Below are 112,013 nucleotides of genomic sequence, written 5' to 3' on the forward strand. Positions count from 1 at the left end.
CCGACCAGCTGGTCATGCCCCGGGATCGAGGCCACCGGCACGGACGTGGTCCTGCCCGCGCTCGGTGAGTCCGTCACCGAGGGCACCGTCACCCGCTGGCTGAAGTCGGTCGGTGACTCCGTCGAGGCCGACGAGCCGCTGCTCGAGGTCTCCACGGACAAGGTCGACACCGAGATTCCGGCGCCCGCCTCCGGCGTGCTGCTGGAGATCGTGGTGAACGAGGACGAGAGCGCCGAGGTCGGCGCCAAGCTCGCCGTCATCGGCGCCCCGGGTGCCGCCCCGGCCGCCGCTCCGGCTCCGGCCGCCCCGGCCCCGGCCCCCGCTGCCCCGGCCCCCGCCGCCGCTGCTCCGGCTCCGGCCGCCCCCGCGGCACCGGCTGCCCCGGCCCCCGCCGCTCCGGCCGCGCCCGCTCCGGCCGCGCCCGCCGCTGCCCCGGCTCCGGCCGCTCCGGCCACCGCGCCGACCTCGCCGACCGCCACCCAGGCGACCGACGAGGGCGCGTACGTCACCCCGCTGGTGCGCAAGCTCGCCGCCGAGAACGGCGTCGACCTGGCCACCGTCAAGGGCACCGGCGTCGGCGGCCGTATCCGCAAGCAGGACGTCATCGCCGCCGCCGAGGCCGCGAAGGCCGCCGCTGCTCCGGCGCCCGCCGCCGCTGCCGCCCCGGCCGCCGCGAAGAAGGCCCCGGCGCTGGAGGTCTCCCCGCTGCGCGGCCAGACCGTCAAGATGCCGCGCATCCGCAAGGTCATCGGCGACAACATGGTCAAGGCGCTGCACGAGCAGGCCCAGCTGTCGTCGGTCGTCGAGGTCGACGTCACCCGTCTGATGAAGCTGCGCGCCCAGTCGAAGGACTCCTTCGCGGCCCGTGAGGGCGTCAAGCTCTCCCCGATGCCGTTCTTCGTCAAGGCCGCCGCGCAGGCGCTGAAGGCCCACCCGGTCATCAACGCCAGGATCAACGAGGCCGAGGGCACGATCACCTACTTCGACTCCGAGAACATCGGTATCGCGGTGGACTCCGAGAAGGGCCTGATGACCCCGGTCATCAAGCGCGCCGGCGACCTCAACATCGCGGGCATCGCCAAGGCCACGGCGGAGCTGGCCGGCAAGGTCCGCGCCAACAAGATCACCCCGGACGAGCTGTCCGGCGCGACCTTCACCATCTCCAACACCGGTTCGCGCGGCGCCCTCTTCGACACGATCATCGTGCCGCCGGGCCAGGTCGCGATCCTCGGTATCGGTGCCACGGTCAAGCGTCCGGCCGTCATCGAGACCGAGGAGGGCACGGTCATCGGCGTCCGCGACATGACCTACCTGACCCTCTCCTACGACCACCGCCTGGTCGACGGCGCCGACGCGGCCCGTTACCTGACGGCGGTCAAGGCGATCCTGGAGGCCGGCGAGTTCGAGGTCGAGCTCGGCCTGTAAGGCACCCGGCCGTCACGGCCGCAGGGCACCCCGTCCGGAGCTTTCCGGGCGGGGTGTTCGTGTTTGTCGGGATGCTCAGCGTGTAAGGCTCGTCTCACCTGCGCAAAAGCACCCCTACGCGCCCTACCCCCGGAGCGAACCCGCCGTATTGTCTAAACGTCAGCCCTCCCTAAGGAGCCCCCATGACCGCGCCCGTCGTCCACTCGCTGCGCGAACAGATCCGCGAGCACATCGTGGAGGGGATCGTCAGCGGGCGCTGGCAACCGGGTGAGCGGATCGTGGAGCGCCGGATCGCCACCGAGCTGGAGGTCAGCCAGACCCCGGTGCGCGAGGCCCTGCGCGAGCTGGAGTCCCTGCGGCTGATCGAGTCGGCCCCCAACAAGGGCGTGCGCGTCCGCAACCTCACGGCGGCCGACCTGGAGGAGAGCTACCCGGTCCGGGCCGGTCTGGAGGCCATCGCCGCGGAACTGGCCGCGGACCGCCTGGCGGAGGACTGCTCGGCCCTGGAGCCGCACGTACTGGCCCTGTACGACGCCGACCGCGACGCCGACGGCACCGCCCAGGTGCGCCACACGGTGGGCTTCCACCGCGAACTCGTGCGCGCCGCGCGGAACTCGGTGCTGCTGCACACGTGGGAGGGCCTCGGCATCGAGGTCTTCACGGCGCTGTCGATCCGCTGGCTGGGTACGGTCCAGCAGTCGTACGCGGAGGAGCACGAGGAGCTGGTGGCGGCCTTCAAGAGGCGTGATGCGCGCATCGCGGAGATCGTCAAAGCCCATGTCCTGGGGTGCGCCCCGCGCGCCTGACGCAGTCGAGCATTTCCCCGCTCACCTGCGAAAACAAGGCGATTTCGCGTCACCCGGTGCCATCACCGAAGGCACCGGGTGCCTACTTTCTCGGTTTCAAGACTTTTTGGCCCTCCACCCTTTGATCGATCATCGATCAGGGAGTTACAGTCGCCGACGGACACGCGACGGAGTCGCAACTCGACGCCGCCACCGCAGTCCAGCCCTGTCCTGCCAAAGACCTAGGGCACCCCTGAACCCTTACCGATGAGGGAACCCCCTTCGACTGAGGAAGGCGGCGACATGACCGACCCCCACGCCATCCAGCCGAGCGCGCTCGACCAGCTCCCCGACCGCGACCCGGAGGAGACCGCCGAATGGCAGGCCTCCCTCGACGCCGTCGCCCGGGAGGCCGGGCCGCACCGCGCCGCGTACCTGATGCGGCGCACGCTGGAGCGCGCCGAGGCGGGCGGCATCGCGCTGCCGAAGCTCCTCGAGACGGACTACGTCAACACCATCCCCACCTCCGCCGAGCCGGCCCTGCCCGGTGACCCGGAGATGGAAGCGCGGATCACCGCGTGGAACCGCTGGAACGCGGCGGCGATGGTGACCCGCGGCAGCAAGTACGGCGTCGGCGGCCACATCGCCACCTTCGCCTCCGCCGCCTGGCTGTACGAGACCGGCTTCAACCACTTCTTCAAGGGCAAGGAGGGCGACGGCTCCGGCGACCAGCTGTACATCCAGGGCCACGCCTCCCCCGGCATCTACGCCCGCGCCTTCCTCGACGGCCGGCTGAACGAGCACCACCTGGACAACTTCCGCCAGGAGGCCGGCGGCAACGGCCTGCCGTCGTACCCGCACCCGCGCCGCCTGCCCTGGCTGTGGGAGTTCCCGACGGTGTCGATGGGTCTCGGCCCGCTCTCCGCCATCTACCAGGCGCGCTTCAACCGCTACCTCACCAACCGCGGCATCAAGGACGTCTCCGCCTCGCACGTGTGGGCGTTCCTCGGCGACGGCGAGATGGACGAGCCGGAGTCGACGGCGGCCCTCGCGCTCGCCGCCCGTGAGGAGCTGGACAACCTCACCTTCGTCATCAACTGCAACCTGCAGCGCCTGGACGGCCCGGTCCGCGCCAACTTCAAGATCGTGCAGGAGCTGGAGGCCCAGTTCCGCGGCGCCGGCTGGAACGTCGTCAAGACGCTGTGGGGCTCCGCGTGGGACGAGCTGTTCGCGCTCGACACCACCGGCGCGCTCGTACGCCGCCTGCGCCAGGTACCGGACGCGCAGGTCCAGACGTACCAGACCCGTGACGCCGCCTACATCCGCCAGGACTTCTTCGGTGCCGACCCGGCGCTGGTGGAGATGGCGAAGCTGCTGAGCGACGACAAGATCCTCGAGGTCTTCCACCTCTCCCGCGGCGGTCACGAGGCCCGCAAGGTCTACGCCGCGTACAAGGCCGCCGTCGAGCACAAGGGCGCGCCGACCGTGATCCTGGCCCAGACGGTCAAGGGCCACACCCTGGGCGAGGGCTTCGCGTCGAAGAACGCCAACCACCAGATGAAGAAGCTGACGGTGGACGAGTTCAAGACGATGCGCGACCTGCTCGGCCTGCCGATCAAGGACAGCGACTTCACCGACGGCGTGGTCCCCTACGGCCACCCGGGCGCCGACTCCCCCGAGGTCCGCTACCTCCAGGAGCGCCGCGCGGCCCTCGGCGGCCCCGCCCCGGCCCGCCGCACACACGCGCTGGCTCCGCTGCCGGCCCCCGCGGAGAAGGCGTTCGCCTCCTTCGACAAGGGCTCCGGCGCGCAGAACGTGGCGACCACGATGGCCTTCGTCCGCCTGGTCAAGGACCTGGTCCGCGACAAGGAGACGGGCAAGCGATGGGTGCCGATCGTCCCGGACGAGGCGCGCACCTTCGGCATGGAGAGCCTGTTCCCGTCCCTCGGGATCTACTCGCCCAAGGGCCAGACGTACGAGCCGGTCGACCGCGACCAGCTGATGTACTACAAGGAGGCCAAGAACGGCCAGATCCTCAACGAGGGGATCACCGAGGCCGGTTCGATGGCCGACTTCATCGCCGCGTCCACCGCGTACGCGACGCACGGCGAGGCGATGATCCCGTTCTACATCTTCTACTCGATGTTCGGCTGGCAGCGCACCGCCGACCAGATGTGGCAGCTCGGCGACCAGCTCGGCCGCGGCTTCCTCGTCGGCGCCACGGCGGGCCGCACGACCCTGACGGGTGAGGGCCTGCAGCACGCCGACGGCCACTCCCCGGTCATCGCCGCGACCAACCCGGCCGCGCTGACGTACGACCCCGCGTTCGCGTACGAGATCGCGGTGATCGTCCGTGAGGGTCTGCGCCGGATGTACGGCGAGGCCAAGCCGGGCGAGGACCAGAACGTCTTCTACTACCTGACGGTCTACAACGAGCCGCTGCCGCAGCCCGCGAAGCCGCAGGGCCTCGGCATCGACGAGGGCATCGTCAAGGGCCTGTACCGCTTCAACACGGCGGAGTCCGCGGGCGTGACCGCCCCGGCGAACGCCCCGCGCATCCAGCTGCTGGGCTCCGGTACGGCCATCCACTGGGCCCTCGAAGCCCAGAAGCTGCTCGCCGAGGAGTGGGGCGTGGCCGCCGACGTGTGGTCCGCGACCTCCTGGTCGGAGCTGCGCCGGGACGCGATGGAGTCCGACGCGGCCCTGCTGCGCGGCGAGGAGCGCGTGCCGTTCGTCCGCCAGGCGCTGCAGGGCGCCGAGGGCCCGGTCCTGGCCGTCTCCGACTACATGCGCCAGGTCCCGGACCAGATCGCGCAGTGGGTCGAGCAGGACTGGTCCTCGCTGGGCGCCGACGGCTTCGGCCTGTCGGACACCCGTGAGGCCGCCCGCCGCCACTTCGGCGTCGACGCCCAGTCGATCGTCGTCGCGGCCCTGGCCCAGCTCGCCAAGCGCGGCGAGGTGAAGGCCACGGCGGTCAAGGAGGCCCGGGAGAAGTACGGGCTGTAATCGGCCCAGGGTCCGATGAAGGGGTACGGCGACCGCCGTACCCCTTCTCCTTTTGCCGGATCCGGCCGATGTCAGTGGCCCCGGGCATCATGAAGGGCATGCGTGCCGCCCGGCTCATCCACATGGTGCTCCTCCTCCAGTCCCGGCAGAGCATGACCGCCGCCGAACTCGCGCGGGAGCTGGAGGTGTCGGAGCGGACGGTCACGCGGGACGCGCAGGCGCTGTCGGAGGCGGGGGTGCCGGTGTACGCGGACCGGGGGCGGGCCGGGGGGTACCGGCTGGTCGGGGGGTACCGGACGCGGCTGACGGGGCTGGCCAGGAGCGAGGCGGAGGCCCTGTTCCTGAGCGGGGTGCCGGGGGCACTGCGGGAGATGGGCCTGCAGGACGCCGCGTCCGCCGCCCGGCTGAAGGTGTCCGCGGCGCTGCTGCCGTCCCTGCGGGACGCCCCGGACAGCGCCGCGCAGCGGTTCCACCTGGACGCGCCGGCCTGGTTCCGGGAGCCGGAGACGCCGGCGCTGCTGCCGGTGGTCGCGGAGGCGGTGTGGGACGACCACCGCGTCACCGCCCGGTACCGGCGGGGCGAGGAGGAGGTGGAGCGGCTGCTGGAGCCGTACGGGCTGGTCCTGAAGGCGGGTGTCTGGTACCTGTGCGCGCGGGTGGCCGGTGGCTCCTTCCGGACGTACCGGATCGACCGGTTCAGCGCGGTGGAGCCGCTGGAGGAACGCTTCGCCCGTGATCCGGACTTCGACCTGCCCGGCCACTGGGCCGAGCAGGCCGAGCGGTTCGCACGCTCGCTGCTGCGCGCCGAGGTGGTCGTACGGCTGTCCCCGGAGGGCGTGCGCGGGCTGCGGCACGCCGTCGACCCGATGTCGGCGCGGGAGGCGCTGCGCGAGGTGGGCGAGCCGGACGGGGCCGGCTGGGTGACGGTGACGCTCGCGGTGGAGTCCGAGGAGGTCGCCCACGCGCAGCTGACGGCGCTCGGCGCGGACGTCGAGGTCCTGGCCCCCGGGAGCCTGCGGGAGCGGTTCGCGGCGAACGCGGCCCGGCTGGCCGCGCTGTACGACGGTCCTCGCGGGGCGCCGGGCGCAGGTGCGGGCGCCGGGTAACGATCCGCCGTACTCCGGCGCACTCCGCGTGCGTCCCTCCGGTGGAGGCCCGATGCTGGTGGCGTGATGGACGAGACGGAGTTCTGGGAGCTGATCGACGCCGCCCGCGAGAGTGCCGAGGGCGATCCCGAGGAACAGGCCGACGTGCTCGTGGACCGGCTGCTCCAGCTGGACCCCGACCTGGTCCTGGACTTCGCCCGTCACTTCGAGGCCCGGTACAACCGCGCCTACCGCTGGGACCTGTGGGGCGCCGCCTGGGTACTGCTGGACGGGGCCAGCGACGACGCGTTCGACTTCTTCCGGTGCTGGCTGATCGGCCAGGGCCGCGAGGTCTACGAGGGCGCCCTGCACGATCCGGACTCGCTGGCGGAGCTGCTGGCCGACTTCGACGAGGAGATCGACGGCGACGGCGAGGAGCTGGGCTACGCGGCGGACGAGGCGTACGAGCAGCTCACCGGCACCGTGGCGCCCGATCTGGGGATCGCCCCGGCGCCCGCCGAGCCGGAGGGGACACCGGTGGACTTCGAGAACGAGCGGGCGCTCGCCGAACGGTTTCCCCAGCTGTGGGAACGCTTCCGGGGGTGACCGCCCCCGCTCAGCCGGCCGTGCGCCCGCGGGCGGGGCCGGCCGGCAGGCGGGCCTGGGTCCCGTCGGCCCTCACCGGGTGGTGCAGCGGGGCGGCGTTGGCCTGCTCCAGGGCGGACGCGGTGAGCGCGGCCGGGCCGAGGACGACCGTCGCGACCGCGCAGACCACCGCCCAGGGACGCCACGCGGTCCGCGGCCTGCTCGTCTGCTCGGCGGCTCCGGTACGGGTAGGTACGACCGCTGTTCATGCTCCCCACCTCCGGTCGGCTGGTGACGCGCACGACCGTAGGGCGCGGGGCTCTCAGGAGGCTGCGAGGCGGCTGGGCCCTGTCGTCACACTCCCGTCGTCGCCCGGAGGGCGGCCCTGCGGCGTCAGGTGCGTGCTCTCGCCGTGCCGGGCGCTGACCCTCGTACTGGATGTCCTTGGGTCCGCGCCCGGTGCGGCGAGTGGGGGCACCTCCCACGCCCTTGAGGCAGTGAGGGAGCGTGCATGGCGTCGCGGGGCAGACGGGAGTGTGACGACAGGGCTTAGGGCGTTCCTGTGGACGGCGGCGCCGACGGGGGCCGGTGCCGGAGGGCGGCGGCCCGGCCCTGGAGCCGGGCGGCCTTCTCCCTGATCTCGGGGAGGCGGGCGGCGAGGGCGGCGCCGGGGCAGTTGGTCATGAACCCGGCGTTGTGGCCGGAGAGGGCGGGCAGGGTGGCGGCGGTGCCGGCGTGGTAGCGGCTGTGGCTGCTGCTGGAGACCAGGCGGACGGTCGCGCGCGGGTCGACGTCGGCGAGGCCGAGTTTCCACGCGGTCAGCGCGGCGATCGCGTCGGTCATGGCCCGGGGCACGGGGACGCCGGCGGTGAAGGTGCCGAGGGCGGCGATGCCGGCGGTGCGGTGGTTGAAGCCCAGGGTGTGGGCGCCGGTGACGGGCCGGTCGACGCCTCCGGCGCGGCCTTCGTAGATGGTGCCGCAGCGGTCGACGAGGAAGTTGTAGCCGATGTCGTCCCAGCGGCGGTCGCCGGTCTGCCCGGCGTACAGGTGCTGGATGATGCGCGGCGCGTCGGCGCAGTCGTACGCGGTCGGCGAGTCGGTGTGGTGGACGAAGACGGCGACCACCTTGTCGTCGTAGCGCGGGGGCGGCTGGGTGCGCCGGGCGGTGCCCAGCCAGACCGAGCGGGGCACGATGTGCGGCCGGGCGGCGCGGTGGGCCGGGGCGCGGGCCGGACCGGGCCGGTCGAGACGGACCGCCTCGGGGCGGTCGGCGTCACGGGCACACAGCACGAGCGCGAGCACGGCCACCACCGCGGGCAGACAGCCGAGCAGCACCAGCAGGACCCCGGGCACCCGGCGACGGACCCGGCGCCACCTTCGCGACCTCTCCGGCGGCTCCGGCGGTCCCGGCACGGCCGCTGCTCCGGCGAGCCCGGACCCCTGCGGCGTCCCGAGCGTTGCGGCGTCCGCCGACGGCCTCGGTGTCCCCGGTGTCCCGGAGTCCGAGGCCCCGGACGTCCGCGGGGCCCCAGGCGCCTCGGCGGTTGAAGACGGCCCGGGCATCCCGGCGGCCCCGGAGGCTCCCGACGACCCCGGCATCCCAGACGTCCCGACGATCTCGGACGGCCCCGACATCCCGGAGGCCCCGGAGATCTCCGACGGCCCCGGCATCCCGGAGGCCCCGAGGACCTCCGACGGCCCCGGCATCCCAGAGGTCCCGACGATCTCCGAAGGCCCCGACATCCCGGAGGCCCCGAAGATCTCCGAAGGCCCCAGCATCCCGGAGGCCCCGAGGACCTCCGACGGCCCCGGCATCCCGGAAGTCCCGAGGACCTCCGACGGCCCCGGCATCCCGGAGGCCCCGAGGACCTCCAACGCCCCCGACATCCCGGAGGCCCCGAGGACCTCCGACGACCCCGACGTCCCCGAACCCCATGTCGCCGGGATCTCCTCCGCCTCCCGTCTCCCGTCGGCCCTCGCGTCCTCCTGGGCCTGCCGACTCCCGTCGGCCCCGGCGCTCCCCTGAGCCTCCCGACTCCCGTCGGCCCCCACGCTCCGCTGGACCTCCCGACTCCCGTCGGCCCCCGCGGTCTCCTCCGCCTCCCGGCTCTCCGCGCTCTCCGGCGTCCCGGGCGTTCCGGGTGTCCTGGAGGGGTGCCGGGTCGCGGGCCTGTGCAGTGTTCTTCGGGCGGCGTGCATGATCCCACTCTCGGGGGGCGGGGGCGTGTCCGCGATGTGCGCTGTGCCACCCGGCGGAACCATCGTCCCGGTCCGGGACGTTTCTGGGGGTACACACATACGTGGCCGGTGCGCCGCCCGGTGGTCGTGCCCGAGTGCGGGCGACTGATCACCGGGCCCGTCCCGTCCGTACTGAGGGGTCCGAGAGAAAGGCGGCTCCGTGGACCTGCTCGACCTGGTGCTTGTGCTGGTCATCCTCGTCTACGCGGCGTCCGGTTACCGGCGCGGGCTGGTGGCCGGCTGTGTCTCGCTGGCCGGCTTCGTGGGCGGTGCCGTCGTCGGCGTGTGGGTGCTGCCCTGGGTGACCGGCCTGGTGGAGCGGGGTACGGCGCAGGCGACGGTGCTCGCGGTGGTGACGGTCCTGGTGCCGGCGGTGCTGGGGCACGAGCTGGCGGGCCGGCTCGCGCTGCGGCTGCGCGGGGAGCTGGACCGGGGTCCGCTGCGGGTGGCGGACGGCATAGGGGGCGCGGCGGCGAACTCGGTCGCGGTGCTGATCGTGGCCTGGGTGGCGGCGAGCGTCCTGGCCGCGGCCCCCTCACAGACCCTGACCACGGCGATACGGAACTCGACGCTGCTGGGCGCGGTGCAGCAGGCGATGCCGGACACCACACCCGCGTGGTTCTCGCGGGCCACGTCGGCGCTGACGGAGGCGGGTTTCCCTCAGGTCTTCAACCCGTTCGAGAACGAGTCGACAGCCCAGGTGGCCCGGCCCACGGGGGACAGCGTCACCCCGGCCGCGACGCGCGCCGCGAAACTGAGCACGGTGAAGATCGAGGGGGTCTCGGGCAGCGAGGGCCGCGAGGGCAGCGGGTTCGTCTACTCCGCGCGGCACGTGATGACCAACGCCCACGTGGTGGCCGGCATCGACCACCCGAGCGTGCGGGTGGGCGGTGTCGGGCGGTCGTACGAGGCCCGGGTGGTCCTCTTCGACCCTGACCGGGACGTGGCGGTGCTGTATGTGCCGGATCTGCGGGCCCCGGTGCTGCGCTTCGACCCGAGCGCGGTGCGCGGCCAGCCGGCGGTGGTGGCGGGCTATCCGCAGGACGGCAGCCTGAACCTGCAGGCGGCGACGGTGGCCAGCCGGGTGCGGGCCACCGGGCAGAACATCTACAGCGACGGCGCGGTCACCCGGGACATCTACTCGATCCGGTCCACGGTCCGGCCGGGCAACTCCGGCGGCCCGCTGCTGACCACGGACGGCAGGGTGTTCGGCGTGGTCTTCGCCCGCTCCACCTCCGACGCCGAGACGGGGTACGCGCTGACGGCGGACGAGGTGGCGCGCGACGCCCGGCGCGCCGCCAGGGCGACGGTGCCGGTGGACACGGGGCAGCTGGTCAGCTCCTAGGCCCTGTCGTGCGGAGCATCCCGGCGTCGCGGGGCACGGCGGTCACAGGCGCCGGCCCATGAGCACGTCGTCGACATAGGCGCCGTCGAGGAGGAACTCCCCCGGCTGCACTCCCTCGACGGCGAACCCCTCGGACTCGTACAGCGCGCGGGCCGGGGCGTTGTGCCCGAGCACCCGCAGGCTCAGCCGCCGTGCCCCGCGCCTGCGCGCCTCCTCGACGGCGGCCCGGATCAGCGCGCGCCCGACGCCCTGCCCGCGGGCCTCGTCGGCCACGGCGAGGCCCTGGATCTGCAGGACGTGCGCGTTGGTGGCGAGCGGGGTCGGGCGGGCGATGCGGACATAGCCGACGAGCCGCCCCTCGGCTTCGGCGACCAGGTAGTCCCCCGGGACGTGGCGCTCGTCGAAGAACGGGCTGTACGGCGGCTGAGGCTGCGGCGACACGGCGTGCAGGGTGGACCAGGTGGCCCGGTCGAGGACGGCCAGTTCCTCTGCGTCGTCGGCCACGGCGGTGCGTATGTACGGCTCCGGCATGACGATCACCCTACGGCGGGCGGCCGGGTCGCCTCACGGGGTTTTCGCGCGGGCGCGCCGGGACCGTGGGCATGCTGGGGCCATGGAGCGTATGCGAATCGCCGTGGCCGGCGCGTCCGGGCTCATCGGCAGCGCCCTGGTGCGGTCCCTGACCGCGGACGGGCACGAGGTGGTGCGACTGGTGCGCCGGGCGGCGGCGGGCCCGCGGGAGGTCTGCTGGGACCCCGAGGGGCGGTACGTCGACGCGGCCGGGCTGGCCGGCTGTGCCGCGGTGGTCAATCTGGCCGGGGCCGGGATCGGCGACCGCCGCTGGACGCCGTCGTACAAGCGGCTGCTGCGGGACAGCCGGGTGCTGGGTACGGCCGCGCTGGCGGAGGCGGTGGCCGCGCTGCCCGAGCCGCCGCGGGTGTTCGTCAGCGGCAGCGCGATCGGGATCTACGGCGACACCGGCGACCGGGTGGTGGACGAGGACGCGCCGCCGGGCGACGGATTTCTGCCGTCGCTGTGCGTGGAGTGGGAGGAGGCGGCGGCCCCCGCGCGGGAGGCGGGCGTACGGACGGTGTTCGCGCGTACGGGCCTGGTGGTGGCGCGGGGCGGTGGTGCGTGGGGACGGCTGTTCCCGCTGTTCCGGGCGGGGCTCGGGGGGCGGCTGGGTGACGGGCGGCAGTACTGGTCGTACATCGCGCTGCACGACGAGGTCGCCGCGCTGCGGTATCTCATCGATCACGGCACGCTGTCCGGACCGTTCAACCTGACGGCGCCGCAGCCGCTGACGAACCGTGAGATCACGGCGGCGATGGCGCGGGTGCTGCGCCGCCCGGCGCCGTTCGCGGTGCCCGCGCCGGTGCTGCGGGTGGCACTGGGCGAGCTGGCCGGTGATGTGCTGGGCAGCCAACGGGTGGTCCCCCGGCGGCTGTTGGCGTCGGGGTTCCGGTTCGCGTTCCCGGGGATCGATGACGCCATCCGGGCGGCGTGACGCACACAGGAGACCTTCTGAGATCCCATGTGACCGCATGCGACCTCCATGCGACCGTGCCCTGTTGATGCGCGACTGTTCGTGACCGATCGCAGCCCTAACCTCGACCCGAACTCGGGTATCCCCGGAGCCAGTTGGGGGCATGACGTCTCCACCGGCCGCGCAACCACAGGAGGGGCCTCGTGCTTGAGCCCGCGTACCAGGTGGACGTCGTCATCGTGGGAGCCGGAATCGCCGGCCTCTCGGCGGCTCACCGGCTGACCAGCGCAGGAATCTCAACCGCAGTCCTTGAGGCCGCCCCTTGCTTGGGCGGCCGCATGTCGACGGAGAAGGTCGACGGCTTCCGGCTCGACCGCATCGGACACCTGATGTCCACGTCCTACCCCGAACTCCGTACGTCCCCGGGCCTGGACTCCCTGGTCCTGCGCACCTTCGCGCCCGGCGTCCTGCTGCACCGCGACGGACGGGCGCACCGCGTCGGCGCACCGGCGGCCGGAGGGAGCGCAAGGGGCGCACTCCATGTGGTGCGCGCCCTCGCAAGCGCCCCCAGGGGGCCGGCGGCCACCCCCGGCCGGGTCGGCGCGCCGGTGGGCGGCGCGGTCGACCAGGCCCGCCTCGGCACCGCCCTGGGCCGGATCGCCACCACCCCCGTCGAACGCATCCTGGCCCGCCCCGAGATGCCCGCCGGACAGGCCCTCGCCCAGCGCGGGATGCCGGGGCGCACGGTCGACGGCTTCCTGCGCCCGCTGCTCGCCACGCTGCTGTGCGACCCCGGTCTGAGTACCTCCAGCCGGTGCGCCGACCTCGCGCTGCGCGCCTTCGCCGGCGGCCGGCTGTGCGTGCCGGAGGGCGGCGCGGAGATGCTGCCGGAGGTGCTGGCGCGGGCCCTGCCGCCCGGCACCGTGCACACCGGGGTGCGGGTCACCTCCGTCTCCACGACCGCGGTGACGACCGCCGAGCACGGCGAGATCCGCTGCCGGGCGGTGCTGCTGGCGACGGACGCGCGGGCCGCGGCGGAACTGCTGCCGGGCCTGCGGGTGCCGGAGTTCCACCCGGTGACCGTGGTCCACCACACCACCGACGATCCGGCGCCGGCGTTCTCGGCGGGTACCTCGCTGCTGCTGGACGCCGACCGCGGCGGGCCGGTGGCGCACACGGCGGTGCTCAGCAACGTGGACCCGGGCCGGGCGCCGGTCGGCCGGGTGCTGATCTCCTCGACGGTGCTGGGCACCCCTCCCGAGGGAATCGACACCGCGGTCCGCATCCACCTCGCCCGGCTCTACGGCACCTCGACGCGCCGCTGGGAGACACTCGCGGTCCATCACACCCGGGAGGCCGTCCCGGCCATGCGCCCCCCACACGACCTGCGCCGTCCCGTACGCCTCCTGGCCGGCCTGTACGTCTGCGGCGACCACCGCGACACCAGCACGGTCCAGGGCGCCCTGCACTCGTCGCACAGGGCCGCGGCTGCGATTCTGGCCGACCTGGGCACGGCGGGGTCGATGCACAGGGCGGACCCGGCGCCGACGCTGCCGCGCGCGGCGTAGACCGGCGGCGGAACGCGGGCGAGGGTGCGGTGGGTTCGGCACCGCCGGTCACCGCCCTCGCGGTCGCCCGGCATCGCGGCGGGGATTCCCACCGGCGGCTCCGAAGGACCGCCGTCACGATCCGCCGCAACGGTGCTCGGCCACGACGACCCGGCCGGCGGTGCCGAACCCTGCTCGGCCCGCCCTCAGCCCAGAGCAGCGACCTTCTCCCGGTACCCCCGCACCGGTGCCGCGTCCCGGTACGGCTCCAGTCGGCGTTCGAAGTCCCGCACGTACTCCACCGCGCGGGCGCTCCGCATCTCCGCGGCCTGGCCGGCGGCCTCCGCGGCCAGCACGCACGCCTGGTCGAGTTCGCCGAGGCCGAGCCGGGCCGTGGCGAGGACGACCCGGCAGAAGAGCCGACTGCGGGCGTAGGAGGGCGCACGGAGCTGCAGCGAGCGTTCGGCGTGCTGGGCGGCCGCCCGGAACTGCTGCAGATCCCGGTGGCAGTGCCCGAACTCGTCGGCGAGCTGTGCCTCGTCGAAGAACCTGGCCCAGTACGGCACCTCGTCCCCGGGCCGGGCCGCCTCCAGGGCGCGCTCGGCCCGCACGAGCGCCGCCGTGCACGCCCGCACCTCGCCGAGCACGCCGTGCGCCCTCGCTTCGGAGGCGTGCAGCAGCGCCTGCACCACCGGCGGGCCGCCGGTGCCCGCACCCTGCTGGGCGACCCGGGCCAGCTGCACGGCCTCCCTGCCGTGGCCGAGATAGACGGCCTGGCGGCTCATGGTCACCAGGACGTACGAGCCGTACGCGCGGTCGCCGGCCGCCTGGGCGAGCCGTAGGGCCTGCACGAAGTAGCGCTGGGCGAGCCCGTGCGCGGCGATGTCGTACGAGGTCCAGCCGGCGAGCCGGGTCAGGTCGGCGGCCGCGGCGAACAGGCGGCGGCCGGTCTGCTCGTCGTAGGCGCCGCGGAGCATCGGCTCGCACTCGTGCTCCAGGTAGCGGACCAGGGCCTGGCGGGCATGGCCGCCGCCGAACCGGTCGTCGAGGGTGCGGAACAGCTCGCCGACCGAGCGCAGCGCGTTGATGTCGCCGCCCGTGACCTTGTGGCCGGGGGCGCGCTCGGCCTGCCCGCGTGACCGGGGCGGCACCGCGAGCACCGGCCGGGCCTGGAGTCTGGCCGGGGCCGGGCGGCCCTGCGGGGGCACCCGGGGTGTCTGCTCGCGGGCCACCTTGTCGTCCGGCTTGCCGATCAGCCAGTCCCGGCTGGGCACCACGAGCCCCGCCGGGGTGAAGGCGATCTTGCGCAGCTCGGCGTGACTGCCGGAGTCCTTGCGCCACAGCCCGCTGACGATGTCGACGGCCTCCTCCGGGGTGGCCGCGAACTCCAGCCCGGCGTACACCGGCGCACACGCGTCCAGACCCAGATCCTGTGCGGTGAGCCGGCGCCCGAGCCGGCGCGTGAACACCTCCGCGATGAGGGCGGGGGTCGTACCGCGCGGCTGCTGTCCGCGCAGCCAGCGGGTGACCGAGGTCTTGTCGTATCTGAGGTCCAGGCCGTGCTCCAGCCCGAGCTGGTCGACGCGACGAGCCAGACCCGCGTTGGAGAACCCCGCCTCTGCGATGAGCGCGGCGAGCTGGCGGTTGGGGGTGCGCTGCGCGGGTCGGTCCGTCATCTGCGGTGCGGTCTCCTGCCTTCCGTGCCTCTGAAGTGCCGGATTGCCTTTGAGCAGCCCTTATGGCCGCACGAACGGCGTGAATGTAGCGGAGAGTGAACAGGCGATCACACCCTTCCCGCCGCATTCATCCGATCGTGTGAGGAACGCCCGCAGGGCTGACGTACGCCGGTCGGTCGTACAGTGGCGTGGGCGCGTTATGTGCCTGACACACCGGTCGCTGAGGGAGGCGCTTGCCGTGAGTGAGTTGCGGTTCGTCCGCATGGGGTTCGGTGCGGATGCCGTCGATTACCAGGAGGCGTGGGACGAGCAGCGCCGGGTGCACGCGGCCCGGTTCGCCGACGAGGTCCCGGACACCGTGATCTTCCTGGAGCACCTCCCGGTCTACACCGCCGGCCGGCGCACCGCCGACAGTGAGCGTCCGCTCGACGGCACCCCCGTCATCGACGTGGACCGCGGCGGCAAGATCACCTGGCACGGCCCGGGCCAGCTGGTGGGCTACCCGATCCAGAAGCTCCCCCGTCCGGTGGACGTGGTCGCGCACCTGCGCCGCCTCGAGGAGGCGATGATCCGGGTGTGCGCCGAGTTCGGCATCGAGGCCTCCCGGGTCGAGGGCCGCGCCGGCGTCTGGGTCCTCGGCGACCCGATCGAGCAGCGCCCCGCGCTCGGAGGGCTCACGCTCGACTTCGACCCGCGCGGCGACGACGAGGAGTTCGACCACCGCCTCGTCGGCCCCGAGTACGCGCCCTCGCGCGCGGGCCGCCGGCACGAGGACCGCAAGATCTGCTCCATGGGCATCCGCGTCGCCAAGGGCGTCACGATGCACGGCTTCGCGCTGAACGTGAACCCGGACACGGCGAGCTTCGACAAGATCATCCCGTGCGGCATCCGCGACGCGGGTGTCACCTCCCTCTCGCACGAACTCGGCCGCGAGGTCACCATCGACGAGGTACTGCCGATCGCCGAGAAGCACCTCCAGGACGTCCTCGGGAACGCGGACCTGAAGCCTCGGGCGATCGAGAAGGCGTCCGCCTGAGCCAGCCCAGGCCAGAACCAACTCCGGGCCACCAAATCCACGGGCGTACCCTTGGGAGCGCCGAAGAATCAATCGCTAGGGAGCCGGTCGTGTCCGCAGTCGCACCCGACGGACGCAAGATGCTGCGCCTGGAGGTCCGCAACAGCCAGACCCCCATCGAGCGCAAGCCCGAGTGGATCAAGACCCGGGCGAAAATGGGTCCCGAGTACACGAAGATGCAGAACCTCGTGAAGAGCGAGGGCCTGCACACGGTCTGCCAGGAAGCCGGCTGCCCGAACATCTACGAGTGCTGGGAGGACCGCGAGGCGACCTTCCTCATCGGCGGCGACCAGTGCACCCGGCGCTGCGACTTCTGCCAGATCGACACCGGCAAGCCCGAGGCCCTGGACCGCGACGAGCCGCGCCGCGTCGGTGAGTCCGTGGTCACGATGGACCTGAACTACGCCACCATCACCGGCGTCGCCCGCGACGACCTGGAGGACGGCGGCGCCTGGCTGTACGCCGAGACCGTGCGCCAGATCCACGCGCAGACGGCGGACCGCGAGGCCGGCCGCACGAAGGTCGAGCTGCTGGCCCCCGACTTCAACGCGGTCCCCGAGCAGCTCGCCGAGGTCTTCTCCGCCCGCCCCGAGGTCTTCGCGCACAACGTCGAGACGGTCCCGCGGATCTTCAAGCGGATCCGCCCCGGCTTCCGCTACGAGCGCTCCCTGAAGGTCATCACCGAGGCCCGCGACTACGGGCTGGTGACCAAGTCGAACCTGATCCTCGGCATGGGCGAGACCCGCGAGGAGGTCAGCGAGGCACTCAGGCAGCTGCACGAGGCGGGCTGCGAACTGGTCACCATCACCCAGTACCTGCGCCCCTCCGTCCGGCACCACCCGGTCGAGCGCTGGGTCAAGCCCGAGGAGTTCGTCGAGCTGAAGGAGGAGGCCGAGCAGATCGGCTTCTCCGGCGTGATGTCCGGTCCCCTGGTGCGGTCGTCGTACCGCGCCGGGCGCCTGTACCAGATGGCCGTCGAGAAGCGTGGCACCTACATCGCCACGCAGGCTGTGTGAATTCGCGCACAAGCACTTACTGGCCAGTAATGGCCGAGTCGACGCGGTCCTGACCGTCCTCGCTGATGAGGGCGGCATCAGGGCCGCGTCAGTGTTTCAGTGCTCTGTATCAAGGCTTCATTGGCGTTTGACCGGTCGGACACGCCCTGGTAACACCAATGAGTGACTCTGGTATCACGCCCCGTACACCACCCGCTCCGAGGGGGGACCTCGATCATGCAGGCCGCGCCCGTACGCGCCACCGCCATCCCGTCCTTCACCGATGCCCTCCGCGCCGTCGAGTCCCTGCTCATGAGCGGCGGTCAGCGCACCGCCCGCCGCAACGCGTGGACCTCCGTGCTGGAGGACCGCCGGCGCGCCAAGGACCGGGTCGAGGCGCAGCGTGTCCTGGATCAGGCCGCCGACCGCTCCTGACCCGTCGCCCCGGGCACTGCCGTCGTCCGCACTCCCGAGGACACGTAGACTTCGTGGCATGGCGAGGAAGGAACCCGCGGCGGACGCCGCGAACGCAGGGCGACTGAAGCAGATCGCTCTCACGTACAAGATGACCCGCAAGGCCGACACGAAGATCGGTCTTGTACTCGCGGCCGTCGGCATCGGCACCCTCGGTGTCTTCCTCGCGATCGGCTTCTTGCTCGGCCACCCGATCTACCTGGGCATCTTCGGCCTGCTGATCGCCCTGCTGGCCACGGCCATCGTGTTCGGCCGCCGGGCCGAGCGGGCCGCCTTCGGCCAGATGGAGGGTCAGCCGGGCGCCGCCGCCGCCGTGCTCGACAACATCGGCCGCGGCTGGACGACGACTCCGGCGGTGGCGATGAACCGCAGCCAGGACGTGGTGCACCGGGCGGTCGGGAAGGCCGGCATCGTGCTGGTCGCCGAGGGCAACCCGAACCGGGTGAAGAGCCTGCTGGCCGCCGAGAAGAAGAAGATGAACCGCATCGTCGCGGACGTACCAGTGCACGACGTGATTGTCGGCACCGGCGAGGGCCAGGTCGAGCTGAAGAAGCTGCGCACGACGCTGCTGAAGTTCCCGCGCGTGCTCGCCGGTCCCCAGGTGACGGCCACCAATGACCGGCTGCGGGCCATGGGGGACCTGATGAGCAACATGCCGGTGCCGAAGGGGCCCATGCCCAAGGGCATGCGCATGCCCAAGGGGCGCTGACGGCGGCGGGGCCGCACCGCGATGCGGCCCCGCCGATCAGCTGAGCCGGAACTGGGGGCCGTAGGTGCCCGGGGCGTCCGGGACGGGTGTCTCCATCAGTTCCACCGCCGGGTCCTCCATCGCGTGCATGGCGCGGACCGCCGCGCCCAGACTGCGCCCGCCACCGCCGCCCCACGCCTCGTCGAGGCCGTCCAGGACCGCCGCGTAGGTGCTGTCGAACTGGTCCAGCAGTCGCTGGACCTGGGACGGGGGGCGGTGCCAGCCGTCGGGTGGGACCGGGGCCATCGGGCGGGCGGCCGGGAAGGGCACGGGTGCGCCGGTGAACTCCCAGCCGCCGGCGGTCCTGCGCAGCCGTCGGCCGTGGTAGATCTCCGCGAAGGCGTAGTAGTGCGCCGGGTGGTCGTTCTGGAAGGCGTCGGACGGGGAGCTCGCGGTGCCCTCTCCCTGCTCCCTGACGATCTCCAGGGACCGCTCGACGTCGTCGAGGCCGGTGACCGGCTCCAGCACGTCCGAGCCGATGCGGTCGGACAGCTGCCCCTCGGCCGACAGGTACGGCGCGATGCTCCGGAACGCCGCCTGCAGGTCGCCGTAGAAGCCACCGATGGTGGGCGGCTGCACCGCCGTACGGGCGAGCGGGGCCTCGGGTGCTTCGATCGCCATCATCACGTCGTGCACGAAGGCCCTGGTGAGGCCCGAGAGGTACACGTTCAGCCCGGCGCGCACACCGCCGGGCAGCGGACCGGGATAGCGGGGCGCCGCGTCCTTGAGCCTGGGGCGTCCGCCCACGGCCACGAGCAGGTTGCAGACGACGCCCAGGTGGTACATCTCGTCGTCGATGATGCGCCGGATCAGCTGCGCCGCCTCGCCGCGGCGGTCCCTGACCGACCACCAGCCGCACAGATACGGCGGGATGGTGGCGAGTTCGAGCCGCACGGCGAGCTGCAGGGCCGAGCGGAGCCACTCGATCCCGCGGTCGCCCCCGGGCACCGCGAGCAGGCGGGCCACGGAGTCGCGGCCGGACGCCGAGCCGGGCGTGGAGCCGAGTGGGGAGCCGGGTGGGGTGGCCGAACCGCCGCCCGGGCCCGGCGCGGCCAGTGCGGGAGCGGCGCCCGGGAGCGGTGCGGTGGCGGCCAGGGCGGCCGATGCCAGGAAGCCCCTGCGCCCGACCGGGGCGACCGCCGGCCCGTCCGGATGTTCGCTCGTGCCCGTCACGTTGCCTCCGCTCCGCCATGCCCCCGGTGCCGCAGACGGCGGCCGGGACCTTTCGACAGCTGGCGAAGCTAGCAAGCCGGGGCGGCCGTTCCCGGGACGTCCGGGCGCCGGTGTGGCGCGGACCGGCCCCTGACACGCCGCCGAACGGAGCATCCTGCCGGTAATCGGCTCATGCGCTCCTAGCCTTCCGAATGTGACAAAACGCCATATCCCGCACATTGCCTGCAGCACCGCAGTCCTCGGCGCGCTCCTCGGCGCCGCCCCGGCGTCGGCCACCCCTCAGGTGCACGTCGTGCATCCGGGTGAGTCGATCCAGAAGGCGGTGGACGCCGCGCGGTCCGGCGACACGGTGCTCGTGCAGGCCGGCACGTACCACGAGAGCATCGAGGTGACCACGTCCGGGATCACGCTGCGCGGCGTGGGCCCGGACACCGTACTCGAACCGCCCGCCACCGACGCCAAGACCAAGAGCGGCGCGACGGACAAGAAGAGCTGCGCGGGGCAGGGCAACGGCATCTGTGTGGTCGGAGCCAAGAACCAGCCCGTCCGGAACGTCACCGTCGCCGACCTGACCGTGACCGGATTCGCCAAGATCGGTGTCATCGCCGTGGGCGCGGACGGCCTGACCGTACGCGCGGTGACGGCCGACAAGAACGGCCAGTGGGGCATCGCGGAGGAGCGCTCCACCCGCAGCGTCTACCGGCAGGACATCGCCCGCTCCAACGGTGACGCGGGCCTGTTCCTCGCCAACACCATCACGGCGGAGCAGGGCGCCGCCGACACCCAGGGCACCGTCCTCGACCAGAACCAGCTGGAGGGCAACCGGATCGGCATCACCGTCCGCCGGCTGCGCAACCTCACCGTCAAGCACAACTACCTCACCGGCAACTGCGCGGGTGTCTTCGTCGTCGGCGACGAGAACAAGCCGAAGGCGGGCGCGCTGACGGTCAGCCACAACCTCGTCGAGCAGAACAACAAGTACTGCGCGGCGACCGCGCGGCTGCCCTTCCTGCAGGGCTCCGGCATCATCCTGACCGGCACCGAGGACACCGTGGTGACGCACAACCTGGTCAGCGACAACTCCGGTGCGTCCCCGCTGTCGGGCGGGATCGTCCTGTTCAAGAGCTTCGTGGGCGCCACGAGCGAGCGGAACCGGATCTCGGGCAACTGGCTGGGCGGCAACGGCCCGGCGGACCTCGTCAACCAGGAAGCCACCAAGAGCAGCAACGTCTTCCAGCGCAACCTCTGCCGGGCCTCGAAGCCCGCGGGACTGTGCTGACCGGACGGCCGTACCCCACCCAGGCGCCGTATCCCACCCAGGCAAGGAAGGAAGGCGGCACATGACCGCACCATCCCCCGAGCTCTCGGCTCCCCCCGCGCAGGGGGCACCCCCGTCCCCGCCGCCGTCGATGCGGCTGAGAGAGCTCGTGTTCGGGGCGGCGTGTGCCGCCGCCGTCCGCGCGGCGGCCCGGCTCGGGGTCGCCGACGCGCTCGGGGACGCTCCGATGGCCGTGGAGGACCTCGCGGCCGCGGTGAAGTCCGAGCCGAAGCCGCTGCGCCGGCTGTTGCGCGCCCTGTCCTGCTACGGCGTCTTCGCCGAGCACCCGGACGGGACGTTCGGCCACACCGAGATGTCCCGGCTGCTGCGCGAGGACGACCCGCACAGCCTGCGTGACATCTCCCTGTGGTGCACCGAGCCCTGGACGTGGGACGCCTGGCCGAAGCTGGACGAGGCGGTGCGCACCGGGAAGAACGTCGTCGAGGGCCTGTACGGCAAGGAGTTCTTCGTCTACCTGAACGAGGACGCCCCGGAGTCGGCCGATGTCTTCAACCGTGCGATGACCACGTCCAGCGAGCAGTCGGCGCGTGATGTCGCCGCGCTGCTGGACCTGTCCGCCAGCAGGTCGGTGGCGGACCTCGGCGGCGGGCAGGGGCATGTGGTGGCCAGCCTGCTGGACAAGTACCCGGCGATGCGGGGCTGGCTGCTGGACCTGCCGCGGGTGGTGGACAACGCCCTGCCGCGGCTGCGCCCGGGCGGGGACCTCGCGGAGCGGGCGCGGATCGTGCCGGGTGACATCCGCGAGTCGGTCCCGGTCGAGGCCGACGTCTACATCATCAAGAACATCCTGGAGTGGGACGACGAGTCCACGGCCAGGCTGCTGGGCAACGTCGTCGAGGCGGGCGGCCCCGGTGCGCGGGTCGTGGTCATCGAGAACCTCGTCGACGACACCCCGTCGATGCGCTTCAGCACCGCGATGGACCTGCTGCTGCTCCTGAACGTCGGCGGGGCCAAGCACACCACCCAGAGCATGGTCGGACGGCTCGAGGCGGCGGGTCTGACCGTCGGCGACATCCGGCCGGTCAACCCCTATCTGCACGCGTTCGACTGCACGGTCCCCGTGTGAGCCGCGCCTTCCCGCACGACACCGGTGCCGGGGCCCCGCGGGGCGCCGGCGCCGGCACCCGGTGCCGGGTGGGGGGTGAAGCGCGCTCCGGCGCCGGCCGGGGCCGCGTGGGGCGCCGGGCCTCCCCCCCCCCCCGGGGGGGGGGCCCGGGGGGGCGGGGGGCCCGGGCACCGGTGTCCGGGAGGGGGGATCAGGCGCCGGCGTCGCGCTCCCAGAGGTAGAAGCGCTGTGCCATCGCGTCCTTCGGGGACCGCCAGGTCTGCGGGTCGTACGCGCTGACGTACGCCGAGAGCCGCTCGCTGACCCCCTTGAACTCGGGGTGCGAGGTGACCTTGGCGATGGCCGGTCCCGGCTCGCGCTCGGACTCGATGAGGTGCAGGTACACATCACCGAACTGGAAGAGGCTGCGCCGGACGACCCCGACGAGGTGCGGCAGCTCTCCGCGGTCGGACTCCGCGAACACCTTGGCGATGTCGGGGGCGGAGCCCGGGGCCATGCGGGCGACGATCAGGGCCTGGTGCACGGTCGTGTCCTCCGTCCGGCTAGTCGGCCAGGGCCGGGGCGGGCCGGTGACCGGCGGCCGCCTTCTCGATCTTGTCGCGGATCAGGGCCAGCTGGACCTTGGAGTTCTTGTTGATGTTGTCGGTCATCCAGGCGTCGTCGACGGGGGCGTCCGGCTTCATCGCGAAGTCCTGGGTCCACACCATCCGGGTGCCGGCCGGTACCTCCTCGTACCGCCAGTGGATGTTCATGTGGGCGAAGGGGCCGGTCTCGACGCGGCGGGCCGTGACGGTGAGGCTGTCGCGGTCCGGTTCGCGCTCGGAGACCCAGCTCCAGACGGTGCCGTTGTCGTCCGGGTGCATGGTCAGCCGGAACGTGGTCTTCGCGCCCTCTCTCTTGAGGACCTCCACCGACGCGTACTCGCTGAACAGCTGGGGCCAGCGCTCCAGGTCGTTGGTCATGTCCCAGACCAGGTCCAGCGGGGCGGCGATGGTGATCTCGTTCTGGGTGTGTCCTGCCATCTCAGGCTCCTGCCATCAGGGTGCTGTTGACGAGGTTGAGGAACTGCTGGGGCGTCTTGCAGCGCTCCGCGTCGACCGGCATGGGGGTGCCGTGTGCGTTCTCCAGCTCGCCGACGATGCCGAGCAGGCCCAGCGAGTCGACGCCGAGGACGTCGAAGCCGGTGTCGGGCTTCTCCTGGAGCTGCTGTGGGCTGACGGTGACTCCGGCAGCCTTCTTCATCAGCGCGGCGAGTTCTTCCACGGTGATCTGGGACATGTGCTTTTCCTCCTTTGCTGTGCTCACTGCGCGGCGCCGTGCCGCAGCACCAGCGCAGAGTTCGACCCCATGAGTCCGCGGCTGAGCACCAGTGCCGTGCGCAGCTCGGCGGGCCGGGCGCGGCCGGTCACGAGGTCGAGGTCGTGGCAGACGTCGAAGACGTTCGGCGTCGGCGGGATGAGGCCGTGCTCCAGGGCGAGCACGGCCGCCGCGGTGTCGAGGACGGGAGCGGCGCAGTATCCCCGGCCGATTCCGGTCTTCGGTGCCGTGACGGGCACCCGGGTGCCGTGCTCACCGAGTGCGTCGGCGATGGCCAGGGCCTCGGCCCGGTCCGCCTCCGGCACGCCGAGTGCGTCGGCGAAGACGACGTCGACCTCGTCGGGGGCGCAGCCGGCCTCCCGCAGGGCCTGCCGGATCGCGTGGGCGAGGCCCTCGCGGGACTCCGTCCAGCGGGAGGCGCCGGTGAAGGTCGCCCCGTGTCCGGCGACGACGGCCCGGACGTCGGCGCCGCGGTCGCGGGCCGGGCCCGCCGCCTCGATCACGAGCATCGCGCCGCCCTCGCCCGGCACGAACCCGCAGGCTCCCTCCGTGAACGGCCGGTAGGCACGGGCCGGGTCGGTCTCGCGGCTGAGTTCCTCGTAGCCGAGCTGGCAGACCATCGAGTACGGCGCGAGCGGCGCCTCGGTGGAGCCGGCCACGATCGCGTCGGTGCCGCGCCGCACCGCCCGGGCCGCGTGGGCGAGGGCGTCGAGTCCGCCGGCCTCGTCGGAGGCGACGACCGAGCAGGGACCCTTGAAGCCGCGCCGGATGGACACCTGGCCGGTGCTGGCGGCGTAGAACCAGGCGATGGACTGGTACGGCCCGACGAACCGGCTGCCCTTGCCCCACAGTTGCTGGAGTTCGCGCTGGCCGAACTCGCCGCCGCCGGACCCGGCGGCGGTGACCACGCCGATCGAGTAGGGCGCGTCGGGGGTGTCGGCCTGGCCGAGCCGGGCGTCGCCGAGCGCGAAGTCGGCGGCGGCCATGGCGTAGTGCGTGAACCGGTCGGTCTGGACGAGGAAACGCTCCTCGATCGTGGCCGCCGGGTCGAAGGCGCGGACCTCGCCGGCCACCTTGAGGGGAAGGTGCTCGCAGCCCTCGCGGGTGACCCGGTCGAGGACGCTCAGGCCCTCCTGGGTGGCCTTCCAGAAGGTGTCGGTGCTGGTGCCGTTGGGCGCGACCACCCCGATACCGGTGACGGCCGCCTGCCGGTCCTGCGGTTCGCTCATCGTGTCCTCACTCCCTCGGCCGGGTCAGGATCACCGCGGACTGGAAGCCACCGAACCCGCTGCCCACGGACAGCACGCTGGTCAGCTGGCGTTCGCGGGCGACCCGGGGGACGTAGTCCAGGTCGCACTCGGGGTCGGGGATCTCGTAGTTGGCGGTCGGGGGTACGACCTGCTTGGCGAGGGCCAGCACGCAGGCGACCAGTTCTATGGCGCCGATCGCCCCGAGGGAGTGCCCCACCATGGACTTGATGGAGCTCATCGGGGTGTCGTAGGCGTGGTGGCCGAGCGCCCGTTTCACGGCCGCCGTCTCGTGGCGGTCGTTCTGCCGGGTGCCGGAGCCGTGGGCGTTGACGTAGTCGATCGCGGTGGGGTCGAGCCGGGCCTGGTCGAGGGCGGTCTTGATGGCCCGCGCCATCTCCAGACCCTCCTTGGTCAGGCCGGTCATGTGGTAGGCGTTGCCGAAGGTGGCGTAGCCGCCGAACTCGCAGTAGACGCGGGCGCCGCGGGCCCGGGCGTGTTCCAGTTCCTCCAGGACGAGCACCGCCCCGCCCTCGCCCATGACGAAGCCGTCACGGTTGTTGTCGAAGGGCCGGGAGGCGTGCGCGGGGTCGTCGTTGTTCGGGGAGGTGGCCTTGATCGCGTCGAAGCAGGCCATGGTGATCGGGGAGATCGGCGAGTCCGCGGCCCCCGCGATGCATATGTCGGCCCGGCCTTCCTGGACGGTGTGGAAGGCGTATCCGACGGCGTCGAGTCCCGAGGTGCAGCCGGTGGACACGGTCTGCACCGGACCCTGGGCGCCGAAACGTTCCGCCACTGCGGAGGCCGCGGTGCTCGGCGAGAACGCCCGGTGCAGCTGCGGCTCCGCCTTGTGCGGGTCCACGTCCCAGCGCTGCCCGCGGTTGCTCACCAGGACGTAGTCGTGCTCCAGACGGGTGGTGCCGCCGACGGCGGTTCCGAGGGAGACCCCGATCCGCCACGGGTCCTCCCGGGCGACGTCGAGACCGGAGTCGCGTACCGCCTCGTCTCCGGCGACCAGGGCGAACTGTATGTACCGGTCCGCCCGTTCCACCTGCTCGCCGTCCAGACCGTGCGCCGCCGGGTCGAAGTCGCACTCCGCGGCTATCCGCGACCGCAGCCCGGCGGGGTCGAAGAACGTGATGCCGCGCGTCGCGGTACGGCCTTCGGCGAGCAGATCCCAGAACGCCGGCACGCCGATCCCGCCCGGGGCCACGATGCCTATACCGGTCACCGCCACGCGCCGGGTCATGATCGGGCCTGCCCCGCCTCGGCGGCGACGGCCACCGGTGTCTCCTCCGTGTCGACGTGGCCGAGGCTCGGACGCGGGGCCAGCGGGCCCAGGTGGAAGACGATCCGCGCCTCCACGTTGCCGACGTTGCGGAAGCGGTGCCGCATGCTGATGGGGATCATCAGCCCCTGCTCGGGCCGCAGCGGGTGCGGCTCGCCGTCCAGGTCCACCTCCAGCTCGCCGCAGACGACGTACACGAACTCCTCGGAGTACGGGTGGTAGTGCTCGGCGATGCGGTCGCCCGGCTGCACCAGGGCCACGCCCATGAAACCGCTGGTCGAGCCCACCGTGGCCGGGGTGAGCATGGCGCGCAGATCGCCGCCGCGCCGGGTGTTGGGCTCGACCTCGCTGAGGTCCACGATCTTCGGAAGGGGTTTGATCACGACAGTCCTCCGTGGGTGTGGTGCGGCTGTGGGTCTCAGGCGTCCGGCGAGCGCCGGTCGGTGACGAGCTGCATCCGGACGACCTCGCCGTCCAGCAGCGCGGTCAGCGGGGCCGCCGGGGCGACGTCCACGGCCACGCCGGCACGGTGGTCGACCAGCCGTACGACGACGTCGTCCCGCTGGAAGATCGTGCTGCGCAGCACCGGGCTGCGCGGGTCCTCCGCCGCGGCCTCGTCCCCCCGCGCGAGCAGTTGGGCCAGCTCCATCCCGCGGCCGGGCCGGGCCGGGTAGTGCAGCGCGATGCGCTCGCCCTCGACCAGCTCGTCCGCGGTGACGTGGTGCACGGCCGGCAGCGCCGCCCGGGTGAAGAACACCCGCGCCGACTCCTGGTCGTTGAGGTCCCGCTCCTGCTCCAGGTACGGGTTGATGGCCTCCTCGACCGCCCGGACCTCGGGCTGCCGGGCGACGTGGCGCAGCGCCGCCAGGAGGTCGCCGCGCACCTCGATGGCCCGCACGACCCGGTTGCCGTGCATGAACAGGGAGGTGCGGCACAGCCGCGTGGTCTCGTCGACCCGTGCCTCGGGCGAGGCGTAGTCCGCCAGGATCCTCGCGACCTCGGCCTCGCTGCCCGGCTTCACCGTGAAGGTGAGCGCGTGCCGGATCACGCCGTCGCCGATCCGCGGGGAGGCCTGGAGCCGGCGCTCGGCCGCGGGGGCGGCCGCCGCCTCGCCACCCGTCTCGCGCACGATGTGGAAGCGCAGCGACCGGGTGTCCCGGACGCAGCTGTGCAGCGGCTCCACCATGCGGACGTGCTCCTCGCTGTTCACCCAGGCGAGGAACGGCGGGGCACTCTCCCACTCACTGGTGATGAGCCATTGGGACGGGTTCTCGATCGACTGGCACAACTGGTCGCTGACATGGCCGGGCACCGACGCGACCTGGTTGCACAGTTGCTCGTAGGCCTCCAGGAACTGCTGCTGGGCGCCGTCGTATACGTCCACCAGCAGGACGACCCGGAGGCGGGAGCCGTCGAAGACGGATTGCGAGACCCGTTTCGACACCTGCCGCGCCAGCTGTTCCGAAACCTTTTCCGACGTGGTGGTCATGCTGCGCACATCTCCTTCAGGGGAGCAGAGGGTGAACGCCGCCCGTGACGGGGGACGTCAGCGTTCCTTGATCCTGTTCCTGTCCTCCGGAGTGCGCGACTCGTGTGAACCAGGAGGGTGATTGAGCACGCGAAGCCCTTCGAAGAGGGCATGGAAACTCCGAGGCCCCCACTCCCCCGCCCTGCCTCTGGAGTCGTCGATGCAGCACAAAGCCGATCACCACGTGCCCGTCCTAGTCGTGGGCGGCTCGCTGGTGGGCCTGTCCCTGTCCCTGTTCCTGGGCCGTCTCGGCGTACGGCACATGCTCGTCGAGCGGCACTCCGGGACCTCGATCCATCCGCGCGGCCGCGGCAACAACGTGCGGACGATGGAGCTGTTCCGGGTGGCCGGCATCGAGCCGGACATCAAGACGGCGGCGTCCCTCCTCGCCGACAACCACGGCATCCTGCAGACCCCGACCCTGGCCGGGGACGCGGGCGAGTGGCTGTTCCGGGAGATCGACCCCGGCGGGGGGCTGGCGCGGTTCAGCCCGACGAGCTGGTGTCTGTGCAGCCAGAACGACCTGGAGCCGGTGCTCCTGGACGGGGCCCGCGCCCTGGGCGGCGACCTCAGGTACTTCCACGAGCTGGAGTCCTTCGCCCAGGACCCCGAAGGAGTGACGGCCTACGTCCGCGACCGCGACGGCGACGACCTGTACACCGTCCGCGCGGACTACCTGGTCGCGGCCGACGGCCCGCGCAGCCCCGTCCGGGGCCGGCTCGGCATCGGGCAGAGCGGCCCCGGCGACCTCTTCGCGAACGTCAGCGTCACCTTCCGCTCCAAGCTGCTCGCCGACGTGGTCGCGGACCGCCGCTTCATCTGCTGCTACCTCACCGATCCCGAGGCCGACGGCGCCCTGCTGCCCGTCGACAACAAGGAACGCTGGGTCTTCCACGCCCCCTGGCACCCCGAGCACGGGGAAACGCTGGAGGAGTTCACCGAGGAGCGGCTCACCCGGCACATCCGCCGGGCCGTCGGCGTCCCCGACCTCGACGTCGAGATCACCGGCAAGGCGTCCTGGCGCGCCGCCGAACGCGTCGCCGAACGCTACCGGGACAAGAGGGTCCTGCTCGCCGGCGACTCCGCCCACGAGATGTCCCCGACCGGCGCGTTCGGCTCCAACACCGGGATCCAGGACGCCCACAACCTGGCCTGGAAGCTGGCGGCCGTCCTCGACGGCTGGGCCGGTCCCGGGCTGCTGGACACCTACGACACCGAGCGCCGGCCCGTCGCGCTGGCCACCAGCGCCCGCGCCTCGGCCCGCTCCGTGGAGCACAGCCACCCCGGTTTCGCCCCGGCGCCCGGCATCGGCGGCGGCAAGCGCGGTGGCATCCTCAACGTGGTCCTCGGCTACCGCTACCCGCACGGCGCCGTCGTGGGCGCCGACCCGGACCAGCCGGTCGTACCGGACGGGCTGCGGCTGGCCGGGGAACCCGGCAGCCGGGCCCCGCACCTGTGGCTGCGGCGGGCGGGCGAGCGGCTGTCCACGGTCGATCTGTACGAGCGGTCACTCGTGCTGCTCAGCGACGCGTCCACGCCCGCGGGGGCCGCCTGGCGGGCGGCGGCGCGTCGCATCGCCGGGGCAGGGGGCGTACGACTGGTCGCGTACCGGATCGGGACGGGGCCGGCGGACGCCGACCTGGTGTACGACGGTCCGGACGGCGACTGGGCAGGGGCCCACGGTACGACGGCCGACGGGGCGGTGCTGGTGCGGCCGGACGGGTTCGTGGCATGGCGGGCGGCCGGCGCGGCGGCGGATCCGGAGGCCGAGCTGCGAGAGGTGGTGCGCGCGGTGCTGCGTCGGGGGTGAGCCGCTGGAGTGCCCCGGGCCGCGGCGGGGGTGAACCGCGGGGGTGCCCGGGGCCGGGGCGGGGATGAACCGCTCCGGTGCCCGGGGCCGGGGCTGTGGTGGGGGGCCGCGCGACTCGGCGCCCACGAGGTGCCTCCCCCGCGGGGTCCCCCCAGCGCCCACCCGTACCGCCCGGGCGTCGCGCCAGGCCCGTGGTTCCCGAAGACACCGGCGGGCCCCGGGTCGGGCCTCAGCGCCGGGCCAGAGCCAGCACACTCAGGCCGAACATCAGAACACCCAGGGGGAGGTGGACCGACGGGACGTGTGCGATGCCCAGGACGACCTGGACCGACGCGAGCACGAGGAAACCCGAAGCCTGCCAGACGGGCCGGGGCGAGCCGCCGCCCGGCTTCCACGCCAGCACCGCCGCGAGCACGTACAGCATCGATGCCCCGTACATGACACGGGCTCCGACACTGTGCAGCGTTACCCCGTAGGACGCGGTCAGCAGCAGCCCCGCGGAGACCGCCTGAAGGAAGATGGTCAGGGTCTGCAGGGCTATCGCGATCCGCAGGAACGAGGAGCTTCGCTGTGCGGTCACCGTCGTCGTCACCTGAGTGGCCATGTCACAGTCCCCTTGTCCGCCCTCGGGCAGTGGATCGATAAGGTCTCACCAGCCCGACGACGCGGGCCTGCGAAAGGTAAGGCGAGGGGGCTGCCGGAAGCATGGGGACTGTCGGGGCCGGCACGGATGAGACAGCCGGCGAGCGACGCCAACTGATCAATGTCGCCTACCGGTTGCTCGGTTCGGTGACCGAGGCCGAGGACGCCGTACAGGACGCCTACGCACGCTGGTACGGGCTGTCACGAAGCCGGCGGGAGAAGATCCTGTCCCCCGGCGCCTGGCTGACGACGGTGACCGGCCGCATCTGCCTGGACCTGCTCGGCTCGGCGCGGGCCCGGCGTGAACGTTATGTCGGCGCGTGGCTGCCCGAGCCGCTGCCCGACCGCACCGAGTGGGACCGCGCGGGCGGCGCCGGCCCCGCGGACCCCGCCGACCAGATCGTCCTGGACGAGTCGGTGACCATGGCCTTCCTCGTCGTCCTGGACTCGATGACGCCCGCCGAGCGGGTGGCGTTCGTCCTGCACGACGTCTTCCGGTACCCGTTCGCCGAGATCGCCGGGGTTCTCGGCCGGACCCCCGCGGCCTGCAAGCAGCTGGCGGCCTCCGCCCGGCGGCGGGTGGACGTCGCGCGCGCCCCGGTGACGGCGACCGACCGGGCCGACATGGTGAGGCAGGTCAAAGAGGCGTGGGAGACCAAGGACATCGCGGCCCTCGTCGGCCTTCTCGACCCGGCAGCCGTGATGACCGCCGACGGCGGCGGCATGGTCGGCACCGTCCTGCGCCCGGTCGAGGGCGGCGCGCGCATCGCCCAGTACATGGTCGCCATCGCCGACAGGGCTCCGGGGCTCGAACTCCTGGAGCGGTCGGTCAACGGTGTGCCGGGCCTGGTGGCCCAGCGTGCCGGTGTCGTCGTGACCGTGGCCTCGTTCGACGTCCGCGAAGGGCGCGTCACCCGGATCTGGGTGGTCCGCAACCCGGAGAAGCTGGGGCCGTGGGCACGGCAGGGCTAGGGGGTGGTCCCCGCTCCGCGGAGCGGGTGGTCGCCGTCGGTGGACGCGCGCGCGTCCGGGATCACGGAGTCGCGGACGAGCGACGGCACGAGGCGCTGTCTCAGATCCGTACCTCGACGGTCTTCGCCAGCCGGTCGTGCAGCCCCCGCCCGTCCCGGTCCCAGATCAGCGCCGGAATCGCGAGGCACAGCAGGAGCGTGCGCAGCACGGCCCGCAGCGGGTTGACCGTGCCGGTCTCCAGGGCGACCACCCGGATACCGAACAGCCGCTTACCGGGTGTGAAGCCGATCGTGCCGGCGGTCAGCACGCTCATGACGAAGAAGACACCCAGCGCCCAGTTGCTCGTAGCCGGGCTATTGCCGTGCGTGATCAGGCCGTATGCGATCAGGACACTCAGTCCCCAGTCCACGGCGAGGGCACCGACGCGCCGGCCGGGCCGGGCGATCGAGTTCGGCCCCTCCTCGGGCAGACCGAGCTGCTCGCCCCGGTAGCCGAAGTCGGCACCGGCCTCTTCCATGGCCGCGCGGGGCCCGGAGAGCCACGACCCGAGTGCTTGCCTGTTGTCCACCCGACCACGGTACTGCGCCCGAAATGACCGGGGTACGGCGGGGTGTCCCGGGGCTAGGGTGGAACGGTGGCCGGTTAACTTCTGTGAAACAAACGGGTCACGCCCGAGAAATCACCCGTCCCTAGGGTCGAGACCAGCGTGTGCCACCGCACTGGCCGCACGAACGATCTACCACCCCGGCGAGGACGGTCGGGAGTAGGAGGAGCTGGATGTTCCAGAACGCCGACGAGGCCAAGAAGTTCATCGCGGACGAGGACGTCAAGTTCATCGACGTCCGGTTCTGCGACCTGCCGGGCGTCATGCAGCACTTCACGGTGCCCGTTGAGGCGTTCGACCCGGACGAGGAGCTGGCCTTCGACGGATCGTCGATCCGTGGTTTCCAGGCCATCCACGAGTCCGACATGGCTCTGCGTGCCGACCTGTCCACCGCCCGTGTCGACCCGTTCCGCCGGGACAAGACCCTCAACATCAACTTCTTCATCCACGACCCGATCACGGGCGAGCAGTACTCCCGTGACCCGCGCAACGTGGCGAAGAAGGCCGAGGCCTACCTCGCCTCGACCGGTATCGCGGACACCGCGTTCTTCGGTCCCGAGGCCGAGTTCTACGTCTTCGACTCGGTGCGCTTCGCGACCAGCGCGAACGAGTCCTTCTACCACATCGACTCCGAGGCGGGTGCCTGGAACACCGGTGCGGTGGAGAACAACCGCGGTTACAAGGTCCGCTACAAGGGCGGCTACTTCCCGGTGGCGCCGGTCGACCACTTCGCCGACCTGCGCGCGGAGATCTCCCTGGAGCTGGAGAAGTCCGGCCTGAAGGTCGAGCGCCAGCACCACGAGGTGGGCACCGCCGGCCAGGCCGAGATCAACTACAAGTTCAACACCCTGCTGGCCGCCGCCGACGACCTGCAGCTGTTCAAGTACATCGTGAAGAACGTGGCCTGGCGCAACGGCAAGACCGCGACCTTCATGCCGAAGCCGATCTTCGGTGACAACGGCTCGGGCATGCACGTGCACCAGTCGCTGTGGAGCAACGGCGACCCGCTGTTCTACGACGAGGCCGGTTACGCGGGCCTGTCGGACACCGCCCGTTACTACATCGGCGGCATCCTCAAGCACGCCCCGTCGCTGCTGGCCTTCACCAACCCGACGGTGAACTCGTACCACCGTCTGGTGCCGGGCTTCGAGGCGCCGATCAACCTGGTGTACTCGCAGCGCAACCGCTCCGCCGCGATGCGTATCCCGATCACGGGGTCGAACCCGAAGGCCAAGCGCGTCGAGTTCCGCGCCCCGGACTCCTCCGGCAACCCGTACCTGGCCTTCTCGGCCCTGCTGCTGGCGGGTCTGGACGGCATCAAGAACAAGATCGAGCCGGCCGAGCCGATCGACAAGGACCTGTACGAGCTGGCTCCCGAGGAGCACGCGAACGTCGCCCAGGTCCCGACCTCGCTCCCGGCCGTCCTCGACTCGCTCGAGGCCGACCACGAGTTCCTCCTCCAGGGCGACGTGTTCACGCCGGACCTGATCGAGACGTGGATCGACTTCAAGCGCACCAACGAGATCGCCCCGCTGCAGCTGCGTCCGCACCCGCACGAGTTCGAGCTGTACTTCGACGTGTGATGTCCCCCGACGGACCTGGTGCCGTCACATGGGAAAAGACCCCCTCTGATCTGCGGAGACGCAGATCAGAGGGGGTCTTTTCAGGGCGTTGCCTCAGCCCACCCGCATCCAGTGCTGGTCGGCGTGTCCGTTGCAGTCCCACAGGACAGCCGACGCACCGTCGTTGGTCGCTCCCTGGTAGATGCCGAGGCACTTGTTGCCGGTGTTGTTCGCCCAGGCCGCGTGGCTTCGAATCGCCGAGTAGCGGGGGTCGCTCGACACCGTGTCGACGTACCACTGCTGGTCGGGGTTGCCATTGCAGTCCCAGGCAACGATGGAGGTGCCGTTGCCCGTGGCGCCCTGCCAGGTCCCGAGACACTGACCGTAGCCGTTCTTGATCTCATAGTAGGAGCCGCCGCCATCGCTGCCCTTCACGCCCGCCAGGTGCCACTGCTGGTCCGGGTTGTGGTTGCAGCCCCACTGGATCGCGAGGTTCTGGTATTCCATGCGCATGTCAACAGCGAGGCAGCGGTTGCTCTGCTGATTGACGAACTCGTTGGTCGACGTGGCCGAAGCCGTGCCCGCGGCTGAAACGGCCAGTCCAGCGGTCAGCGTGAGCACCGACGCGGCCGTTGTAACGGCCTTGAGAATCTTCATGAGTCCCCCCTGATGTGGAATACGTCAACGATCGGCGCGCCAGGGTCGGTTGCGGAGGCGCGCTTGAAGCCGATCGTACTCGACTCAAGATCAACTAGACGACAGTCCGCTGTAAGTCTGCCAGCTCAGCCGTCCCAGGCAGGGCTCCGAGGTAGTGGCGCCGCAACATCACTGCTTCGACGTGTGACCGGGCCGCTCCGCACGGTTCGGAACTGAGGGCCGCCACCCGGAATCGCTCCGGGTGGCGGCCCTCGGCCGTTTCGCCTTCGCGCGCCGTCACACCACGACGACGACCACGGGGGCGCCGCCGAAGCCGAACCCGTTGTTGAAGCCGAAGAAGCCGTTGTTGAAGCCGAAGCGGTTGTCGAAACCGCAGTCCCAGCCACCGCGCCAGCAGCCACGGTTGGTGGTGACCTGGGTCGGGGTGGCCGCCGACGCGGTGCCTGCCGTGCCGATCACGGCTCCGCCGGCCATCAGCACGCCGATGGCGGACACTGCGGCGAGACGCCGCGCACGATGTGCATTCATGGATCCACCTTCCTTCCACCCCTCGTGCGGCCTTCCGGGCACGAGACGATGGGCCGCGACCTCGGAGTGAAAAGTCCGGCGCGGTCGTAGGGGATGCCGCACGAGTGGGAAAAGCAGGGGCAGACGTCGTGGCACCCCGCGGTGCGGCTCTCCATAAATGCTAGCCGTCCGGCGACCACCCGGCATCCTGGGCAACCTTTGCCGCTTCCCATGCTTCCTACTCTCGGGGGATCATCCCCCTGGCTCTGTCCGACGAGAGAGGTTGAACGGGGATGACGGAAAACGACGACTGGGAGCGGGAGTTCGATCACCGCTGGGCGAATTCCGCCGAGCACAAGGAACCCTCGGCCCGAGCGCGGATGCTGGCCGCGCGCTGGAAGGAGAACCCGCCGGACCCGGCGCCCTTCCGCGCCGACCCCGATCCGGTGCCCGGCCGGACGTCGTGGGCGTCGACGGCCATGGTCCTCGGCTGCGTGATCGCGGTCATGGTGCTCATAGGACTCATGCAGTTCGGCTCGTCGTACTAGTCGCGGCACCGGTCGCGTTTTGCCGCTCCTAGGGCCGTTCGGAACCACCTCATGGGAATCGGCAGGTGCACACTGGACAGCGGGACGAGTGCCTGACTGCGGGGTGATGCAAGATGCAGAGCCGCTTCCGGAGCGATCGACGGCTGACCGTGCGCATGGGGCTCACGCTGTTCCTGCTCGGGCTGCTGTACGTGGGCTTCGTGGCCGCGCTGATCGCGCTGCTGAAGTCCTGGGTGCTGGTCGTCGTGCTGGTCGGGGCGATGTTCGTGGCGCAGTTCTGGTTCTCCGACCGGATCGCCATGTTCGCGATGCACGGGCGGGTCGTGGAGCGCGAGGAGTATCCCGAGCTGCACGCGGTGGTCGACCGGCTGTGCGGACTCGCGGACATGCCCAAGCCGGTGGTCGCGGTGTCCGACATGGACATGCCGAACGCGTTCGCGACCGGCCGCAACCCCGACCACGCGGTGGTCTGCGTGACCACGGGGCTGCTACGGCGGCTGGAGCCGGCCGAGCTGGAGGGCGTGCTGGCGCACGAGCTGTCGCACGTGGCGCACAAGGACGTCGCCGTGATCACGATCGCGTCCTTCCTCGGTGTGCTGGCGGGCCTGATCGTGCGGTTCGCGTTCTACTCACAGGTCTTCGGCGGGGGCCGCAGGGACCAGAACACCGCCGCCGTGTTCGCCGCGATCATGGGCGTCTCCGCGGCGGTGTACGCGATCAGCTTCCTGCTGATCCGGGCGCTGTCGCGGTACCGGGAGCTGGCGGCCGACCGCGCGGCCGCGCATCTCACCGGCCGCCCGTCGGCCCTCGCCTCGGCGCTCACCAAGGTCTCCGGGGACATCGCCCGGATCCCGACCAAGGACCTGCGCACGGCCCAGGCCTTCAACGCCTTCTACTTCACCCCGGCGACCGGCAAGGAGCCCGGCATCGAGCGGTTCTTCTCCACGCACCCCACCCTGGAGCAGCGGCTCGAGCAGCTGGGCCGGATCTCGGCGGAGCTGGGCGAGGCCGCCACGCCGGGGAAGGCGGGCTGAGCGTTGGGGCTGCTGGACATCCTGCTGGGCCGCACGAAACCGGTCGCACCGGATCTCGACCGGCTCTTCGCACTGCCCTCGGCGGCCGTGACCCTGCAGGCCGCGGCCGGTTTCACCCCGACCGGGACCGGGGCGGTGTGCTTCGCCACGGTGGAGGGCGCGGCCTTCGAGCAGACCCACCGGGAGGTGCAGGCACTGCTCGACGCGGACACCGACCGCACCGGTCCGCCCGTGCAGCTGCGGCGGGACGACTACGGCTACTCGTGGCTGGTCTCGCGGCGCTCGGCCGAGCAGCTGCCGGAGCTGGTCAACGACCTGCACGCGGTGAACAGCGCGATGGAGGTCAACGGCTTCGGCCCGCAGCTGCTGTGCTCGCTGGCCGCCTTCACGGACGGCACCGGCCGCAAGCTGGCACTGGTCTACCTCTACAAACGGGGCACCTTCTACCCGTTCGCCCCGCTGCCCGGTGCCGCGCAGCGGCGGGACAGCGCGCTCGAACTCCAGGTGAACGCGGCGCTCACGAACGATCTGCGGACCGAGCAGGACCTGAGCCGCTGGTTCCCGGTGTGGGGTGCCCCCGGTCTGTGACCGGGGACGCCTCTGGCTCACCACTCTCAGCGGCTCTTCTCGCGCTCCTGCCGACGGGTCTCGAAGGGGCGCTCACGACGGTAGCGGCGCTCCCACTTCGCCTGCCGGTCCCGGCGCTCGCGGTAGGCCCGGTAGCTGTCGGGCAGCGGCGGGCCGCCCGCTCCGCCGGGCGGTGACGGGGTGCCGGGCGACCCGCGTCCGTGTGTCGCGTACAGGTACAGCAGCGCGACGGCGGCGAGCCACCACAGGTGGTTTCCGATTCCGAGGATCACCAGGACGACGGTCCCGGACGCGACGATGCCACGCATGACGGACCTCCGTGGGGTGAGTGTGGCGGGGGTGGAGGGTGTCGGCTTCGTGCCGTTTGTTCAGCGTAGGGAGGCCGTGGCGGCGGTCGCATCCCGTTTTCCACCCGGACAGGGCCCACCGCGTGCATGGCTTTCTGGGCGAACTGCCGGTATGCGCTGAGGGCTTCGACGGCGAACGGCCGAGCGGCGGCTGCCACGCCCCGGTGTCCGGGAGGCGCCGGCCGCTCCAGGTCGGACGGCCCTCGCGGATGCGCGCACTCACCCTCGGTGACGGAAACGGGCCGGCGCTGCGCGGCGTCGTGAGCGCGGACCGCTGGAGCGCCGCGGCCGAGCGGTCCCGCACGCGCACGGCGCCGGGTGCCCCGGGAAGGCGGAGGCACCCGGCGCCGGTGGCGGGCGTCAGCGGCTGTAGCGCATGAAGGCGCGCACCATGTGGCACGTCGTGTCGGACGGCGGGCGCATGCCGATCTCCTCGGCCGTGCTGCGGATCGTCTCGTTGCGGGCCTGGGCCGGCTGGTGGATCCCGGAGTCGAGCAGGGCTATGGCCAGGCGCATGGCCTTCAGACGGCGGTTGTGGGTGACGTACCACTCGCGCGGCCGTCCGGCCGGCAGCGGCCGCTTGGTCACGGGCTCGTAGGGCGAGTCGAACAGCACGGGTCGCTGGACGGTGGACTGGGTGGGCAACGGCTTCGGCTTCAGGGCGGCAGCGGGCACAGGCATCCTCCTGTCGCGGGCAGGGCACCGGCCGGACAGTCCGGCGATGCCCTCGAACACTGCTTCCAGTCTACTGCCGGGCACTGACAACGGGATGGCCCGTGCGATCCGGCAAATACCCAGCTCACCAGGGAAGTTGCCGTCGCGTCACACCAGTTCCGCATGGGGTGGGTGAGGTGGCGTAAATTCGAACACCCCGGCCTCCCCGCACCGCCCTTCGACCGGCCGCGCTCGGCCTGCGACCACGGCGGGCCGGTCGGCGTCGCCGGGCGGCAGGGGGGCCTCGCGTACCGTGTGCGGCATGGAAATCTGGATCAATCCGGCCTGCTCCAAGTGCCGCAGCGCCATCAGCCTGCTCGACGCCGAGGGAGCCGAGTACACCGTTCGCCGCTATCTGGAGGACGTGCCGAGCGAGGACGAGATCAGGGCCGTACTCGACCGGCTGAACCTGGAGCCGTGGGACATCACCCGCACCCAGGAGGCCGAGGCCAAGGAGCTGGGGCTCAAGGAGTGGGCGCGGGACGCGGGGTCGCGGGAGCGGTGGATCACCGCGCTCGCCGAGCACCCCAGGCTCATCCAGCGTCCGATCATCACCGCCGACGACGGAACGGCCCTGGTGGCCCGCTCCGAGGAGGCGGTACGGGAGGCGCTCGAGCACAACAAGAGCTGAGCGCCACTCAACTCACCTGTGACGCAAGCCACTTCACCGACTCCTGCGACCGCTGAGTAACTTCGTTCGGTATCTCGTACATAGCGGCGTACGCTCCCCTACCTCTTCAGGAGGCGCGCATGTCGCGCAGGAGAACTCTCGGTACGAAGAAGAAGATCGCGCTGCTCGTCAGTGCCGCGGCGGTGGCGGGCGGCGGGGCCTTCGCGCTGGCCACCACGTCCAACGCCGCGCAGCCCGCGCACAACGCCAGGACACTGTCCGCCGGAGACTCGAACGTCTGCCAGGGGCTGGCCACGGCCCACGGCAACAACGACAAGTTCATCGCGGACCAGAAGGCCCATCCGGACGCGCAGTCGGCGGCCCGGATCGCCAACCGCGAGGCGGTCCTCAAGCAGATCGAGGTCCAGCAGAAGGCCGCCGGATGCACCGTTGGGGAGTCGGCTCAGGACTCCCAGGCGGCGCAGGGCGGCAACGGCGCCGGTCAGCAGCAGGGCGCCGGACAGCAGGCGGGCGCCGGACAGCAGGCGGGCCAGCAGAGTGCGCAGCCCTCGCAGTCCGCCGCCGGCGACGCCAACGCCGGCGGTGCCGCGGCGGGCTCGGGCCAGCAGGTCTGCAAGGGCTCCACGGTCACGCTCTCCGGCGAGGGCGGCGCCCCGGCCGCGTCCAGCGGCCAGTTCCCGGCCGGGACGACCCTGAAGGTCACCAACCTGGACAACAACAAGTCCACGACGGTGAAGGTCACCTCGGTCTCCGGCAGCTGCGTCCTGCTCAACAACGCGGCCTTCGAACAGGTCCGGGAGCCCGGCAAGTTCCTCATCCGCCACGCGGTCATCGAGAAGGTGGGGTGAGGCTCAGGGACCGGACAGGAACGCGGTGAGACGGCGGGCCAGGTCACCGGGTGCCGCCTGGGGCAGCGCGTGGTGGGACACGTCCGGCAGGACGGCGGTCTCCACGCGCGGCAACAGGGCGCGGGCCCGGTCCGCCACCTCACCGGGGTCATGGGTCCTGCTGTTCGCGGCCACGAGCAGCAGGACCGGCATGTCCAGGGCCCGCAGCGCGTCCGGCGCCGGTCGCGGGCTCGTGACCGGCTTCGCGGCCGGGAAGCCCGCCGCCGCCTCCTGGAGGGCGAGCCAGTCCGGGTCCAGGGGTACTCCCCCGGCCTCCCACTCCAGGAACGCGCGGACCCGGCGGGGCGTGGGCCGCAGCAGCATCGGCAGGGCGTGGAGCAGGTACGCCGCCTTGTACCCGGCGAAGCACTGGGTCGGGTCCAGGAGGAACAGGCGGCGCACCCGCGCGGACGCGTGCAGGGCGTAGTGGAGGGCGATCCAGCCGCCGTACGAGTGGCCGCCCAGGTCGGCCGAGCCGACGCCCAGGCCGTCCAGGAGGGTGTCCAGCCAGGCCGTCAGGTCGGCGACCGTGCGGGGGTGGCGGTCGCCGGCCCGACCACTCATGCCCGGGGCGCCGGCCACATCGACCGCGTAGACGCGGCGGACCCGGCCGAGCTCCGCGGCCTGGGCGGACCAGGAGACGGAGGTGGCCGCGCCGCCGCCCGGCAGCAGGAGCAGCGGGGGTGCGTCGCGGGGGCCGCAGGCGTTGACGCGGGTGTCGCCGAAGGGGGTGGCGACCGTCAGCGCCTCCCGCTCGGCAGGCCATTTCGCCAGCACCTTGTCGTACGCGACCCGAAAGGCCTCGCTGTCGTACCCGGCCACGGCAACCGCCCCCTATTATCTCGTTCAGCAAGATATTCGCCGAGCGAGATAATAGCTTCGGAGGCACCGCGTGCAACCCGATATGGAGATCGTCCACCTGCTGCGTGCCGTCACCGTCGAACTGGGCCTGCACAGCTCCCGGTTCGCGCAGCGCAACGGCATGCACCCCACGGACGTACGCGCCCTGATCGCGCTCATGGACGCCCGGCGGGCGGGCGAGGAGACGACCGCCGGGCGGCTCGGGGCCGCACTCGGGCTCAATTCGGCGGGCACGACCGCGCTGCTGGACCGGCTGGAGCGGGCGGGCCATGTGCGGCGGGTACGCGGGCAAAGCGACCGGCGCAAGGTCGTCGTGGAGGTGACGGACGGCACCGTGGAACTCGGCTGGGCGTTCTTCGGGCCGCTGATCGAGCGGTCGGTCGAGCTGCTGCGCGGCTACGACGACCAACAGCGGGCCGCCGTCCGGGAGTTCCTCGACGGAGTGCGGAAAGCGGTGGCCGAGGGCGCGCATACCTCACCCGCGGACACCTCACAAGGTGAGCCGCGCCACAAAACCACCAGGTAACACGGGGTTCACACACGGGCAATGGCCGGGAAACGGCCTGTTGACAGTCTGCCGGGCAGATCGAGCGGCGCCCCAGTGCCGCAGCGCCGCAGCACCCGCGACGACGAGTGCGCCCGACTTACCCCTAAGGATGTGGCCCCGTGACCTTCAAGGCTGAGTACATCTGGATCGACGGCACCGCGCCGACGGCCAAGCTCCGTTCCAAGACGAAGATCATCGCGGGTGCTCCGGCCGGTCTCGACGCGCTGCCGATCTGGGGCTTCGACGGCTCCTCCACCAACCAGGCCGAGGGCCACTCCTCGGACCGCGTACTCAAGCCGGTCTTCACCTGCCCGGACCCGATCCGCGGCGGCGACGACATCCTCGTCCTGTGCGAGGTCCTCGACATCGACATGACGCCGCACGCGTCCAACACCCGCGCCGAGCTGGCCGAGGTCGCCGAGCGGTTCGCCGCGCAGGAGCCGATCTTCGGCATCGAGCAGGAGTACACCTTCTTCGAGGGCTCCCGCCCGCTGGGCTTCCCCGAGAACGGCTTCCCGGCCCCGCAGGGCGGCTACTACTGCGGTGTCGGCGCCGACGAGATCTTCGGCCGTGAGATCGTCGAGGCCCACCTCGACAACTGCCTGAAGGCCGGTCTCGCCATCTCCGGCATCAACGCCGAGGTCATGCCCGGCCAGTGGGAGTTCCAGGTCGGCCCGGTCTCCCCGCTGGAGGTCTCCGACCACCTGTGGGTGGCCCGCTGGCTGCTCTACCGCACCGCCGAGGACTTCGGCGTCTCCGCCACCCTGGACCCCAAGCCGGTCAAGGGCGACTGGAACGGCGCCGGCGCGCACACCAACTTCTCCACCAAGGCGATGCGCGAGGGCTACGACGCGATCATCACCGCCTGTGAGTCGCTCGGCGAGGGCTCCAAGCCGCTGGACCACGTCAAGAACTACGGCGCCGGCATCGACGAGCGCCTGACGGGCCTGCACGAGACCGCTCCCTGGGACGAGTACTCCTACGGCGTCTCCGACCGCGGTGCCTCGGTCCGTATCCCGTGGCAGGTCGAGAAGGACGGCAAGGGCTACATCGAGGACCGCCGCCCGAACGCCAACGTCGACCCGTACGTGGTGACCCGCCTGCTGGTGGACACCTGCTGCACCGCGCTGGAGAAGGCCGGCCAGGTCTGATCCGTCCGACCTCCCGCAAGGGGCGCCCGCCGTCGCGGCGGGCGCCCCTTGCGCATATCGTGCGGCCCCATGGGGACCGACTGGGGGAAGCTCACGCACGCGTACGGCCCGGCCGACGACATCCCGGGCCTGCTGCGGGCGATGGGGTCCGAGGACGCGGACGTACGCGAGGAGGCCTCGCACGAGCTGTTCTCCGCGCTGTGCCACCAAGGGGACATATACGACGCCTCCGCCGCCGCCGTACCCCACCTGGCCCGGCTGGCCCTCGAAGGGCCCGGCCACCGGCGGGAGCTGCTCTGGCTGATCGCCTCCCTCGCGGACGGCTCCGGGAAACCCGCCGAACGCGCCGCCGCACGGCGGGCCGTGGCCGAGGCCGTGCCGGCCCTGCTGCCGTTCGCGCACGACACCGACGCGGAGATCCGCGACGCCATGGTGCTGCTGGTCACGTCGCTCGGCCACCCGTACGCACTCCCGCTGCTCCCGCTGCTGCGCGCCCGGCTCGACACGGAACCCGTCACCGAGGTGCGCGCGCACGTGGTGACCGCGCTCGCCCTGCTGGAGGCGGGCGACGGCGCCTGGCGGCACGGCCTGCTGGCCGACCCCCGCCCCCTCGTGCGGCTCGCCGCCGCCGAGGACCTGCTGCGCACCGCCGAACTGCCGCTGCCCGGTGAGCTGGTGGACGTCTGCGCCCGGGCGTACGCGGCCCATCCGCACGACCGCGAGGACGGCTCCTGGCCGCACCCCTACCGCCCGTTCACCGACCGGCTCCTGGAGGAGGACCCGGACGCCGCCCTGCGGGCCCTCGCCCGGGGCGTACCGCTCGCCGACGAGATCATCGAGCGCTGGCGGGACCGCGAGGCGGAGACACTGCCCTGGGTGCTGCAGGAACTCGGCGGCGCGCCATGGGAGTTGTACCGGCTGGCCCGGACGGCCTGCGCGCTGCCGGCTGAGGCCCGCCCGCGCGTACGGGAGCGGGTGCGGCCGTACCGGGACGCGGACGACTCGGACGTGCGGGCCGCCGCGCTCACCGTGCTGGCCCGCGCCGGTGCGGCCGAGGCGGTGCCGGAGGTCGTACGGCTGGTCGAGGATGTGCCCGGCCTGGACGGCACCCTCCGTGCCGTCACCGCGGTGACGGACGTGTTCGGGGCGGAGGCGCTGCCCGTGGCGCGGGCCGTGGCCGGGCGGCTCGGGGCGGCCCCGCCGCGGCTGGCCGCGGTACTGGCGCGGTATCCCGAGGTGGCCGTGGAGGTCGTGGACCACCTCGCCGCGCTGGTGCCCGGCGGCACCGACGGCCACGGCGGCGCGGTCGCCGTCCTCGGCGCGCTCGGCCCGGCCGCCGGTGCCGTCGGCGCCCAGGCGCTGCGGGCGGCGGCGACCGGAGGCGACTGCCCGGTGTCGCCGGCCGCCGCGCTGGCGTACCACCGGGTGACCGGCGATCCGGAGCCCGCGCTCACTCTCCTCGGTGCGCAACTCGCGGAAGGGACCTCGGGGGCGCTCGCGCGGACGGGGGAACTGGGGCCGGCCGCCGCGCCGTTGCTGCCGCTCGTCGAGCCGTGGCTGGCGACCGGGCACACGGCCGGCCGCCGGGGCCGGGCGGCCCTGACCGTGTGGCGTGTCACGGGCCGGAGCGAGGACACGGTGGAGCCGCTCGCCCGGTGGCTGGTCGCCGACGGCTTCCGGTCCCCCTGCGTGCCTCCCGCCCTGCCGGCGCTGGCCGCGCTCCGCCTGCTGCCGCGGTTCGCCGTGGACCCGCTGCGCGAGGCCGCCGAGTCGGCCCGCCGCGTCGCCCACGACCTGTTCGTGACGGGCGCCCCGCACCCGGACTACGTCCTGCGGTCCGCCGTGCGCGAGCTGCTCGCGACGGCGAAAGTGCTCGACTGAGGCAGCCGCGTCCGCATACCGAGACGGCATGACGGACACGCCCATCGCGGGCAAGCCCGTGATCAGGGCCTTGTGCGCGCCCCGGTGACCCACGCAGCGTCAACTTCCCGCCAAGGAAGCGTCCAAGCAGTGAGAGGAGACTCCTGCCCGGGGCCGGTGTCTGCTTCAATGGGCGCATGGCCAGCTTCCAGAAGATCACCGCGACGGGTCGCCATGACCTCGAGCCCTTCTGGCCTTCCCGTCAGCACCACGACTTCGACCGGGTGTGTTGCCGCGTGATGAACGCGCGGGCCCTCTAAAGCCGTAACCCCCGGCCTTCGGCCAGCGCGGAACGACGTACGTCCCCGGCGCGCCCGACCACGAATCGCGGCCGTCGCCCCACCCGACGAACCTCTCGCGCGAAAGAGCTGACCTCTCATGGCGACCACTCGTTCCCTCTCCTCCCCCTCCACCCTCACCGCCCCCGCCCGGCACCGGCTGCGCGCCGTCGACCGGGACGAGGTGGTCGACGTCGCGGACTTCCTGCCGCCGGGCGCCACCTGGCTGCCCGCGCCGCAGCACACCCTGCCCACCCTGCCCGGCCAGCCGCCGATGGTCGGCTACCTGGTGCTGGTCCCGGCCGACCAGCGGCCGCCGTTCCTGCCGGTCGCGGTGCCGGACCAGCCGGAGACGACCCCGGACCCGGGTGCCGACCCGGTGGTGCGGATCGACCCCGTGCAGCGCACCGCCAGCGTCGACGGCCGTGAACTCGACCTGACCTACCTGGAGTTCGAGCTGCTGGCCCACCTGGTGGCCCATCCGCACCGGGTGCACACCCGCGACCAGCTGGTCACCACGGTGTGGGGCTACGGCCACGTCGGGGACGGCCGCACCGTCGACGTGCACATCGCCCGGCTGCGCCGCAAGCTGGGCGCCGAGCACCGCCAGGCGATCCAGACGGTGCGCCGGGTCGGCTACAAGTACACGCCGCCGACCGCCCGCTGACCGGCTCTGCCCTCGGCAGAACCCTGTGCCGGCGCACGCCCGCCGCGGGCAGGATCCCCGGTATGAGACTTCTGGTGCTGGGCGGTACGGAGTTCGTCGGACGGGCCGTCGCCCAGGCGGCGCTGGGGCGCGGCTGGGAGGTGACCGTCTTCCACCGGGGGCGCCACCAGCCCCCGCCCGGCGTGCGGTCGTTGCACGGCGACCGCACCGCCCCGGACGGCCTGGCCGCGCTCGCCGCCGACGCCGGCACCTGGGACGCCGTGGTCGACACCTGGTCGGCCGAGCCCCGTGCCGTGCTCGCGGCGGCGCGGCTGCTGCGGGGCCGTGCCGCCCGGTACGTGTACGTCTCCAGCCGGTCCGTGTACAGCTGGCCCTGGCCCTCGCTGGGCGGGGACGCCGAGCTCGGGCCGCTGGTGGAGGGTGCCTTCGCCGACGCGGAGCAGACCGCGTACCCCCAGGACAAGCGGGGCGGCGAGCTGGCCGTCCTGGAGACGTTCGGCGGGCCGGACTCACTGCTGGTGCGGGCCGGGCTGATCCTCGGCCCGCACGAGAACGTCGGTCGGCTGCCGTGGTGGCTGACCCGGATCGCCCGGGGCGGCCCGGTGCTCGCCCCGGGGCCGCGTGCGCTGCCGGTGCAGTTCATCGACGCCCGGGACCTGGCCGGCTGGCTGCTCGGCGCGGTGGAACAGTCGCTGAGCGGGCCGTACGACCTGATCGGCCCGCCGGGACACAGCACCATGGGCGAGCTGCTCGACCTCTGCGTCCGGGTCACCGGCGCGGACGCCGAGCTGCGCTGGACCGACCCGGAGGTGATCCTGGCCGCCGGGATCGAACCGTGGACCGAGCTGCCGGTGTGGGTGCCGCCGGACAGCGAGCTGTACGCCTGCGTCCACCGCACCGACGTGTCCCGTGCGCTGGCCACCGGGCTGGTGTGCCGGCCGGCGGCGCAGACCGTCGCGGACACCTGGCGGTGGCTGACGGAGATCGGCGGCGTGGCCCCGATGCGGCCGGACCGGACGGCCAAGGGTGTCGATCCCGAGGTGGAGGCGAAGCTGCTGGCCGGGGGTGTACCTGACACCACCCCAGGACAGGGGGCCTCGGACGACTGACCCGGCCCGGGGGCGTCGGCGAGACTGACGGCATGAAGACCGACACGCACAGAGACGACTTCCGCACCCGGGCCCGGGGGGTGGTGCTGGACGGAGTGCGGGGGTTCGTCCTGGCCGTCGCGATGCTGCCCGTGGCGGTCCTGTGCTTCGCACTGACCGCCGTCTCCCTCGCGCTCGTCCCGATCGGCATCGGCCTCGTCACGACCCCCTGGATCCTGGGCGCGCTGCGGGAGTACACCAGCACCCGGCGCAGGCTCGCGTACGAGTGGCGCGGGGTGCGGATCGCGGCGGCCTACCGCCCGCTGCCCGAGGGCGCCAACCCCTGGACGCGGACCTTCGCCCTGCTCCGCGACCCGCAGGTCCGGCGGGACGTGCTGTGGCTGCCGGTGGACATGACCGCCGGCTTCGTCACCGCGCTGCTGCCGGCCGTACTGCTGGCCTTCCCGGTCGAGGGATTCCTGCTGGCCGCCGGACTGTGGCGGGCGTACGTGCGCGACAGCGGCGACACCTACTGGTACGCCTTCGTGCCGGTCACCGGGCAGGCGACCGCCTTCCTCGCCGCCGCGCTGGGCGCCGTGGTCCTCGCCGTGGCCTGGCGGCTCACCCCGCGTCTGCTGACCGCGCACTTCCGGCTCACCGGCGCCGTGCTCGGCGGCGACGCCGAACTCGCCGAACGCATCCGGGTGCTGACCGAGACCCGGCAGGACGCCGTGGACAGCTCCGCCGCCGAACTGCGGCGCATCGAGCGGGACCTGCACGACGGGGCGCAGGCCCGGCTCGTCGCCATGGGCATGGACCTCGGCACCATCGAGATGCTGGTGGAGCGGGACCCGGCGCGGGCGAAGCAGCTGCTCGCCCAGGCCCGCCGCAACTCCGCCGAGGCCCTGGAGGAACTGCGCGACCTGGTGCGGGGCATCCACCCGCCGGTCCTCGCCGAACGCGGACTGGGCGACGCCGTACGGGCATTGGCGCTGCGGTTGCCACTGCCCGCGGAGGTGGGCGTGGAGCTGCCCGGCCGGGCGGACGCCCCCGTCGAGTCGGCGGCCTACTTCGCGGTCAGCGAGGTGCTCACCAACGCCGTCAAGCACTCCGGCGCCGAACGGGTCTGGGTGGACCTGCACCACACCGACGGCCGGCTGCGGATCACGGTCACCGACAACGGCAGGGGCGGCGCGGCGATCGGTGCCGGGTCGGGTCTCGCCGGGGTCGAGCGCCGGCTCGGTACATTCGACGGCGTCCTGGCCGTCAGCAGCCCCGTCGGCGGCCCCACCCTGGTGACCATGGAGATCCCGTGCGCGTTGTCCTAGCCGAAGACCTCTTCCTGCTGCGCGACGGGCTGGTCCGGATGCTCCAGGCCTTCGGTTTCGAGATCGCCGCCGCCGTCGAGTCCGGTCCCGAACTGTCCAAGGCGCTGGCCGAGCTGGAGCCGGACGTCGCCGTGGTCGACGTACGCCTGCCGCCCACCCACACGGACGAGGGCCTGCAGTGCGCGCTCGCGGCCCGCCGGGCCCGGCCGGGGCTGCCGGTGCTGGTGCTCTCCCAGCACGTGGAGCAGCTGTACGCGCGCGAGCTGCTCGCGGACGGAACCGGCGGGGTCGGCTATCTGCTGAAGGACCGGGTGTTCGACGCCGAGCAGTTCGTCGACGCCGTACGACGGGTGGCGGCGGGCGGTACGGCGATGGACCCCCAGGTGATCCAGCAGCTGCTGTCCCGGAAGGCCGCCGGCGACCAGCCCCTCGGCCGCCTCACCCCGCGCGAGCTGGAGGTGCTGGAGCTGATGGCGCAGGGCCGGTCGAACGCGGGCATCGCGGCGCAGCTCGTGGTGACGGAACGGGCCATCGCCAAGCACACCTCCAACATCTTCGGCAAACTGGGACTTGAGGTGTCGGACGATGACAACCGGCGCGTACTGGCGGTGCTCGCCCATCTGGACAGGGACCGCTGACCTGCCAACTCCTCTGTTCCGCGAGGAATTTGTGAGACCGGTGAACACCTCTGGGGCGACGTCCGTATGGAAGGACGCCGCTTCACTCCTGTCGGGCGCCCCGACACTGCCCCGCAAGGAAGTCAGAGGAGTTCCATGGGACGCAACACACGAAAACGCCGTACGCCGCTGGCCACCAAGGCCATTGCCGCATCGGCGGCCCTAGCGCTCGGTGGGGGCGGGCTGATCTGGGCGAACTTCTACGCCTCGGCGCACGAGTCGAACAACCAGACGTGGGGAGGCAACCAGACGAAGGCCGCGACGGCGCAGGTCGCGACGGTCTCCTGCCCGGACGTCCAGCAGAAGCTGACGAGCGTGCCCTGGCGGGCCCGTCAGGGCGTGGCGACGGAGCTGGCGAACCTCGACCGGCAGATCACCGAGGCCTACAACCGGCTCGCCTCCACCCGGGACGCGCAGGCCAAGGATCCGAGCTTCGTGCAGAACGCGATCGTCGGCCCCCTCAAGGAGAAGCGGGCGGCGACGATCGACCGGATCCGGATGGACATCCAGCGCGTCGGCGGTTCCTTCGACAACTCGCTCACGCAGCTCGCCGCCTGCACCACGCAGACCGCCAACCAGACCACCGCTGGGGGGAACACCGGTGGTCAGCAACAGAACAACGGTGGTCAGCAGCAGAACGGTGGTCAGCAGCAGAACGGTGGCCAGCAGCAGCAACAGAACGGCGGCCAGCAGCAGGGCAACGCCGGGCAGAACATCGGCGGGCAGGCCGGCAACGGCCCGGTCGCGGCCGACTTCGTCGACATCACCAAGGTCGCGCCGAACGTCCAGGGCAAGCCGCGCCAGCAGCAGGGCGGCTCGACCGGTACGTTCACCACGCGCTGCGGTGTCAACGCCAACAAGAACCACAACACCGACAACGTGATCGTGGCGCCCGGCGTGACCAACGGCGCGCACCACCTGCACGACTACGTCGGCAACCAGAAGGTCAACGCCTTCTCCAGCAACCAGACGTTCCTGCAGGGCGGCACCAGCTGCCAGAACAGGAACGACCTGTCGGCGTACTACTGGCCGGTGGTCCGGGTCCAGGACGGCTCCCAGGACTTCGACCAGAACGCCGACGGCGGTGGCAAGGAAGGCAACGTCGGCAAGATCCTGACCCCGGTGCAGGCCCAGATCAAGTACGTGGGCAGCCCGGCGAGCAAGGTCGTCGCGATGCCGCAGTTCCTGCGCATCATCACCGGTGACGCCAAGACCACCACCAACGGTCTGGCGAACGCCAACGCGCACTGGAGCTGCACCGGTTTCGAGAACAAGGTCCAGCTGACGCAGCAGTACCCGATCTGCCCGCAGGGCAGCAAGGTGGTGCGCACGTTCGCCTTCCAGAACTGCTGGGACGGGCAGAACATCGACAGCGCCAACCACCGTACGCACGTGGCCTTCGCGGACCCGGCGAGCGGTGTCTGCGGGAACGGCTTCAAGGCGATCCCGCAGCTCACGATGCGCCTGGTGTACAACATCACCCCGCCGACCATCCAGAACGGCCAGGTGAAGAACGCCTACGCGGTGGACGGCTTCCCGGAGCAGCTCCACAAGCCGGCCACCGACCACGACGACTTCATCAGCGTCACGACCGGCGGCCTGGCGAACCGGATCGCCAGCTGCATCAACCGCGGCCAGAACTGCGCCTGACCCCGCGCTGATCATCTGACCCGGGCCATGAACGAGGCCGGTGACGGACCCCCCTCCCGTCACCGGCCTCCGGCGTGTCCGCGCCCGGGAGGACCGGGCCGTCAGCCGTGGTGCGCGTGGTGGTCGGTGCCGATCTCCACGTCTCCGCCGAGTGTGCCGCGCAGCGCCTTGACGACCCCGTCGTCGCCGACGGCGACCCACTTGCGGCCGACGAGGTAGTAGCCGCCGTAGTCCTTCGCGTCGTTGATCCACTCGCGCTGGCCGCGGTCGGTGGCGAAGGTGGCGAGGATGAACCTGCCGTCGCCGTTCCTGCAGATGGCCTGGCGGATCTCGTCGGCGTCGGTCTGCATGTTCGGCTTGCACTTCACCTCGGCGGCCAGGCTCTCCAGGCTGCCGGTCGCGGCGGGCGGGACCGCCTTGGTGTCGTCCCCGTTCGAGCCGCAGCCCGCCAGCGCGAGTACGGCCGCCGCACAGAGCACCGCACGTGTCACCCTCATCTGTTCCTCCGGTCCCGGTCGGCCAAGCATGCCTCAGCTCCTCCGGATACGGCTGCGGGCCGCCGGGTGCTCAATTCCGGTACCGGACGGGCACGGTGGTCCCCGGAAGGGTGAATCACCCGTCCGGGGGTGACCAACCTCCCGGCCCGCTCGTTCTCCCGGACGTGCAGTCACAGGATGTAGCCCAGCGTCACGCACCCACCGCCACCGAGGACACCGGGCCGGTCGGCCTCGAGCAGGCCGAGGCCGCGCTCGTCGAGCACTACCCACGACTGGTCCGGATCGCCTACCTGGTGCTGCCGCCGGGCCTCGGCCGCAGCCGCCGGGTGCTGACCGCACACGCCCTCGCCCAGCGCTCCCTGCCCCGGGGCCGCGGGCAGCAGTGCGCGATCCCGGCCCAGGCCCCGGGCCGGGAGGGCGAGCTGGGGTACGCCTTCCTGCGGGAGCGTGTCCTGCGCGCGGCCCTGGAGACGGCCCGCCCCCGCAGGGGTCTGTCCCGGCTCTCCCCCCTGCCGCCGCTGCTGCCCCAGGTGTGGGGCCTGAGGCTGTTCCCGCGGTCGGGCGGCGCCGACGAGCTAGCCCTGGACCAGCGGCTGTCCGCCCTGTCCGGCCCGGCCCGCGCCGCCTATGTGCTGCGCGGCCTGGAGGAACTGTCCGACGCCGACATCCGTACGGTCCTCACGGCCGCCGGGGTCGACGACCCGGGCGGCGCGCTGGCCGACGCGAACGGCCTGCCGACCCAGCCCGCGCTGCTCTCCTCCGCCGAGTTCGACCCGTGTCTGCTCCAGGCCCGGCCCACCGATCTGATGCGCCGCCGCCAGCACACCAAGGCCGCGCTCGCGGCCGCCGCGGCACTCGCGGTGTGCGGGGCGCTGGCCGCCCTGCCCGGCGGCGGCTGGGGCCCGGACGGCGCCGCCGCACCCGCCTACGCCGGGAATCCGGCCGCCGAGGCCGCCCTCGACCCCGGCCGGCTCATCCAGGTCTCCCCCGTCGCGTGGGAGTCCGCCGCCCGCACCGACTTCTCGGTGTGGCCCGCGCGCGGCCCGCTCACCGGCGACACGGCCCTGCTGCGCCGCGCCCTCGCCGTATGGGCCCGCCCCGGCGAGACCGTCCACGTCTCGGCGACCCCCGGCACCGACACCGGCGGCCCGGCCGGCCCGCCCCAGCTGCTGTACGCGGGCCAGGTCGCGGGCGCCCGCGTGGTGATGCTGTACGACGGGCTGCGCATCGCGCGGTACGCCGAGCCGGTCGACGGCACCCAGGGCGCGGCCCTCGACCTCGCCCGCGCCGACGCCGCCACCGGCCCCGAGGCGAGCGCGCTGGTGCTGGGCCGCTCGGACGGCAACGTCCAGTACCTGACCGCGCCCTGGGTGAAGAAGGCGGCCTCGCGGGACCTGACGAAGCCGGAGTCCGCCGCGACCCCGCTGACCCTCAGCGACGGCATCACCGCCCCGCTGGCCAGCCCGGCGCTGCGCCCCGGCACCTGCACCTCCTGGACGGTGCTGCAGCTGACCGACGCCACCGGCTCCCGGCTCAGCACCGACCTGGGTGAGTTGGTACCGGCCCATCTCACCGCCGGCCGGCCCGGCGCGACCGGCGAGGCGTCCGGTGCGGCGGGGCTGCGGGCCTGGGCGCCGTACGCCTGCTCGCTGTCGCTGGAGCGCTCCGCGGGGGTGCGCAGCGTCAACGCCTGGACGTTCGCCGACCAGCCGCTGCCCGACGGCAGCGGGGCGGCCGACTGGGTGTGCACCAGGGCCGAGACCTGGCGGGGCGACGGTACGGGCGCGTTCGCCCAGTTCCACCCGCCGGGCGGGCGGGTCGGTGCGGTGGTCGCCAAGGGTACGGACGCCCGGTCCTGCGGGCCGCGTGATCCCCATGTGCTGGCCGGGGTGCTGTGGAAGTCCGCGGCCGGGCACTGGTATCTGCTGGCGGCGGGCGACAAGGACACGGCGTCGATCCAGGCGGGGGGCGGGGTCACCGCCGCGGGGCAGGGCCGGTTCCTGGTGGCCCGGGCCAAGCAGGGGGCACGGGCCGACCTGAAGGGCACACTGGAGGACGGGCGGCCGGTCACCGGGCTGCGGTAGGCCCGGGGTTGTTGACACCGGCGTAAACAAGGTCCGCCACGGGGGTTCTCAGTACCCGTACCCGCCAGTACATTGACGCCATGTCTAACACGCAGGCCCGGGTGCCCCTCAAGGCACGCAAGGTGTCCTTCTCCTGGGACGGCACGCCGTTGCACTGGGTGCCGGGAGATCCGTTCACCACGCACACCATCAACGTGCTGCACCTGCTGCTGCCCGCCGGTGAGCGGTGGTTCGTGCACGTGTACAAGCAGGTGCTGCCGTACATCCGGGACGACCGGCTCCGCGAGGACGTCATCGGGTTCATCGGCCAGGAGGCGATGCACTCCCAGGCCCATGACGAGGTGCTGCCGCACCTGCGGGAGCAGGGGCTCGATCCGACGCCGTACACCGCGCAGGTCGACTGGTTCTTCGAGAAGCTGCTCGGCGACCGGACGCTGCCGCCGGGCAGGCCGCGCCGCTGGTGGCTGATGGAGCGGGTCGCGCTCATCGCCGCCATCGAGCACTACACCGCGTTCCTCGGCAACTGGGTGCTCAACGCCGGCGAACTGGACCGGCGCGGCGCCGATCCGACCATGCTGGACCTGCTGCGCTGGCACGGCGCGGAGGAGGTGGAGCACCGCTCCGTCGCCTTCGAGCTGTTCATGCACGTCGACGGCAGTTACCGCCGGCGCGTACGGACCTGGGCCACGGCCTTTTCGGCACTGGTGTTCCTGTGGCAGCGCGGGGCGCGGTTCTTCATGGAGAACGACCCGACCCTCGTCGACGGCAAGGCCTCCTTCAGGGAGTTCCACGTCCGCGGCAGGCGGGGCCTGCTCCCCACGACCGGGGACATGCTCCGGTCCATCCCCCGCTACCTCAGCCGCGCCTACCACCCCTCGCAGGAGGGCGACACCGAACAGGCCGTCGCCTACCTGGCCTCCTCCCCGGCGGCCACGGCGGCGGAGAGGAGGGGCGCCTGATGGCGAAGGTGCGCAACCTCGCGCTCGTCGCGGGCGCCGCCCTGCTGACCCGGCGGGCTCTGCGCCGCCGTATCCAGGCCTCACCGCTGTGGCCGCTGCCCGCGCTGGAGGAGCCCACCTCGGGCCGGCCGCGCTCGCGGACCCTGCGCCTGCTGGTGACCTCGCGCGAGACGGTGGCCGACGGTGTCGTCCGGCTCCGTCTGGAGGGGCGGGACCTGCCGCGCTGGGAGCCCGGAGCCCATCTCGACCTCGTCCTGCCGTCAGGTCTCGTCCGGCAGTACTCGCTGTGCGGCGACCCCGGGGACACCTCCGCGTACACCGTCGCGACCCGGCTGGTCGAGAACGGGCGGGGCGGCTCGCGCGAGGTGCACGAGCAGGTGACGGAGGGCATGGAACTGGAGGTGCGGGGGCCCCGGAACCGGTTTCCGCTGATCGAGGCGCCGTCGTACGTCTTCGTCGCCGGCGGGATCGGGATCACCCCGCTGCTGGCGATGCTGCGGTCGCTTCCGGGGGACGCCGAGTGGCGGTTGCTGTACGCGGGGCGCGACAGGGCCTCGATGCCGTTCCTGGAGGAGGTCGAGAAACTGGGCGGAGACCGGGTGACCGTCGTGGAGGGAAGGCCGGACCTCGACACTCTCGAGGTGGGCGAGGGGGCCGCCCTCTACTGTTGCGGGCCCGAGGGACTCATGACGGCCGTCGCGGCACGCTTCCCGGACGTCCGCCTCGAGCGGTTCGCACCGCATGCGCCGTCCGGCGGCGACGCGCAGTTCGAGGTCGAACTCAGGCGCAGTGGACGGACGTTGACCGTCCCGGCCGACTCCACCGTGCTGCACGCCGTACGCGGGGAACTGCCGGACACCGCCTACTCCTGCGAGCAGGGCTTCTGCGGGACCTGCCAACAGCGGGTGCTGGCCGGGGAGATCGACCACCGCGACGAGCTGCTGACCGACGAGGAGCGGGCCGACTCGATGCTGATCTGTGTGTCCCGGTCCAAGAGTGATCGTTTGGTGCTCGACATGTGATCACCTCTGATCGGGATCTGATCGGTAAGGTGTGCGCCATGAGTACCGGGGTTCGCCGCAGAATGGGCGTCGAGGAGCGGCGGCAGCAGCTGATCGGCGTCGCCCTCGACCTGTTCAGCCGACACTCGCCCGACGAGGTCTCCATCGACGAGATAGCGGCGGCCGCGGGCATCTCACGCCCGCTGGTGTACCACTACTTCCCCGGCAAACTCAGCCTGTACGAGGCCGCTTTGAAGCGTGCCGCGGAGGATCTCGCGGGCCGCTTCGCCGAGCCGCACGAAGGGCCGCTCGGCGCCCGGCTGCTGCGCGTGATGCACCGCTTCTTCGACTTCGTGGACGAGCACGGCCCCGGTTTCTCGGCACTGATGCGCGGCGGCCCGGCGGTCGGCTCCTCGGCGACGAACGCGCTCATCGACTCGGTGCGGCAGGCCGCCTATGACCAGATGCTTTCGCACTTGGGCGTCACCGAGGCGCCCGCGCGACTGGAACTGGTCGTTCGCTCCTGGGTCTCGCTCGCCGAGTCAACGGCCCTGATCTGGCTGGAGGGCCGGCGCGTCCCGCGCGCCGAACTGGAGATCCAGCTGGTGCACGACTTCGCCGCGCTGACCGCCGTGAGCGCCGCCCACGACGAGGACATGGCGGACCTGCTGAAGAAGATGGTCAAGGACGAGCCGACCGACGGCCCCTTCGCGGAGCTCGTCGGCCGGCTCATCACCCTCGGTTGACGCGAGCCTACTTCGCCGCCCGTGTGAACACCGCCACCGTCCGGGCCGGGACGGCGAACGTTCCCGTGCCGGAGGTGTAGGCCGAGGTCCTCACCACCGGGTCGGCACCGGCGGCCTGCACCGGGTGCAGCCGGTAGTGCGTGCCGGCGAGCGCGCCGACCGTCTGCTCCTGCCGCTGCGGGGTCGCGTTGAAGACCACGACCAGATCACCGAGCCGCATGGTGAGGACACCCGGTGTCTCGTCCTTGCCGGACAGCGGGAAGGACAGCTCGTCCTGCACCTGCGCGGTCGTGCCCAGGGAGAACGCCCTCTCTGTCGTACGGATCCTCAGCAGGTCCCGGTAGGCGGCGGAGGCGCCGGTGATCTGGTCGCAGCCCACCTTGACCGTGCTCAGCAGCGGCCGGGCGTAGTCCCACTTGGACTGGTTGTCGGCCGCCATGGGCAGTCCCCGCCCGAAGCCGTTGCCGTCGGCGCAGTTCCAGTGGATGGCGTTGAACCAGTCCCCGCTGTCGAAGGAGTTGCGGTCCAGCGACTTCGAGCGCAGCAGGTCGGTGCCCGCCTGGGACAGGGACGGCCCCTGCGAGAGGCCGGCCGTGGCCATCGCCAGGACCTGCATCCGGGCCCGGTCGGACGCCGAGATGCCCTTCGGGAGCTTGTAGGCCAGCGCGTCGAACAGGGACTCGTTGTCGTGCGCGTCGACATAGGCGAGGGCGTCGCCGGGTGCGTCGGCGTATCCGGCGGGCGAGCCGTTGTAGTCGATCTCCGCTCCGGTGACCTGCCTGCCGCCGGTGTCCGTGAAGTGGTACTTGGCGAGGTTGCCGGTCAGGCCGACCTTGATGAGGTCCTGGTAGTGCAGGAGCCGCGCCCGCTGCTCCTCCCGCGAGCCGTTGGCGGCGGAGGAGTTGGGGTCGGTGTACAGCCCGGACGCGAAGCCCTGGACGCCGGGGTCGGAGTCGAAGGGGCTGCCGCCGCGCACCGCGTCACGCGCCCGGTCGGAGAAGGTGGCGATGCCGGTGCCGGCCATGTTCTTCTGCGTGGCCTGCACGAACCGGGCGTCGTCGGCGACCTCCCCGAAGTTCCAGCCCTCGCCGTACAGGATGATCTTCTTGCCGTCGACGCCGTCCTTCTTCGGGGTCAGCGCGTCGAGGGCCTTCCTGACCGCGAGGATGTTGGCCTTCGGGTGGTGGCCCATGAGGTCGAAGCGGAACCCGTCGACCTTGTACTCCTTCGCCCAGGTGACGATCGAGTCCACGACCAGCTTGCCCATCATCGCGTTCTCCGGCGCGGTGTTGGCGCAGCAGGTGCTGTTGGCCACCGAGCCGTCGGCGAGGAGGCGCTGGTAGTAGCCGGGCACGATCCTGTCGAGCACGCTGGTGTCGGCCTGGCCGCTGGCCGCCGTGTGGTTGTAGACGACGTCCATGACGACCCGCAGGCCGTCCTCGTTCAGCCCCTGGACCATCCTGCGGAACTGGACCGTACGGGCCGTGCCGTCCGGGTCGGTGGCGTACGAGCCCTCGGGCACGGTGTAGTGGTACGGGTCGTAGCCCCAGTTGTAGGCGTCCTTCGCGGCGGTCTTCGCCACACACGCCTGCTGGTGGTCGGAGTCGGCCGCGTAGGAGGCCAGGTCGCAGTCCGGGCTCGCCTGGTCGGCCTTCTTCTCCGGGACGGTGGCGAAGTCGAAGGCGGGCAGCAGGTGGACGTACGACGTCCCGGCCTTCGCCAGCGCGCGCAGGTGCTTGGAGCCGTCGCTGTCCTTGTCGGTGAAGGCCAGGTAGGTGCCCGGGTGCTGCGAGGTGCGGTCCTCGACGGAGAAGTCCCGGATGTGCAGCTCCTGGATCTGCGCGTCCTTCAGCGGTACGGCCCGGGGCTTGTGCAGGGCCGACCAGCCGCTCGGGGCGAGGGACCTGTCGTCCAGGTCGACGACGAGGCTGCGCTCGGAGTCGGCGGTGAGGGCGAGCGAGTAGGGGTCGGTGACCTTGTTGGTGACCATCGCGCGGACGCTGGGCGCCCAGACCTTGACGACGTACCGGTAGGGCTTGCCCTTCCAGGACGCGGGGCCGGTGACGGACCAGACGCCGGTGGCGGCGTCGTGGTGCATGGACGTGACCGAGCCGTCCAGCTCCAGTGAGACGCTCTGCGCGGTCGGCGCCCACACGGAGAGCGTCGGCTTCCCGTCGTGGAAGACCGGCCCGAGCGCGGCCTTGGTGGCACCCGGGTAGAGATCGTCCAGCACGCCCGCGATCTGCACCCCGGTCGCGGCGAGGACGGCACCGTTGGCGGCCCGCTGCGAGACGACCAGCTGGCCCTTCAGCGCCGCGCGCACCCGGTCCCGGTCACGCGGGTCGACGGACCAGGCGGTGTAGTCCTTCAGGTGCGGGAACCTCGCCTTCTGGGCGTCGGTCAGCGTGGACTTCTCCAGCCGGATCCAGCGCTCGTCGTCGCTGGCCAGGGCTCCGTCCTTGACGGTGATCGAGCCGTCGCGGCTGTACAGCAGCTGGGTGGAGGCGGCGCCGTCCACGCCGTTCCAGGCGAGGGTGTTCCGGTCGATCCAGATCGCCTTGGAGGTGCTCAGGTCGAGGGCGGCGGCGCTGCCCGCCGGCTGCGGCAGCAGGTGTTCCTCCTGGCCGTTCACCAGCCACACCTCGTGGCCGTCGGCCCTGAGGTCCAGGGACTGGTCGGCCGGGAGATCCTTGTCGTCGCCCTTGTGGATGATGTAGCTGAGGCTGGTGGCACCCTCGGTGAGCGGAACCTCGAAAACCGCGCCATAGGCATCAGTCTCGACCGGCTTCAGCGGGTTCGACCAGTCGGTGGGGTGCGCGGCACCCGTCCAGACGTGCAGGCCCCAGCCGTCGTAGTTCCCGTCGGCGCGGTGGTAGTGGATGACCGCCTTGGACGTGTCCTGCGCCGGGTAGTCGGGCTTCCGCGTCAGTACGTCCGGCTTCCCCTGCTCGACCCAGACCTCACCTGTCCTGGTGACGTCGATGCTCCGGTCGGCGGAGACGTCCTTGTTCCCCTTCTTGTCGATGACCAGGAAGCCGACGTTGGACGCGCCGGGCTTGAGCTTGACCCAGGCGAAGGCGCCGTAGGCGTCCCGGCCGGTGAAGGGATGGCTGGCGGGCCAGTTCGTGGCCTCGCCGTCGGCGATGTCGCCCCAGGCGTACAGGCCCCAGTTGCCGTAGTCGCCGTCGGCGCGCTTGTAGTGGACGATCGCGTAGTCGCGGGAGGAGGCCGTGGGGACCCCGGGCGCGGGCGGGGTGCCGGTGGTGCTGCTCGCCGTGGCGCTCGCGGTGTGCCCGGCCGAGTCGGTCACGACGGCCTTGTAGCGCAGCGTGGTCCCGGCGGGGACGTCCTTGCCGAGGGTCTGGGTGACCTTGTACGGCGCGTGGTCGGCGGAGCCGAGGACCTGCCACTTGGCGTCGCCGACCTGGGCGGCGAAGACGACCCGGTTCAGCTGACCGCCGTCGGCATCCGCGCTGACGTCCACCGTGCCGGTGGCTCCGGCGGCCGGGGCCTTCAGGGTGATCGTCGGCTCGGCGGCGGGCTTGTCGAGCGGGCCCGCGGCCTTGTAGACGACGGCGGACTCGGCCGGGACGGTGACGCTGACCTTGCGGTCGCCGTCGGACGTCACGGAGCCGGTGGCGCCGTAGACGCCCCGGTACGCCATGCCGGCGGACCCGGTCGCGAAGCTCGCGGTCTGCGCGGTGCCGGCGTTGTTGAGGGCGACGACGTACTCCTGGCCGGTCTTCGCGTCCGTCCGTGTGAAGGCGTAGACACCGGCGCCGTCGGCCGCGTAGCGCTCGGTCTGGACACCGTCGGTCAGGGCCGGGGTGGCCGCACGCAGCCCGGCGAGCGCGGCGATCTGCCGGTACAGGGGCGCCGAGGTGTCGTAGGAGTCGCTCGCGTGGGTGCGGTCGGTGCCGATCTCGTCGTCGTCGAGGTAGTCGGCGACCTTGGAGGCGAACATGGTCTGGCGGGCGTCCTTGTCGCCGCCGGAGCCGGTGAAGCCCTGCTCGTCGCCGTAGTAGACGACCGGGTTGCCGCGGCTGAGGAACATCAGCTCGTTGGCCAGCTCGTCCTTCTTCAGGATCTCGGCGTCGGTCGCCTTCGGGTTGTCCTGCTTCAGGAAGGAGCCGATACGGCCCATGTCGTGGTTGCCGAGGAAGGTGACCTGCTCGTACGCGTTGGCCCTGTCGGTCGTGTACTTGTAGTCGTCGCCGAGGACGCCCGCGAGTTTCCGCGCGCTGCCGCCCTGGGAGGCGTAGGCGCGGGCAGCGTCCTGGAAGGGGAAGTCGAGGGTGGCGTCGAGGCGGCCCTGGGTGACGTACGGGGACGTGATGTTCGTGTCGGCGGAGTAGACCTCGCCGAACATGAAGAAGTTCTTCCGCCCGCGCGACGCCGCGTAGGTGTCCAGCGCGGTGGCCCACTGGGTCCAGAACGGCAGGTCGACGTGTTTGACGGTGTCGATCCGGAAGCCGTCGACGGCGAAGTCCCTCACCCACCGCTCGTAGATCTTCTCCATGCCGTGCACGACCTCGGGACGCTCGGTCCACAGGTCGTCCAGGCCCGAGAAGTCACCGTAGGTCGTGGACTCGCCGGCGTACGTCGAGTCGCCCCGGTTGTGGTACATCGTCGGGTCGTTGAGCCAGGCCGGGACCTTGGACCGGCTGGTGACCTTCGGGGTGTACGGGAAGGAGCCGGTGTCGACGGCCGGGAACTTCCTGCCGCCGTCCGCGTAGTCGGCGTCGTCGAAGGGCCGGCCGTCCTTGGTCAGGTAGGGGAAGGCGCCCTTGGAGAGGTAGTCGGAGGACTTCTCGTCGTGGTCCACGACGTCGGCGGTGTGGTTGGCGATGACGTCGAAGAAGACCTTCATGCCCTTGGCGTGCGCCTGGGAGATGAGGGTCTTGAGGTCCTTGTTGGTGCCGAAGTGCGGGTCGACCTGGGTGAAGTCGGTGATCCAGTAGCCGTGGTACCCGGCGGAGGCGTTGCTGCCCGTGCCCTGCACGGGACGGTTCTTGAAGAGGGGGGCCATCCAGATGGCGGTGGTGCCGAGCCCCTTGATGTAGTCCAGCCGCTTGGTCAGGCCCTTGAGGTCGCCGCCCTGGTAGAAGCCCTTGTCGGTGGGGTCGTACCCGGTGGTGAGGCGTGAGCCGGTGAGTCCGCCCTCGTCGTTGGAGCCGTCCCCGTTGGCGAAACGGTCCGGCATGACGAAGTAGAACTGCTCGCGGGTGTCGCCGTGCCGCGCGGGCTGGGCGGCGAGGGCCGCGTCCGACGGGGGCGCGGGCGGGGTGGCCGCGTGGGCGGCCAGTGGCTGGATCAGTGCGGCGGCGAGGGCTACGGCGGTGACGGCCGCGGCCCGTCTCGCTCTGGGTATCACAGGCGGTAACTCCTAGCGAATGCGGCTCTGTTGGGTCCGACCCGGCGCGACCGTATCGCTGCCGAAAGCTTTACAGCAATGGTCTTGAAACTCATAGCAAGAAGTTTCAGCGTCAATCGTGACGTGCCCGCCGCCACGACCGACTGGGGCACCGACGTCTACGTCGTCGGCGTCGTACCCGACGTGGAGCAAGCCGGTCATCGTCCCCAAGAGCACGTCCTTCGCGTACACGTACGTCAAGGAGGACGGCTCCGGGAACGTGACCTGGGGAGTCCGGGGCGAACCGCACCTACACGACGGGCGGTTCGTCCGGCTGCACGACGAGTGACACGTGGAAGTGGCTCAGCAGCTCGACTTCCCCGCATAGAGGGCGAGCGCCGTGTCGGCGCCCAGGGTGGCGGTGAACTGTCCGCTGGAGTTCACCGCCACCGGCTTGCCGCTCTGCACGTCGCAGTAGGTGCCTGCCGGCAGGGAGGTCTGGTAGGTGCGGGTCTGCGACGAGGACTCGTGGTTGATCGCCACGTAGCCCTTGGTGCCGCGGCCGAAGGCGATCCAGTTGTTGCCGTCGTCCCACCAGTTCGAGACGGACTCACCCCTCGTCGCGTTGCGGAAGGCGACCATCGACCTGATCTCCGGCCAGGCGTGCTGGCACTTCCAGCCGTCCTGCCAGCAGGCGTCGACCCGGCCGTTGTTCGGCGGGCCCGCGTCCGCGTCGGACCACTCGTAGCCGGAGTTGACGTCCGGGGAGCCGTAGGGCCAGGCCAGCATGAAGACGTTGGCCAGGGTGTAGTCGGCGCCGGCCTTGTAGTTCAGGGTGGAGCCGTTGCGTTCCGTGTCGTGGTTGTCGACGAAGACGCCGGCGACCGGGCTCTTCAGGTAGCCCCAGCCCTCGCCGAAGTTGGTGAGATACGCCAGCTTCTCGTGGGTGAAGACGCGCTTGAGGTCGTAGGCGTAGCGGAACTCCTGGACGTCCCCGTTGCCGGTGTACTCGGAGGGCTGGACGGCCTCGTTCGCGCCGTAGATGACCTCCTGCTTCCAGTAGACGGAAGGGTTGGTCAGGCGGGACTTGATGTTCGCCAGGTCGTCGGCGGGGATGTGTTTCGCCGCGTCGATGCGGAAGCCGTCGGCGCCCAGGGAGAGCAGGTCGTTCATGTATCCGGCGATGGTCCTGCGGACGTACTCCTCGCCGGTGTCCAGGTCGGCGAGCCCGACCAGTTCGCAGTGCTGGACGTTCCAGCGGTCCTGGTAGTTGGTGACCTGGGAGGTGCAGTCGTCGAAGTCGGGGGACGAGTACAGGCCCGGATAGTCGTACTTGGTGTACGCCGAACCGCCGGTGCCGGTGCCGCTGCCCGACGACATGTGGTTGACGACGGTGTCCACGACGACCTTCAGACCGGCCGCGTGACAGGTGTCGATCATGTTCTTGAACGCGGTGCGGTCGCCGAGGCGGCCCGCGATCTTGTAGGCCACCGGCTGGTACGAGGTCCACCACTGCGAGCCCTGTATGTGCTCGGCCGGTGGGGAGACCTGGACATAGCCGTAGCCGGCGGGGCCGAGGGCGGTGGTGCACTCGTGGGCGACCGAGGCGTAGTTCCACTCGAAGAGGACGGCGGTGACGTCCTTGGTGCCGGGCGGGGAGGCCTCGGCGACACCGGTGGGGACGGTGAGGGGGACCGCCAGGCCGGCCACGAGGGCGAGCGAGGCGGCCAGGGTCCTTCTGGCCATGTGTGCTCCTGCACTTCGTTGTGCGTGTGGGGGGAGTTTGACTGATCAACGACCAACGGGTGGCGTGAACCTAACCGTTACGCCAACGTTTCAGCAAGATGCAGAAACAAATTCCAACAGGTGGCTTGACGAGGCCAGTTCGCCCGTCACAGGCGCAGGGCGGACCCGCGGTCGCCCGTCGTGCAGGGCGGGCTGGGCGGTGTGCCGTCTCCGCCGCGGGGTGAGCCCGACCATTCCGCACGGCCGCACGCTCGCGCTCGTCGGGGACAACGGCGCGGGCAAGAGCACCTTGGTCAAGGTGCTGCGCCGCTTCTACGACCCGACCCGGGGCAGCATCCGGTGGGACGGCACCGACCTGCGCGAGCTGAACCGGGCCGAGCTGCGCCGTCGCATCGGGGCGGTGTTCCAGGACTTCGTGCGCTACGACCCGACGGCCGCCGAGAACATCGCGGGCGGGTGGCGCCGGCCGGGGCCTTCCTGCGGGAGGACCCCGATCTGCTGATCCTGGACGAGCCGGCCTCGGGGCTGGATCCGCAGGCCGAGCACGAGATCCAGGAGGCTCTGCGGCTCCACCGGCGGGGCCGGACGAGCCTGCTGGTCTCGCACCGGCTGGGCACGGCGCGGGATGCGGACCTGATCGTGGTGCTGGGGGACGGGACGGTCGTGGAGTCGGGCGGGTGCGCGGAGCTGGTCGCGGCCGGCGGACGGTACGCGGGGCTGTTCCGCCGGCGGGCCGAGGGGTGTGTGCGGTGATCGTTGTGTTGTCGCCGGTCGCCGCGGTGGCCAGGGGTGTGCTGGGGGTGTGCTGGGGTCCGGCACCGGATGGTGGTGATCACCGTGAAGGGGGTGAGCATGCGGCCGACGCTGCGGGCCGGGGATGTGCTGATCGGACGCCGGACGGGCGCGGGCCGGCTGCGGTCGGGGCAGATCGTGGTGGTCGGGATGCCGGAGCCGGGCGCCGGCTGGAAGAGCTGGAGCCGGCCGGACCGGGCCTCCCGCTTCATGATCAAGCAGCTCGCGGCCGTGCCCGGCGAGGTGGTGCCGGCCGCCGGACGGGACCGGCTCGGGGCGGGCACGGTGCCGGCCGGATCCGTGGTGGTGCTGGGCGACAACCTGCAAGAGAGCGTGGCCTGCCGGGAGATCGGTTACTTCCCGGTGGAACGGGGGTCGGGGTGGCGGTGCGCACGTATCGCCGCAGTCCGGAGGACATGCGGGGGTAACGGGGACGTCACGCTTGCAGGATCTCGCGGAAATTTCCTTGCAACATCTTTCGCAAGGACTTGCAGCCTTGCTACGTTCCTCCCGCGCCCGGCGGCCGTCGATTGGGACAGACGGCACCCGCGGTCTTCCCAAGGGATGATCCGGGCAACCCTCTTCTAGGAGTTCATATGCGACGTGGCATATCGATCGCCGCCGCGGCCACCGTGGTCGCCCTGGCCGCCACCGCCTGCGGCGGCTCGGACAACAAGGCCAGCGGCAAGCCGAAGGACCCCAAGGACGTCTCGGGCACGATCACCTACTGGGACACGTCCGACGCGGCGACCGAAGCCCCGACGTACAAGGCCCTGATCAAGCAGTTCGAGGCCAAGTACCCGAAGATCAAGGTGAACTACCAGAGCATCCCGTTCACCGACGTCGAGCAGAAGTTCAAGTCGGCCGCCAAGAGCGGCAAGGGCGCCCCGGACGTGGTGCGCACCGACGTGGGTCTGATGGCCGAGTACGCCTCGCTGGGCTACATCGCCCCGCTCGACGGCACCGCCGCGCTGCAGAACACCTCGGACTTCAGCACGGGCGCGCTGAACACGGCCAAGATCAACGGCAAGACCTACGGCGTCCCGTCGGTCACCGACACCCTGGGCCTGCTGTACAACAAGGACCTGTTCAAGAAGGCCGGCATCGCCAAGCCGCCGGCCACCTGGGACGAGTTCATCGCCGACGCCAAGACGATCAAGAAGAAGACCGGCGCGTACGGCACCTACGTCAACCCGGACTCCTACTTCCTGCTCCCGCTGCTGTACAGCAACGGTGCCGACATGGCCGACACCTCGGCGAAGAAGATCACCATCGGCGACAGCAACGCCGTCACCGCGCTGAACACCGCGAAGAAGATCTACGACGAGGCGTCGATGAAGGTCGACTTCGCGAACGCCTACCAGAACATGCAGACCGCCTTCAAGAACGGCAAGGTGGCCATGCTGATCCAGGGCCCCTGGTCCGTCAGCGACGACCTGACCGGCTCGGCGTTCAAGGGCAAGGAGGCCAACCTCGGCTACGCGCCCGTCCCGGCCGGCGCCGGCGGCAAGGCCCAGGCCCCGACCGGCGGCCACGACCTCGCCGTCTACCAGGGCTCCGGCAACCTGGACGCCAGCTACCTGTTCACGCAGTTCATGACGTCCACCGCGAGCCAGGTCACCATCGCGGAGAAGACCGGCACCCTGCCGACCCGCAAGTCGGCCTACACCAGCGCGGTCACGGCCGACGCCAAGATCGCCGGCTTCAAGCCGATCCTGGAGCAGACCGCCCGTCCGCGCGTCGCGCTCCCCCAGGTCGGCTCGCTGTTCACGCCGCTGCAGCAGAACTACGTGAAGATCCTGCAGGGCGACGCGTCGGTCAAGTCCGGCCTGGACGCCACCGCCAAGCAGTTCCAGACCCTCCTGCCCGGCTACTCCATCGGCTGACCTGAACGGTCGGTAGCCGCACCGTAACCGAAGGACACGCAGCCCCGGGGAACGTACTTTCCCCGCTGCCGCCCCGACCGGGGCTCCCCGGGGCTGCGGAACCACCCCACCTTTGCCGCGAACGAGCCGATAAAGAGTCGATGAGGATGAGCACCGCAGCGAGCACGGCACAGACCGACAAGACAGCGCGGGACGACAGGTCCCCGCGCCCCGCACGCGTTTCACGCCTCAGGCGGTCCTGGGACAAGTACTGGTACGCCTGGGCGATGGTGGCCCCGGTCGCCGTGGTGATCGCCGTGCTGGTCCTGTATCCGCTGGGGTACGGCTTCTACCAGTCGCTGACCAACGCCAACGAGTCGAACGTCGCCAGCACCATCGGCGCCTTCCACCGGCCCGCGACCTACGACTTCGTCGGCCTCGACAACTACTGGCACGTCCTGTCGGGCGCGGACGGCGACTTCTACCCGCGCCTGGTGTGGACGGTGGTGTGGACGGTCTCCTGCGTCGCCCTGCAGGTCGGTATCGGCATGGGCCTCGCCGTCCTCCTCAACCGCGAGATGCGGCTGCGCGGCTTCTACCGGGCGATGCTGATCCTGCCCTGGGCGGTCCCGTCGTTCATCGGCGTCTTCGCCTGGCGACTGATGCTGAACTCCCAGTTCGGCGTGTTCAACGAGATCATCACCGCGGTCGGCCTGCCCGCCCAGAACTGGCTGGGCACCCCGCTCGCCCAGAAGATCGCCGTGATCATGGTGAACGTCTGGATCGGCATCCCCTTCAACATGGTCGCCGTGCTCGGCGGCCTGCAGTCGATTCCCAAGGAGCTGTACGAGGCCGCCGAGATGGACGGCGCCTCGCCCTGGCAGCGGTTCGTCAACGTCACGCTGCCCGGTCTGCGCCCGGTGTCCAACACCGTGATCCTGCTCGGCTGCATCTGGACGTTCAACATGTTCAACGTCATCTACCTGCTGCTGGGCAACAACACCACCGGCGACACCGACATCCTCGTCACCTTCGCCTTCCGCAAGGCCTTCACCGGCATCTCGGACTACTCGGGAGCGGCGACCTACGGGATCATCATCCTCGCCCTCCTGCTGGCCTTCTCGACGTTCTACCGCCGCAGCACCCTGAAGTCCGAGCAGGCGTAAGGAGCAACCGCCATGACCGCAGCGACCCACGAGACCCCCGCGACCGCTCCCGCCGCCACCCGTTCCCCGGCCGCCCCGTCCCGCAAGGTGCGCGGGCGTGAGGAACGCGGCCCCGTAGCGTCCATCGCCCTGCACGCCACCCTGATCCTGGCCACGGTCATCGCGGCCTTCCCCGTGGTGTGGATCCTGTTCATCTCGCTCGGCCCGAAGAACGCCTGGCAGCAGCCGAGCGAGGTGCTCAAGGACCTCAGCTTCCACAACTACAGTGACGTACTGGCCCACTCGGACCTGCCGAAGTGGTTCCTGAACACCGTCATCGTGGCCGGCGGCACCACCCTGCTCGGTGTCTTCCTCGCGGCGACCGCCGGGTACGCGGTGTCCCGGATGAGGTTCCCGGGCAGCCAGCAGCTGATGTGGACCTTCCTGGTCACCCAGATGTTCCCCAGTATCGTGCTGATCGTGCCGCTGTATCTGCTTCTGTCCGAGTTGGACCTCCTCGACAACTACCTCGGTCTGATCCTGGCGTACGCGACGACGGCGGTGCCCTTCTGCGCCTGGATGATGAAGGGCTACTTCGACACGATCCCCAAGGAGATCGACGAGGCGGGCCGGGTGGACGGCCTCACCCCGATCGGCACCTTCTGGCGGCTGATCGTGCCGCTGGCCAAGCCGGGCCTCGCGGTGACCGCGTTCTACAGCTTCCTCACCGCCTGGGGCGAGGTCGCGTACGCCACGCAGTTCATGCAGTCCGACCACTACACGCTCGCCGTCGGCATCCGCACCTTCGCACAGGACCAGCGGCCCGACTGGGCGTGGACCTCGGCCACCGCGATCATCATCACCATCCCGGCGGCCCTCGTGTTCATGCTCGTGCAGCGCAGCCTGGTCTCCGGACTGACCGCCGGCGGCACCAAGTCCTGACCGCCCGGCCCGGCACCCCGCAAGCTTCTTCGTCGTTCCCCCCGCATCACGTAAGGGAATCCATGACCCAGCACGTCACCGACGCAGTCCCCACCGACGCCTCCTCCGCCGCCTCCGGGCGCCGGGAGTGGTGGCGCGACGCGGTCATCTACCAGGTCTACCCGCGCAGCTTCGCCGACGGCAACGGCGACGGCATGGGCGACCTGCCCGGCATCCGCTCCCGGCTGCCGTACCTGAAGCGGCTGGGCGTGGACGCCGTGTGGCTGTCGCCCTTCTACGCCTCCCCGCAGGCCGACGCGGGCTACGACGTCGCCGACTACCGGGCCGTGGACCCGATGTTCGGCACCCTGACCGACGCCGACGACCTGGTGCGCGACGCCCATGGGCTGGGTCTGAAGGTGATCGTCGACGTGGTGCCCAACCACTGCTCCGACCAGCACGAGTGGTTCAAGCAGGCGCTGCGCGAGGGTCCCGGCTCGCCGCTGAGGGAGCGGTTCCACTTCCGGCCGGGCAAGGGCGCCGACGGCGGACTGCCGCCGAACGACTGGGAGTCGATCTTCGGCGGCCCGGCCTGGACCCGGGTCACCGAGCCGGACGGCACCCCCGGCGAGTGGTACCTCCACCTGTTCGCCCCGGAGCAGCCCGACTTCAACTGGGACCACCCGGCCGTGCACGACGAGTTCCGCTCCATCCTGCGGTTCTGGCTGGACCTCGGCATCGACGGGTTCCGCATCGACGTGGCGCACGGCCTGGTCAAGGCGGCCGGCCTGCCGGACATCGGCCACGACGAGCAGGTCAAGCTGCTCGGCACCGAGGCCGTGCCGTACTTCGACCAGGACGGCGTGCACGAGATCTACCGGGGCTGGCGGCGGATCCTCGACGAGTACGACGACGACCGGATCGCCGTGGCCGAGGCGTGGACGCCGACCGTCGAGCGCAGCGCCCTGTACATCCGGCCCGACGAGCTCCACCAGGCCTTCAACTTCTCCTACCTGACCACCGGCTGGAACGCGGCGGACCTGCGCGAGGTCGTCGACCGCTCGCTGACCGCCATGAACGCGGTGCACGCGCCCGCGACCTGGGTGCTGTCCAACCACGACGTGGTACGGCACTCCACGCGCCTCGCGGAAGGGGACGAGGCGCGTGGTCTGCGCCGGGCCCGGGCGGCGACCCTGCTGATGCTGGCGCTGCCCGGCTCGGCGTACCTCTACCAGGGCGAGGAACTGGGCCTGCCCGAGGTCGTCGACCTGCCCGACGAGGTGCGCCAGGACCCGGCGTTCTTCCGCAGCTCGGGCCAGGACGGCACGCGCGACGGCTGCCGGGTGCCCCTGCCGTGGTCGGGCGAGGCGGCGCCGTTCGGCTTCGGCCCCGTCGAGGGCGGCCCGAGCTGGCTGCCGCAGCCCGCGAACTGGAAGGACCTGACCGTCGCGGCCCAGGAGGGCGACCCCACCTCCACCCTGGAGTTCTACCGCAGCGCGCTGGCCGTGCGCCGCGAGCACCCGGCGCTCGGCGCCGGCCGCCAGGTGACCTGGCTGGACGCCCCGGAGGGCGTGCTGGCCTTCCGCCGTGACACCGCCGACGGCTCGTTCGTCTGCACGGTCAACCTCACGGCCGCCCCGGTCTCCGTGGCCACTCCCGGCACGCTGCTGCTCGCCAGCGCCGATGTCGAGCCGGGCCCGGCACACACCGCGGTCCCCGCGGATTGCGCCATCTGGTGGGCAGTCTGAGATGCGACCGGTACAGTCCAATCCTGTGACCACACGGCTTGCCGACATCGCTGCGCAGGCGGGGGTGAGCGAAGCGACCGTCAGCCGGGTCCTCAACGGGAAACCGGGCGTCGCCGCCACCACCCGCCAGTCCGTGCTCGCCGCGCTGGACGTCCTGGGCTACGAGCGCCCGGTGCGGCTGCGGCAGCGCAGCGAGGGGCTGGTCGGGCTGATCACGCCGGAGCTGGAGAACCCGATATTCCCGGCCCTGGCCCAGGTCATCGGCCAGGCACTGACCCGCCAGGGCTACACCCCGGTGCTCGCCACCCAGACCCCGGGCGGGTCGACCGAGGACGAGCTGACCGAGATGCTCGTGGACCGTGGGGTCGCCGGGATCATCTATGTCTCCGGGCTGCACGCGGACACCACCGCCGACATGCAGCGCTATGAGCGGCTGCGGGCGCAGGGCGTGCCGTTCGTGCTGGTGGACGGGTTCTCGCCGAAGGTGCAGGCGCCGTTCATCTCCCCCGACGACCGGGCCGCGATGACGCTCGCGGTGACCCATCTGGCCTCGCTCGGGCACACCCGGATCGGGCTCGCCCTCGGGCCGAAGCGGTTCGTGCCGGTGCAGCGCAAGATCGAGGGCTTCGTGCGGGCCGTGCAGGACCAGCTGGGTCTTTCCGCCGAGACGGTGGAGACCGAGCTGATCCAGCACTCGCTGTACACCCTGGAGGGCGGGCAGGCCGCGGCCACGGCCCTGATCGAGCGGGACTGCACGGCCGTGGTGTGCGCCAGCGACATGATGGCGCTCGGTGCCATACGGGCGGCGCGGCAGCGCGGTCTGGAAGTGCCCCGGGACGTGTCGGTGGTCGGCTTCGACGACTCCCCGCTGATCGCCTTCACCGACCCGCCGCTGACCACGGTCCGCAAGCCGGTTCCGGCGATGGGGCAGGCCGCGGTGCGCACGCTGCTGGAGGAGATCGGCGGGACGCCCGCGCCGCACAGCGAGTTCGTGTTCATGCCGGAATTGGTGGTGCGCGGTTCGACCGCGTCGGCACCGCACGTCGTCCGTTCGCCGTAGAAGGTGCGCCTCGGACCCGACCTTGGGATGATCGGTCGAGGAAGCCTTTTCTGGCAGACTTGATGGCTATGAGTGACTCGACCGTGACGCAGCCGGAAGGTCGCGAGGAGGTGGCCGTTCCGCAGGCCGTCACGGGCGAGTACGGACGGGGCGCACGGGGGGTGGTGGGCCGGCTGCGGCGTCCGCGGCGGCCCCGGCTCTGGTTCGAGATCCTTCTGATCGCGGTGAGTTACTGGACGTACTCACTGATCCGCAACGCCGTCCCGGAACAGAAGGCCAAGGCGCTGCGCAACGCCGACTGGATCTGGGGCGCCGAGCACGATCTCGGCATCGCCGTCGAGCGGTCCGTCAACCACGCCGTGAACTCAGCGACTTGGCTGATCATCGGCATGAACTACTACTACGCCACCCTGCACTTCATCATCACGATCGGTGTGCTGGTGTGGCTGTACCGATGGCATCCGGGGCGTTACGCGGCGGCGCGGCTGGCCCTGTTCGCGACCACCGGTGTGGCTCTCGTCGGTTACTACCTGTTTCCGCTCGCACCGCCCCGGTTGATGCGCGGCGGGCGCTTCGTGGACACGGTCATGGTCCACCACACGTGGGGCTCGATGGCGTCCGGCGATCTGAAGCACATGTCGAACCAGTACGCGGCGATGCCGTCGATGCACATCGGCTGGTCGCTGTGGTGCGGGCTGACGATCTTCGCGCTGGCGTCCGTGCCGTGGGTGCGGGTGCTGGGCCTGCTGTATCCGGCGGCCACCCTGCTGGTCATCGTCGCGACCGCCAACCATTTCTGGCTGGACGCGGTGGGCGGCGTGCTGTGCCTGGCCTTCGGTTTCACGGTGGCCCGGATGTGGTACGGCGCCGTGCCGTACGCCCTGCCGAAGGGGGCGCCGGCCCGGGTGGCGGAACCGGCTGCGTCCGCTCAGTCCGCGTAGAACAGCTCCTCCACCACCGTGCGCGCCCTGCGGGTGGTACGGCGGTACGCGTCCAGCATGTCCCCGGCGTGCCCGGCGCCGTAGCCCAGATAGCGGCCCACGGCGGCCAGCTCGCGGGGCTCGGTCGGGAAGGTGTCCCCGGCCCGGCCGCGCACCAGCATCACCGCGTTGCGCACCCGGGTGGCCAGCACCCAGGCCTCGTCCAGGATCTCCGTCTCCTCGGCGGACAGCAGCCCGGCCTCGTGGGCGGCGGCCAGTGCCTCGCGGGTGCGGGTGGTGCGCAGGCCGGGATGGTCCCAGCCGTGCCGGAGCTGGAACAGCTGCACGGTCCACTCCACGTCGGACAGGCCGCCCGGTCCGAGCTTGGTGTGCAGCCTGGGATCCGCGCCGCGCGGCAGGCGCTCGGCCTCCATCCGGGCCTTCAGGCGGCGGATCTCGCGTACGGCGTCCTCGCCGAGGCCGTGGGCCGGGTAGCGCAGCGGGTCGATCAGCTCGGTGAAGCGCCGGCCCAGCTCCTCGTCGCCGGCGACCGGCTCGGCCCGCAGCAGCGCCTGGGACTCCCAGACGAGGGACCAGCGGCGGTAGTACGCCTCGTACGACTTCAGGGTGCGCACCAGCGGGCCCGACTTGCCCTCCGGGCGCAGATCGGCGTCGATCAGCAGCGGCGGGTCGGCGCTGGGCAGCTGGAGCAGCCGGCGCATCTCGGCGACGACCTTGTTCGCCGCCGCGGCGGCCTCGTGCTCGTCGACGCCGTCCTGCGGCTCGTGCACGAAGACGACGTCCGCGTCGGAGCCGTAGCCCAGCTCGTGACCGCCGAAGCGGCCCATCCCTATGATCGCGAAGCGGGTGGGGAGCGTGTCGCCCCAGCCGTCGCGGACCACCGCGCGCAGGGTGCCGGCGAGGGTGGCGGCGGTGAGATCGGAGACCGCGGCACCGACCCGGTCCACCAGGGCGCCCTGGTCCGCCTCGGCGGGGCTGGTCTCGGTGCCGTAGGAGCCGACGATGTCGGCGGCGGCCGTACGGAACAGCTCGCGGCGGCGGACGCCGCGGGCCGCCGTGACGCCCTGCTCGGCGTTCTCCGCGCGGCCCACGGCGGCCAGGATCTCCTGTTCGAGGGGGGTGCGCTCGCGGAGCGCGAGGCCACCGCCGCTCACCCCGGTACCGTCTCCGTCACCGAGCAGCGCCACCGCTTCCGGGGCGCGCATCAGGAGGTCGGGGGCGAGGCGGCCCGCCGACAGGACGCGGGCCAGGTTCTCCGCCGCCGCGCCCTCGTCGCGCAGCAGGCGCAGGTACCAGGGGGTCTTGCCGAGCGCGTCGGAGACCTTGCGGAAGTTCAGCAGGCCCGCGTCCGGGTCCGCCGAGTCGGCGAACCAGCCGAGGAGGACGGGGAGCAGGGTGCGCTGGATGGCCGCCTTGCGGGTCACGCCGGAGGCGAGGGCCTCCAGGTGGCGCAGGGCGGCGGCGGGGTCGGCGTAGCCGAGGGCGACCAGGCGCTCGCGGGCCGCCTCGGGACTCAGGCGGACCTCGCCGGGGGCGAGCTGGGCGACCGCGTCGAGCAGCGGACGGTAGAAGAGCTTCTCGTGCAGCCGCCGTACGACGCCGGTGTGCCGCTTCCACTCGCGGTTCAGGTCGGCCACCGGGTCGGTGCGCAGGCCGAGGGAGCGGCCGAGGCGGCGCAGGTCCGCTTCCGCGGTGGGCACGAGGTGGGTGCGGCGCAGGCGGTAGAGCTGGATGCGGTGCTCCATCGAGCGCAGGAAGCGGTACGCCTCGTCCAGGCGGGCGGCGTCCTCGCGGCCGACGTAGCCCGCGGCGGCCAGGGCCTGGAGGGCGTCCAGGGTGGTGCCGCTGCGCAGGGCGGGGTCGGTGCGGCCGTGGACCAACTGCAGGAGCTGGACGGCGAATTCGACGTCGCGCAGGCCGCCCGGGCCGAGTTTGAGTTCCCTTTCGATCTCGGCGGCGGGGATGTTCGCGATGACGCGGCGGCGCATCTGCTGGACGTCCGGTACGAAGTTCTCGCGCTCGGCGGCCTTCCAGACCATGGGTTCGAGCGCGTCGACGTACGCCCGGCCCAGTTCCGCGTCGCCCGCCACCGGGCGGGCCTTGAGCAGGGCCTGGAACTCCCAGGTCTTCGCCCAGCGCTGGTAGTAGGCGAGGTGGGAGGAGAGGGTGCGGACGAGGGGGCCGTTGCGGCCCTCGGGGCGGAGGTTGGCGTCCACCGGCCAGATGGAGCCCTCGACCGTGGTCTCGGAGCAGATCCGCATGAGGTGCGAGGCGAGGCGGGTGGCGGAGGTGAGGGCGTGGGCCTCCGTGGCGCCTTCGGCCGCCTCCGCCACGAAGATCACGTCCACGTCCGAGACGTAGTTCAGTTCGTGGCCGCCGCACTTGCCCATCGCGATCACCGCGAGGCGGCAGGCGGCGGCGTCCTCGGGGGCGTTCGCCCGCGCGATGGCCAGGGCGGCGCGGAGGGTGGCGGTGGCGAGGTCGGCGAGTTCGGCGGCCGTCTCGGCGACGTCCGTGGTGCCGCAGACGTCGCGGGCGGCGATGGAGAGCAGGCAGCGGCGGTAGGCCACGCGGAGGGAGACGGGGTCGGCGGCCTCGGCCAGGCCGCGCTCGAACTCCTCGACGCCGGGGTGCAGGTCGCGGGGTTCGTAGGTGACCAGGGCGCGCCAGTCACCCGGGTGGCGGGCCAGGTGGTCGGCGAGGGCGGCGGAGGCGCCGAGGACGCCGAGGAGGCGGTCGCGCAGCGGCTTGGCCGCGATGAGGGTGTCCAGCAGTTCGCGGTGGGCCGTGGGGCCGTCCTGGGCCTCCAGGAGGCGGACCAGGCCGTGCAGGGCGAGGTCGGGGTCGGGGGTGGCGCCGAGGGCTTCCAGGAGGACGGGGTCGTCGCGGACGGGGGCGAGTTCGGGGCCGTCGAGGAGGCGCTCCGCGGCGGAGGGGTCGGTGAAGCCGTGTCGGAGCAGGCGGGTGAAGGTGCTGCTTCTGCGGCCCGGCGTCATCTCCGTGGCCTCCCCTCGGGTGCGGTTCTCCTGGCCAGAGCCTAGCCGGAGGGGCGGGGTGGGGCGGGGCGGGCGTGGGGCGGGCGTGGGGGCTTCGGTGGTGGGGCGGCGGGGAGCGGTGCGGGCCGGTGGGGTGGGGGCGGGTGCCTGCGGCGGCCTGTGGCTCGTCGTCGTGGCTGGTGTCCCGCCCGCGGTGCGTCGTGAGTCGGTGCCGCGCCGGGTGGTGTCCGTCCTCGGTCCGGCGGACTGCTCCCTGAGAGGTTCGGCGCGTTCTCGCCGGCCGCTGCGGGCGGACACCACCCGCCACGTCCCCTTCCCGCCGTGCGCGGCTGCGGGAACGGGGGGCAGATCTCACGTCGCGTTCCCCCCGCGGTTCCTGTCCGGTGTGCGTGGCTGTGGGAGGGGTGGGGTCAGGAGGGTGTGCATCGTCTGCGCCGCCTGGGGGGCCGCGTCGCCGCAGCAGGTGTTGAAGAGGATGTGGAGTTCCTCGGTGGCGGAGGCCAGGGCCCGGATGCGGGGGAGCCATTCGCGCAGTTCCGGGGTGGTGTAGCTGTGGCGGAAGCGGTCCTGTTTGCTGCCCGTGCCCCAGTGGCGGCTGCGGCCGTGGAAGCGGATCACCGAGAGGTGGGCCGTGGTGACGGGGGTGGTGGGCGGCATCGAGGTCGGTAAGCCCTGGGGGGTGTCGACCGCTACGGCGGTGGCGTCGAGGTCGGTGAGGAAGGCGCCGGTGCGGCGGGCCTGATCGGGGTGCCACCAGGCGGGGTTGCGGAACTCCACGGCGAACGGCCAGTCGCGGGCACGTTCCCGGGCGGTGTGGATGAAGGCCTCGGCGGCGGGTCCGGGGGTGAGCGAGGGCGGGTACTGGAAGAGGAGGGTACCGAGGCGGCCGGAGGCGCGCAGGGGGGTGAGTGCCTGGGCGTAGCGGGTCCAGATCTCCTCGCGGAACGCTTCGTCGCGGGGGTGTGCGCGCAGGTCCGGCGGGAGGGCGCGGGGGTGGGTGGGGTGGCCGGTGAGGAGGGAGAACGCCTTGACGTCGAACCGGAAGCCGGGTGGGGTGCGGTCCGCCCAGAGGCGGGTCGTGCGCGGGGTGGGGAGGGCGTAGTAGGGGGAGTCGGCCTCCACCAGGGGGAAGCGGCCGGCGTAGTGCCGTAGGCGGCCTTCGGCGTCCCGGTGGCCGGGTGGGTACCAGCCGCTCGTCAGCAGGGCTCGGTCCGTCCAGCCGCATGTGCCCACGAGAATCCGCGCCATGGGGGCGGGAGTACCCCTTGTTCATCCGTTCTTCACCCGCGGGGTTGGCCGACGTGGGGCACGGGAATATTGACGTGTGCATGCTCTGTCCGCACCGCCAGCCCCGTACCCCCACCCGGAGGTTGATGTGTCCGGCAGTTCCGTGTACCGCCGTGCCCGTACCGTCGTGGCGTCCGTGGCGGCGTTCGCCGCGGCCTCGGTCGGGCTGTGGACCGGCCTCGGTGAAGAGTCCGCGCACGCCGCGGGCGCCGTGCCGAGTCCGGACCACGTGGTCGTCGTGGTCTTCGAGAACCACGCCTACAGCCAGGTCATCGGCTCCTCCAGCGCCCCGTACCTCAACTCGCTGAGGTCGGGGGGTGCCAGCCTGACGCAGTCGTACGCCGAGACCCACCCGAGCCAGCCCAACTACTTCGCCCTGTTCTCCGGTTCGACGCAGGGCATCACGGACGACAGCTGCTACACGCCCGCCTTCTCGTCGGCGCCCAATCTCGCGTCCGAGACGATCGCCGCCGGGCGCAGCTGGGCCAGCTACAACGAGACCCTGCCGAGCCAGGGTTCGACCACGTGCAGCAGCGGGAACTACGCGCGCAAGCACAACCCGTGGTTCGGGTTCAGCAATGTGCCGACGTCGAGCGCGAAGACGTTCGCGCAGTTCCCGGCGGACTACTCGACACTGCCCCAGCTGTCGTTCGTGACCCCGAACCTGTGCAGCGACATGCACGACTGCTCGGTGTCCACCGGAGACACCTGGCTGAAGAACAACCTGGGCGGCTACGCGAGTTGGGCCAAGAGCCACAACAGTCTGCTCGTCGTCACGTTCGACGAGGACAACCGGCTGAGCGGGAACCGGATCCCCACGGTGCTCTACGGGCAGCCCGTGGCGGCCGGCTCGTCCAGCTCCACGGCCTACGACCACTACGACCTGCTGCGCACCCTCGAGGACAGCCAGGGGCTGACCTCGCACGCGGGCAACGCCGCCTCCGCCCAGGACATCACCGGCGTCTGGGCGTCGTGACGTGTACGTAGCGGACAGCCGCGCGGGGGGACCCCCATCGGCGTCCGCGGACGGTGCCGTCCGGCCAGTGGCCGGGCGGCGCCGTGCCGCGATCGCCCCGACCGTGCTCGCGCTCGGAACGGTCAGTCTGGTGACCGATGTGTCGTCCGAGATGGTCACCGCCGTTCTACCGCTGTACCTGGTCACGGGGCTCGGCCTGTCCCCCCTCGGCTTCGGGCTGCTGGACGGCGTCTACAACGGGTTCTCGGCGGTCGTACGGCTGGCGGGCGGGCATCTCGCGGACCGGGGCGGCGGGCGGCACAAGTGGGTCGCCGGGTTCGGGTACGGCCTCTCCGCCGTGTGCAAGCCGTTGCTGCTGGCGGCGCACTCGCTCACGCCGATCGGGCTCGTGCTGGCCGCCGACCGCACCGGGAAGGGGCTTCGGACCGCGCCCCGGGACGCCCTGATCTCGCTGTCCGGGCCGGCCGAGTCACGGGGGCGGGCCTTCGGGGTGCACCGGGCGATGGACACGGCCGGGGCCCTGCTCGGGCCGCTGGTGGCGTTCCTGATCCTGCGGGCCGCGGTCGACGGGTACGACGCGGTGTTCACCGTCAGCTTCTGCGTGGCGGTGCTCGGTGTCCTGGTGCTGGTGCTCTTCGTACCGGGCGGGCGCGGTGGTGCCGTCCCCGAGGAGCGGCCCACCCTGCGGGGCGCGGTGGGGCTGTTGCGGCGGCGGGGGCTGCGGCGGGTGGCTCTGTGCGCGCTGCTGCTGGGTCTCGCCACGGTGAGTGACTCGTTCGTGTATCTGCTGCTCCAGCGGCGGCTCGGCGTACCGGACCGTTGGTTCGCGCTGCTGCCGCTCGGTACGGCCGCCTCGTTCCTGCTGCTGGCGGTGCCGCTCGGGCGGCTCGCGGACCGGGTGGGCCGGTGGACGGTCTTCGTGACCGGGCACGGCGCCCTGCTGGTCGGGTACGCGTTGCTGCTCACCGCGTGGCACGGACCGGCCCTGCCGTACGTCGTGCTGGCCCTGCACGGCGCCTTCTACGCGGCCACCGACGGCGTGCTGATGGCGGCGGCCTCGGACGGGGTGCCGGAGGCACTGCGCTCCTCCGGGCTGGCCCTCGTACAGACCGGACAGGCGCTGGCCCGGTTCGCCTGCAGTCTGCTGTTCGGCGCGGCCTGGACGGTGTGGGGCGACCGGGCGGCGCTGGCGGGCGCGGCGGTGGCGCTGGCCGCGTGCGCCGCGTTCTCCTCGGTCCTGCGCCCGAAGGGGACGGTGCCCGCATGACCGTACGCGGCCGCGTCCTGATCCTGGTCGCCGCCGTCGCCGTACTGGCCGCGGTGGGGCTGGCGTCCGTGCTGCACGCCTCGGCCCGTGCCGGCCGCCGTGACCGGGCGCAGGCGGGCGGTCCGCCAGTCACGGCGGGGGCCGTCACGCTGACCGGGCACGGGCGGATGGTCTTCCGGAACACGGCGTGGGGCCCGCACCGGGACGAGGTGGTGAGCGTGGGGGCCGGCGACCCGTCGGGGGCGCGGACCGCGTCCGGGGTCAAGTGCCTGCGTTTCCACGCTGCTTCGGGTACGGGTGTGTGTCTGCAGGCGGTGCACGGGCCGGTCTCGGACACCTATCGCGCGCTCGTCCTGGACGCCCGGTTGCGGACGGTGCACCGGTACGACGTCCCGGGCGTTCCGTCCCGGGCCCGGGTCTCCCCCACGGGTCACTTCGCGGCCTGGACGGCTTTCGTGGGCGGTGACTCGTACGCCGGGACGGACTTCTCCACGCGTGCGGCGATCGTGGACACGAGGAGTGGTCAACTGGTCCCGTCCCTGGAGGACTTCCGGATCGTCAAGGACGGGCATCCGTACCGGGCGGCGGACGTCAACTTCTGGGGGGTGACGTTCGCGGCGGACGACCGCACGTTCTATGCGACGCTGGCGACGCAGGGGCACACCTATCTGGTCCGTGGCGATCTGCGGGCCCGCACGGTCACGACCCTGCACACGAACGTCGAGTGCCCGTCCCTTTCCCCCGACGGCACCCGGATCGCCTACAAGAAGCGGGTCAAGGGCCTGCCGAAGGACGCCCCTTGGCATCTGTACGTGCTCGACCTGCGGACGATGCGCGAGACTCCGCTGGCCGAGCGCAGGAGCGTGGACGACCAGGCGGTGTGGCGCGATACCCGTACGGTCGTGTACGCCCTGCCCGGTGACTACGGCGCCGACCTGTACCAGGTCCCGGCGGACGGGTCGGGGCGGGCGCGGCGGATCAGCACGGCCGCGGTGTCTCCGGCGTATGTGCCATAAGGGCGCGGCGCACGGTCCGCTCGATCATTAAATCGGCGTGTCGATGTCCATTTTGACGGATATACACCCTAATCTCCGTTGCTGTAGGTGCAAGATCCGTGACAGATCGCATCCACAACTCACTCTATGGAGATCACATGAACAAGCTTCACAAGGCTGCCGTCATGGTCGCGGCTCTCGGGAGCGTCGGGCTCCTGACGGCCGGCACCGCTCACGCCGGGGGCGAAGGCGGCAACAGCGTCATGCAGAGCTCGAACTGCCGGTCGCACGACCTGAACCTCGACGTCCTCGGCGAGGTCGGGATCCTCAACGGCGTGCTGGGCAACGCGCTCAACGGCGAAGGCGACCCGGGCGCGCAGGCGACGCACATCGGCTCGACCATGGGCTGCGACAACAAGGCCTGGTAAGAGGCCGGTTCAGCACCCCTGAACGGTGGGAAGTGGCTGGGCGGTGGCACCGAGAGCGCTGTTGCGCACTCCGGTACCACCGCCCGCAACCGTTCCGGGCCGGCCGTCGGCCCGCGACTACAGCACCGGCAGGTTCTTCCGCAGCTCGAAGGCCGTGACCTCGCTGCGGTACTCCTCCCACTCCTGGCGCTTGTTGCGCAGGAAGAAATCGAAGACGTGCTCGCCGAGGGTCTCGGCGACCAGGTCGCTGCTCTCCATCAGGGTCAGGGCCTCCCCGAGGTTCTGCGGGAGGGGCTCGATGCCCATCGCGCGGCGCTCGGCGTTGGACAGGGCCCAGACGTCGTCCTCGGCGCCCGGCGGAAGCTCGTAGCCCTCCTCGATGCCCTTCAGGCCGGCGGCCAGCAGGAGGGCGTAGGCCAGGTAGGGGTTGGCGCCCGAGTCCAGGGAGCGGACCTCCACGCGCGCGGAGCCCGTCTTGCCCGGCTTGTACATCGGGACGCGGACCAGGGCGCTGCGGTTGTTGTGGCCCCAGCAGATGTACGACGGGGCCTCGCCGCCCGCGCCCGCCGTGCGCTCCGAGCCGCCCCAGATGCGCTTGTAGGAGTTCACCCACTGGTTGGTGACCGCCGAGATCTCCGCCGCGTGCCGGAGCAGGCCCGCGATGAAGGAACGGCCGACCTTGGAGAGCTGGAACTCGGCGCCCGACTCGTAGAACGCGTTCCGGTCGCCCTCGAAGAGGGACAGGTGCGTGTGCATGCCGGAGCCCGGGTGCTCGGAGAAGGGCTTCGGCATGAACGTCGCCTGCACCCCCTGCTCCAGCGCCACCTGCTTCATGACCAGGCGGAACGTCATGATGTTGTCGGCCGTGGAGAGCGCGTCGGCGTAGCGCAGGTCGATCTCCTGCTGGCCGGGCGCGCCCTCGTGGTGGGAGAACTCCACCGAGATGCCCATGGACTCCAGCATGGTGATCGCCTGGCGGCGGAAGTCCATGCCGACGTTGGTCGGCGTGTGGTCGAAGTAACCCGAGTTGTCGGCCGGGGTGGGGCGGGAGCCGTCGAGCGGGCGGTCCTTCAGCAGGAAGAACTCGATCTCGGGGTGGGTGTAGAAGGTGAAGCCCAGGTCGGAGGTGCGGGCCAGGGCGCGCTTGAGGACGTAGCGCGGGTCGGCGAAGGACGGGGAGCCGTCCGGCATGAGGATGTCGCAGAACATGCGGGCGGTGCCGGGGGTCTCCGCGCGCCACGGCAGGACCTGGAAGGTGGAGGGGTCCGGCTTGGCGATCATGTCGGACTCGTAGACCCGGGCGAAGCCCTCGATGGCGGAGCCGTCGAAACCGATGCCCTCGTCGAAGGCCTGCTCCAGCTCGGCGGGGGCCACGGCGACGGACTTGAGGAAGCCCAGCACGTCCGTGAACCACAGGCGTACGAACCGGATGTCACGCTCCTCCAGTGTCCGGAGCACGAACTCCTGCTGCTTGTCCATCTTCCGCTACCCCATCCTTGCTGGTCAGGCCGCCTGTCCCCCATCCCTCGGGAGGCGGTCGGGCACCTGAGCATCCCACCACAACACCATTTCATGCGCGTTGCGGACCTTGATCGCCCGAGCGTCTTCGGCCTGAACGCCTCTCGTACGGCAGGTGTACTGCTCTCTCGCCCATCTTGCCTGCTCGGACCGACATCCGTAATGGCCGGTCCGGTTCGCGACGTGAGGGATGCCACGCCTGTTTAATTTGCATCTCAGATGCAAGTTTTCATAGCGTCTCGATCAGCCGAGTCGTGAGGAGTCCCGATGCTGTCCGAGCAGTCCGCAGCCACCGTCCGCGCCACCCTTCCCGCCGTGGGCGCGGCCATCGGCGAGATCACCGAGCGCTTCTACGCCCGCCTCTTCGCCGCCCACCCCGAACTGCTGCGGGACCTGTTCAACCGCGGAAACCAGGCCTCCGGCGCCCAGAAGCAGGCCCTGGCCGGCTCCATCGCCGCCTTCGCCACACACCTGCTGGAGCACCCGGACACCCGGCCCGACGCGATGCTCGGCCGCATCGCCCACAAGCACGCCTCGCTGGGCGTCGCGCCCGAGCAGTACGACGTCGTGCACGAGCACCTCTTCGCCGCCATCGCCGACGTCCTCGGCGAGGCCGTGACGCCCGAGGTGGCCGCCGCCTGGACCGAGGTCTACTGGCTGATGGCCAACGCGCTCGTCGCGATCGAGAAGCGGCTGTACGAGGAGAGCGGCAGCCGGGTCCGGCGGCCGTGGGAGGTCGTGGAGCGCGTCGAGGAGACGGCGGACGTCGTCACCTTCCGGCTGCGCCCGGCCGACGGCGGCCCGGTGCGCGCCTTCCGCGCCGGTCAGTACGTCTCCGTCCAGGTCGAGCTGCCCGACGGCGCCCGCCAGGTACGGCAGTACAGCCTGTCCGGGGCGCCGGGCGGAAGCGTGCGCCAGTTCAGCGTCAAGCGCGTGCGCGGGGACGACGCCACCCCCGACGGCGAGGTGTCGCACCACCTCCACGCACGCGTGCGGCCCGGCGACGTCCTGGACCTGTCCGAGCCGTACGGCGACCTCGTCCTGGACGCCGACGCCGCAACCCCGCTGCTGCTCGCCTCCGCCGGCATCGGTGTGACCCCCATGGTCGCCATGCTGGCCGACCTCGCGGCCACCGGCCACCAGGGCCCGGTCACCGTCGTCCACGGCGACCGCTCCCCCGCCGACCACGCCCTGCGCGCCGACCACGAGACCTATGCCGGGAAGCTCCCCGAAGCGTCCGTGCACTTCTTCTACGAGCGCGACGCGGAGCCGGGGACCCGCACCGGCCTGGTCGACCTGGCCGGGATCCCCGTACGGCCCGGCACGCGCGCGTACCTGTGCGGGCCGCTGCCCTTCATGCGCGCGGTCCGCGCCCAGCTGATCGAGCGGGGCGTGGCCCCGGCCGACATCCACTACGAGGTGTTCGGCCCGGACCTGTGGCTGGCCCGGGGCTGAGCCCCTCCGGTCAAGGGGCGCCGAAGCTGCGGGCGCCCTCCCGGCCCGTCTGCTGGTTCTCCGCCACGTACGGGCGCAGTTCCTGCTCATAGGCGGCGAAGGCCTTGAGGTGGTCGCCGCCGGACTCGGCGAGGTGCCGGGCCAGGGTGCGGGCGCCGATCAGCGCCTGGGAGGTGCCCATGCCCGAGGTGGGGGCGGCGCAGTAACCGGCGTCGCCCAGCAGCACCACCCGGCCCTCGGACCAGCGGTCGAGGTGGACCTGGCAGGCCGAGGAGAAGTAGAGGTCGGTGGCGGCGGACATGTCGTCCAGCAGGCGGGGCACGATCCAGCCGGCGCCTGCCATCCGCTCCCGGGTGGTCCGCTCCTGCTCCGCGCGGCCCAGCAGGTCCAGCTTCGGCGAGTCACTGGCGAAGGAGAGGCTGACGGACATCCGCTCGGGGTCGGCCGCGCTGAACGCGTAGACCGCCCGGCCGGGGGTCTGCCACAGCACACCCCGGTGGTCCAGGCCCAGCCGGTTCGGGGCGCTGAAGCCCGCACCCGACAGGCCGAGGTGCCGGATGGCCTCGCTGTGCGGGCCGAAGACCAGGCGGCGCACCACCGAGTAGATGCCGTCGGCACCGACGACCAGGTCGTAGGTGTCCGGGGCGGCGCGTTCGAAGCCGACCCGGACCCCGTCGGCGTCCTGCTCGATCGCGTTGACCGAGTCGTCGAAGACATAGCGCACCTGCTGCGCCGTGTGCGCGTGCAGGATGCGGGTCAGGTCCCGCTTGGGCACCTCCAGCTCACCGGCGAAGTGCTCGGCGGGCAGCTCGCCCACGCGGTCGCCGCCGGCGTCCAGCAGGTCGGTGCCGGTCATCCCGGTGGCGTGCCCGCGCACCTCCTCCAGGATCCCCAGGTCCGCCAGCACCTCGAAGGCCGCGCCCCGGAAGTCGACGGCGTAGCCGCTGTCCCGCAGGGCCGGGGCGCGCTCGACCACGGTCACCTCGTGGCCGTCGCGCCGCAGGAGGAAGGCGAGCGCGGGACCGGCCACGCTCGCGCCGGAGATGAGGACCTTCATGACGTACCCCCGTCGTCGTTCCGAGCCGGCCCCCAGCCTTCATCAGATCCGCCCGGCGATCAACGACGGTTTCCGGCCAGGGATGCCGGCCGTCAGGCGCGCCGCGCCCCCCGGGAGATACCGAGCAGCAAAGGACCGGTGGGTTCGGAGACGATGTCGGCAACCGTGACGGGGTCCAGCGCGGCGAAGAAGGCCTCCTGCGCCCGGCGCAGGGCGCCGCGCAGGCGGCAGCCGGAGTTCAGGGGGCAGGGGGTCGGGCCCTCGCAGTCGACCACGTCGCCCTCGCCCTCGAAGGTGCGCACCACCGCGCCGACCGAGGCCGTACGGCCCTTCCCGGTGAGCGTGAGACCCCCGCCCCGGCCGCGCCGGGCGTCGACGAGGCCCAGGTGCTGGAGTTCGGCGACGACCTTCGCGGCGTGCGTGTAGGGCACGTCCATGTCCGCCGCGACCTGGCGGGTGGTGGGCGTGGCGTCGGCGGCGACGGCCAGTCGCATCAGGACGCGCAGGGCCAGGTCGGTGGAGCGCAGGAGCCGCATACCACGAGCCTAGGTAATACGCATCCGCGGTTCAAATTATCCCTCGGTCTCCCCCGGCCCCCTCTCTTCGCCGCTCCCGGCCTACGGAAGCCCACCCCTTCCCCATTACGATCTGCTCGCCACACCCTTCCCGTTGCCGGCCCTTTCCCCCAGAAGGACACTCATGGGTTCCGCCAAGAACAGCAGCGCGGCGCGCAAGGCGCGCATAGAAGAGATGCGCCGTGCCGAGCGTGCGCGCGAGCGTCGCGGCCGTGCGCTCACCATCGCCGCGAGCGTGGTGGTCGTCGCCGGCCTCGTGGCCGGCGGTGTGGTCCTCGTGAACTCCCGGTCGGACGACAAGAAGAACAGCGCGAGCGACTCCAAGAGCTCCGGGGACTCCGGGGACTCGGGGCACTGGACCACCGGCAAGGACGGCGTGCAGAGCTGGTCCGGGAAACTGGCGCGGACGCACGTCCAGACCAAGGTGTCGTACCCGATGCACCCCCCGGTCGGCGGCAACCACAACCCGATCTGGGCGACCTGCGACGGGACCGTCTACACCAAGCCGCTGCAGGACGAGAACGCCGTGCACTCGCTGGAGCACGGCGCGGTCTGGGTGACGTACACCAGTAAGGCGAAGAAGGCCGACGTCGACGCGCTGGCGGCGAAGGTGAAGAAGACGCCGTACTCGCTGATGAGCCCGTACGACCATCAGGCGGCGCCGCTGGTCCTGTCCGCCTGGGGCCACCAGGTGACCGTCAAGAGCGCGGACGACCCCGAGGTGAACAAGTTCTTCGCCGCCTACGTCCAGGGCCCGCAGACCCCGGAGCCGGGGGCCGCCTGCACCAGCGGGGCGATGTAGTGAGGCGCCGGCACGTCGGCTGGCTCGCGGGGGCCGCGGCGGCGGTACTCGTCGCGGCCGGCGCGATCACCTACGCGGCCGCCGAGGACTCCGGCGGCCCGGACCCCAAGACGCCGGGCCCGGAGTCGGCGGACGCCGGGTTCGCGCGGGACATGGCGGTCCACCACCAGCAGGCCGTCGAGATGTCGTACATCGTCCGGGACCGCACGAAGAACGAGGAAGTGCGCAGGCTCGCCTACGACATCGCGCAGACGCAGGCCAACCAGCGCGGCATGCTGCTCGGCTGGCTGGACCTGTGGGAGCTGCCGAAGGTGTCGGCCGAGCCGCCGATGACCTGGATGGGCATGGGCGACATGGCCTCCGGCAAGGACGGCGCGCTGATGCCGGGCATGGCGACGAACACGGAGCTGAAGAAGCTCCAGTCGCTCAGCGGCAAGCAGGCCGAGGTCCTCTACCTGCAGCTGATGACGGACCACCACAAGGGCGGGATCCACATGGCCGAGGGGTGCGTGGCCAAGTGCACCGTCGGCGTGGAGAAGAGGCTCGCGCAGGGGATGGTCGACGCGCAGCAGTCGGAGCTCCAGGTGATGGCCGGGATGCTCAAGGAGCGGGGCGCGGCCCCGCGTTCGTGAACGGCGGTACGTGAACAGTCGCCGGGCCGTTCCGTTACCCAACCGTGAGGGACGAAAGGCGCAATTCGCCTTACCTGACGGGCACTTGAGCTTCTCTTGACCTTTACGTTCCCCTGGCATGAACGGTTCATCGACAGAGTGACCCCCATCATGTGATCCATTCGACCGGCCGAACCGCCGCGGGCCGGCGCGCGGACGCGTGACGTACCGACCACTACATGCATGCGAACCGCATCGCAGGGGGTTCTATGAGATCCAACCGCGCCAAGCTGCGCGCCGTGAGCATGGCAGCGACACTGCCCATGGTCGCCGGCGCTCTGGCGCTGGGCATACCCGCGGCGCACGCCGCGGACAGCCCCGCTCGTGACGCACTGAAGGGCACCAAGCCGCTGTGGGCCACGCCCAAGGCGGACAAGGGCGCGACCCCGGACAGCGCCAAGGTGAACGCCCGGGTCTACCTGGCCGGCAAGGACGCGGCGGGCCTCGCCGCCTACGCCAAGGCCGTGTCCGACCCCAGCTCGCCGCTGTACGGCAAGTACCTGAACGCCAAGAAGGCGCAGGCCCGCTTCGGGGCCACCAAGGCCCAGGTGGCCGCCGTCAAGTCCTGGCTGACCTCGGCCGGTCTGAAGGTCACCGGGGTCACCTCGCACTACGTCGCCGTCTCCGGTGACGTGGCCGCCGCCGAGAAGGCGTTCGGCACCCAGCTGCACAACTTCGCCAAGGGCTCGGCGACCTACCGCGCCCCGGCGCAGACGGCCTCCGTGCCGGACAGCCTGAAGGACGCCGTCCTGACCGTCACCGGCCTGGACAACGCCCCGCACAAGTCGAACCACGACGACCAGCTCCCGCCGCCGGACGCCGTGTTCAAGAACTCGGGCCCGTTCTCCTCGTACTACGGCTCGAACATCGCGACCACCCTCCCGGACGCGTACGGCGGCAAGATCCCGTACGCGATCAAGGGCTACACCGGCAAGCAGCTGCGCTCCGCCTACGGCGCGGGCAGCTACACCGGCAAGGGTGTCCGGATCGCCATCACGGACGCCTACGCCTCGCCGACCATCGCCTTCGACGCGGGCAGCTACGCGCAGAAGCACGGTGACGCGGCCTGGAAGACCGGCCAGCTGCACCAGGTGCTGCCGAAGAACTACACCAAGACCAAGGAGTGCGGCGCCGCCGGCTGGTACGGCGAGGAGACCCTCGACGTCGAGGCCGTGCACGCGGTCGCCCCGGCCGCCGACGTCACCTACGTCGGCGCGGCCTCCTGCTACGACGCCGACCTGCTCGACTCGCTCAGCAAGGTCGTCGACAACCACCTGGCCGACATCGTCTCCAACTCCTGGGGCGACATCGAGGCCAACCAGACGCCGGACCTCGCCGCCGCCTACGACCAGGTCTTCCAGCTGGGCGCGGTGCAGGGCATCGGCTTCTACTTCTCCTCCGGTGACGACGGCGACCAGGCCGCCAAGTCCGGTACGAAGCAGGTCGACACCCCGGCCAACTCGGCCTGGGTGACCGCGGTCGGCGGTACCTCGCTGGCCGTCGGCAAGGACAACGCGTACCAGTGGGAGACCGGCTGGGGCACCGAGAAGGCGACCCTGGCGGCCGACGGCAAGAGCTGGACGAACTTCCCCGGCACGTTCACCTCGGGCGCGGGCGGCGGCACCAGCAAGACCGTGCCGCAGCCGTACTACCAGAAGGGCATCGTCCCGCAGGCGCTGGCCACGGCCAACAACGCCGCCGGCAACCGCGTCGTCCCGGACATCGCGGCCATCGCCGACCCGAACACCGGCTTCCTGGTCGGCCAGACCCAGACCTTCCCGGACGGCTCGCAGCAGTACAGCGAGTACCGCATCGGCGGCACCTCGCTCGCCGCTCCGGTGATCGCGGCGGTCCAGGCCCTGGCCCAGGAGGCGCGCGGCGGCAAGGCGATCGGCTTCGCCAACCCGACGATCTACGGCAAGTACGGCAAGCAGGGCGTCTACCACGACGTCACGGACAAGCCGACCGGCACCGACCTGGCGGTGGCCCGGATCGACTTCGTCAACGGCCTCGACGCCTCCGGCGGCCTCGCGACCTCGGTCCGCAGCCTCGGCAAGGACAGCTCGCTGTCCGCGGTGAAGGGCTACGACGACGTCACCGGCGTGGGCTCGCCCGCGGGCGGGTACGTCGCGTCGTACGCGAAGGGCGCCAAGAAGCACTGACGCTCCGCTGAACGGGAAGGGACCCGGGGTCGTGAAGACCCCGGGTCCCTTTGCGTGGTGGGCGAAAGGCCGGGTCAGTGGTGCAGCGCACCCGACTCCTCCGGAAGGTGCGAGGTGATCACCCGGCCCGACGGCGGAGTCGCCCTGCGGCGGTCCACCGCGTACGCCACGCTCGCCACGCCCAGCCCCAGCACCGCCAGCATCGCGCCCGCCAGCGCGGGGGACGTCGTACCGAAGCCCGCGGCGAGGGCGAGGCCGCCGATCCAGGCGCCGCCGGCGTTCGCCAGGTTGAAGGCCGCCTGGTTGGCGGAGGAGGCCAGGGACGGGGCCGCGGCCGCCTTCTCCATCACCATCAGCTGGAGCGGCGAACCCGTGACGAACGCCGCCATACCCAGCAGGGCGACCCCCGGCGCCGCGCTCCACTGCGCGCGCATGAGCAGCGGGAAGAGCAGCAGGACCGCACCCAGACAAGCCAGGCCGCCGAACAGGGTTCCGCGCAGGGAGTGGTCGGCCAGCCGTCCGCCCAGCAGGTTGCCCGCCGTGGCGCCCACACCGAACAGCGCGAGCAGCAGGGTCACGTTCGTCTCGGCGTAGCCCGCCGTGTCCGTGAGCATCGGGGTGACGTAGCTGTAGGCCGCGAAGAGCGCGCCGAAGCCCGCCACCGTCGTACCGAGGGCCAGCCAGACCGGGAGGGAGCGCAGGGCCGCCAGTTCGCCGCGCAGGCCCGCCGACGTCGCGGCGTGTTCGCGCTCGTGCGGGATCAGGAGGGCCAGCGAGGCGATCGCCGCCAGGCCGATCAGGCTCACGCCCAGGAACGTCGCACGCCAGCCCAGGTGCTGGCCGACCAGCGTCGCCACCGGCACGCCCGCGATGTTGGCGACGGTCAGGCCGAGGAACATCAGGGAGACGGAGCGGGCCTTGCGCTCCGGCGGGACCATCGACGTCGCCACGACCGCGCCCACGCCGAAGAAGGCACCGTGCGGCAGGCCGCTGAGGAAGCGGGCGGCGAGGAGGGAGCCGTTGCCGGGGGCGAGCCCCGAGAGGGCGTTGCCCGCCACGAACAGGGCCATCAGGGCGATCAGGACCGTGCGGCGGGACATGCGGGCCGTGAGCGCGGCGAGCACCGGGGCGCCGATCACCACACCCAGCGCGTACGCCGAGACCAGGTGTCCGGCGGTGGGGATCGAGATGTGCAGGTCGTCCGCGACGTCGGGGAGCAGCCCCATCATCACGAACTCGGTCGTGCCTATGCCGAAAGCGCCGACGGCGAGAGCGAGCAGGGCCAGGGGCATGAAGGGCCTGTGCCTTTCAAGGGAGGGGGAGTTCCGTGCCAAGCTTATGTTCAGCAACGGAACAAAGACGCCCGGGCCCGCTATTCCACCGGGTTACGAGGATGTGTCCAGCTTCACACGGGCGGCCACCGGAAGGTGATCGCTGCCGGTGCGCGGCAGTGTCCACGAGCTCTCCGGCTCCATGCCCCTGACCATGATCTGGTCGATCCGCGCCATCGGGAACGACGCCGGCCAGCTGAACCCGAAGCCGCTGCCCGCCGCGCCCTGCGTGGAGCGCATCTGGGAGGTGACGGCGTTGAGCGAGCGGTCGTTCATCGTGCCGTTCAGGTCACCGAGCAGGACGACCCGCTTCAGGGGCTCGTCGGCGATGGCCTCGCCGAGCGCGTCGGCGCTCTTGTCGCGCTGGCGGGCGGTGAACCCGGCCTCCACCTTCACCCGTACCGAGGGCATGTGGGCGACGTACACGGCGACGGGGCCCCGCGGGGTGGTGACGGTGGCCCGCATCGCGCGCTGCCAGCCGAGCTTGATGTCCACCGCCCGCGCATCGCTCATCGGGTACCTGCTCCACAGGCCGACCGTGCCGACGACCGCGTGGTACCGGTACGTCGGTGCGAGCGCCTTCTCGTAGACGGCCACGGCCGTACCCGGGACCTCCTCCAGGGCCAGGATGTCGGCGCCGGAGGAGGCGACGTCACGGGCGGTCACGGCGGGGTCGGGGTTATCGGCGTTGACGTTGTGGGTCGCCACCATCAGGTCGCCCCCCGAGCCCGACTTGTCGGTGAGCAGCCCGCCGAAGAGGTTCAGCCACACGATCGCCGGGAGCACCACGGCGATGAGGGCGGTCGCCGACTTCCGGATCAGGCCGAGCAGCAGCAGGACCGGGATGGCGAGGCCCAGCCAGGGCAGAAACGTCTCGGTCAGACTGCCGAGGTTGCCCAGCCGGTTCGGGATGCGCGAGTGCACCAGCATCACCAGGGCGAGGAGCAGGGCGAGGACCGCGAGGACGATGCCGCGGCGCCAGACGCGTGGATCCCCGCGCCAGCCGGCGAGCAGGCGGTGCATCAGGCGTCGAAGCCGGGATCCCGGTCGCTCGGGCCCCGAGCCGCCGTCCGCCGTCTCCGTCATGTACGCCTGCTGCGCCATACCGTCTGCCTCACTGCCTGCCGTGCACACCGTCGTCCCCGTGTTCTTCCGACCCTAGGGGATGATCGGCTCCGTTCCCGCCGTCCCATGACGGCCGTACGGAAGACGAGGACGTACGAGGCGGGGCGGGGAGTTCCGTTCGCCCCCGGACGGCCGGGGTCTGTGACGAAACGCGCACATGAGTGCTACGAGGCTGTCGAGCTGACGGGCCGTAGGCCTTCCAGGACCGTGTCGACGATCTGCTCCGCCAGCCCCTCGGGCAGTTCGGCGTCCGGGCGCAGCACGGCCCGGGTCAGCATGGGGCCCACGATCATGTCGTTGGCCAGTTCCAGGTCGACATCGGTGCGCAGTTCGCCGTTCGACTGCCCGCGGCGCAGCACGTCCAGACCGAGGGCGCGGCGTGGCGCCACGACGTTCGCGTGGTACGCGGCCCAGATCCTGGGGCTGCTCTTCATCTGGGCGTGGGCGTTGTGCAGGATCGCCGACGTCCGGCTGGCGAGGCCGCGCTGGCGCAGGTTCTCCAGCAGGACGACGAGGTCGTCGCGCATGGACACGCCGGGGAGTTCGGGGTCGGCGGGTTCGACGGCGCGCACCACGTCGATGAACAGTTCCTCCTTGCCGCTCCAGCGGCGGTAGATGGTGGCCTTGCCGACCCCGGCGGTGCGGGCGATGCGCTCGATGGAGAGTTCGGCGAGGGGCACGCCGTCCTCCAGGAGCTTCATCACGCCCTCGATGATGGCGCGTTCCACGGCCTCGCTACGGGGCCTGCCCCGTACGGGGCCGACCGGGCGCGGCCGGCTTTCGGCAAGGCTCACGTCGATCCGTCCTCTCACTGTGCTGCGGGAATTGTCCCGCAGCCGCCTCCTTCCCCCGTGGAGCCGCGGTCTCTCGTCAGTCGGCGGCCGCGACCAACTCCGTCTCCTTCTCGCCCTCCTCGGCGGCGGGCGGCTTGCCCGGCAGGAACAGGGCCGTGACGACGGCGCCGACCAGTGCGACGCCCACCCCGCACAGCGCGGTGACGTGCATGGCGTGCAGGAACGCGTCGTCGGCGGGCGTGACCAGGGCCTTGCCCCGCGGCCCGAGCTTGCCGGCGACGCCGAGGGTGGCCTCGATGGACTCGGCGGCCTTGTCGCGCAGGGCGGGCGGCAGCATGCCGAGCTTGCCCTCGATGCCGTTGCGGTACGAGGTGGCGAGCACCGAGCCGAGGACGGCGATGCCGAGCGCGCCGCCGACCTGGCGGAAGGTGTTGCTGAGCGCGGAGGCGGAGCCGGCCTTCTCGCGCGGCAGCGCCTGCATGATGACGACCGAGGTCGGCGTCATGATGTGCGCCATGCCGGTGCCCATGAGGAAGAAGACGACCTCGAGCAGCCAGATCGGCGTGTCGGCCTCGAAGGTGGCGAACATGGCCAGCGTCGCCGCGATCAGCACCAGGCCGGCGGTGGTGGTGGCCTTGTTGCCGAACCGGTCGACCAGCAGCCGGGCGCGCGGCGCGAAGATCAGCTGGGCGACGGCCAGCGGCAGCATCAGCACACCGGACTCCAGGGGGGAGTAGCCGCGCACGCTCTGGGTGTAGAAGACGCCGAAGAACGTGACTCCCATCAGCGCGAAGAAGACCAGCGCGATGGCGCTCATGGCGGCCGAGAAGACCTTGTTCTTGAAATAGGTCACGTCGAGCGACGGGTGGTCGCTGTTCTTCTCGAAGACGACGAAACCGGCCAGCACGACGAGACCGGCGATGATCGTCGCCAGCACCTTGGCGTCGGTGAAGTCGGCGAGCTCGCCGCCCTTGATGATGCCGTAGACCAGCAGGACGAGGCCGACGACGGACAGGACGACGCCGACGGGGTCGAGGCGGCCCGGCCGGGGGTCGCGGGAGTCGGGCACCAGCCAGGTCATCAGGATCAGCGCGAGGATCACGATGGGCACGTTGACGAAGAAGACCGAGCCCCACCAGAAGTGGTCGAGGAGGGCGCCGCCGGTGATCGGCCCGATGGCGATGGCGAGGCCGACGCCGCCCGCCCAGATGCCGATGGCCTTGGGCTGCTCCTCGCGCTCGAAGACGTTCATCAGGACGGCGAGGGTGGCGGGCATCACGAAGGCGGCACCGAGGGCCATCAGGGCGCGGTAGGCGATCAGCTGGCCCGGCGAGCCGGACTCGGCGGCGAGCATCGAGCCGATGCCGAACACGGCGATGCCACCGAGGAGCACCTTCTTGCGGCCGAGGCGGTCGCCGACGAGGCCGGCGGTGAACAGCAGGCCGGCGAAGACGAGGGTGTAGGCGTTGATCGCCCACTCGATCTGGCCCTGGGTGGCGCCCAGGCCGGTCGGCGCGGGGCTGGAGATGGTCTTGATGGCGACGTTCAGGATCGAGTTGTCGAGCACCACGATCAGCAGGCTCAGCATGAGCACGCCGAGGATCGCCCAGCGGCGCCGGTGCACCGCTTCCGGTATTCGGGAGGCAGGGACGGGACTTGTCATGAGTTCGAGCCTACGACCATTTCGATACGGAACGGTCTCGTATCTTAGTTCTTTACCAAGGTCTTACACGCGGCGGCCCGGTGGCCCCGGGCCGGGATCACAAGGGCCCCCTCTGGTCCTGGCTGGCACGAGGTGCCACCATGGAGACGATCCGGGGACGCCGTCAGGGCGCCTCGAGATGACTGAAGGAGCCGTTGCCATGACGCAGCTTTCGGCTGCCCAGAACAAGCCTTCCGACGGCAGCAAGGCGCTGTACGGGGGGAAGGGCACCCGCCGCATCACCGTCCGCGACATCACGCTCGCCAAGGAGCGGGGCGAGAAGTGGCCCATGCTCACCGCCTACGACGCGATGACCGCGTCCGTCTTCGACGAGGCCGGGATCCCGGTGATCCTGGTCGGCGACTCGGCGGGCAACTGCCACCTCGGGTACGAGACGACCGTGCCCGTCACCCTCGACGAGATGACGATGCTGTCGGCGGCCGTCGTCCGCGGTACGACCCGCTCCCTGATCGTCGGCGACCTCCCCTTCGGCTCCTACCAGGAGGGCCCGGTGCAGGCGCTGCGCTCGGCGACCCGGCTGGTGAAGGAGGCCGGGGTCGGCGCGGTCAAGCTGGAGGGTGGCGAGCGGTCGCACGAGCAGATCCGACTGCTGGTGGAGTCCGGCATCCCGGTCATGGCCCACATCGGGCTGACCCCGCAGTCCGTCAACGCGATGGGCTACCGCGTGCAGGGGCGGGGCGAGGAGGCGGCGCAGCAGCTGCTGCGGGACGCGAAGGCCGTGCAGGACGCGGGTGCGTTCGCGGTCGTCCTCGAGCTGGTGCCGGCGGAGCTGGCGGCCGAGGTGACGCGGGTGCTGCACATTCCGACGGTGGGGATCGGCGCCGGCCCCGAGACCGACGCACAGGTCCTGGTCTGGACGGACATGCTCGGGCTGACCTCCGGCCGGGTCCCGAAGTTCGTCAAGAAGTACGCGGACCTGCGTGAGGTCATGGGCAACGCGGCGAAGTCGTTCGCGGAGGACGTCGTCGGCGGAACGTTCCCGCTGGAGGAGCACTCCGTCCACTGAGCCATCGCGGCACCACCGGGCAGCCCGCCGATCTTCCCCCGTCGGCGGGCTGGCCCCTTTTTGCGCCTGAACCGGCGCCGCTCTCGCGGAGGTGGTTGCTCGCCGTCGTGGTTCCTCAATTGATGGTTGCGGTGGTCGTCGGGAGGTTGTCGGTGGCTGTCGGTGGGCTGTCGGTGGTTTGTCGGTGGGCCCTGGCACCGTCTTCCCCATGACGCGAATCGATGACAACCCCGTCGGCGCGAGCCACGCGGTGACGGTACGGGGACTGGTCAAGCACTACGGCGAGACCAAGGCGCTGGACGGGGTGGACCTGGACGTGCGCGAGGGCACCGTGATGGGTGTGCTCGGCCCGAACGGCGCCGGCAAGACCACCCTCGTACGGATCCTGTCCACCCTGATCACCCCGGACGCCGGCCGGGCCACCGTGGCCGGCTACGACGTCGTACGGCAGCCCCGCCAGTTGCGCCGGGTGATAGGCCTCACCGGGCAGTACGCCTCCGTGGACGAGAAGCTTCCCGGCTGGGAGAACCTGTACATGATCGGCCGGCTGCTGGACCTGTCCCGCAAGGACGCCCGCGCCCGCGCCGACGAGCTGCTGGAGCGGTTCTCCCTGACGGAGGCGGCCAGGCGGCCGGCGAGCACGTACTCCGGTGGTATGCGCAGGCGGCTGGATCTCGCCGCCTCGATGATCGGCCGGCCGGCCGTGCTCTACCTCGACGAGCCGACCACCGGGCTCGACCCCCGTACCCGCAACGAGGTGTGGGACGAGGTGAAGGCGATGGTCGGCGAAGGGGTCACCGTGCTGCTGACCACCCAGTACATGGAGGAGGCCGAGCAGCTCGCCTCCGAGCTGACGGTGGTGGACCGCGGCAAGGTCATCGCCACCGGCGGCATCGAGGAGCTGAAGGCCCGCGTCGGCGGGCGCACCCTCCGGGTCCGGCCGGTCGACCCGCTGCGGCTGCGCCCGCTCGCCCGCATGCTGGACGAACTGGGCATCACCGGGCTCGCCGGCACCACCGTGGACACCGAGACCGGGACGCTGCTGGTGCCGGTCCTCAGCGACGAACAGCTGACGGCCGTGGTCGGCGCGGTCACCGCGAGCGGCATCACGATCTCCTCCATCACCACCGAACTGCCCAGCCTGGACGAGGTGTTCCTGTCCCTCACCGGCCACCGCGCCGGTACCCCGCAGGACACCACGCCCGCCGACACCCGCCAGGAGGTCGCCGTATGAGCGCCGCCACCGTCACCGACACCGACGTCCGCATCCCGCTGCGCGGGCACCTGCGGCACACCGGCGCGCTCATCCGCCGCAACCTGCTCTGGATCCGCCAGGACCCGGAGTCGATGTTCGACGCGCTGCTGATGCCGGTCGTCTTCACCCTGCTGTTCGTGTACGTCTTCGGCGGCTCGATCGGGCAGGCGCTGGGCGGCGGCCAGGGCAGGTACGTGCAGTACGTCATCCCCGGCATGATCGCGATGATGAGCATGACGCTGTCGCAGGGCGTCGGCACCGGGTTCAGCCAGGACTTCAACAGCGGCGTGATGGACCGGTTCCGGTCGCTGCCGATCGGCCGCGGGTCCGTGCTGTTCGCGAAGATCGCCGTCGAGCTGGCCCGCATGCTGTTCGCCACGACCGTGCTGATGGTCGTCGCCGTGCTGGTCGGGTTCCACATCCACCACTGGGCCGGCCTGTTCGCGGCCGTGGGGCTGTCCGCGCTGTTCGCCTCCTCGATCATGTGGGTGTTCCTCACCCTCGGCGTGATCCTGAAGAACGCGCAGTCCGTGCAGGCGATGGGCTTCCTGGTGCTGTTCCCGCTGCAGTTCGGTTCCTCGATCTTCGCGCCGCCGAATTCGATGCCGGGCTGGCTGCGGCACTTCACCGACTACAACCCGCTGTCCACGCTCGCGGACGCGGCCCGCGGTCTGATGGACGGCGGACCGGTCGCGCATCCCCTGTGGGTGACGCTGGCCTGGTCGGTGGCCATCACGGCGGTCATGGCACCGGTCGCCATCCACAAGTTCCGCACCAAGAGCTGAGCCGTGACTCAGATCAGGGCGGTGGCCTCCGCGAGGGAGAGGCCACCGCCCTCGGCGTACGCGGCCCGGTAGGCCGGCTCGTCCAGGACCCCGCGGATCCGGGCCTCGGTCAGGTCGTGGCAGCGCAGCTCGACGCCGGAGAGGATGTGGCCGGCCGGCAGCAGGGCGTCGGCGGCGCCCAGGCAGCGGGCGGCGTCGGCGGCGCGGCTGCCGCCGTCCAGTCCGGCGAGGGCCGTCGCCGCGGTGGTGAGGCAGACGGAGTTCAGATGCGGGGCGATGGTCTGGGCCAGCGGGTCGCCCGTGAGGTGCATCGCCTGCCGGCACCGGTCCAGGGCGGCCTCGGCCCGCCCGTCGAGAGCGTCCAGCCAGGCCTCCTGGCAGAGGATCATGGAGTCGAAGACGACGAAGTGCGCGATCTTGAACTCCTCGCGCAGCAGCTGCAGTTGCTCCCGGGCCTCGGCGATGCGACCGGTCAGGCCCAGCCAGCAGGCGAGGAAGAGCCGGGCGGCGGGCATCGCCTCGTTGAGGGAGCCTTCCTGGCTCGCGATGACGTCCCGGAGCAGCTGTTCGCCGCGCTCCGAGTCGCCGGTCTCCATGAGCACGCTGCCGAGTCGGGCGCGGAGGACGGCCATCTGGCCGCGGGCGCCGAGGCGTTCGGCCTGTTCGATGGCCGCCCGGTAGTCCGCGGCGGCCTCGCGGTAGGCGCCCTGGCGTTCATGGGCCTCGCCGCGGGCGGACAGCGCCTCGGCGGTGCCCCAGGTGTCCCCGAGGCGGCGGAAGATCTCCAGCGATTCCTCGGCGTCACGGGTGGCGTTGCGGGCCCATTCGGCGCGGTTGGCGCGGAGGTTGGCGCGCAGCTGCAGGGTCAGGGCCAGTTCCCACTCGAAGCCGGGGGTGTCGCGGCAGGTCTGGACACAGGCGTCGATGACGGTCCACATCCGCTCGGCGCCGCCGGTCAGCATGACGGCGAAGAACCAGAGCAGGCCGGGCACCCGGCAGGTCTGCGGCAGCCCGGGCTCGTAGGTCTCCACGATGGCCCGCAGCTTGGCCTGCGCCTCGGGCGTCTGCCACGTCCCCAGGTCGTGGTCCATGCAGGAGAGATGGGCGAGGTGGACACCGCGCCGGGCCTCGGCGAGGACCTCGCCGGTGTACGGGGGCGGGGCGTCGGTGCAGCGCTGCCACAGCGGCGGGGCGGGGCGGGCCGGTGCGACGAAGGGGTCGGGGCCGAGCGCCATGACCTCCTCGCACCAGGTGCGGGTCTCGATGCGCTGGTCCCGCATCTGCCAGAACCCCACCAGGGACAGCACCAGGCACAGCGCCTCCTGCTCGTCGCCCGCGGCGACGGCGTGCCGCAGGGCGGTGCGCAGGTTCTCGTACTCCAGCTGGAACCGGTCGACGGCGGTGCGCTGCTCGCGGCCGCGCAGCAACGCGTCGGTGGTACGGGCGAGTTCGCGGTAGTACGTCAGGTGGGCGCGCTCGGCGTCGGCGCGGCGGCCGGTCTCGTCCAGCCGTTCGCCGGCGTACTCGGCGACGGTCTCCAGGAGCCGGTAGCGCATCCCGCCGTCGGCTGCCGCGCCCGGCAGAGGGGCGGCCACCACCAGGGACTTGTCGACCAGGGAGCCGAGGGCGTCCAGTGCGACGGGGCCGCACACGGCCTCGGCCGCGGCCAGGTCGCAGCCGCCGGCGAAGACGGACAGCCGGGCGAGGACGTCCCGTTCGTCGGCGTCCAGCAGCTCCCAGGACCAGTCCACGACGGCCCGCAGGGTCTGCTGGCGGGGCAGGACGGTGCGGCTGCCCGAGGTGAGCAGCCGGAAGCGGTCGTCGAGCCGGTCCGCTATCTGCCGCGGGGTGAGCATGCGCAGCCGCGCGGCCGCCAGTTCGATCGCCAGGGGCAGTCCGTCGAGCCGCCGGCAGATCTCGGCGCTCGCCCCGGGATCGTCCTCGGTGCGGAATCCGGGCCGGGCCGCCGCGCCCCGGTCGGCGAGCAGCCGCAGCGCGACCGGCTCCGGCAGCGGCTCCACCGGACGCACCAACTCCCCCGGCACACCGAGGGGTTCCCGGCTGGTGGCGAGGACGGTCAGCCCGGGGCAGCGGGCCAGCAGCCGCTCGGTGAGGTGGGCGGCGGCCTCGACGACATGCTCGCAGTTGTCGAGCACGATCAGCATCCGGCGCCGCGCGCAGTGCTCCACGAGCCGTTCGAGGGGGTCGTCGTACCGGTCGGCGACCGCGCGGATGCCCTCGGCGCCGGCACCGTGCAGCACGGTCTCGCGGGCACCGATCGCGGTGAGCACGGCCTGCGGTACGGCGTCGGGGTCGTCCACGGGTGCGAGCTCGGCCAGCCACACCCCGTCCCGGACGGTGTGCCGTACCGCTTCGGCGGCCTCCTGGGACAGCCGGGTCTTCCCGGCGCCGCCGGGCCCGAGGAGGGTGACCAGGCGGGCGGCGGCGAGGTCGGCGCCGATGGCCTCGATGTCGGCCTCCCGGCCGACGAAGGAGGTGAGCCGGGCGGGCAGGTTGCCGAGGGCCCGGCGCTCGGGCTCCGGCGGAGCCTGTGTGAGCAGCAACTCCGCGTGCAGGGCGCGCAGTTCGGGTCCGGGGTCGGAGCCGAGCCGGTCCGCGAGCAGCCGTCGTACGTCCTCGTAGGCGGCGAGTGCCTGGGCCGGGCGGCCGGTGTCGCGCAGGGCGCGCAGCCTGAGCGCCTGCAGCGGCTCGTCCAGCGGGTGGTCGTCGCACAGGGCGGTCAGCCCGGGCAGGGACTGCTCGGCGTGCCCCAGGGCGAGGGCGGCGGTGTGCCGGGCGCGCAGGGCGTCGCGGCGGCGGGTCTCCCAGCGGGCCGCCTCGGCGGTGTGGTCGGGCAGGTCGGCGAGGGCGGGACCGCGCCACAGGGCGAGCGCGTCGTCGAGGACGGCGGCTGCCTTGGCCGGGTCGCCGTCGGCGAGTGCGGCGAGGCCGTCGCCGGTCAGCCGCTCGAAGCGGGTGAGGTCGACGTCGTCGGGCGCGGCGGTGAGGCGGTAGCCGCCGTCGGCGGAGGCGACGGCGTCCGCGCCGAGGGTGCGGCGCAGCCGGCCGACGAGCGCCTGCAGCGCTCCGGCGGCGTCGGCGGGGGGCTCGGCGCCCCACACCTCGTCGACCAGTACGCCCACGGGCACGGTCCGACCGGTCCGCAGCGCGAGCACGCCCAGCAGGGCGCGCAGCCGCGCCCCGCCGACCGGGACGGCCGTACCGTCGGGGCGGAGTACCTGGGTGGGGCCGAGCAGGCGATAGCGCACGGGGTCCATTGTCTCCGGAGTGGTCAGGGGCGGTCACGGCGGTGCGCCGGTGCGCCCTCGGGGATGTCGAGGGTGACGAGGGCGCCGACGGCGCGGCGGACGCGGTAGGGAACCCGCCGCGGTGGCCGCTCCTCGTCCTGGAAGCCCCCGAACCACTTGGGGCACCGGTCGACGGGCTCCAGGGTCCATGCGCCGGGCACCGGTTCCAGCCTGCGCCCGGTCCCCTGGATGATCACCGTGCCGGGCGCCGGGTCGGCGGGTTCGGGGTCGCGCGGGTCGTGGTGGGCGGTGTACTCCTGGTGCACCAGGTCGATGGCGTGGACCCGGCCGACGGTCCTGCGCTTCGGGCCGCCGTGGTTCTCCACCCACGCCCGGGCGCCGTACCAGTGGCCGCTCCGGGGCTCCTCCGCGTCGACGGCGACCAGCCGCCAGCCGACCTCCTGGCCGACGCCGAACGGCCTGCCGCAGCACTCCATCTGCCAGTCCTCGTAGAACACCCTCATCCGTGGCATCCCCCCAGGCTTCCAGGAACCGGACGGCGAGCGCGAGGCGTTTCCCCCTCGCGTGCGCGGCCGGTACGGTCGCACTCGACCGTCCCCGTCCGCACAGGAGTCTGCCGATGACCACCGCCACCTCCCGCCGCGGCGAACGCCGAGTCAGTCCGGTGTTCGTCGGGATCCTGGCCGTGACGGCGGTGACGGGCTGGGCCACCTGGAGCGGGTACGCGGCGCAGCCGGGCGTCGCGGTGTTCCTGTTCGTGACGGCGGCCTGGATCGTCTCCCTGTGCCTGCACGAGTACGCGCACGCGCGCACGGCCCTGCACGGCGGGGACATCACGGTCGGCGCCAAGGGCTATCTCACACTGAATCCGCTGAAGTACACGCACGCGCTGCTGAGCATCGTGCTCCCCGTGCTCTTCGTGATCATGGGCGGGATCGGTCTGCCGGGTGGCGCGGTGTTCATCGAGCGCGGCCGGATCCGGGGCCGCTGGCGGCACAGCCTGATCTCGGCGGCGGGCCCGCTGACGAACGTGCTGTTCGCGGCCGTGTGCACCGCACCGTTCTGGCTGCACGCCCTGGACGGCGTCCCCGCCGACTTCCAGTACGCGCTGGCGTTCCTGGCCCTGCTCCAGGTGACGGCCGCGCTGCTGAACTTCCTGCCGGTGCCGGGCCTCGACGGCTACGGCGTCATCGAGCCCTGGCTGTCGTACAAGGTGAAGCGTCAGGTGGAGCCGTTCGCGCAGTTCGGCCTGCTGTTCGTGTTCGCGCTGCTGTGGGTGCCGTCGGTCAACACCGTGTTCTTCGACGTCATAGACACGCTGCTGCGGCACCTGGGCGTGGGCGACTTCCCGCGCTACTGCGGTCAGGAGCTGTACCGCTTCTGGCAGGGCACCCCCGAGATCTGCCAGGTCAACCCGTGACGGACTCGCCCTGCGCGGCGCCGGCCCGGCCGCGCTTGGCGTAGTACCAGGTCATGTTGGACGTCAGGCCCGCCAGCAGCACCCACACGATCCCCAGCCAGCTGCCCTGGACGAAGGAGACGACGGCGGCGGCCACGGACAGGACGCAGACGACGAGGGCGTAGAGGGCGAGTCGCCGGGTCCGGGCGGGCGGGGGCACGGGAGGCATGGGGTCGGCTCCTTGCGGGGGACACTGCTACGACGAACAGTGTCCCCCATCCGCTCAGACGTCCGTGACGCGGAGCCCCGCGTGTGCCTTGTAGCGGCGGTTGACGGAGATCAGGTTCGCGACCAGCGACTCGACCTGGTGGGCGCCGCGCAGCCGCCCGGCGAAGATGCCGCGCATCCCGGGGATGCGCCCGGCGAGGGCCTGCACGATCTCGACATCGGCCCGCTCCTCGCCGAGCACCATCACATCGGTGTCGATCTGCTCAATCTCGGGGTCCTGGAGCAGGACGGCCGACAGGTGGTGGAAGGCGGCGGTGACCCGGGAGTCCGGCAGCAGGGCGGCGGCCTGTTCGGCTGCGCTGCCCTCCTCGGGCTTGAGGGCGTAGGCGCCCTTCTTGTCGAAGCCGAGCGGGTTGACGCAGTCCACGACGAGCTTGCCGGCCAGCTCCTCGCGCAGGGACTTCAGCGTGTCGCCGTGGCCGTCCCACGGGACGGCGACGATCACGATGTCGCTGCGGCGCGCGGTCTCGGCGTTGTCGGCGCCCTCGACGCCGTGACCGAGTTCCCCGGCGGCGGCCCGGGCGCGTTCGGCGGCGCGGGACCCGATGATCACCTTCTGGCCGGCCCGGGCGAGCCGGTAGGCGAGTCCCTTGCCCTGCGGTCCGGTGCCGCCGAGCACGCCGACGACGTACCCGGAGACGTCGGGCAGGTCCCAGGGGTCCTTGGCGGGGGCCTTGGCAGGGGTCTGTGCGCTGTCGGTAGAGGTCATGGGGCGAGCCTACGTCGGTGGCGCGGGCGGCACCGGCTCAGGTGAGCCGGTGCACGGGGACCCGGCGGAAGGTGATCGTCTCGTAGGCGCTGAAGTCACCGGTCTCGTACAGCAGACCCACCGTGTCCCGGTCGGCGCGGACCAGGTCGGAGTAGGCGGCGGGCCGCCCGTCGACGGTGAGGGCCGTGCGCCAGGTGGTGCCGCCGTCGGCGGAGGCGCGGATCGTCATCAGGGCGCGGGCGGCGGGGTCGGCCGGGGCGGAGAGGAGCAGCAGGTCGGGGTCGCGGAGCTGGAGGACGGAGGCCTGGCAGACGGGGGTGGTGAGCCCGGCCTGCGGCCGGAAGGGTCCGACGAGGGACCTGCCGCCGTCGTGCGAGTGCGCGTCGGCGCGGTTGCCGGGCACCGGAGGGGCGGCGCGAAGCGCCTGCGGCGAGGGCGGTGGCGAAGGACGGGCGGGCGACTCGTTGCGCGTGTTGAAGTAGACGCGGCCGTCGGGGAGTTCGGCGGCGGTGGTCTCGTTCACGTTGACGCACCCGTCGGTGTTCTCGTCCAGGTACCCGAGGCACCAGGACTCGCCCCGGTCGTCGCTCAGCAGACAGTGCCCGCTGTGGTACTTCGGCTCGGCGCCGGTGTCGGTGCCGTGGGGCGGGAGGGTGTGGTTGGCGGGAACCAGAACACGGCCGCCGCGTCCGCCGCCGAGCTGGAGGGCGTGCCCGGGGGTGGTGGCGTACCAGCGCCAGCCGGGCTTCTTCACCTGCGCGGTGATCTCGCGGGGCGCGGACCAGCCGACCCCGTCGTCGTCGCTGTGCTGGACCCATACCCGCCGCCCGTCGGCGTCCGTGACCCTGCCGCGCAGGATGGCGTCCTCGGTGGCGGTGGCGGCGGCCCGGACGTGTACGAGAAGGATCCGGCCGGTGTCGAGGACGACGGGGGCGGGGTTTCCGGCGAGGTCCGTCCCGTTGCGTGCGGCGACCCGCAGCGGCTCCCAGGTGCGGCCGCCGTCCGTGGAGCGCTTGACCACGATGTCGACGTGCCCGTGGTCGGCGGCGGAGTCGACGCGGCCCTCGCAGAAGGCGAGCAGGGTGCCGGCCCGGGTGGCGACGACGGCCGGTATCCGGAATCCGGCGTAGCCCTCGTGCCCCGCGCGGAAGGGGACGGTGACGTCGGTCATCGGGCGGCTCCTGGCGGTGCTCCGGGGGCGGGTGGGACGGGGTACGTCCCCGGGACGGGCGAATTCCGCGTGAACTCCACGTCACGAGTGGCCGGTTGCGGCAGGATGCGGGCGCATGGACGCCGTACGGGTCGCGCTGCTGCGGGAAGTGCTCGCCGGGACCGAGTGGCTGGGGGCCACCCGGCGGTTCGCGGGGGTGCTGCGCGGGTCGGTGGTGGCGCACGGGGGCGGTTTGCTGCTGGTGGGCACGCCGGCGTACGAGCCGTGGCATCTGGCCGCGCATCTGGTGGACGAGGCGGCGTGGTCCGGCACCCCGGAGCTGGCCCCGACCCTGGTACGCCATCACGCGCGCCCCTGCGACCCGCCCCACCTGGCCGTCGGACCAGGCCGGATCGAGGCGGCGCGGCGCGGTGAGACCCTGCTGGTGGTGGCGCCCGAGGAGCCCGCGACGCTGCTGGAGCATGTGCATGCGGCTCGGCGGACCGGGGTGACGGTACTGGCGTTGGGCTCCGGCGGGGGCGAACTCGCCGCGATGGCGCACGACGCGCTGACCGTGCCCAAGGGGGCGGAGCTGGACCTGGACACGGTCCAGCACCTGGTCAGCGCGGCGGCCGGGGAGAACGGCGGCTCCCCGAGGGTGCGGCGGGGTTTCCGGGACAGGCTGGCACGGCTGACGGAGATCCTGACGGCACCGCCGCCCGCTCCTTGGTGAGGGGTCCCGCCGCCCTGACGGAAATACGGTTGCCTGCTGATCACGGTCGGCCGATCATGCCTCGGTGACCTTCCCCCTCCTCCCCGACCTCTCCCCCTGGAAGGCCTCCGCAGACTTCCGCCGCCTCTGGAAATCCGGCCTGATCAGCAACTTCGGCAGCTTCCTCACCTTCGTCGCCCTCCCGGTCCAGCTGAAGGACCTGACCGGCTCCGCGGCGGCGGTGGGCGCGATCGGCGCCGTGGAGCTGCTGCCGCTGATCGTCTGCGGCCTGTACGGCGGTGCCCTCGCCGACGCGCTCGACCGGCGGAAACTGATCGTGTGGACGGAGGCGGGCCAGGGCCTGCTCAGCGCGGCCCTGCTGCTCAACGCCCTGCTCCCGCACCCCGCGGTGTGGCCGCTGTACGCCGTCGCCGCCCTCTCCTCCGCCCTGGTCTCCGTCCAGCGCCCGGCCCTCGACTCCCTGTGGCCCCGGATCGTCGCCCACGACGACATGGCCGCCGCGGCCTCGCTGAACTCGCTGCGCTGGACGGCCGGCGGAGTCGCGGGACCGGCTCTCGCGGGCGTGGCAGTCGCCTACGCGGGCCTGGGCTGGGCGTACGCAGCCGACCTGCTGACCTTCGCGGTCTCGCTGGCGTACATCGTGCGGATCGCCCCCTCCCCCGCCTCCCTCTCCCGGCTTCGCTCGAGCGGGGAAACCCCCATGGCGTCGAAGCCCACGCTGAGCGCCGTCCTGGAGGGCGCCCGGTACGCCTGGGGCCGCAAGGAACTCCTCGGCACCTATGCCGTCGACCTCGCCGCGATGTTCCTGGCCATGCCGCTCGCGGTGCTGCCGTTCCTCGCCGCCGAGCTGGACGCCGGCTGGGCGCTCGGCCTGATGTACGCCGCCGTCCCGGCCGGGGCCATGCTGGTGAGCCTGACCAGCGGCTGGGCGTCGGGGATCCACCGGCACGGGCTGATGGTGGTGCTGTCGGCGGCCGGCTGGGGTCTGGCGGTCGCGGCGGCCGGTGTCTGCGGGAACGTGTGGCTGGTCCTGGTCTTCCTGACCGTCGGCGGCGGCTTCGACATGGTCAGCGGGATCTTCCGGACCGCGATGTGGAACCAGACGATCCCGGACGAGCTGCGCGGCCGGCTCGCCGGGATCGAGCTGCTGTCCTACTCGGTCGGCCCGCAGCTGGGCCAGGTCCGGGCGGGTGGCCTGGCCGCCTGGGCGGGCGTACGGACCTCCGTCGTCTCCGGCGGGCTGGCGTGCGCGGGTGCGATGGGGCTGCTGGCGCTGTGCCTGCCGGGGCTCATGGCGTACGACGCCCGGACCAGTGAACACGCGCTGCGGATGCGTGAACGCCGTGCCGCCGTGTCGACGTGACCCCCTCACGCGTCGTCGGTGTCGCCCCTCGCGGACGCGTCATGCCAGCGGGGGTCGTTGTCCCACTGGAGGTTGCGCTCGGCGGCGGTCTGCATCGCGCGCTCGGCCTCCTGCGGAGAGGCGTACGGCCCGAAGCGGTCCTTGCCCGGGCAGTCCGGGCCCTCCTCGACCTTCTTGTGTTCCAGGCAGTAGTACCACTCGCCCGGCTTGCCGACGGTGCGCTTCTTGAACAGGGCCATGAACAGCTCCTCTCACCACCGACATGTTCCCCCATGTCCGCTCGATAGACTCGCTGCCATGTCTGGCCAGTCGCTGCTCGTTCCAGGGGAGCTGTCTCCCACCCGTTCGGTTCCCGGAAACATCCGCCGCCCCGAGTACGTCGGCAAGCCCGCGCCGGCGCCGTACACCGGGCCGGAGGTGCAGACCGCGGAGACCATCGAGGCGATGCGGATCGCCGGCCGTATCGCCGCGCGGGCGATGGAGGAGGCCGCGAAGATCATCGCGCCCGGGGTCACCACGGACGAGCTGGACAAGGTGGCGCACGCGTACATGTGCGACCACGGCGCCTACCCGTCCACGCTCGGCTACCGCGGCTTCCCGAAGTCGCTGTGCACCTCGGTCAACGAGGTCATCTGCCACGGCATCCCGGACTCGACGGTCCTCAGGGACGGCGACATCGTCAACCTGGACGTGACGGCGTACATCGGCGGGGTGCACGGCGACAACAACGCCACCTACCTGGTCGGGGACGTGGACGAGGAGTCCCGGCTGCTGGTGGAGCGGACCCGCGAGTCCCTCAACCGCGCGATCAAGGCGGTCAGGCCGGGCCGGCAGATCAATGTCATCGGCCGGGTCATCGAGTCGTACGCGAAGCGGTTCGGGTACGGGGTGGTGCGGGACTTCACCGGACACGGCATCAGCTCGTCGTTCCACTCCGGGCTGATCATCCCGCACTACGACAGCCCGCACGCGACGACGGTCATGCAGCCGGGCATGACCTTCACCATCGAGCCGATGCTGACGCTGGGCACCCACGAGTACGACATGTGGGACGACGGCTGGACGGTCGTGACCAAGGACCGCAAGCGGACCGCGCAGTTCGAGCACACGCTGGTGGTGACGGAGACGGGTGCGGAGGTCCTGACCCTGCCGTGACTCCGCGCTTTCCCTGGCCCGCCCTCTTCGGAGGGCGGGCCTTTTTTTCCTGCCTGTTTCCCGGGCCCCTGATGCTTTTCCGACACACTGTCGGTAAACTTACCGACGGGTCGTCGGCAAACCGGGGAGTGATCCATGGAGTCGTTCTCGTCCCTCATCCGCACCGCGTCCCACGAGCAGCACACGGAGGCGGAGACCTCGACGTTCATGGGCGACCTGCTCGGCGGCAGGCTCGGCGTGGACGCGTACGCGCGCTACACCGAGCAGTTGTGGTTCGTGTACGAGGCGCTGGAGAGCGCGGCCGGACAGCTGGCCCAGGATCCGGTGGCGGGGCCGTTCCTGCGGCCCGAGCTGTTCCGGCTGCCCGCGCTGGAGCGGGACCTGGCGCATCTGCGGGGACCGGACTGGCGTGCGGGACTGGGCGCCCTGCCCGCGACCCGGGCGTACGCGGACCGGGTCCGGGAGTGCGCCGAGCGCTGGCCCGGGGGTTATGTCGCCCACCACTACACCCGTTATCTGGGCGACCTGTCCGGCGGCCAGATCATCCGGGACAGGGCGGAGCGGACCTGGGGCTTCGCGCGGAAGGGCGACGGCGTCCGCTTCTATGTCTTCGAAGGCGTCCCCAACCCCGCCGCGTTCAAGCGGGGTTACCGGGACCTGCTGGACGGGATCCGGGTGGACGACCTGGAGAGGCAGCGGGTCGTGGCGGAATGCAAGCGGGCGTTCGCCCTGAACACCGCCGTCCTCCGGGCGCTGGGCGAGGAGTTCCCGCTGAGCGCCTAGCGTTCCGGGGGGCGGCTGGCGCTCCGGGGGGCGGCTGGCGCTCCGGGGGGCGGCTAGCGTTCCAGGAACACCCTGCCGCCGATCTCCACCCAGCCGTGCGGCTGCGGTGCGGTCAGGATCTGGGAGCCCCTGCCCTGGACGATGTTCAGGGCGCGGCCCAGCTGGTCGGTGAGGAGCAGCGCGGCGGCGCCGGTGGCCTCGTCCTCGTCGATGCCGTCGCCACGGCCGGGGAAGGCGCGGGCGCGGATCCGGCCGGCCGCCTCGTCCTCCCAGGCCCAGGCGTAGATCCACTCCCCCACCGGGGGCACGTCGAGGGCGTCGACCTCGGCGGCGGTGGCGTACCGGCGCAGGGTGCGCGGCGGGGCCCACTCCGCGCGCGCCTCGATCCAGCTGAACTCGCCGTCCATGCGGGCGCCGACCACTCCGGCGGGGGTGACCAGTTCGGGCACGTCGAGCAGCCAGGCCGTGCCGACGCAGGGATGACCGGCGAAGGGCAGCCGCAGGGTGGGGGTGTAGATGTCGATCACACCGCGCTCGGGGTCGTCCACGAACACGGTCTCACTGAAGCCGAGTTTGGCCGCCAGCTCCTGCCGGTCGCTGCGCTCGGGCAGCACCGAGCCGTCGCGGACGACACCGAGTTCGTTGCCGTAGCCGCCGTTCGGTCCGCAGAAGACGCGGAGCACGTCGTAGTCAGTCACTTGGGAATTGAAACATCGCGGCGGCGGCGAGCGCGTCCCAGGCGGGGGCGCCGCCGGGGAGCGGCCAGGTGCGCAGACCGGACGGGTCGTACGCCAGTCCGGCCAGCGCGTCGCCGTAGCCCTGTTCCATGGCCGCCCGCCGCCGTTCGAGCGCGGGCGTGGCGGGGTGTGCGGCGAGCCGGTCCATGTCCCGGCGGTGGCCTTCGGTCATCACCCGGGCGTCCCGGCGCCACCTCTCCTCGTCGCGCAGCCGGGTGAGCACCACGCACTCCGGGGTCCGTCCCTCCGCCAGTGCGGCGACCACCCGGTCGTGGCCGTCGAGGATCACCCAGCCGTCGAGGAAGGGCACCCACCACAACAGGACGGGCGCGAGGGTGCCGTCACGGACGTGTTTGCGGTACGCCTTCACGCGCGGGGCGTCCGGCGGCGCGAGTTCCCGCAACGGCAGGACGCCCTGCCAGCCACCGCCGCAGTACAGCTCCAGGCTGCCGCCGGGCCAGTCGCGGACGAAGTCGGAGGTCCAGACGTAGAGGGGCAGGGAGGTGCGCAACGCGAGCTCCCAACGGCCGTCGTCCAGGGGCGTTCCCGCGGCCTCCGTCAGCCATGTCGCGTACCGGTGCGGCCAGTTGACGGCCGCCCTCATCTCGGCGGAGCGGAGGGGCGGCAGGGGTGGGCGGTAGCCGGCCAGGCGGTGCAGGTGCAGGTCGTGGCAGCATCCGTCGCCGGTGAGGCGGCCGAGCAGGACGGGCGCCGCGCCCTGCCGGAGCACCTTCCGCCGCCCGTCCTCGGTGGCCTCGAAGCGGAGTGCGGGGGGCGCCGGCCGGTCCGCGATCTCCAGCACCAGCCGGCCGGTCCCCAGCACTTCCCTGCGCGCGTTCCCCATGCCCCCACCTTCCCACCCCGTGACCCGCCCTTTACCTTTTATTGGCGTCTTGTTTGAGCTGTCGAGATCAAGCCGTATCCGTGACCGATCCGTGAGAGCTGAATCACCCACCGGGTGGGTAGAGGTGAGGTAAGCCTCAGGTAAGTTAGGCCAGCCTCACCACACCAGATCCGCTTGGAGCCCGCATGCGAGCCGCCCGACTTACCGTCACCGCCGCCGTCGCCACGGCAGCCCTGACCGCCCTGACGGCCTGCACCGCGAAGAGCGAAGCCAAGGACGGCGACGCGATCCAGGTCACCGCCGCCGACTCGAAGTGCGACACCTCCGCCAAGTCGGTCCCGGCCGGCCAGGTCACGCTGAAGATCGAGAACAAGGGCTCCAAGGCCACCGAGGTCGAGATCCTCTTCCCGGACGACCGGATCGTCTCCGAGAAGGAGAACATCGGGCCCGGCACCGAGTACACGCTGACCGCCGAGGTCAAGGCGGGCTCGTACGAGATCGCCTGCCGTCCCGGCATGAAGGGCCGCGGCGTGCGGCAGAAGCTCGACGTGACCGGCGGCGGCACGAACGCGCAGCGGCACCCCCAGCTGGACAAGGCGGTCGCCGACTACCGCCAGTACGCGCAGGACCAGGCCGACGCCACCGTGCCGCTCGCCGAGACCTTCGCCAAGGCGATCAAGACCGGCGACCTCGACGCCGCCAAGAAGGCCTACGCGCCCTCCCGCCTGGGCTGGGAGCGCACCGAGCCGGTCGCCGAGTCCTTCGGGGACATCGACCCCAAGACCGACACCCGCGCCGACGGCCTGGAGAAGGGCCAGAAGTGGACGGGCTGGCACCGGCTGGAGAAGGCCCTGTGGGCCGACAAGAAGATCGGCGCCGACGAGAAGACCCTCGCCGACCAGCTGGTGAGCGATCTCAAGGACTGGCAGAAGCGGGTCGGCAAGGCCGAGATCACCCCGACCTCCATGGCCAACGGCGCCAAGGAGCTGCTCGACGAGGTCGCCACCGGCAAGGTCACCGGCGAGGAGGACCGCTACTCGCACACGGACCTGGCCGACTTCAAGGGGAACGTGGAGGGCGCGCAGAAGGCGTACGAGCTGCTCAAGCCGGTCGCCGCGAAGAACGACCCGGCGCTGGCCAAGGAGCTGGACAAGCAGTTCACCGCGCTGAACGGCGTGCTCGACACGTACCGATCCGACAAGGACTCCTACGACTTCGTCTCCTACGACAAGGTCACCAAGGAGCAGCGCAAGGAGCTGTCGGACGCGGTGAACGCCCTCGCCGAGCCGCTGTCCAAGCTCGCCGCCGCGGTCGCGAAGTAAGCAGGGGGCGGAGCGATGACCGAGACCCAGGGGAGCAATCCGTCGCGTCGTTCGCTGATCGGCTGGGGCGGCGCCGGGCTCGCGCTCGGTGCCGCGGCGGCCGGCGGCGCGGTGGCGATGGCCAAGGCCGGAGACGACGTGGACCCGGTGGCCGCCGAGGCGGGCGGCGCGGTGGAGTTCCACGGCGCCCACCAGGCGGGCATCGCCACGCCCGTCCAGGACCGGCTGCACTTCGCCGCGTTCGACGTGAAGACCGAGGACCGCGACGAGTTCGTCCGGATGCTCAAGGACTGGACGGCGGCGGCCCGTCGGCTGACCGCCGGCCGGCCCGTCGGCGAGGGCGCCTACGGCGGACTCGCCGAGGCACCGCCGGACGACACCGGTGAGGCGCTGGGGCTCAAGCCCTCGCGACTGACGCTCACCATCGGATTCGGACCCTCGTTCTTCGAGCACTTCGGGCTGCGGGACCGGCGGCCGGCGGCCCTGGCCGACCTGCCGCAGTTCCCCGGCGACAACCTGGACAGGTCCCGCACCGGCGGCGACCTGTGCGTCCAGGCCTGCGCGGACGACCCCCAGGTGGCCGTGCACGCGATCCGCAACCTCGCCCGCATCGGCTTCGGCAAGGTCGCCATCCGCTGGTCCCAGCTCGGCTTCGGCAAGACCTCCTCGACCACCCCGGACGCCCAGACGCCGCGCAACCTGATGGGCTTCAAGGACGGCACCCGCAACATCGCGGGCACCGAGACCGACCGGCTGAAGAAGTTCGTGTGGGTCGGCGAGGGCGACGGGGGCGCCGGGGACGCCTGGATGACCGGAGGGTCGTATCTCGTCGCCCGCCGCATCCGCATGAACATCGAGACCTGGGACCGCACCTCCCTGCAGGAGCAGGAGGACGTGTTCGGGCGGGACAAGCGCGAGGGCGCGCCGGTCGGCAAGGCCAAGGAGCACGACGCGCCGTTCCTGAAGGCGATGAAACCCGACGCGCATGTGCGCCTGGCGCACCCGGACTCGAACGACGGGATCACGATCCTGCGCCGGGGCTACTCCTTCACCGACGGCACCGACGGCCTCGGCCGCCTGGACGCCGGCCTGTTCTTCCTGGCCTACCAGCGGGACGTGCGCAAGGGGTTCATCCCGCTGCAGCGCAAGCTGTCCGCGCACGACGCGCTCAACGAGTACATCCAGCACGTGGGTTCGGCGGTCTTCGCGGTGCCGCCCGGTGTCCGGGACTCCGGCGACTGGTGGGGCCGCACGCTGTTCTCCAAGGAGGCGTAGCCCGTGTTCTCCAACTACCTGATCGGCCTGCGCGAGGGCCTGGAGGCGTCGCTCGTCGTCTGCATCCTCATCGCGTACCTGGTCAAGACCGGCCGCCGGGACGCCCTGAAGCCGGTCTGGATCGGCATCGGCATCGCGGTCGCCATCGCGATGGGGTTCGGCTGTGTCCTGCAGTACGGCTCCCAGGAGCTGACGTTCCAGGCGCAGGAGGCGCTCGGCGGCTCGCTGTCGGTCGTCGCCGTCGGCCTGGTGACGTGGATGGTGTTCTGGATGCGGCGCACCGCCCGGCACCTGAAGTCGGAGCTGCACGGCAGGCTGGACGCGGCCCTCGCCATGGGCACGGGCGCGCTGGTCGCCACCGCGTTCCTGGCCGTCGGCCGGGAGGGCCTGGAGACCGCGCTGTTCGTGTGGGCGTCGGTGCACGCGGCGAGCGACGGAACCCCGCGCCCGCTGATCGGCGTGGCCCTGGGCCTGGCCACCGCGGTCCTGCTCGGCTGGCTGTTCTACCGGGGCGCCCTGAAGATCAACCTCGCGAAGTTCTTCACCTGGACCGGCGGCATGCTGGTCGTGGTCGCGGCGGGAGTCCTCGCCTACGGCTTCCACGACCTGCAGGAGGCGAGCTGGCTCCCCGGCCTGACGCACCTGGCCTTCGACATCAGCGATACCGTCCCGCCGGACAGCTGGTACGGCACCCTCCTCAAGGGCGTCCTCAACTTCCAGCCGGACCCGACGGTCCTCCAGGTCACGGTGTGGCTGCTGTACCTGGTCCCGACGCTCGCGATCTTCCTCGCCCCGGTAGGGTTCGCCTCCGGAAAGGGGAAGGTGAAGGGATCCGATGAGCAGGGATCACAGCCCGCGCAGGCTCCGCAGGCGTGACCGGAACGCACTCATAGCGGCCTCGCTGACCGCTTTGTCGCTGACGGCGAGCGGATGCGTGGTGGTGCACGGGGAGCGCGAGATGCTCCCGGCCGCCACCCGCGCCGAGGCCGCCAAGGCGCTCACCGCGTTCACGACCGCCTACAACAAGGCCGACAAGGCCTACGACAACTCCCTGGACGCGCCCTACCTCACCGGCCCGTTCGGCGACATCACCGCCGCCCGGCTGAAGGCCTTGCACGCGGGCAGCCCGTCCGGCAACCCGCACCACGTGCCGCTGAAGCTGTCGGACGTGAACATCACGATCCCGAAGAAGCCCGGCTGGCCGCGCTGGTTCGTCGCCGACGCCCAGGGCAACAAGACCGGCAAGGCCCGCTGGCTGATGGTGTTCACCCGGGGCGACCTCGGCGAGCGCTGGCGGGTGGCGTACGTGACCCTCCTGGCGCCGGGCGCCGTACCGGAGTTCAAGACGGACAAGGACGGCTGGGCCGAGGCCGTACCGGCCGGCTCCACCCAGCTCGCCGTCGCACCCGGGAAGCTGAGCGCGGACTACGCGGCCTACCTGAAGAAGGGCGGCCGGACCTTCGCCGACGGCACGTACACCAGTGTCGAACGCGCCAACCGCGCCAAGCGGTACCACAAGCCGGGCCTGGTCACGCAGTTCATCGACCGGCCGCTGACGAGCGGCGACTACGCTCCCCTGGCGCTGCGCACGGCGGACGGCGGCGCGCTGGTGTTCTTCACCACGCACCACTACGAGAAGCAGACCGCCGCCACCGGCACCACGGTCCCGGCCCAGACGAAGGACGTACAGGCCCTGACCAAGGGCGAGGTGAAGCAGTCCCTGACCCTGGAACTCATGTCGGCGCAGGCCGCCGTGGACCCGGCGGGCAGCGGCAGGGTGTCGGTGCTGGGGCGGGTGCCGGGTCTGGTGTCGGCACAGGGCGAGTGAGACTCCGTCAGGGGCGCCGGGCCAGGGGGTTCGTTCGGACCAGTCGGATCAGGCGCCCCGCAACGGCCAAGCCGCACTCTCCGCGCCCCCGTACCGCGCACACGCGTCGGTGAGCACCTCCAGCAGACTCAGCGGGTCCGGCAGCGCCTGCTCCGGCCCCCGCACCCACCGCACCCGCCGATCGTCACCAGGCAGCCGCGCCGGCGGCACGAGGACGTACGACCCCCGGCAGTGCCAGCGCAGCCCGGGGTGCTCGTCCATGGTCTCGGGATGGCAGTCCAGCTCGCACGGCCACCACTCGTCCTCGTCCTCGGGGGTGCCGCGGGTGAGGGTGAAGAACAGCATGCGGCCGTCGTCGCTCTCGGCGACGGGGCCGACCTCGACACCGGAGGAGAGCAGCCGCTCCAGGGCCTCCCGGCCGGCCTCCAGGGGCACGTCGAGGACGTCGTGGACCATGCCGGTGGCGGTGATGAAGTTGGCCTGCGGCTGGTGCCGGGCCCAGCGCTCGATCTGGGCACGGTCGGTGGTGGACTGCGTCTGCCAGGCGAACGACACCGGGTGCCGGGCCGGGGTGGGACAGCCGACGCGGTCGCAGGAACAGCGGTAGCCGGGTGCGGGGTGCGCGGCGGGGGCGAGCGGCAGGCCCGCCGCGGCGGCGCCGAGCAGCAGGGTCTCCCGGCCGCCGTCGTCGGCGGCTTCCTTCGGGCGGCGTCCGAGCAGCCACTGGGAGAGTTTGCCCTGCCGGCCCGACCGGCCGCCGAACGTCGCGCTCATCTATCCCCTCAGTCTGGGTGGTCGCCTCGCTGGTGTGCGGACAGTGTGCCTTATCGTCCCCTCTTCATGCGCTTCGGGGTGGCCGGGATGCGATTCCGTACAGGGCGTACTCGACCAACGTGTCCGTGTAGTCGTACGAGATCGGTCCCGTGTGCTGCAGCCAGCGCTGCGCCAGGGGCGAGACGAACAGCTCCAGGGCGATACGGGGATCGACGCCGGC

The 112,013-nt window shown here is 71.8% G+C and carries 105 protein-coding genes (1 of these 105 running past the window's edge); 64 read left to right on the forward strand and 41 right to left on the reverse strand.

Annotated features, from left to right (window positions below; translation table 11 throughout):
* The 5 genes from sucB to ACWC94_RS27240 all read left to right on the forward strand — a co-directional run.
* Positions 1-1,425: 2-oxoglutarate dehydrogenase, E2 component, dihydrolipoamide succinyltransferase (gene sucB, locus ACWC94_RS27220; protein WP_450799714.1), on the forward strand; the 1,425-nt coding region annotated here is incomplete at its 5' end.
* 182 nt (positions 1,426-1,607) lie between these two features.
* Positions 1,608-2,231: a GntR family transcriptional regulator gene (locus ACWC94_RS27225; RefSeq protein WP_450799715.1), complete on the forward strand. Its 624-nt coding sequence runs from the start codon at positions 1,608-1,610 to the stop codon at positions 2,229-2,231.
* Positions 2,232-2,513: 282 nt separating this feature from the next.
* Positions 2,514-5,216 carry a pyruvate dehydrogenase (acetyl-transferring), homodimeric type gene (aceE, locus tag ACWC94_RS27230; RefSeq protein WP_450799716.1) on the forward strand — a complete coding sequence of 901 codons (2,703 nt, stop codon included), beginning with the start codon at positions 2,514-2,516 and terminating at the stop codon, positions 5,214-5,216.
* A 98-nt stretch (positions 5,217-5,314) separates the two neighbouring features.
* Positions 5,315-6,322, forward strand: a complete 1,008-nt coding sequence (locus ACWC94_RS27235) for a helix-turn-helix transcriptional regulator (RefSeq protein WP_450799717.1) — start codon at positions 5,315-5,317, stop codon at positions 6,320-6,322.
* Positions 6,323-6,388: 66 nt separating this feature from the next.
* A complete protein-coding gene (locus ACWC94_RS27240; protein ID WP_450799838.1) occupies positions 6,389-6,907 on the forward strand; it encodes a DUF4240 domain-containing protein in 519 nt (172 codons plus the stop codon).
* Positions 6,908-6,917: 10 nt separating this feature from the next.
* On the opposite strand, the gene ACWC94_RS27245 is transcribed toward ACWC94_RS27240, so the two are convergent.
* Entirely contained in the window at positions 6,918-7,076 is a 159-nt protein-coding gene (locus ACWC94_RS27245; protein ID WP_450799719.1) for a hypothetical protein, read from the reverse strand.
* Between the two features lie 359 nt (positions 7,077-7,435).
* Positions 7,436-8,239 (reverse strand): peptidoglycan recognition protein family protein, encoded by an 804-nt coding sequence (locus ACWC94_RS27250; RefSeq protein WP_450799721.1) that lies wholly within the window; start codon positions 8,237-8,239, stop codon positions 7,436-7,438.
* Positions 8,240-9,284: 1,045 nt separating this feature from the next.
* Between ACWC94_RS27250 and ACWC94_RS27255 the strand changes: the two genes are divergently transcribed.
* On the forward strand, positions 9,285-10,469 hold the full coding sequence (locus ACWC94_RS27255) for a MarP family serine protease (RefSeq protein WP_450799723.1): 1,185 nt from the start codon (positions 9,285-9,287) through the stop codon (positions 10,467-10,469).
* Between the two features lie 42 nt (positions 10,470-10,511).
* On the opposite strand, the gene ACWC94_RS27260 is transcribed toward ACWC94_RS27255, so the two are convergent.
* Entirely contained in the window at positions 10,512-11,000 is a 489-nt protein-coding gene (locus tag ACWC94_RS27260) for an N-acetyltransferase family protein (protein ID WP_450799725.1), read from the reverse strand.
* 82 nt (positions 11,001-11,082) lie between these two features.
* Here ACWC94_RS27260 and ACWC94_RS27265 point away from each other — a divergent pair, with 82 nt between their 5' ends.
* Both ACWC94_RS27265 and ACWC94_RS27270 read left to right on the forward strand, forming a co-directional pair.
* Complete coding sequence (locus ACWC94_RS27265; RefSeq protein WP_450799727.1) at positions 11,083-11,976, forward strand: TIGR01777 family oxidoreductase; 894 nt, start codon at positions 11,083-11,085, stop codon at positions 11,974-11,976.
* 182 nt (positions 11,977-12,158) lie between these two features.
* A complete protein-coding gene (locus tag ACWC94_RS27270) occupies positions 12,159-13,523 on the forward strand; it encodes an NAD(P)/FAD-dependent oxidoreductase (RefSeq protein ID WP_450799729.1) in 1,365 nt (454 codons plus the stop codon).
* A gap of 185 nt (positions 13,524-13,708) precedes the next feature.
* Here ACWC94_RS27270 and ACWC94_RS27275 read toward each other — a convergent pair whose 3' ends face one another.
* Positions 13,709-15,178 (reverse strand): regulator, encoded by a 1,470-nt coding sequence (locus ACWC94_RS27275; RefSeq protein WP_450799731.1) that lies wholly within the window; start codon positions 15,176-15,178, stop codon positions 13,709-13,711.
* Positions 15,179-15,416: 238 nt separating this feature from the next.
* Here ACWC94_RS27275 and lipB point away from each other — a divergent pair, with 238 nt between their 5' ends.
* The 4 genes from lipB to ACWC94_RS27295 all read left to right on the forward strand — a co-directional run bounded on the left by lipB (position 15,417) and on the right by ACWC94_RS27295 (position 18,431).
* The gene (lipB, locus tag ACWC94_RS27280; RefSeq protein ID WP_450799733.1) at positions 15,417-16,214 is read left to right on the forward strand and encodes a lipoyl(octanoyl) transferase LipB; all 798 of its coding nucleotides are present in this window, start codon (positions 15,417-15,419) and stop codon (positions 16,212-16,214) included.
* A gap of 89 nt (positions 16,215-16,303) precedes the next feature.
* A complete protein-coding gene (gene lipA / locus ACWC94_RS27285; RefSeq protein ID WP_450799735.1) occupies positions 16,304-17,269 on the forward strand; it encodes a lipoyl synthase in 966 nt (321 codons plus the stop codon).
* Between the two features lie 216 nt (positions 17,270-17,485).
* Positions 17,486-17,683 carry an SCO2195 family GlnR-regulated protein gene (locus tag ACWC94_RS27290; protein WP_450799736.1) on the forward strand — a complete coding sequence of 66 codons (198 nt, stop codon included), beginning with the start codon at positions 17,486-17,488 and terminating at the stop codon, positions 17,681-17,683.
* A 58-nt stretch (positions 17,684-17,741) separates the two neighbouring features.
* On the forward strand, positions 17,742-18,431 hold the full coding sequence (locus tag ACWC94_RS27295) for a DUF4191 domain-containing protein (RefSeq protein WP_450799737.1): 690 nt from the start codon (positions 17,742-17,744) through the stop codon (positions 18,429-18,431).
* Positions 18,432-18,467: 36 nt separating this feature from the next.
* On the opposite strand, the gene ACWC94_RS27300 is transcribed toward ACWC94_RS27295, so the two are convergent.
* Positions 18,468-19,643: a ferritin-like domain-containing protein gene (locus tag ACWC94_RS27300; protein ID WP_450799738.1), complete on the reverse strand. Its 1,176-nt coding sequence runs from the start codon at positions 19,641-19,643 to the stop codon at positions 18,468-18,470.
* A 193-nt stretch (positions 19,644-19,836) separates the two neighbouring features.
* On the opposite strand from ACWC94_RS27300, the gene ACWC94_RS27305 reads away from it, so the two are divergent.
* Together ACWC94_RS27305 and ACWC94_RS27310 are read left to right on the forward strand one after the other, a co-directional pair.
* Positions 19,837-20,922, forward strand: coding sequence for a right-handed parallel beta-helix repeat-containing protein (locus ACWC94_RS27305; protein WP_450799739.1), 1,086 nt, complete (start codon positions 19,837-19,839; stop codon positions 20,920-20,922).
* A 61-nt stretch (positions 20,923-20,983) separates the two neighbouring features.
* Positions 20,984-22,048: a methyltransferase gene (locus ACWC94_RS27310; RefSeq protein WP_450799740.1), complete on the forward strand. Its 1,065-nt coding sequence runs from the start codon at positions 20,984-20,986 to the stop codon at positions 22,046-22,048.
* 190 nt (positions 22,049-22,238) lie between these two features.
* On the opposite strand, the gene ACWC94_RS27315 is transcribed toward ACWC94_RS27310, so the two are convergent.
* Genes ACWC94_RS27315 through ACWC94_RS27345 form a run of 7 tightly spaced genes read right to left on the reverse strand, consistent with a single transcriptional unit; the run spans position 22,239 to position 27,389 of the window.
* Positions 22,239-22,571, reverse strand: a complete 333-nt coding sequence (locus tag ACWC94_RS27315; RefSeq protein WP_450799741.1) for a TcmI family type II polyketide cyclase — start codon at positions 22,569-22,571, stop codon at positions 22,239-22,241.
* A gap of 19 nt (positions 22,572-22,590) precedes the next feature.
* A complete protein-coding gene (locus ACWC94_RS27320; protein ID WP_450799742.1) occupies positions 22,591-23,070 on the reverse strand; it encodes an SRPBCC family protein in 480 nt (159 codons plus the stop codon).
* 1 nt (position 23,071) lies between these two features.
* Positions 23,072-23,326, reverse strand: coding sequence for an acyl carrier protein (locus ACWC94_RS27325; protein ID WP_351244748.1), 255 nt, complete (start codon positions 23,324-23,326; stop codon positions 23,072-23,074).
* A gap of 23 nt (positions 23,327-23,349) precedes the next feature.
* Complete coding sequence (locus ACWC94_RS27330) at positions 23,350-24,594, reverse strand: ketosynthase chain-length factor (RefSeq protein ID WP_450799743.1); 1,245 nt, start codon at positions 24,592-24,594, stop codon at positions 23,350-23,352.
* A 7-nt stretch (positions 24,595-24,601) separates the two neighbouring features.
* The gene (locus ACWC94_RS27335; RefSeq protein WP_450799744.1) at positions 24,602-25,861 is read right to left on the reverse strand and encodes a beta-ketoacyl-[acyl-carrier-protein] synthase family protein; all 1,260 of its coding nucleotides are present in this window, start codon (positions 25,859-25,861) and stop codon (positions 24,602-24,604) included.
* Positions 25,858-26,259 (reverse strand): cupin domain-containing protein, encoded by a 402-nt coding sequence (locus ACWC94_RS27340; protein WP_450799839.1) that lies wholly within the window; start codon positions 26,257-26,259, stop codon positions 25,858-25,860. Before ACWC94_RS27340 ends, ACWC94_RS27335 begins: the two co-directional genes overlap by 4 nt.
* Before the next feature lie 59 nt (positions 26,260-26,318).
* Complete coding sequence (locus ACWC94_RS27345) at positions 26,319-27,389, reverse strand: SchA/CurD-like domain-containing protein (protein ID WP_450799745.1); 1,071 nt, start codon at positions 27,387-27,389, stop codon at positions 26,319-26,321.
* A gap of 199 nt (positions 27,390-27,588) precedes the next feature.
* Here ACWC94_RS27345 and ACWC94_RS27350 point away from each other — a divergent pair, with 199 nt between their 5' ends.
* Positions 27,589-29,238: an FAD-dependent oxidoreductase gene (locus ACWC94_RS27350; RefSeq protein ID WP_450799746.1), complete on the forward strand. Its 1,650-nt coding sequence runs from the start codon at positions 27,589-27,591 to the stop codon at positions 29,236-29,238.
* Between the two features lie 229 nt (positions 29,239-29,467).
* On the opposite strand, the gene ACWC94_RS27355 is transcribed toward ACWC94_RS27350, so the two are convergent.
* Positions 29,468-29,842: a hypothetical protein gene (locus ACWC94_RS27355; RefSeq protein ID WP_450799747.1), complete on the reverse strand. Its 375-nt coding sequence runs from the start codon at positions 29,840-29,842 to the stop codon at positions 29,468-29,470.
* A gap of 101 nt (positions 29,843-29,943) precedes the next feature.
* Here ACWC94_RS27355 and sigJ point away from each other — a divergent pair, with 101 nt between their 5' ends.
* Positions 29,944-30,852: an RNA polymerase sigma factor SigJ gene (sigJ, locus tag ACWC94_RS27360; protein WP_450799748.1), complete on the forward strand. Its 909-nt coding sequence runs from the start codon at positions 29,944-29,946 to the stop codon at positions 30,850-30,852.
* A gap of 100 nt (positions 30,853-30,952) precedes the next feature.
* Here the strand turns inward: sigJ and ACWC94_RS27365 are convergent, their stop codons facing one another.
* The gene (locus ACWC94_RS27365; protein WP_450799749.1) at positions 30,953-31,420 is read right to left on the reverse strand and encodes an RDD family protein; all 468 of its coding nucleotides are present in this window, start codon (positions 31,418-31,420) and stop codon (positions 30,953-30,955) included.
* 209 nt (positions 31,421-31,629) lie between these two features.
* On the opposite strand from ACWC94_RS27365, the gene glnA (ACWC94_RS27370) reads away from it, so the two are divergent.
* Complete coding sequence (gene glnA, locus ACWC94_RS27370; protein WP_450799750.1) at positions 31,630-33,039, forward strand: type I glutamate--ammonia ligase; 1,410 nt, start codon at positions 31,630-31,632, stop codon at positions 33,037-33,039.
* 93 nt (positions 33,040-33,132) lie between these two features.
* Here the strand turns inward: glnA (ACWC94_RS27370) and ACWC94_RS27375 are convergent, their stop codons facing one another.
* Together ACWC94_RS27375 and ACWC94_RS27380 are read right to left on the reverse strand one after the other, a co-directional pair.
* Entirely contained in the window at positions 33,133-33,675 is a 543-nt protein-coding gene (locus ACWC94_RS27375) for an RICIN domain-containing protein (protein WP_450799751.1), read from the reverse strand.
* A 276-nt stretch (positions 33,676-33,951) separates the two neighbouring features.
* Positions 33,952-34,203, reverse strand: coding sequence for a hypothetical protein (locus tag ACWC94_RS27380; protein ID WP_450799752.1), 252 nt, complete (start codon positions 34,201-34,203; stop codon positions 33,952-33,954).
* Positions 34,204-34,475: 272 nt separating this feature from the next.
* On the opposite strand from ACWC94_RS27380, the gene ACWC94_RS27385 reads away from it, so the two are divergent.
* From ACWC94_RS27385 to pspAB, 3 genes are all read left to right on the forward strand, one after another.
* Positions 34,476-34,730, forward strand: a complete 255-nt coding sequence (locus ACWC94_RS27385; protein ID WP_450799753.1) for an SCO2583/SCO2584 N-terminal domain-containing protein — start codon at positions 34,476-34,478, stop codon at positions 34,728-34,730.
* 113 nt (positions 34,731-34,843) lie between these two features.
* The gene (gene htpX, locus ACWC94_RS27390; protein ID WP_450799754.1) at positions 34,844-35,764 is read left to right on the forward strand and encodes a zinc metalloprotease HtpX; all 921 of its coding nucleotides are present in this window, start codon (positions 34,844-34,846) and stop codon (positions 35,762-35,764) included.
* 3 nt (positions 35,765-35,767) lie between these two features.
* Positions 35,768-36,352 (forward strand): PspA-associated protein PspAB, encoded by a 585-nt coding sequence (pspAB, locus tag ACWC94_RS27395; RefSeq protein ID WP_450799755.1) that lies wholly within the window; start codon positions 35,768-35,770, stop codon positions 36,350-36,352.
* 26 nt (positions 36,353-36,378) lie between these two features.
* Here pspAB and ACWC94_RS27400 read toward each other — a convergent pair whose 3' ends face one another.
* Both ACWC94_RS27400 and ACWC94_RS27405 read right to left on the reverse strand, forming a co-directional pair.
* A complete protein-coding gene (locus ACWC94_RS27400) occupies positions 36,379-36,660 on the reverse strand; it encodes a hypothetical protein (RefSeq protein WP_450799756.1) in 282 nt (93 codons plus the stop codon).
* Positions 36,661-37,059: 399 nt separating this feature from the next.
* Positions 37,060-37,374 carry a hypothetical protein gene (locus ACWC94_RS27405; protein ID WP_450799757.1) on the reverse strand — a complete coding sequence of 105 codons (315 nt, stop codon included), beginning with the start codon at positions 37,372-37,374 and terminating at the stop codon, positions 37,060-37,062.
* Between the two features lie 301 nt (positions 37,375-37,675).
* Here ACWC94_RS27405 and ACWC94_RS27410 point away from each other — a divergent pair, with 301 nt between their 5' ends.
* Together ACWC94_RS27410 and ACWC94_RS27415 are read left to right on the forward strand one after the other, a co-directional pair.
* Positions 37,676-38,044 carry an arsenate reductase family protein gene (locus tag ACWC94_RS27410; protein WP_450799758.1) on the forward strand — a complete coding sequence of 123 codons (369 nt, stop codon included), beginning with the start codon at positions 37,676-37,678 and terminating at the stop codon, positions 38,042-38,044.
* Between the two features lie 119 nt (positions 38,045-38,163).
* The gene (locus ACWC94_RS27415; RefSeq protein WP_450799759.1) at positions 38,164-38,892 is read left to right on the forward strand and encodes a hypothetical protein; all 729 of its coding nucleotides are present in this window, start codon (positions 38,164-38,166) and stop codon (positions 38,890-38,892) included.
* A gap of 3 nt (positions 38,893-38,895) precedes the next feature.
* On the opposite strand, the gene ACWC94_RS27420 is transcribed toward ACWC94_RS27415, so the two are convergent.
* On the reverse strand, positions 38,896-39,753 hold the full coding sequence (locus ACWC94_RS27420; RefSeq protein ID WP_450799760.1) for an alpha/beta fold hydrolase: 858 nt from the start codon (positions 39,751-39,753) through the stop codon (positions 38,896-38,898).
* 82 nt (positions 39,754-39,835) lie between these two features.
* On the opposite strand from ACWC94_RS27420, the gene ACWC94_RS27425 reads away from it, so the two are divergent.
* The 8 genes from ACWC94_RS27425 (at position 39,836) to ACWC94_RS27460 (ending at position 49,098) form a co-directional block, all read left to right on the forward strand.
* The gene (locus ACWC94_RS27425) at positions 39,836-40,318 is read left to right on the forward strand and encodes a MarR family winged helix-turn-helix transcriptional regulator (RefSeq protein ID WP_450799840.1); all 483 of its coding nucleotides are present in this window, start codon (positions 39,836-39,838) and stop codon (positions 40,316-40,318) included.
* 140 nt (positions 40,319-40,458) lie between these two features.
* Positions 40,459-41,490: a glutamine synthetase gene (gene glnII / locus ACWC94_RS27430; protein WP_450799761.1), complete on the forward strand. Its 1,032-nt coding sequence runs from the start codon at positions 40,459-40,461 to the stop codon at positions 41,488-41,490.
* Positions 41,491-41,559: 69 nt separating this feature from the next.
* Complete coding sequence (locus tag ACWC94_RS27435; protein ID WP_450799762.1) at positions 41,560-43,371, forward strand: hypothetical protein; 1,812 nt, start codon at positions 41,560-41,562, stop codon at positions 43,369-43,371.
* 417 nt (positions 43,372-43,788) lie between these two features.
* Positions 43,789-44,355: a winged helix-turn-helix domain-containing protein gene (locus tag ACWC94_RS27440; RefSeq protein WP_450799763.1), complete on the forward strand. Its 567-nt coding sequence runs from the start codon at positions 43,789-43,791 to the stop codon at positions 44,353-44,355.
* Positions 44,356-44,417: 62 nt separating this feature from the next.
* The gene (locus ACWC94_RS27445; protein ID WP_450799764.1) at positions 44,418-45,464 is read left to right on the forward strand and encodes an NAD-dependent epimerase/dehydratase family protein; all 1,047 of its coding nucleotides are present in this window, start codon (positions 44,418-44,420) and stop codon (positions 45,462-45,464) included.
* Positions 45,465-45,496: 32 nt separating this feature from the next.
* Positions 45,497-46,771: a sensor histidine kinase gene (locus tag ACWC94_RS27450; RefSeq protein WP_450799765.1), complete on the forward strand. Its 1,275-nt coding sequence runs from the start codon at positions 45,497-45,499 to the stop codon at positions 46,769-46,771.
* The gene (locus tag ACWC94_RS27455; protein WP_450799767.1) at positions 46,756-47,409 is read left to right on the forward strand and encodes a LuxR C-terminal-related transcriptional regulator; all 654 of its coding nucleotides are present in this window, start codon (positions 46,756-46,758) and stop codon (positions 47,407-47,409) included. Before ACWC94_RS27450 ends, ACWC94_RS27455 begins: the two co-directional genes overlap by 16 nt.
* A 135-nt stretch (positions 47,410-47,544) precedes the next feature.
* Positions 47,545-49,098 (forward strand): DUF1996 domain-containing protein, encoded by a 1,554-nt coding sequence (locus ACWC94_RS27460; protein ID WP_450799768.1) that lies wholly within the window; start codon positions 47,545-47,547, stop codon positions 49,096-49,098.
* Between the two features lie 101 nt (positions 49,099-49,199).
* Here ACWC94_RS27460 and ACWC94_RS27465 read toward each other — a convergent pair whose 3' ends face one another.
* Entirely contained in the window at positions 49,200-49,595 is a 396-nt protein-coding gene (locus ACWC94_RS27465) for a hypothetical protein (protein WP_450799769.1), read from the reverse strand.
* 164 nt (positions 49,596-49,759) lie between these two features.
* On the opposite strand from ACWC94_RS27465, the gene ACWC94_RS27470 reads away from it, so the two are divergent.
* The 4 genes from ACWC94_RS27470 to ACWC94_RS27485 all read left to right on the forward strand — a co-directional run bounded on the left by ACWC94_RS27470 (position 49,760) and on the right by ACWC94_RS27485 (position 54,385).
* Positions 49,760-51,679: a hypothetical protein gene (locus ACWC94_RS27470; protein WP_450799770.1), complete on the forward strand. Its 1,920-nt coding sequence runs from the start codon at positions 49,760-49,762 to the stop codon at positions 51,677-51,679.
* 80 nt (positions 51,680-51,759) lie between these two features.
* Positions 51,760-52,638: a metal-dependent hydrolase gene (locus tag ACWC94_RS27475; RefSeq protein ID WP_450799771.1), complete on the forward strand. Its 879-nt coding sequence runs from the start codon at positions 51,760-51,762 to the stop codon at positions 52,636-52,638.
* Positions 52,638-53,660, forward strand: coding sequence for a PDR/VanB family oxidoreductase (locus tag ACWC94_RS27480; RefSeq protein ID WP_450799772.1), 1,023 nt, complete (start codon positions 52,638-52,640; stop codon positions 53,658-53,660). The genes ACWC94_RS27475 and ACWC94_RS27480 overlap by 1 nt, the downstream gene beginning before the upstream one ends.
* A gap of 38 nt (positions 53,661-53,698) precedes the next feature.
* A complete protein-coding gene (locus tag ACWC94_RS27485) occupies positions 53,699-54,385 on the forward strand; it encodes a TetR/AcrR family transcriptional regulator (protein ID WP_450799773.1) in 687 nt (228 codons plus the stop codon).
* Positions 54,386-54,392: 7 nt separating this feature from the next.
* Here ACWC94_RS27485 and pulA read toward each other — a convergent pair whose 3' ends face one another.
* Entirely contained in the window at positions 54,393-59,759 is a 5,367-nt protein-coding gene (pulA, locus tag ACWC94_RS27490) for a pullulanase-type alpha-1,6-glucosidase (protein ID WP_450799774.1), read from the reverse strand.
* Between the two features lie 118 nt (positions 59,760-59,877).
* Between pulA and ACWC94_RS27495 the strand changes: the two genes are divergently transcribed.
* Complete coding sequence (locus tag ACWC94_RS27495; protein WP_450799775.1) at positions 59,878-60,087, forward strand: carbohydrate-binding module family 20 domain-containing protein; 210 nt, start codon at positions 59,878-59,880, stop codon at positions 60,085-60,087.
* Between the two features lie 14 nt (positions 60,088-60,101).
* On the opposite strand, the gene ACWC94_RS27500 is transcribed toward ACWC94_RS27495, so the two are convergent.
* Positions 60,102-61,484, reverse strand: a complete 1,383-nt coding sequence (locus ACWC94_RS27500; RefSeq protein WP_450799776.1) for an alpha-amylase — start codon at positions 61,482-61,484, stop codon at positions 60,102-60,104.
* A gap of 220 nt (positions 61,485-61,704) precedes the next feature.
* On the opposite strand from ACWC94_RS27500, the gene ACWC94_RS27505 reads away from it, so the two are divergent.
* From ACWC94_RS27505 to ACWC94_RS27545, 9 genes are all read left to right on the forward strand, one after another.
* The gene (locus tag ACWC94_RS27505; protein WP_450799777.1) at positions 61,705-61,986 is read left to right on the forward strand and encodes an ATP-binding cassette domain-containing protein; all 282 of its coding nucleotides are present in this window, start codon (positions 61,705-61,707) and stop codon (positions 61,984-61,986) included.
* Positions 61,941-62,237, forward strand: coding sequence for a hypothetical protein (locus ACWC94_RS27510; protein WP_450799778.1), 297 nt, complete (start codon positions 61,941-61,943; stop codon positions 62,235-62,237). Before ACWC94_RS27505 ends, ACWC94_RS27510 begins: the two co-directional genes overlap by 46 nt.
* A gap of 69 nt (positions 62,238-62,306) precedes the next feature.
* Positions 62,307-62,864 (forward strand): S26 family signal peptidase, encoded by a 558-nt coding sequence (locus ACWC94_RS27515; RefSeq protein WP_450799779.1) that lies wholly within the window; start codon positions 62,307-62,309, stop codon positions 62,862-62,864.
* Positions 62,865-62,872: 8 nt separating this feature from the next.
* Complete coding sequence (locus ACWC94_RS27520; protein WP_450799780.1) at positions 62,873-64,162, forward strand: extracellular solute-binding protein; 1,290 nt, start codon at positions 62,873-62,875, stop codon at positions 64,160-64,162.
* Between the two features lie 140 nt (positions 64,163-64,302).
* Entirely contained in the window at positions 64,303-65,307 is a 1,005-nt protein-coding gene (locus tag ACWC94_RS27525; RefSeq protein WP_450799781.1) for a carbohydrate ABC transporter permease, read from the forward strand.
* Positions 65,308-65,319: 12 nt separating this feature from the next.
* The gene (locus ACWC94_RS27530) at positions 65,320-66,228 is read left to right on the forward strand and encodes a sugar ABC transporter permease (protein ID WP_450799782.1); all 909 of its coding nucleotides are present in this window, start codon (positions 65,320-65,322) and stop codon (positions 66,226-66,228) included.
* Positions 66,229-66,290: 62 nt separating this feature from the next.
* Positions 66,291-67,955: a glycoside hydrolase family 13 protein gene (locus ACWC94_RS27535; RefSeq protein ID WP_450799783.1), complete on the forward strand. Its 1,665-nt coding sequence runs from the start codon at positions 66,291-66,293 to the stop codon at positions 67,953-67,955.
* Positions 67,956-67,980: 25 nt separating this feature from the next.
* Positions 67,981-69,015 carry a LacI family DNA-binding transcriptional regulator gene (locus tag ACWC94_RS27540; protein WP_450799784.1) on the forward strand — a complete coding sequence of 345 codons (1,035 nt, stop codon included), beginning with the start codon at positions 67,981-67,983 and terminating at the stop codon, positions 69,013-69,015.
* Between the two features lie 68 nt (positions 69,016-69,083).
* Complete coding sequence (locus ACWC94_RS27545; protein ID WP_450799785.1) at positions 69,084-69,956, forward strand: phosphatase PAP2 family protein; 873 nt, start codon at positions 69,084-69,086, stop codon at positions 69,954-69,956.
* Here ACWC94_RS27545 and ACWC94_RS27550 read toward each other — a convergent pair.
* Entirely contained in the window at positions 69,944-72,952 is a 3,009-nt protein-coding gene (locus tag ACWC94_RS27550; RefSeq protein WP_450799786.1) for a bifunctional [glutamine synthetase] adenylyltransferase/[glutamine synthetase]-adenylyl-L-tyrosine phosphorylase, read from the reverse strand. The genes ACWC94_RS27545 and ACWC94_RS27550 overlap by 13 nt on opposite strands.
* A 351-nt stretch (positions 72,953-73,303) precedes the next feature.
* Positions 73,304-74,200: a DUF72 domain-containing protein gene (locus tag ACWC94_RS27555; protein WP_450799787.1), complete on the reverse strand. Its 897-nt coding sequence runs from the start codon at positions 74,198-74,200 to the stop codon at positions 73,304-73,306.
* Positions 74,201-74,327: 127 nt separating this feature from the next.
* Between ACWC94_RS27555 and ACWC94_RS27560 the strand changes: the two genes are divergently transcribed.
* The 4 genes from ACWC94_RS27560 (at position 74,328) to ACWC94_RS27575 (ending at position 77,905) form a co-directional block, all read left to right on the forward strand.
* Positions 74,328-75,215, forward strand: coding sequence for an alkaline phosphatase family protein (locus tag ACWC94_RS27560; protein WP_450799788.1), 888 nt, complete (start codon positions 74,328-74,330; stop codon positions 75,213-75,215).
* A 1-nt stretch (position 75,216) separates the two neighbouring features.
* Positions 75,217-76,482 (forward strand): MFS transporter, encoded by a 1,266-nt coding sequence (locus ACWC94_RS27565; protein WP_450799789.1) that lies wholly within the window; start codon positions 75,217-75,219, stop codon positions 76,480-76,482.
* Positions 76,479-77,498: a TolB family protein gene (locus tag ACWC94_RS27570; protein WP_450799790.1), complete on the forward strand. Its 1,020-nt coding sequence runs from the start codon at positions 76,479-76,481 to the stop codon at positions 77,496-77,498. The genes ACWC94_RS27565 and ACWC94_RS27570 overlap by 4 nt, the downstream gene beginning before the upstream one ends.
* Positions 77,499-77,635: 137 nt before the next feature.
* A complete protein-coding gene (locus tag ACWC94_RS27575; RefSeq protein WP_450799791.1) occupies positions 77,636-77,905 on the forward strand; it encodes a hypothetical protein in 270 nt (89 codons plus the stop codon).
* A gap of 117 nt (positions 77,906-78,022) precedes the next feature.
* Here ACWC94_RS27575 and glnA (ACWC94_RS27580) read toward each other — a convergent pair whose 3' ends face one another.
* A complete protein-coding gene (glnA, locus tag ACWC94_RS27580) occupies positions 78,023-79,384 on the reverse strand; it encodes a type I glutamate--ammonia ligase (RefSeq protein ID WP_450799792.1) in 1,362 nt (453 codons plus the stop codon).
* Positions 79,385-79,690: 306 nt separating this feature from the next.
* On the opposite strand from glnA (ACWC94_RS27580), the gene ACWC94_RS27585 reads away from it, so the two are divergent.
* A complete protein-coding gene (locus ACWC94_RS27585) occupies positions 79,691-80,878 on the forward strand; it encodes a globin domain-containing protein (RefSeq protein WP_450799793.1) in 1,188 nt (395 codons plus the stop codon).
* A 10-nt stretch (positions 80,879-80,888) separates the two neighbouring features.
* Here the strand turns inward: ACWC94_RS27585 and ACWC94_RS27590 are convergent, their stop codons facing one another.
* Together ACWC94_RS27590 and ACWC94_RS27595 are read right to left on the reverse strand one after the other, a co-directional pair.
* Positions 80,889-81,935 carry an FAD-dependent monooxygenase gene (locus ACWC94_RS27590; protein WP_450799794.1) on the reverse strand — a complete coding sequence of 349 codons (1,047 nt, stop codon included), beginning with the start codon at positions 81,933-81,935 and terminating at the stop codon, positions 80,889-80,891.
* Positions 81,936-82,027: 92 nt separating this feature from the next.
* The gene (locus tag ACWC94_RS27595) at positions 82,028-82,471 is read right to left on the reverse strand and encodes an Rrf2 family transcriptional regulator (RefSeq protein WP_450799795.1); all 444 of its coding nucleotides are present in this window, start codon (positions 82,469-82,471) and stop codon (positions 82,028-82,030) included.
* 163 nt (positions 82,472-82,634) lie between these two features.
* Here ACWC94_RS27595 and ACWC94_RS27600 point away from each other — a divergent pair, with 163 nt between their 5' ends.
* From ACWC94_RS27600 to ACWC94_RS27610, 3 genes are all read left to right on the forward strand, one after another.
* Positions 82,635-83,312: a DUF3105 domain-containing protein gene (locus ACWC94_RS27600; protein WP_450799796.1), complete on the forward strand. Its 678-nt coding sequence runs from the start codon at positions 82,635-82,637 to the stop codon at positions 83,310-83,312.
* A complete protein-coding gene (locus ACWC94_RS27605; protein ID WP_450799797.1) occupies positions 83,312-83,944 on the forward strand; it encodes a DUF305 domain-containing protein in 633 nt (210 codons plus the stop codon). The genes ACWC94_RS27600 and ACWC94_RS27605 overlap by 1 nt, the downstream gene beginning before the upstream one ends.
* A gap of 248 nt (positions 83,945-84,192) precedes the next feature.
* Positions 84,193-86,145, forward strand: a complete 1,953-nt coding sequence (locus tag ACWC94_RS27610) for a S53 family peptidase (RefSeq protein ID WP_450799798.1) — start codon at positions 84,193-84,195, stop codon at positions 86,143-86,145.
* Positions 86,146-86,219: 74 nt separating this feature from the next.
* Here the strand turns inward: ACWC94_RS27610 and ACWC94_RS27615 are convergent, their stop codons facing one another.
* The 4 genes from ACWC94_RS27615 to ACWC94_RS27630 all read right to left on the reverse strand — a co-directional run bounded on the left by ACWC94_RS27615 (position 86,220) and on the right by ACWC94_RS27630 (position 91,058).
* The gene (locus tag ACWC94_RS27615; RefSeq protein WP_450799799.1) at positions 86,220-87,437 is read right to left on the reverse strand and encodes an MFS transporter; all 1,218 of its coding nucleotides are present in this window, start codon (positions 87,435-87,437) and stop codon (positions 86,220-86,222) included.
* Positions 87,438-87,530: 93 nt separating this feature from the next.
* Complete coding sequence (locus ACWC94_RS27620) at positions 87,531-88,499, reverse strand: endonuclease/exonuclease/phosphatase family protein (protein ID WP_450799841.1); 969 nt, start codon at positions 88,497-88,499, stop codon at positions 87,531-87,533.
* Between the two features lie 266 nt (positions 88,500-88,765).
* The gene (locus tag ACWC94_RS27625) at positions 88,766-89,395 is read right to left on the reverse strand and encodes a TetR/AcrR family transcriptional regulator (protein WP_450799800.1); all 630 of its coding nucleotides are present in this window, start codon (positions 89,393-89,395) and stop codon (positions 88,766-88,768) included.
* Positions 89,396-89,471: 76 nt separating this feature from the next.
* Positions 89,472-91,058 carry an MFS transporter gene (locus ACWC94_RS27630; protein ID WP_450799801.1) on the reverse strand — a complete coding sequence of 529 codons (1,587 nt, stop codon included), beginning with the start codon at positions 91,056-91,058 and terminating at the stop codon, positions 89,472-89,474.
* 199 nt (positions 91,059-91,257) lie between these two features.
* Here ACWC94_RS27630 and panB point away from each other — a divergent pair, with 199 nt between their 5' ends.
* The 3 genes from panB (at position 91,258) to ACWC94_RS27645 (ending at position 94,164) form a co-directional block, all read left to right on the forward strand.
* Positions 91,258-92,124, forward strand: a complete 867-nt coding sequence (gene panB / locus ACWC94_RS27635) for a 3-methyl-2-oxobutanoate hydroxymethyltransferase (protein ID WP_450799802.1) — start codon at positions 91,258-91,260, stop codon at positions 92,122-92,124.
* 208 nt (positions 92,125-92,332) lie between these two features.
* Complete coding sequence (locus ACWC94_RS27640) at positions 92,333-93,358, forward strand: ATP-binding cassette domain-containing protein (RefSeq protein WP_450799803.1); 1,026 nt, start codon at positions 92,333-92,335, stop codon at positions 93,356-93,358.
* A complete protein-coding gene (locus tag ACWC94_RS27645; protein ID WP_450799804.1) occupies positions 93,355-94,164 on the forward strand; it encodes an ABC transporter permease in 810 nt (269 codons plus the stop codon). The genes ACWC94_RS27640 and ACWC94_RS27645 overlap by 4 nt, the downstream gene beginning before the upstream one ends.
* Positions 94,165-94,172: 8 nt before the next feature.
* Here ACWC94_RS27645 and ACWC94_RS27650 read toward each other — a convergent pair whose 3' ends face one another.
* Entirely contained in the window at positions 94,173-97,442 is a 3,270-nt protein-coding gene (locus tag ACWC94_RS27650; RefSeq protein ID WP_450799805.1) for a BTAD domain-containing putative transcriptional regulator, read from the reverse strand.
* 14 nt (positions 97,443-97,456) lie between these two features.
* Positions 97,457-97,936 carry a DUF6578 domain-containing protein gene (locus tag ACWC94_RS27655; RefSeq protein WP_450799806.1) on the reverse strand — a complete coding sequence of 160 codons (480 nt, stop codon included), beginning with the start codon at positions 97,934-97,936 and terminating at the stop codon, positions 97,457-97,459.
* 116 nt (positions 97,937-98,052) lie between these two features.
* On the opposite strand from ACWC94_RS27655, the gene ACWC94_RS27660 reads away from it, so the two are divergent.
* Positions 98,053-98,853 (forward strand): site-2 protease family protein, encoded by an 801-nt coding sequence (locus tag ACWC94_RS27660; RefSeq protein ID WP_450799807.1) that lies wholly within the window; start codon positions 98,053-98,055, stop codon positions 98,851-98,853.
* Here the strand turns inward: ACWC94_RS27660 and ACWC94_RS27665 are convergent.
* Genes ACWC94_RS27665 through ACWC94_RS27675 form a run of 3 tightly spaced genes read right to left on the reverse strand, consistent with a single transcriptional unit; the run spans position 98,843 to position 101,000 of the window.
* Positions 98,843-99,061: a hypothetical protein gene (locus tag ACWC94_RS27665; RefSeq protein WP_450799808.1), complete on the reverse strand. Its 219-nt coding sequence runs from the start codon at positions 99,059-99,061 to the stop codon at positions 98,843-98,845. The two genes, ACWC94_RS27660 and ACWC94_RS27665, sit on opposite strands and share 11 nt — an antisense overlap.
* A 54-nt stretch (positions 99,062-99,115) precedes the next feature.
* Entirely contained in the window at positions 99,116-99,829 is a 714-nt protein-coding gene (gene npdG, locus ACWC94_RS27670; protein ID WP_450799810.1) for an NADPH-dependent F420 reductase, read from the reverse strand.
* Between the two features lie 37 nt (positions 99,830-99,866).
* Positions 99,867-101,000: a sialidase family protein gene (locus ACWC94_RS27675; protein ID WP_450799811.1), complete on the reverse strand. Its 1,134-nt coding sequence runs from the start codon at positions 100,998-101,000 to the stop codon at positions 99,867-99,869.
* A gap of 115 nt (positions 101,001-101,115) precedes the next feature.
* On the opposite strand from ACWC94_RS27675, the gene ACWC94_RS27680 reads away from it, so the two are divergent.
* The gene (locus ACWC94_RS27680) at positions 101,116-101,712 is read left to right on the forward strand and encodes a hypothetical protein (RefSeq protein WP_450799812.1); all 597 of its coding nucleotides are present in this window, start codon (positions 101,116-101,118) and stop codon (positions 101,710-101,712) included.
* Positions 101,713-101,776: 64 nt separating this feature from the next.
* Entirely contained in the window at positions 101,777-103,075 is a 1,299-nt protein-coding gene (locus ACWC94_RS27685) for an MFS transporter (RefSeq protein WP_450799813.1), read from the forward strand.
* A gap of 5 nt (positions 103,076-103,080) precedes the next feature.
* On the opposite strand, the gene ACWC94_RS27690 is transcribed toward ACWC94_RS27685, so the two are convergent.
* Positions 103,081-103,314: a hypothetical protein gene (locus ACWC94_RS27690; RefSeq protein ID WP_450799814.1), complete on the reverse strand. Its 234-nt coding sequence runs from the start codon at positions 103,312-103,314 to the stop codon at positions 103,081-103,083.
* Positions 103,315-103,372: 58 nt separating this feature from the next.
* Here ACWC94_RS27690 and map point away from each other — a divergent pair, with 58 nt between their 5' ends.
* A complete protein-coding gene (gene map, locus ACWC94_RS27695; RefSeq protein ID WP_450799815.1) occupies positions 103,373-104,230 on the forward strand; it encodes a type I methionyl aminopeptidase in 858 nt (285 codons plus the stop codon).
* Positions 104,231-104,365: 135 nt separating this feature from the next.
* Positions 104,366-105,013 carry a biliverdin-producing heme oxygenase gene (locus tag ACWC94_RS27700; RefSeq protein WP_450799816.1) on the forward strand — a complete coding sequence of 216 codons (648 nt, stop codon included), beginning with the start codon at positions 104,366-104,368 and terminating at the stop codon, positions 105,011-105,013.
* A 53-nt stretch (positions 105,014-105,066) separates the two neighbouring features.
* Here the strand turns inward: ACWC94_RS27700 and ACWC94_RS27705 are convergent, their stop codons facing one another.
* A complete protein-coding gene (locus ACWC94_RS27705) occupies positions 105,067-105,711 on the reverse strand; it encodes a PhzF family phenazine biosynthesis protein (RefSeq protein WP_450799817.1) in 645 nt (214 codons plus the stop codon).
* The gene (locus tag ACWC94_RS27710) at positions 105,704-106,594 is read right to left on the reverse strand and encodes a hypothetical protein (RefSeq protein WP_450799818.1); all 891 of its coding nucleotides are present in this window, start codon (positions 106,592-106,594) and stop codon (positions 105,704-105,706) included. The genes ACWC94_RS27705 and ACWC94_RS27710 overlap by 8 nt, the downstream gene beginning before the upstream one ends.
* A gap of 185 nt (positions 106,595-106,779) precedes the next feature.
* Here ACWC94_RS27710 and efeO point away from each other — a divergent pair, with 185 nt between their 5' ends.
* The 4 genes from efeO to ACWC94_RS27730 are packed head-to-tail and all read left to right on the forward strand — an operon-like array spanning position 106,780 to position 111,019.
* Positions 106,780-107,916 carry an iron uptake system protein EfeO gene (gene efeO, locus ACWC94_RS27715; RefSeq protein ID WP_450799819.1) on the forward strand — a complete coding sequence of 379 codons (1,137 nt, stop codon included), beginning with the start codon at positions 106,780-106,782 and terminating at the stop codon, positions 107,914-107,916.
* Positions 107,917-107,931: 15 nt separating this feature from the next.
* Positions 107,932-109,191 carry an iron uptake transporter deferrochelatase/peroxidase subunit gene (efeB, locus tag ACWC94_RS27720; protein WP_450799821.1) on the forward strand — a complete coding sequence of 420 codons (1,260 nt, stop codon included), beginning with the start codon at positions 107,932-107,934 and terminating at the stop codon, positions 109,189-109,191.
* A gap of 3 nt (positions 109,192-109,194) precedes the next feature.
* Positions 109,195-110,067, forward strand: coding sequence for an iron uptake transporter permease EfeU (efeU, locus tag ACWC94_RS27725; protein WP_450799822.1), 873 nt, complete (start codon positions 109,195-109,197; stop codon positions 110,065-110,067).
* Entirely contained in the window at positions 110,027-111,019 is a 993-nt protein-coding gene (locus ACWC94_RS27730; protein WP_450799823.1) for a hypothetical protein, read from the forward strand. The genes efeU and ACWC94_RS27730 overlap by 41 nt, the downstream gene beginning before the upstream one ends.
* A 48-nt stretch (positions 111,020-111,067) precedes the next feature.
* On the opposite strand, the gene ACWC94_RS27735 is transcribed toward ACWC94_RS27730, so the two are convergent.
* Positions 111,068-111,793 (reverse strand): bifunctional DNA primase/polymerase, encoded by a 726-nt coding sequence (locus ACWC94_RS27735; RefSeq protein ID WP_450799824.1) that lies wholly within the window; start codon positions 111,791-111,793, stop codon positions 111,068-111,070.
* Positions 111,794-111,857: 64 nt separating this feature from the next.
* A protein-coding gene (locus ACWC94_RS27740; protein WP_450799825.1) for a TetR/AcrR family transcriptional regulator crosses the window boundary here: on the reverse strand, positions 111,858-112,013 show its 3' portion. Its footprint extends 474 nt past the window's final position; only the last 156 of its 630 coding nucleotides appear in the window; its start codon lies off the right edge, out of view; its stop codon occupies positions 111,858-111,860.

Source organism: Streptomyces sp. NPDC001135, from assembly GCF_053598395.1.

Coding starts and splice junctions, on each gene's coding strand:
- ACWC94_RS27655 (WP_450799806.1), bottom strand. CDS start 97,936: ATGAGGGTGTTCTACGAGGACTGGCAGATGGAGTGCTGCGGCAGGCCG.
- ACWC94_RS27325 (WP_351244748.1), bottom strand. CDS start 23,326: ATGTCCCAGATCACCGTGGAAGAACTCGCCGCGCTGATGAAGAAGGCT.
- ACWC94_RS27735 (WP_450799824.1), bottom strand. CDS start 111,793: ATGAGCGCGACGTTCGGCGGCCGGTCGGGCCGGCAGGGCAAACTCTCC.
- ACWC94_RS27465 (WP_450799769.1), bottom strand. CDS start 49,595: ATGAGGGTGACACGTGCGGTGCTCTGTGCGGCGGCCGTACTCGCGCTG.
- glnA (WP_450799792.1), bottom strand. CDS start 79,384: ATGGACAAGCAGCAGGAGTTCGTGCTCCGGACACTGGAGGAGCGTGAC.
- ACWC94_RS27260 (WP_450799725.1), bottom strand. CDS start 11,000: ATGCCGGAGCCGTACATACGCACCGCCGTGGCCGACGACGCAGAGGAA.
- ACWC94_RS27435 (WP_450799762.1), top strand. CDS start 41,560: ATGGGGACCGACTGGGGGAAGCTCACGCACGCGTACGGCCCGGCCGAC.
- htpX (WP_450799754.1), top strand. CDS start 34,844: ATGCAGAGCCGCTTCCGGAGCGATCGACGGCTGACCGTGCGCATGGGG.
- ACWC94_RS27515 (WP_450799779.1), top strand. CDS start 62,307: ATGGTGGTGATCACCGTGAAGGGGGTGAGCATGCGGCCGACGCTGCGG.
- ACWC94_RS27410 (WP_450799758.1), top strand. CDS start 37,676: ATGGAAATCTGGATCAATCCGGCCTGCTCCAAGTGCCGCAGCGCCATC.
- ACWC94_RS27525 (WP_450799781.1), top strand. CDS start 64,303: ATGAGGATGAGCACCGCAGCGAGCACGGCACAGACCGACAAGACAGCG.
- ACWC94_RS27485 (WP_450799773.1), top strand. CDS start 53,699: ATGAGTACCGGGGTTCGCCGCAGAATGGGCGTCGAGGAGCGGCGGCAG.
- ACWC94_RS27665 (WP_450799808.1), bottom strand. CDS start 99,061: ATGCCTCCCGTGCCCCCGCCCGCCCGGACCCGGCGACTCGCCCTCTAC.
- ACWC94_RS27555 (WP_450799787.1), bottom strand. CDS start 74,200: ATGGCGCGGATTCTCGTGGGCACATGCGGCTGGACGGACCGAGCCCTG.
- ACWC94_RS27595 (WP_450799795.1), bottom strand. CDS start 82,471: ATGCGGCTCCTGCGCTCCACCGACCTGGCCCTGCGCGTCCTGATGCGA.
- aceE (WP_450799716.1), top strand. CDS start 2,514: ATGACCGACCCCCACGCCATCCAGCCGAGCGCGCTCGACCAGCTCCCC.
- sigJ (WP_450799748.1), top strand. CDS start 29,944: ATGGGGACTGTCGGGGCCGGCACGGATGAGACAGCCGGCGAGCGACGC.
- ACWC94_RS27385 (WP_450799753.1), top strand. CDS start 34,476: ATGACGGAAAACGACGACTGGGAGCGGGAGTTCGATCACCGCTGGGCG.
- ACWC94_RS27295 (WP_450799737.1), top strand. CDS start 17,742: ATGGCGAGGAAGGAACCCGCGGCGGACGCCGCGAACGCAGGGCGACTG.
- ACWC94_RS27680 (WP_450799812.1), top strand. CDS start 101,116: ATGGACGCCGTACGGGTCGCGCTGCTGCGGGAAGTGCTCGCCGGGACC.
- ACWC94_RS27620 (WP_450799841.1), bottom strand. CDS start 88,499: ATGCACCGCCTGCTCGCCGGCTGGCGCGGGGATCCACGCGTCTGGCGC.
- ACWC94_RS27630 (WP_450799801.1), bottom strand. CDS start 91,058: ATGACAAGTCCCGTCCCTGCCTCCCGAATACCGGAAGCGGTGCACCGG.
- ACWC94_RS27350 (WP_450799746.1), top strand. CDS start 27,589: ATGCAGCACAAAGCCGATCACCACGTGCCCGTCCTAGTCGTGGGCGGC.
- ACWC94_RS27415 (WP_450799759.1), top strand. CDS start 38,164: ATGTCGCGCAGGAGAACTCTCGGTACGAAGAAGAAGATCGCGCTGCTC.
- ACWC94_RS27240 (WP_450799838.1), top strand. CDS start 6,389: ATGGACGAGACGGAGTTCTGGGAGCTGATCGACGCCGCCCGCGAGAGT.
- ACWC94_RS27675 (WP_450799811.1), bottom strand. CDS start 101,000: ATGACCGACGTCACCGTCCCCTTCCGCGCGGGGCACGAGGGCTACGCC.
- panB (WP_450799802.1), top strand. CDS start 91,258: ATGACGCAGCTTTCGGCTGCCCAGAACAAGCCTTCCGACGGCAGCAAG.
- ACWC94_RS27600 (WP_450799796.1), top strand. CDS start 82,635: ATGGGTTCCGCCAAGAACAGCAGCGCGGCGCGCAAGGCGCGCATAGAA.
- ACWC94_RS27475 (WP_450799771.1), top strand. CDS start 51,760: ATGTCTAACACGCAGGCCCGGGTGCCCCTCAAGGCACGCAAGGTGTCC.
- ACWC94_RS27575 (WP_450799791.1), top strand. CDS start 77,636: ATGAACAAGCTTCACAAGGCTGCCGTCATGGTCGCGGCTCTCGGGAGC.
- ACWC94_RS27400 (WP_450799756.1), bottom strand. CDS start 36,660: ATGCGTGGCATCGTCGCGTCCGGGACCGTCGTCCTGGTGATCCTCGGA.
- ACWC94_RS27590 (WP_450799794.1), bottom strand. CDS start 81,935: ATGAAGGTCCTCATCTCCGGCGCGAGCGTGGCCGGTCCCGCGCTCGCC.
- ACWC94_RS27730 (WP_450799823.1), top strand. CDS start 110,027: ATGAGCAGGGATCACAGCCCGCGCAGGCTCCGCAGGCGTGACCGGAAC.
- ACWC94_RS27660 (WP_450799807.1), top strand. CDS start 98,053: ATGACCACCGCCACCTCCCGCCGCGGCGAACGCCGAGTCAGTCCGGTG.
- ACWC94_RS27375 (WP_450799751.1), bottom strand. CDS start 33,675: ATGAAGATTCTCAAGGCCGTTACAACGGCCGCGTCGGTGCTCACGCTG.
- ACWC94_RS27345 (WP_450799745.1), bottom strand. CDS start 27,389: ATGACCACCACGTCGGAAAAGGTTTCGGAACAGCTGGCGCGGCAGGTG.
- ACWC94_RS27330 (WP_450799743.1), bottom strand. CDS start 24,594: ATGAGCGAACCGCAGGACCGGCAGGCGGCCGTCACCGGTATCGGGGTG.
- ACWC94_RS27440 (WP_450799763.1), top strand. CDS start 43,789: ATGGCGACCACTCGTTCCCTCTCCTCCCCCTCCACCCTCACCGCCCCC.
- ACWC94_RS27275 (WP_450799731.1), bottom strand. CDS start 15,178: ATGACGGACCGACCCGCGCAGCGCACCCCCAACCGCCAGCTCGCCGCG.
- map (WP_450799815.1), top strand. CDS start 103,373: ATGTCTGGCCAGTCGCTGCTCGTTCCAGGGGAGCTGTCTCCCACCCGT.
- ACWC94_RS27225 (WP_450799715.1), top strand. CDS start 1,608: ATGACCGCGCCCGTCGTCCACTCGCTGCGCGAACAGATCCGCGAGCAC.
- ACWC94_RS27530 (WP_450799782.1), top strand. CDS start 65,320: ATGACCGCAGCGACCCACGAGACCCCCGCGACCGCTCCCGCCGCCACC.
- ACWC94_RS27550 (WP_450799786.1), bottom strand. CDS start 72,952: ATGACGCCGGGCCGCAGAAGCAGCACCTTCACCCGCCTGCTCCGACAC.
- ACWC94_RS27520 (WP_450799780.1), top strand. CDS start 62,873: ATGCGACGTGGCATATCGATCGCCGCCGCGGCCACCGTGGTCGCCCTG.
- ACWC94_RS27460 (WP_450799768.1), top strand. CDS start 47,545: ATGGGACGCAACACACGAAAACGCCGTACGCCGCTGGCCACCAAGGCC.
- ACWC94_RS27700 (WP_450799816.1), top strand. CDS start 104,366: ATGGAGTCGTTCTCGTCCCTCATCCGCACCGCGTCCCACGAGCAGCAC.
- ACWC94_RS27265 (WP_450799727.1), top strand. CDS start 11,083: ATGGAGCGTATGCGAATCGCCGTGGCCGGCGCGTCCGGGCTCATCGGC.
- ACWC94_RS27320 (WP_450799742.1), bottom strand. CDS start 23,070: ATGGCAGGACACACCCAGAACGAGATCACCATCGCCGCCCCGCTGGAC.
- ACWC94_RS27445 (WP_450799764.1), top strand. CDS start 44,418: ATGAGACTTCTGGTGCTGGGCGGTACGGAGTTCGTCGGACGGGCCGTC.
- efeB (WP_450799821.1), top strand. CDS start 107,932: ATGACCGAGACCCAGGGGAGCAATCCGTCGCGTCGTTCGCTGATCGGC.
- ACWC94_RS27585 (WP_450799793.1), top strand. CDS start 79,691: ATGCTGTCCGAGCAGTCCGCAGCCACCGTCCGCGCCACCCTTCCCGCC.
- ACWC94_RS27310 (WP_450799740.1), top strand. CDS start 20,984: ATGACCGCACCATCCCCCGAGCTCTCGGCTCCCCCCGCGCAGGGGGCA.
- npdG (WP_450799810.1), bottom strand. CDS start 99,829: ATGACCTCTACCGACAGCGCACAGACCCCTGCCAAGGCCCCCGCCAAG.
- ACWC94_RS27355 (WP_450799747.1), bottom strand. CDS start 29,842: ATGGCCACTCAGGTGACGACGACGGTGACCGCACAGCGAAGCTCCTCG.
- ACWC94_RS27290 (WP_450799736.1), top strand. CDS start 17,486: ATGCAGGCCGCGCCCGTACGCGCCACCGCCATCCCGTCCTTCACCGAT.
- ACWC94_RS27545 (WP_450799785.1), top strand. CDS start 69,084: ATGAGTGACTCGACCGTGACGCAGCCGGAAGGTCGCGAGGAGGTGGCC.
- ACWC94_RS27710 (WP_450799818.1), bottom strand. CDS start 106,594: ATGGGGAACGCGCGCAGGGAAGTGCTGGGGACCGGCCGGCTGGTGCTG.
- ACWC94_RS27480 (WP_450799772.1), top strand. CDS start 52,638: ATGGCGAAGGTGCGCAACCTCGCGCTCGTCGCGGGCGCCGCCCTGCTG.
- ACWC94_RS27690 (WP_450799814.1), bottom strand. CDS start 103,314: ATGGCCCTGTTCAAGAAGCGCACCGTCGGCAAGCCGGGCGAGTGGTAC.
- ACWC94_RS27450 (WP_450799765.1), top strand. CDS start 45,497: ATGAAGACCGACACGCACAGAGACGACTTCCGCACCCGGGCCCGGGGG.
- ACWC94_RS27335 (WP_450799744.1), bottom strand. CDS start 25,861: ATGACCCGGCGCGTGGCGGTGACCGGTATAGGCATCGTGGCCCCGGGC.
- ACWC94_RS27615 (WP_450799799.1), bottom strand. CDS start 87,437: ATGCCCCTGGCCCTGCTCGCTCTCGCCGTCGGCGCTTTCGGCATAGGC.
- ACWC94_RS27645 (WP_450799804.1), top strand. CDS start 93,355: ATGAGCGCCGCCACCGTCACCGACACCGACGTCCGCATCCCGCTGCGC.
- ACWC94_RS27380 (WP_450799752.1), bottom strand. CDS start 34,203: ATGAATGCACATCGTGCGCGGCGTCTCGCCGCAGTGTCCGCCATCGGC.
- ACWC94_RS27640 (WP_450799803.1), top strand. CDS start 92,333: ATGACGCGAATCGATGACAACCCCGTCGGCGCGAGCCACGCGGTGACG.
- glnA (WP_450799750.1), top strand. CDS start 31,630: ATGTTCCAGAACGCCGACGAGGCCAAGAAGTTCATCGCGGACGAGGAC.
- ACWC94_RS27235 (WP_450799717.1), top strand. CDS start 5,315: ATGCGTGCCGCCCGGCTCATCCACATGGTGCTCCTCCTCCAGTCCCGG.
- ACWC94_RS27610 (WP_450799798.1), top strand. CDS start 84,193: ATGAGATCCAACCGCGCCAAGCTGCGCGCCGTGAGCATGGCAGCGACA.
- ACWC94_RS27650 (WP_450799805.1), bottom strand. CDS start 97,442: ATGGACCCCGTGCGCTATCGCCTGCTCGGCCCCACCCAGGTACTCCGC.
- ACWC94_RS27570 (WP_450799790.1), top strand. CDS start 76,479: ATGACCGTACGCGGCCGCGTCCTGATCCTGGTCGCCGCCGTCGCCGTA.
- efeO (WP_450799819.1), top strand. CDS start 106,780: ATGCGAGCCGCCCGACTTACCGTCACCGCCGCCGTCGCCACGGCAGCC.
- ACWC94_RS27535 (WP_450799783.1), top strand. CDS start 66,291: ATGACCCAGCACGTCACCGACGCAGTCCCCACCGACGCCTCCTCCGCC.
- ACWC94_RS27500 (WP_450799776.1), bottom strand. CDS start 61,484: ATGGCCAGAAGGACCCTGGCCGCCTCGCTCGCCCTCGTGGCCGGCCTG.
- ACWC94_RS27425 (WP_450799840.1), top strand. CDS start 39,836: ATGGAGATCGTCCACCTGCTGCGTGCCGTCACCGTCGAACTGGGCCTG.